At 62.5% G+C, this 114,363-nt stretch carries 104 protein-coding genes, 1 other RNA gene and 1 pseudogene (1 of these 106 only partly in view); 34 read left to right on the top strand and 72 right to left on the bottom strand.

Features of this window, described 5'->3' with window-relative positions:
- Positions 1-207, top strand: a pseudogene (locus tag CSE6_RS19465) (hypothetical protein); the annotation flags it as partial.
- Between the two features lie 103 nt (positions 208-310).
- On the opposite strand, the gene CSE6_RS19470 reads toward CSE6_RS19465, so the two are convergent.
- The 8 genes from CSE6_RS19470 to CSE6_RS19505 form a co-directional block, all read right to left on the bottom strand.
- Positions 311-1,210 (bottom strand): carbohydrate kinase family protein, encoded by a 900-nt coding sequence (locus CSE6_RS19470; protein WP_034354288.1) that lies wholly within the window; start codon positions 1,208-1,210, stop codon positions 311-313.
- Positions 1,211-1,321: 111 nt separating this feature from the next.
- Entirely contained in the window at positions 1,322-2,584 is a 1,263-nt protein-coding gene (locus tag CSE6_RS19475) for a zinc-ribbon and DUF3426 domain-containing protein (protein WP_080747078.1), read from the bottom strand.
- 61 nt (positions 2,585-2,645) lie between these two features.
- Positions 2,646-3,536, bottom strand: coding sequence for a 50S ribosomal protein L11 methyltransferase (gene prmA, locus CSE6_RS19480; RefSeq protein WP_003068930.1), 891 nt, complete (start codon positions 3,534-3,536; stop codon positions 2,646-2,648).
- A 142-nt stretch (positions 3,537-3,678) separates the two neighbouring features.
- Positions 3,679-5,037: an acetyl-CoA carboxylase biotin carboxylase subunit gene (gene accC / locus CSE6_RS19485; protein ID WP_003068932.1), complete on the bottom strand. Its 1,359-nt coding sequence runs from the start codon at positions 5,035-5,037 to the stop codon at positions 3,679-3,681.
- Between the two features lie 124 nt (positions 5,038-5,161).
- Positions 5,162-5,623, bottom strand: a complete 462-nt coding sequence (gene accB / locus CSE6_RS19490; RefSeq protein WP_003068934.1) for an acetyl-CoA carboxylase biotin carboxyl carrier protein — start codon at positions 5,621-5,623, stop codon at positions 5,162-5,164.
- A 147-nt stretch (positions 5,624-5,770) separates the two neighbouring features.
- Entirely contained in the window at positions 5,771-6,322 is a 552-nt protein-coding gene (locus tag CSE6_RS19495) for a TlpA disulfide reductase family protein (protein WP_034377094.1), read from the bottom strand.
- A complete protein-coding gene (locus tag CSE6_RS19500) occupies positions 6,315-6,917 on the bottom strand; it encodes a hypothetical protein (RefSeq protein ID WP_003068937.1) in 603 nt (200 codons plus the stop codon). The genes CSE6_RS19495 and CSE6_RS19500 overlap by 8 nt, the downstream gene beginning before the upstream one ends.
- Entirely contained in the window at positions 6,914-7,147 is a 234-nt protein-coding gene (locus CSE6_RS19505; RefSeq protein ID WP_131326186.1) for a hypothetical protein, read from the bottom strand. The genes CSE6_RS19500 and CSE6_RS19505 overlap by 4 nt, the downstream gene beginning before the upstream one ends.
- 43 nt (positions 7,148-7,190) lie before the next feature.
- Here CSE6_RS19505 and mpl point away from each other — a divergent pair, with 43 nt between their 5' ends.
- Entirely contained in the window at positions 7,191-8,609 is a 1,419-nt protein-coding gene (gene mpl / locus CSE6_RS19510) for a UDP-N-acetylmuramate:L-alanyl-gamma-D-glutamyl-meso-diaminopimelate ligase (RefSeq protein WP_034354299.1), read from the top strand.
- Positions 8,610-8,776: 167 nt separating this feature from the next.
- Here mpl and CSE6_RS19515 read toward each other — a convergent pair whose 3' ends face one another.
- Positions 8,777-9,094 (bottom strand): hypothetical protein, encoded by a 318-nt coding sequence (locus CSE6_RS19515; RefSeq protein WP_012839818.1) that lies wholly within the window; start codon positions 9,092-9,094, stop codon positions 8,777-8,779.
- A gap of 395 nt (positions 9,095-9,489) precedes the next feature.
- On the opposite strand from CSE6_RS19515, the gene CSE6_RS19520 reads away from it, so the two are divergent.
- Complete coding sequence (locus tag CSE6_RS19520) at positions 9,490-9,861, top strand: YqcC family protein (protein ID WP_012839819.1); 372 nt, start codon at positions 9,490-9,492, stop codon at positions 9,859-9,861.
- Positions 9,862-9,955: 94 nt separating this feature from the next.
- On the opposite strand, the gene CSE6_RS19525 is transcribed toward CSE6_RS19520, so the two are convergent.
- Positions 9,956-11,116 carry a 3-deoxy-7-phosphoheptulonate synthase gene (locus CSE6_RS19525; protein WP_003068944.1) on the bottom strand — a complete coding sequence of 387 codons (1,161 nt, stop codon included), beginning with the start codon at positions 11,114-11,116 and terminating at the stop codon, positions 9,956-9,958.
- A gap of 297 nt (positions 11,117-11,413) precedes the next feature.
- Here CSE6_RS19525 and CSE6_RS19530 point away from each other — a divergent pair, with 297 nt between their 5' ends.
- On the top strand, positions 11,414-11,635 hold the full coding sequence (locus CSE6_RS19530) for an ABC transporter (protein WP_238585746.1): 222 nt from the start codon (positions 11,414-11,416) through the stop codon (positions 11,633-11,635).
- A gap of 70 nt (positions 11,636-11,705) precedes the next feature.
- On the opposite strand, the gene tldD is transcribed toward CSE6_RS19530, so the two are convergent.
- On the bottom strand, positions 11,706-13,166 hold the full coding sequence (gene tldD / locus CSE6_RS19535) for a metalloprotease TldD (protein ID WP_003051333.1): 1,461 nt from the start codon (positions 13,164-13,166) through the stop codon (positions 11,706-11,708).
- Positions 13,167-13,550: 384 nt separating this feature from the next.
- Positions 13,551-14,732 (bottom strand): rod shape-determining protein RodA, encoded by a 1,182-nt coding sequence (rodA, locus tag CSE6_RS19540; RefSeq protein ID WP_003068946.1) that lies wholly within the window; start codon positions 14,730-14,732, stop codon positions 13,551-13,553.
- Between the two features lie 179 nt (positions 14,733-14,911).
- On the opposite strand from rodA, the gene CSE6_RS19545 reads away from it, so the two are divergent.
- The 6 genes from CSE6_RS19545 (at position 14,912) to ruvC (ending at position 21,089) form a co-directional block, all read left to right on the top strand.
- Entirely contained in the window at positions 14,912-15,496 is a 585-nt protein-coding gene (locus tag CSE6_RS19545) for a YqiA/YcfP family alpha/beta fold hydrolase (RefSeq protein WP_003068947.1), read from the top strand.
- Between the two features lie 170 nt (positions 15,497-15,666).
- The gene (locus CSE6_RS19550) at positions 15,667-17,736 is read left to right on the top strand and encodes a ribonuclease catalytic domain-containing protein (RefSeq protein ID WP_034377098.1); all 2,070 of its coding nucleotides are present in this window, start codon (positions 15,667-15,669) and stop codon (positions 17,734-17,736) included.
- A 29-nt stretch (positions 17,737-17,765) separates the two neighbouring features.
- On the top strand, positions 17,766-18,626 hold the full coding sequence (locus tag CSE6_RS19555) for an energy transducer TonB (protein WP_034377099.1): 861 nt from the start codon (positions 17,766-17,768) through the stop codon (positions 18,624-18,626).
- Positions 18,627-18,807: 181 nt separating this feature from the next.
- Positions 18,808-19,674, top strand: a complete 867-nt coding sequence (gene aroE / locus CSE6_RS19560; RefSeq protein WP_034354311.1) for a shikimate dehydrogenase — start codon at positions 18,808-18,810, stop codon at positions 19,672-19,674.
- 14 nt (positions 19,675-19,688) lie between these two features.
- The gene (gene mtgA / locus CSE6_RS19565) at positions 19,689-20,417 is read left to right on the top strand and encodes a monofunctional biosynthetic peptidoglycan transglycosylase (RefSeq protein ID WP_034377100.1); all 729 of its coding nucleotides are present in this window, start codon (positions 19,689-19,691) and stop codon (positions 20,415-20,417) included.
- Positions 20,418-20,540: 123 nt separating this feature from the next.
- On the top strand, positions 20,541-21,089 hold the full coding sequence (ruvC, locus tag CSE6_RS19570) for a crossover junction endodeoxyribonuclease RuvC (protein WP_034354317.1): 549 nt from the start codon (positions 20,541-20,543) through the stop codon (positions 21,087-21,089).
- A gap of 162 nt (positions 21,090-21,251) precedes the next feature.
- Here the strand turns inward: ruvC and CSE6_RS19575 are convergent, their stop codons facing one another.
- Positions 21,252-21,680 carry an RcnB family protein gene (locus CSE6_RS19575; protein WP_034377101.1) on the bottom strand — a complete coding sequence of 143 codons (429 nt, stop codon included), beginning with the start codon at positions 21,678-21,680 and terminating at the stop codon, positions 21,252-21,254.
- Between CSE6_RS19575 and CSE6_RS19580 the strand changes: the two genes are divergently transcribed.
- Positions 21,679-21,879, top strand: coding sequence for a hypothetical protein (locus CSE6_RS19580; RefSeq protein WP_131324648.1), 201 nt, complete (start codon positions 21,679-21,681; stop codon positions 21,877-21,879). The genes CSE6_RS19575 and CSE6_RS19580 overlap by 2 nt on opposite strands.
- Before the next feature lie 3 nt (positions 21,880-21,882).
- Here CSE6_RS19580 and CSE6_RS26170 read toward each other — a convergent pair whose 3' ends face one another.
- From CSE6_RS26170 to CSE6_RS19735, 32 genes are all read right to left on the bottom strand, one after another.
- Positions 21,883-22,059, bottom strand: coding sequence for a hypothetical protein (locus tag CSE6_RS26170; RefSeq protein WP_003068960.1), 177 nt, complete (start codon positions 22,057-22,059; stop codon positions 21,883-21,885).
- Positions 22,060-22,070: 11 nt separating this feature from the next.
- Entirely contained in the window at positions 22,071-22,994 is a 924-nt protein-coding gene (gene lpxC, locus CSE6_RS19585; RefSeq protein WP_003068962.1) for a UDP-3-O-acyl-N-acetylglucosamine deacetylase, read from the bottom strand.
- Positions 22,995-23,242: 248 nt separating this feature from the next.
- Positions 23,243-24,436 carry a cell division protein FtsZ gene (ftsZ, locus tag CSE6_RS19590; RefSeq protein WP_003068965.1) on the bottom strand — a complete coding sequence of 398 codons (1,194 nt, stop codon included), beginning with the start codon at positions 24,434-24,436 and terminating at the stop codon, positions 23,243-23,245.
- Positions 24,437-24,582: 146 nt separating this feature from the next.
- The gene (ftsA, locus tag CSE6_RS19595; protein WP_003051293.1) at positions 24,583-25,812 is read right to left on the bottom strand and encodes a cell division protein FtsA; all 1,230 of its coding nucleotides are present in this window, start codon (positions 25,810-25,812) and stop codon (positions 24,583-24,585) included.
- Positions 25,813-25,884: 72 nt separating this feature from the next.
- On the bottom strand, positions 25,885-26,694 hold the full coding sequence (locus CSE6_RS19600) for a cell division protein FtsQ/DivIB (protein ID WP_034354328.1): 810 nt from the start codon (positions 26,692-26,694) through the stop codon (positions 25,885-25,887).
- Complete coding sequence (locus CSE6_RS19605; RefSeq protein WP_059441285.1) at positions 26,691-27,662, bottom strand: D-alanine--D-alanine ligase; 972 nt, start codon at positions 27,660-27,662, stop codon at positions 26,691-26,693. Before CSE6_RS19605 ends, CSE6_RS19600 begins: the two co-directional genes overlap by 4 nt.
- Complete coding sequence (gene murC / locus CSE6_RS19610) at positions 27,659-29,092, bottom strand: UDP-N-acetylmuramate--L-alanine ligase (protein WP_003081129.1); 1,434 nt, start codon at positions 29,090-29,092, stop codon at positions 27,659-27,661. Before murC ends, CSE6_RS19605 begins: the two co-directional genes overlap by 4 nt.
- Positions 29,089-30,174 carry an undecaprenyldiphospho-muramoylpentapeptide beta-N-acetylglucosaminyltransferase gene (gene murG / locus CSE6_RS19615; protein ID WP_034354334.1) on the bottom strand — a complete coding sequence of 362 codons (1,086 nt, stop codon included), beginning with the start codon at positions 30,172-30,174 and terminating at the stop codon, positions 29,089-29,091. The genes murC and murG overlap by 4 nt, the downstream gene beginning before the upstream one ends.
- The gene (ftsW, locus tag CSE6_RS19620) at positions 30,171-31,442 is read right to left on the bottom strand and encodes a putative lipid II flippase FtsW (protein WP_012839829.1); all 1,272 of its coding nucleotides are present in this window, start codon (positions 31,440-31,442) and stop codon (positions 30,171-30,173) included. The genes murG and ftsW overlap by 4 nt, the downstream gene beginning before the upstream one ends.
- Positions 31,439-33,343: a UDP-N-acetylmuramoyl-L-alanine--D-glutamate ligase gene (gene murD / locus CSE6_RS19625; RefSeq protein WP_034377103.1), complete on the bottom strand. Its 1,905-nt coding sequence runs from the start codon at positions 33,341-33,343 to the stop codon at positions 31,439-31,441. Before murD ends, ftsW begins: the two co-directional genes overlap by 4 nt.
- Positions 33,344-33,348: 5 nt before the next feature.
- Positions 33,349-34,527: a phospho-N-acetylmuramoyl-pentapeptide-transferase gene (mraY, locus tag CSE6_RS19630; RefSeq protein ID WP_059441286.1), complete on the bottom strand. Its 1,179-nt coding sequence runs from the start codon at positions 34,525-34,527 to the stop codon at positions 33,349-33,351.
- Entirely contained in the window at positions 34,518-35,945 is a 1,428-nt protein-coding gene (gene murF / locus CSE6_RS19635) for a UDP-N-acetylmuramoyl-tripeptide--D-alanyl-D-alanine ligase (protein ID WP_034377105.1), read from the bottom strand. Before murF ends, mraY begins: the two co-directional genes overlap by 10 nt.
- On the bottom strand, positions 35,942-37,447 hold the full coding sequence (locus CSE6_RS19640) for a UDP-N-acetylmuramoyl-L-alanyl-D-glutamate--2,6-diaminopimelate ligase (RefSeq protein ID WP_034377106.1): 1,506 nt from the start codon (positions 37,445-37,447) through the stop codon (positions 35,942-35,944). The genes murF and CSE6_RS19640 overlap by 4 nt, the downstream gene beginning before the upstream one ends.
- Positions 37,444-39,192 (bottom strand): penicillin-binding protein 2, encoded by a 1,749-nt coding sequence (locus tag CSE6_RS19645; RefSeq protein ID WP_003068995.1) that lies wholly within the window; start codon positions 39,190-39,192, stop codon positions 37,444-37,446. Before CSE6_RS19645 ends, CSE6_RS19640 begins: the two co-directional genes overlap by 4 nt.
- Positions 39,189-39,470, bottom strand: coding sequence for a cell division protein FtsL (gene ftsL / locus CSE6_RS19650; RefSeq protein ID WP_003068998.1), 282 nt, complete (start codon positions 39,468-39,470; stop codon positions 39,189-39,191). The genes CSE6_RS19645 and ftsL overlap by 4 nt, the downstream gene beginning before the upstream one ends.
- A 43-nt stretch (positions 39,471-39,513) precedes the next feature.
- The gene (rsmH, locus tag CSE6_RS19655; protein WP_034377108.1) at positions 39,514-40,443 is read right to left on the bottom strand and encodes a 16S rRNA (cytosine(1402)-N(4))-methyltransferase RsmH; all 930 of its coding nucleotides are present in this window, start codon (positions 40,441-40,443) and stop codon (positions 39,514-39,516) included.
- A gap of 9 nt (positions 40,444-40,452) precedes the next feature.
- Positions 40,453-40,881 carry a division/cell wall cluster transcriptional repressor MraZ gene (gene mraZ, locus CSE6_RS19660; protein WP_003051254.1) on the bottom strand — a complete coding sequence of 143 codons (429 nt, stop codon included), beginning with the start codon at positions 40,879-40,881 and terminating at the stop codon, positions 40,453-40,455.
- Between the two features lie 354 nt (positions 40,882-41,235).
- Positions 41,236-42,555 (bottom strand): ATP-dependent protease ATPase subunit HslU, encoded by a 1,320-nt coding sequence (hslU, locus tag CSE6_RS19665; RefSeq protein ID WP_003051251.1) that lies wholly within the window; start codon positions 42,553-42,555, stop codon positions 41,236-41,238.
- 76 nt (positions 42,556-42,631) lie between these two features.
- Positions 42,632-43,177, bottom strand: a complete 546-nt coding sequence (gene hslV / locus CSE6_RS19670) for an ATP-dependent protease subunit HslV (RefSeq protein WP_003051248.1) — start codon at positions 43,175-43,177, stop codon at positions 42,632-42,634.
- A gap of 147 nt (positions 43,178-43,324) precedes the next feature.
- Positions 43,325-45,052 (bottom strand): STAS domain-containing protein, encoded by a 1,728-nt coding sequence (locus CSE6_RS19675; protein WP_034377109.1) that lies wholly within the window; start codon positions 45,050-45,052, stop codon positions 43,325-43,327.
- A gap of 46 nt (positions 45,053-45,098) precedes the next feature.
- The gene (gene dksA, locus CSE6_RS26175) at positions 45,099-45,842 is read right to left on the bottom strand and encodes an RNA polymerase-binding protein DksA (protein WP_187771826.1); all 744 of its coding nucleotides are present in this window, start codon (positions 45,840-45,842) and stop codon (positions 45,099-45,101) included.
- 254 nt (positions 45,843-46,096) lie between these two features.
- On the bottom strand, positions 46,097-47,212 hold the full coding sequence (locus tag CSE6_RS19685; RefSeq protein ID WP_034377399.1) for a GTP-binding protein: 1,116 nt from the start codon (positions 47,210-47,212) through the stop codon (positions 46,097-46,099).
- A gap of 210 nt (positions 47,213-47,422) precedes the next feature.
- Complete coding sequence (locus tag CSE6_RS19690; RefSeq protein ID WP_034377111.1) at positions 47,423-48,469, bottom strand: tyrosine recombinase XerC; 1,047 nt, start codon at positions 48,467-48,469, stop codon at positions 47,423-47,425.
- A 25-nt stretch (positions 48,470-48,494) separates the two neighbouring features.
- Positions 48,495-49,208, bottom strand: a complete 714-nt coding sequence (locus CSE6_RS19695; protein ID WP_034354355.1) for a DUF484 family protein — start codon at positions 49,206-49,208, stop codon at positions 48,495-48,497.
- Positions 49,205-50,083: a diaminopimelate epimerase gene (dapF, locus tag CSE6_RS19700; RefSeq protein ID WP_034377400.1), complete on the bottom strand. Its 879-nt coding sequence runs from the start codon at positions 50,081-50,083 to the stop codon at positions 49,205-49,207. The genes CSE6_RS19695 and dapF overlap by 4 nt, the downstream gene beginning before the upstream one ends.
- 50 nt (positions 50,084-50,133) lie before the next feature.
- Complete coding sequence (locus CSE6_RS19705) at positions 50,134-50,694, bottom strand: MarR family winged helix-turn-helix transcriptional regulator (protein ID WP_034354357.1); 561 nt, start codon at positions 50,692-50,694, stop codon at positions 50,134-50,136.
- 96 nt (positions 50,695-50,790) lie between these two features.
- Positions 50,791-52,554: an acyl-CoA dehydrogenase family protein gene (locus CSE6_RS19710; protein WP_034377112.1), complete on the bottom strand. Its 1,764-nt coding sequence runs from the start codon at positions 52,552-52,554 to the stop codon at positions 50,791-50,793.
- Between the two features lie 151 nt (positions 52,555-52,705).
- Positions 52,706-53,713, bottom strand: a complete 1,008-nt coding sequence (locus tag CSE6_RS19715; RefSeq protein WP_034377113.1) for a Bug family tripartite tricarboxylate transporter substrate binding protein — start codon at positions 53,711-53,713, stop codon at positions 52,706-52,708.
- Positions 53,714-53,804: 91 nt separating this feature from the next.
- Positions 53,805-54,812 carry a Bug family tripartite tricarboxylate transporter substrate binding protein gene (locus CSE6_RS19720; protein ID WP_034377114.1) on the bottom strand — a complete coding sequence of 336 codons (1,008 nt, stop codon included), beginning with the start codon at positions 54,810-54,812 and terminating at the stop codon, positions 53,805-53,807.
- 179 nt (positions 54,813-54,991) lie between these two features.
- Positions 54,992-55,759, bottom strand: a complete 768-nt coding sequence (locus CSE6_RS19725; RefSeq protein ID WP_034377115.1) for an SDR family NAD(P)-dependent oxidoreductase — start codon at positions 55,757-55,759, stop codon at positions 54,992-54,994.
- Between the two features lie 60 nt (positions 55,760-55,819).
- Positions 55,820-57,724, bottom strand: coding sequence for a feruloyl-CoA synthase (locus tag CSE6_RS19730; protein WP_034377116.1), 1,905 nt, complete (start codon positions 57,722-57,724; stop codon positions 55,820-55,822).
- A 38-nt stretch (positions 57,725-57,762) separates the two neighbouring features.
- Positions 57,763-58,545 carry a crotonase/enoyl-CoA hydratase family protein gene (locus CSE6_RS19735; protein ID WP_034377118.1) on the bottom strand — a complete coding sequence of 261 codons (783 nt, stop codon included), beginning with the start codon at positions 58,543-58,545 and terminating at the stop codon, positions 57,763-57,765.
- Positions 58,546-58,704: 159 nt separating this feature from the next.
- On the opposite strand from CSE6_RS19735, the gene CSE6_RS19740 reads away from it, so the two are divergent.
- Together CSE6_RS19740 and CSE6_RS19745 are read left to right on the top strand one after the other, a co-directional pair.
- Positions 58,705-60,399: an MBL fold metallo-hydrolase gene (locus CSE6_RS19740; RefSeq protein ID WP_034377120.1), complete on the top strand. Its 1,695-nt coding sequence runs from the start codon at positions 58,705-58,707 to the stop codon at positions 60,397-60,399.
- A gap of 66 nt (positions 60,400-60,465) precedes the next feature.
- A complete protein-coding gene (locus CSE6_RS19745; protein WP_034377121.1) occupies positions 60,466-61,233 on the top strand; it encodes a pseudouridine synthase in 768 nt (255 codons plus the stop codon).
- A 57-nt stretch (positions 61,234-61,290) separates the two neighbouring features.
- On the opposite strand, the gene CSE6_RS19750 is transcribed toward CSE6_RS19745, so the two are convergent.
- Complete coding sequence (locus CSE6_RS19750) at positions 61,291-62,319, bottom strand: tripartite tricarboxylate transporter substrate binding protein (protein ID WP_034377122.1); 1,029 nt, start codon at positions 62,317-62,319, stop codon at positions 61,291-61,293.
- Positions 62,320-62,346: 27 nt separating this feature from the next.
- Positions 62,347-62,832 (bottom strand): DUF3237 domain-containing protein, encoded by a 486-nt coding sequence (locus CSE6_RS19755; protein WP_034377123.1) that lies wholly within the window; start codon positions 62,830-62,832, stop codon positions 62,347-62,349.
- 136 nt (positions 62,833-62,968) lie between these two features.
- On the opposite strand from CSE6_RS19755, the gene CSE6_RS19760 reads away from it, so the two are divergent.
- The gene (locus CSE6_RS19760; RefSeq protein ID WP_034377124.1) at positions 62,969-63,751 is read left to right on the top strand and encodes a LuxR family transcriptional regulator; all 783 of its coding nucleotides are present in this window, start codon (positions 62,969-62,971) and stop codon (positions 63,749-63,751) included.
- Positions 63,752-63,792: 41 nt separating this feature from the next.
- On the opposite strand, the gene rnpB is transcribed toward CSE6_RS19760, so the two are convergent.
- Together rnpB and CSE6_RS19770 are read right to left on the bottom strand one after the other, a co-directional pair.
- Positions 63,793-64,153: RNase P RNA component class A (gene rnpB / locus CSE6_RS19765), an RNA gene on the bottom strand.
- Between the two features lie 21 nt (positions 64,154-64,174).
- Entirely contained in the window at positions 64,175-64,999 is an 825-nt protein-coding gene (locus CSE6_RS19770; protein WP_045838703.1) for a helix-turn-helix domain-containing protein, read from the bottom strand.
- A 91-nt stretch (positions 65,000-65,090) separates the two neighbouring features.
- Between CSE6_RS19770 and CSE6_RS19775 the strand changes: the two genes are divergently transcribed.
- A complete protein-coding gene (locus CSE6_RS19775; RefSeq protein ID WP_034377401.1) occupies positions 65,091-66,005 on the top strand; it encodes a DMT family transporter in 915 nt (304 codons plus the stop codon).
- Here CSE6_RS19775 and CSE6_RS19780 read toward each other — a convergent pair.
- Complete coding sequence (locus tag CSE6_RS19780) at positions 65,989-66,153, bottom strand: hypothetical protein (RefSeq protein ID WP_223305621.1); 165 nt, start codon at positions 66,151-66,153, stop codon at positions 65,989-65,991. The two genes, CSE6_RS19775 and CSE6_RS19780, sit on opposite strands and share 17 nt — an antisense overlap.
- Before the next feature lie 404 nt (positions 66,154-66,557).
- On the opposite strand from CSE6_RS19780, the gene CSE6_RS19785 reads away from it, so the two are divergent.
- The 3 genes from CSE6_RS19785 to CSE6_RS19795 all read left to right on the top strand — a co-directional run bounded on the left by CSE6_RS19785 (position 66,558) and on the right by CSE6_RS19795 (position 70,009).
- On the top strand, positions 66,558-67,877 hold the full coding sequence (locus tag CSE6_RS19785) for an MFS transporter (RefSeq protein WP_059441287.1): 1,320 nt from the start codon (positions 66,558-66,560) through the stop codon (positions 67,875-67,877).
- A 74-nt stretch (positions 67,878-67,951) separates the two neighbouring features.
- Positions 67,952-68,629: a DUF2848 domain-containing protein gene (locus CSE6_RS19790; protein WP_034377128.1), complete on the top strand. Its 678-nt coding sequence runs from the start codon at positions 67,952-67,954 to the stop codon at positions 68,627-68,629.
- Positions 68,630-68,644: 15 nt separating this feature from the next.
- Positions 68,645-70,009: an amidase gene (locus CSE6_RS19795; protein WP_034377130.1), complete on the top strand. Its 1,365-nt coding sequence runs from the start codon at positions 68,645-68,647 to the stop codon at positions 70,007-70,009.
- A gap of 176 nt (positions 70,010-70,185) precedes the next feature.
- Here the strand turns inward: CSE6_RS19795 and CSE6_RS19800 are convergent, their stop codons facing one another.
- Complete coding sequence (locus CSE6_RS19800) at positions 70,186-71,127, bottom strand: LysR family transcriptional regulator (RefSeq protein WP_003068150.1); 942 nt, start codon at positions 71,125-71,127, stop codon at positions 70,186-70,188.
- Positions 71,128-71,283: 156 nt separating this feature from the next.
- Between CSE6_RS19800 and cysK the strand changes: the two genes are divergently transcribed.
- The 3 genes from cysK (at position 71,284) to CSE6_RS19815 (ending at position 75,934) form a co-directional block, all read left to right on the top strand.
- The gene (gene cysK / locus CSE6_RS19805) at positions 71,284-72,204 is read left to right on the top strand and encodes a cysteine synthase A (protein ID WP_059441288.1); all 921 of its coding nucleotides are present in this window, start codon (positions 71,284-71,286) and stop codon (positions 72,202-72,204) included.
- A 257-nt stretch (positions 72,205-72,461) separates the two neighbouring features.
- Complete coding sequence (locus CSE6_RS19810) at positions 72,462-74,306, top strand: ABC transporter ATP-binding protein (RefSeq protein ID WP_034377132.1); 1,845 nt, start codon at positions 72,462-72,464, stop codon at positions 74,304-74,306.
- A gap of 386 nt (positions 74,307-74,692) precedes the next feature.
- On the top strand, positions 74,693-75,934 hold the full coding sequence (locus CSE6_RS19815) for a LuxR family transcriptional regulator (RefSeq protein ID WP_034377133.1): 1,242 nt from the start codon (positions 74,693-74,695) through the stop codon (positions 75,932-75,934).
- 78 nt (positions 75,935-76,012) lie between these two features.
- Here the strand turns inward: CSE6_RS19815 and CSE6_RS19820 are convergent, their stop codons facing one another.
- Positions 76,013-76,957 carry a LysR family transcriptional regulator gene (locus CSE6_RS19820; RefSeq protein WP_034377134.1) on the bottom strand — a complete coding sequence of 315 codons (945 nt, stop codon included), beginning with the start codon at positions 76,955-76,957 and terminating at the stop codon, positions 76,013-76,015.
- Between the two features lie 15 nt (positions 76,958-76,972).
- Positions 76,973-77,947, bottom strand: coding sequence for a quinone oxidoreductase (locus CSE6_RS19825; RefSeq protein ID WP_034377136.1), 975 nt, complete (start codon positions 77,945-77,947; stop codon positions 76,973-76,975).
- A gap of 241 nt (positions 77,948-78,188) precedes the next feature.
- Between CSE6_RS19825 and CSE6_RS19830 the strand changes: the two genes are divergently transcribed.
- From CSE6_RS19830 to CSE6_RS19840, 3 genes are all read left to right on the top strand, one after another.
- Positions 78,189-78,455 (top strand): DUF2164 domain-containing protein, encoded by a 267-nt coding sequence (locus tag CSE6_RS19830; protein WP_012839864.1) that lies wholly within the window; start codon positions 78,189-78,191, stop codon positions 78,453-78,455.
- A 310-nt stretch (positions 78,456-78,765) separates the two neighbouring features.
- Positions 78,766-80,010, top strand: coding sequence for an exonuclease subunit SbcD (gene sbcD / locus CSE6_RS19835; RefSeq protein ID WP_034377402.1), 1,245 nt, complete (start codon positions 78,766-78,768; stop codon positions 80,008-80,010).
- Complete coding sequence (locus CSE6_RS19840; protein WP_034377137.1) at positions 80,007-83,438, top strand: AAA family ATPase; 3,432 nt, start codon at positions 80,007-80,009, stop codon at positions 83,436-83,438. Before sbcD ends, CSE6_RS19840 begins: the two co-directional genes overlap by 4 nt.
- Positions 83,439-83,446: 8 nt before the next feature.
- On the opposite strand, the gene CSE6_RS19845 is transcribed toward CSE6_RS19840, so the two are convergent.
- Positions 83,447-84,412, bottom strand: coding sequence for an intradiol ring-cleavage dioxygenase (locus tag CSE6_RS19845; protein ID WP_238585747.1), 966 nt, complete (start codon positions 84,410-84,412; stop codon positions 83,447-83,449).
- Between the two features lie 339 nt (positions 84,413-84,751).
- Here CSE6_RS19845 and CSE6_RS19850 point away from each other — a divergent pair, with 339 nt between their 5' ends.
- The 5 genes from CSE6_RS19850 to CSE6_RS19870 all read left to right on the top strand — a co-directional run bounded on the left by CSE6_RS19850 (position 84,752) and on the right by CSE6_RS19870 (position 91,238).
- Entirely contained in the window at positions 84,752-85,867 is a 1,116-nt protein-coding gene (locus tag CSE6_RS19850; protein ID WP_003068127.1) for a TRAP transporter substrate-binding protein, read from the top strand.
- Positions 85,868-85,983: 116 nt separating this feature from the next.
- Positions 85,984-86,556 (top strand): TRAP transporter small permease subunit, encoded by a 573-nt coding sequence (locus tag CSE6_RS19855; RefSeq protein ID WP_003068125.1) that lies wholly within the window; start codon positions 85,984-85,986, stop codon positions 86,554-86,556.
- Entirely contained in the window at positions 86,553-88,490 is a 1,938-nt protein-coding gene (locus CSE6_RS19860) for a TRAP transporter large permease subunit (protein ID WP_034377139.1), read from the top strand. Before CSE6_RS19855 ends, CSE6_RS19860 begins: the two co-directional genes overlap by 4 nt.
- 220 nt (positions 88,491-88,710) lie before the next feature.
- Positions 88,711-90,495: an NAD(P)/FAD-dependent oxidoreductase gene (locus CSE6_RS19865; RefSeq protein ID WP_034377140.1), complete on the top strand. Its 1,785-nt coding sequence runs from the start codon at positions 88,711-88,713 to the stop codon at positions 90,493-90,495.
- A gap of 173 nt (positions 90,496-90,668) precedes the next feature.
- Entirely contained in the window at positions 90,669-91,238 is a 570-nt protein-coding gene (locus CSE6_RS19870) for a hypothetical protein (RefSeq protein WP_034354426.1), read from the top strand.
- Positions 91,239-91,256: 18 nt separating this feature from the next.
- Here the strand turns inward: CSE6_RS19870 and CSE6_RS19875 are convergent, their stop codons facing one another.
- From CSE6_RS19875 to pyrC, 6 genes are all read right to left on the bottom strand, one after another.
- On the bottom strand, positions 91,257-92,051 hold the full coding sequence (locus tag CSE6_RS19875) for an oxepin-CoA hydrolase, alternative type (protein WP_034377142.1): 795 nt from the start codon (positions 92,049-92,051) through the stop codon (positions 91,257-91,259).
- Positions 92,052-92,137: 86 nt separating this feature from the next.
- On the bottom strand, positions 92,138-92,506 hold the full coding sequence (locus CSE6_RS19880; RefSeq protein ID WP_003068115.1) for a YXWGXW repeat-containing protein: 369 nt from the start codon (positions 92,504-92,506) through the stop codon (positions 92,138-92,140).
- Positions 92,507-92,630: 124 nt separating this feature from the next.
- The gene (gene htpX / locus CSE6_RS19885) at positions 92,631-93,503 is read right to left on the bottom strand and encodes a protease HtpX (RefSeq protein WP_003068113.1); all 873 of its coding nucleotides are present in this window, start codon (positions 93,501-93,503) and stop codon (positions 92,631-92,633) included.
- Positions 93,504-93,576: 73 nt separating this feature from the next.
- A complete protein-coding gene (locus CSE6_RS19890) occupies positions 93,577-94,395 on the bottom strand; it encodes a DUF3025 domain-containing protein (protein ID WP_052088067.1) in 819 nt (272 codons plus the stop codon).
- A 14-nt stretch (positions 94,396-94,409) separates the two neighbouring features.
- Positions 94,410-95,291: an NYN domain-containing protein gene (locus CSE6_RS19895; protein ID WP_034377143.1), complete on the bottom strand. Its 882-nt coding sequence runs from the start codon at positions 95,289-95,291 to the stop codon at positions 94,410-94,412.
- A gap of 149 nt (positions 95,292-95,440) precedes the next feature.
- Positions 95,441-96,487, bottom strand: a complete 1,047-nt coding sequence (gene pyrC / locus CSE6_RS19900; protein WP_034377145.1) for a dihydroorotase — start codon at positions 96,485-96,487, stop codon at positions 95,441-95,443.
- A gap of 162 nt (positions 96,488-96,649) precedes the next feature.
- Here pyrC and CSE6_RS19905 point away from each other — a divergent pair, with 162 nt between their 5' ends.
- Together CSE6_RS19905 and rocF are read left to right on the top strand one after the other, a co-directional pair.
- Entirely contained in the window at positions 96,650-97,756 is a 1,107-nt protein-coding gene (locus CSE6_RS19905; RefSeq protein ID WP_034377147.1) for an ornithine cyclodeaminase, read from the top strand.
- A gap of 13 nt (positions 97,757-97,769) precedes the next feature.
- The gene (rocF, locus tag CSE6_RS19910) at positions 97,770-98,723 is read left to right on the top strand and encodes an arginase (protein ID WP_034377148.1); all 954 of its coding nucleotides are present in this window, start codon (positions 97,770-97,772) and stop codon (positions 98,721-98,723) included.
- A gap of 71 nt (positions 98,724-98,794) precedes the next feature.
- Here the strand turns inward: rocF and CSE6_RS19915 are convergent, their stop codons facing one another.
- The 5 genes from CSE6_RS19915 to CSE6_RS19935 form a co-directional block, all read right to left on the bottom strand.
- Positions 98,795-99,532, bottom strand: coding sequence for an amino acid ABC transporter ATP-binding protein (locus tag CSE6_RS19915; RefSeq protein ID WP_034354453.1), 738 nt, complete (start codon positions 99,530-99,532; stop codon positions 98,795-98,797).
- A gap of 143 nt (positions 99,533-99,675) precedes the next feature.
- The gene (locus CSE6_RS19920; protein WP_003068096.1) at positions 99,676-100,347 is read right to left on the bottom strand and encodes an amino acid ABC transporter permease; all 672 of its coding nucleotides are present in this window, start codon (positions 100,345-100,347) and stop codon (positions 99,676-99,678) included.
- Between the two features lies 1 nt (position 100,348).
- The gene (locus CSE6_RS19925; protein WP_003068095.1) at positions 100,349-101,101 is read right to left on the bottom strand and encodes an amino acid ABC transporter permease; all 753 of its coding nucleotides are present in this window, start codon (positions 101,099-101,101) and stop codon (positions 100,349-100,351) included.
- A gap of 113 nt (positions 101,102-101,214) precedes the next feature.
- Entirely contained in the window at positions 101,215-102,114 is a 900-nt protein-coding gene (locus CSE6_RS19930; RefSeq protein WP_003051113.1) for a transporter substrate-binding domain-containing protein, read from the bottom strand.
- A gap of 430 nt (positions 102,115-102,544) precedes the next feature.
- Complete coding sequence (locus tag CSE6_RS19935; protein WP_034354456.1) at positions 102,545-103,495, bottom strand: LysR substrate-binding domain-containing protein; 951 nt, start codon at positions 103,493-103,495, stop codon at positions 102,545-102,547.
- A gap of 424 nt (positions 103,496-103,919) precedes the next feature.
- Between CSE6_RS19935 and CSE6_RS19940 the strand changes: the two genes are divergently transcribed.
- The 3 genes from CSE6_RS19940 (at position 103,920) to CSE6_RS19950 (ending at position 107,020) form a co-directional block, all read left to right on the top strand.
- Positions 103,920-104,483: a TRAP transporter small permease gene (locus tag CSE6_RS19940; protein ID WP_003068089.1), complete on the top strand. Its 564-nt coding sequence runs from the start codon at positions 103,920-103,922 to the stop codon at positions 104,481-104,483.
- The gene (locus CSE6_RS19945) at positions 104,480-105,778 is read left to right on the top strand and encodes a TRAP transporter large permease (RefSeq protein WP_034377150.1); all 1,299 of its coding nucleotides are present in this window, start codon (positions 104,480-104,482) and stop codon (positions 105,776-105,778) included. Before CSE6_RS19940 ends, CSE6_RS19945 begins: the two co-directional genes overlap by 4 nt.
- 204 nt (positions 105,779-105,982) lie before the next feature.
- Entirely contained in the window at positions 105,983-107,020 is a 1,038-nt protein-coding gene (locus CSE6_RS19950) for a DctP family TRAP transporter solute-binding subunit (protein WP_003068083.1), read from the top strand.
- Positions 107,021-107,307: 287 nt separating this feature from the next.
- On the opposite strand, the gene CSE6_RS19955 is transcribed toward CSE6_RS19950, so the two are convergent.
- The 7 genes from CSE6_RS19955 to CSE6_RS19985 all read right to left on the bottom strand — a co-directional run.
- On the bottom strand, positions 107,308-108,249 hold the full coding sequence (locus tag CSE6_RS19955; RefSeq protein WP_034377151.1) for a 2-hydroxyacid dehydrogenase: 942 nt from the start codon (positions 108,247-108,249) through the stop codon (positions 107,308-107,310).
- 94 nt (positions 108,250-108,343) lie between these two features.
- The gene (locus CSE6_RS19960; RefSeq protein WP_034377153.1) at positions 108,344-109,312 is read right to left on the bottom strand and encodes a PDR/VanB family oxidoreductase; all 969 of its coding nucleotides are present in this window, start codon (positions 109,310-109,312) and stop codon (positions 108,344-108,346) included.
- Positions 109,313-109,342: 30 nt separating this feature from the next.
- The gene (locus CSE6_RS19965) at positions 109,343-110,422 is read right to left on the bottom strand and encodes a Rieske 2Fe-2S domain-containing protein (protein ID WP_034377154.1); all 1,080 of its coding nucleotides are present in this window, start codon (positions 110,420-110,422) and stop codon (positions 109,343-109,345) included.
- 14 nt (positions 110,423-110,436) lie between these two features.
- Positions 110,437-111,795 (bottom strand): MFS transporter, encoded by a 1,359-nt coding sequence (locus CSE6_RS19970; RefSeq protein WP_034377155.1) that lies wholly within the window; start codon positions 111,793-111,795, stop codon positions 110,437-110,439.
- A gap of 161 nt (positions 111,796-111,956) precedes the next feature.
- Positions 111,957-112,436 (bottom strand): MarR family winged helix-turn-helix transcriptional regulator, encoded by a 480-nt coding sequence (locus CSE6_RS19975; protein WP_003081275.1) that lies wholly within the window; start codon positions 112,434-112,436, stop codon positions 111,957-111,959.
- Between the two features lie 108 nt (positions 112,437-112,544).
- Positions 112,545-113,621, bottom strand: coding sequence for an aromatic ring-hydroxylating dioxygenase subunit alpha (locus CSE6_RS19980; RefSeq protein ID WP_034377157.1), 1,077 nt, complete (start codon positions 113,619-113,621; stop codon positions 112,545-112,547).
- A gap of 71 nt (positions 113,622-113,692) precedes the next feature.
- On the bottom strand, positions 113,693-114,363 hold the 3' portion of the coding sequence (locus CSE6_RS19985) for a GntR family transcriptional regulator (protein WP_034377158.1). It continues 94 nt past the right edge of the window; the window shows 671 of its 765 coding nt (coding positions 95-765); its start codon lies beyond the right edge, outside the window; the stop codon is at positions 113,693-113,695.

Genomic DNA, 114,363 nt, shown 5'->3' on the forward strand with positions numbered 1-114,363 from the left:
CCCAAGAAGGCTGCGACTGCTGCCAAGGCCGCCGCTCCTGCAAAGGCTGCCCCCAAGAAGGCTGCAACTGCTGCCAAGGCCGCTGCTCCCAAGAAGGCTGCAGCAGCACCCGCTCCTGCCGCAGTAACCGAAACCGCTGCACCCGTGGCACAGACCCGCCTGGCACCTCAAGCCGCCTGGCCCTTCCCCACAGGTAACAAGCCCTGATCGGTTCGCTGACCTGCACGCCATAAAAAAGCCCGGCCTCTCTTGCGAGAGTCGGGCTTTTTTACATGCCTGATATCAGTGCCCTCAGGGCACGGACACCAAATCAGGGCTGAAAGTCCAGCTGATAGTTCTGCGGGCCGCGATGCGCAACCTTGAGCGCACCCATGCGGTTTCCCAGTTCGGCGCAACGCACCAGATCCCAACCACGCTCCAGACCAAACAGGAAGGCACCACGCCAGGCATCGCCGCAACCTGTGGGATCGACCACGGCAGCGGGCTTCACCGGAGCAACCAATGTCTTTTCGCCCTGCTGCCAGACTTCGCAACCTTCGGCGCCCAGGGTCACGACCAGGCCGCGCACCTTGTGCGAGATCTCGTCAAAGCTCAGGCCCGTGCGCTCGCTGAGCATCTTGCCTTCATAGTCGTTCACTGCCACCCAGTCGGCCTGCTCGATAAAGGCCTTGAGCTCGTCGCCATTGAACATGGGCAGGCCCTGGCCGGGATCGAACACAAAGGGAATGCCTGCAGCCTTGAACTGGGCGGCGTGCTCGATCATGGCTTGACGGCCATCGGGAGCAACAATGCCGATCTTGACATCGGCAGCCATGTCGGCAGTGATGCGATTCTCGTGCGCCTGCATCATGGCGCCTGGGTGGAAAGCCGTGATCTGGTTGTTGTCATGGTCGGTCATGATCATGCACTGCGCCGTATGCGTGCTCTGCAGCTGACCCACATGACGGGTCTCAATGCCCAGCTCCTTGAAGCGCTGCACATAATCCGCACCGTCACTGCCCACCATGGCCATGGGGTGCGCATCGCCGCCGAGCAGCTTCAGGCTATAGGCAATATTGCCGGCACAGCCACCAAAGTCGCGGCGCAGCGTGGGCACCAGAAACGATACATTCAGTATGTGCAGCTGGTCGGGAAGAATCTGGTCTACGAAACGACCTTCAAAGGTCATGATGTTGTCGAATGCCAGCGACCCGCAGATCAAAGCGGCCATGGTGCGTTCTCTTTCAGAAATGAATGAAGGGGGGCTTGCGCCAACAAGGATGTACAACGGGCATTTCTATTGACGAAACACCCTGCCTGATCCGAATTGGCACAAGCCGTATTAGGGATAAAAAACCAGCGCCCGGTAACCCGCCACTGCGGCGCCGAGGTCCTGCACCTGCACAGGAACGTTCACGCTCCACTCCTGACGGGCATGCAGCTGCTCCGGGGCACCCAGCAGCCTCAGGTCGATCACACGGCGCAGCAAAGGCCTGTCCTGTGCATCAGTCAAGGTCAGCTCGGCCATGGGCATGGCCACTGGCACATCGGAGCGGTTCTCCAATGTCAGGCTCCACTGGTACTGATGGTCATCGGCAAGTTGCTTGAAGCCCGAGCCACTGATCACCACATCGGCAATCGCGCGGCGGGCCTGCAGCTCGCAACCCGCCAGGCTGCAGGCCTTGGTCAGCACAGGGGCCAGCGCCGGATATTGCGCAGCCAGCACATCGCGTTGCAGCCAGGCATATTGCCCCACGACACCGGCTACGGCTACCAGCGAGCCCAGCACCAGCGCCACACGCATGCCTGCCGAGTGCCAGAACGCCTGCCGGCGGGCCTGACGCACAAAGCCAGGTTCATTGCCGGCAATGGCAGCGGCCTCATACCGATCCGCATCCGTGACAGCCTGCGCCCGGTCCCTGGCGGGTTGTATAGCGCCGATATCGGTATGCAGCAGCGCCTCCTTCGAGACAGCTTCGGCCTGGGCCTCATCCTTGAGGTCCTGCGCGGCCTCGGCCATCAGGACCTCGCTCGACGGCGGCTGCACAAGCAGCTCCGGCTCCGGCTCGGCGGGAGCGGGAATATCACCAGACTTCAGCCCATCCTCCGGCTCGCTCGCGTCCGGATGAGGATCATGCTGAGCAGCTGCTGCATCCTCTTCAGTCAGAGGACGCGCCTGATCGACAAACGAGGGCTGTGCATCCGCCATCCCGGGCATGGACGACTCGGATTCGGAAACCACATCGGCAGGCTCTGCTGCCGGGGCAACAGTCGGTACCGCGTCCACCGAATCCGATGCCAACTCCTGCAAGGCCTCAGCCTTCTGCGTATCGGGGGCGGGAGCATCCGCGGCATCCTGCTGCGGCCAAACCGGCGTCCGCTGTTCTCCGGCTTCCGTCGGCTGCACCTCCTGCACGGCAGGCTTCTGCGGCGCATCAGCAGCTTCCGGCTGCAGCAGCTCGTCGGGCACGGACTGTAAATCCTGCGAGGCATCAAAGACGCTTTGGCACATCCCGCAGCGCACCCAGCCCTGCGAGATGCGCAGTTGGTCGGCGACCACTTTGAAGCGGGTTCCACAGGAGGGGCAACGGGTGACTTGGCTCATCAGGGTTCAATTGTAGGCAGCAACAACCCGCACACCTGCTGGCTGCGGGTTTGCATCGCAATCAGGCTGCTCGCTGTGCAGTCATGAGAATCCAGCCGTCTTCGCTGTCGGCCACCTCCAGCTTGAGATAAGGCGCATAGGCCTCCTTCAGCTCGTCGGCCTGGCGTTCCAGAATGCCCGCCAACACCAGATTGCCGCCAGCTTGCACACGACCGCACAGCAGCGGCGCCAGCACCTTGAGCGGCGTAGCCAGAATATTGGCCAGCACGGTCTGGTACTCGCCGCCAGCCGCATCTGGCAGGCCGGCCCTGACTTCCACATGGTTGGCACTGGTGTTGTAGTTGGTCGATTCCACGGCCGCGGGATCGATGTCCACCGCATCCACATCAGTCGCGCCGAACTTGGCTGCACCAATGGCCAAAATGCCCGAGCCACAGCCATAGTCCAGCGTGCGTCCCAGGGTACCCTTGGGCTGGCGTGCAATCCAGCGCAGACACATGCGAGTAGTGGGGTGGGTGCCGGTACCGAAAGCCAGACCAGGGTCCAGACGGATGCTGACCTTGGCCTGCTCGGGCAGTTCATGCCAGGTGGGCACGATCCAGAACTCGGGCGTGATATCCACGGGCTCGAACTGCGACTGCGTCAGGCGCACCCAGTCCTGCTCGGGCACGGGCTTGAGGGCCAGAATCTTGCAGCCCTCAAAAAAGTCCTGCGGCAGCAGCAGATCACGCGCCTCGGTGGCCGCAGCTTCGTCGGGATAGAGGGCGATCACGCGGCTGCGGTTCCAGCCTTCCTTCGGTGCGGGCATGCCAGGCTCGCCGAACAGTGCCTGCTCGGCTTCGGTCTGCGCATCGGCATCTTCTACGGACACGCTCAATGCATCGAGTGCATCCAGCGCTTCGCTAATGGTTTCGACCCGATCTTCGGGGCACAGCAGGCTCAGCTCGAACATGGCCATCCTTTCTAGCAACTGCGTCTCCATGCCAGGTCAGCCCTGATGGAGAGAACGCACTTGTACTTTCCTGAAAAACGAAAATGCTGGCCTCCGTTGCCAGAGGCCAGCATGGGAACTCAGAGCAGCAAGGCTCCTGATCTCATCGCTTGTTGGGCGTGCGATGCGTCAGCCACTCTTCCAGATAGTGGATGTTGGTGCCGCCTTCCATGAACTTGGAGTCGACCATCAGATCCTGGTGCAGCGGAATATTGGTTTTGATGCCTTCCACCACGGTCTCCAGCAAGGCCGTGCGCATGCGGGCCATGGCCTGCTCGCGGGTATCGCCATAGGCAATGATCTTGCCGATCATGGAGTCGTAGTTGGGCGGCACGAAGTAATTGTTGTACACATGGGTGTCAACACGTACGCCAGGACCGCCGGGAGCATGCCACATGGAGATGCGGCCGGGCGAAGGGATGAACTTGTACGGATCTTCGGCGTTCACACGGCACTCGATGGCGTGCCCCTTGAACTCGACCTGACGCTGGGTGAAAGGCAGCTTCTCGCCGGCAGCGATCATGATCTGGGTGCGCACGATGTCGATGCCCGTGATCAGCTCGGTGATGGGGTGCTCCACCTGCACGCGGGTGTTCATCTCGATGAAGTAGAACTCGCCGTTCTCGTACAGGAACTCGAAAGTACCCGCACCGCGATAGCCGATCTTCTTGCAAGCCGCTGCGCAGCGCTCGCCGATCTTCTCGATCAGACGACGGGGAATGCCGGGAGCCGGAGCCTCCTCGATCACCTTCTGGTGGCGACGCTGCATGGAGCAATCGCGCTCGCCCAGATACACGGCGTTCTTGTGCGTATCGGCCAGCACCTGGATCTCCACGTGACGCGGATTCTGCAGGTACTTTTCCATGTAGACGGCAGGATTGCCGAAAGCAGCGCCAGCTTCGGCCTTGGTCATCTGCACGGCATTGATCAGCGCAGCTTCGGTGTGCACCACACGCATGCCGCGACCGCCGCCGCCGCCCGAGGCCTTGATGATCACGGGATAGCCGATGGTCTTTGCAATGCGCTTGATGAGCGCGGGATCATCGGGCAGTTCGCCGTCCGAGCCGGGCACGCAAGGCACACCGGCCTTGATCATGGCTTGCTTGGCCGAAACCTTGTCACCCATGGTGCGGATGTTCTCGGGAGTCGGGCCGATAAAGGTGAAGCCGCTCTTTTCCACTCGCTCGGCAAAGTCGGCGTTCTCAGACAGGAAACCGTAACCGGGATGGATGGCTTCTGCATCGGTCACCTCGGCAGCCGAGATGATGGCCGGCATATTGAGGTAGGACAGCGGAGAAGGAGCCGGGCCGATACAGACGGCCTCATCGGCCAGCTTGACGTACTTGGCATCACGGTCGGCTTCGGAGTACACCATCACCGCCTTGATACCCAGCTCACGGCAAGCGCGCTGGATGCGCAGGGCGATCTCGCCCCGATTGGCAACCAAAATTTTCTTAAACATGAAGTTCCTCGCAGCTTGGTGCCTGTGCCGCAGCACAGACTACTGCCAATGACTCAGTCGCGCAGCCAGTGGCTAGCGCACCTCGGCGCTGCCATGCGAACTGCACGCAACGCCTCATGATCTATCACTCGATCACGAACAGAGGCTGGCCGTATTCCACAGCCTGGCCGTTTTCACCCAGAACGCGAACAATGGTGCCGGTCTTGTCGGCTTCGATTTCGTTGAGGATCTTCATGGCTTCAACGATGCAGATGGTTTCGCCTTCCTTGACCTGGCTTCCCACATCCACAAAGGGCTTGGCGCCGGGGCTGGAGGCACGGTAGAAGGTACCGACCATGGGCGACTTGACCACATGGCCTTCAGCAGCAGCAGGGGCTGCGGCCGCCACGGGAGCAGCGGCAACGGGAGCTGCCGCCAAGGGGGCAGCCATCACAGGAGCGGCTTGCACGGGGGCAGCAACGTATTGGTGAACCACACCTTCGCTCTTGACGATACGGACCTTGCCCTCTGCTTCGGTGATCTCCAGTTCCGACACATTCGATTCGGACACCAGATCAATAAGGGTCTTGAGTTTTCGCAAATCCATGGGAGCTCCAGCGACGTATTTCTAAACAGGGCGCGAATTTACCTCAAATTCGTCCTTCTGCGTGCATTGGCAGATATTTTTCACTAACGTCGCCATGGAATTTAGTTACCTACACTTTTCTGACGACAAGAGCAATGTTCATTCGCTCTATTTGCTCCAATCTGTCAGATCTTCGCTGGAAAGCTCGCCTATTTTACGTTGCCGCACTTGCCCCTTGGCATCAAACAGAACCGTGAATGGCAGGCCTCCCTGCAAGTTACCCAGACTTCTGCTCAATCCCAATCCCCCTTGCATGGCGATGGCTACCGGGAATTGCACAGGCTGACGCTGCAAAAAACGCAGCACGGCCTCGGATTTGTCGACCGCGAGGCCAACAACCTGAATACCTTTTGCACCCTGCTGCGCCGCAAATTCGCTGAGCATGGGCAGCTCCTTGACACAGGGCGGGCACCAGGTGGCCCAGAAGTTGACCAGCAAGGGGCGCCCCTGGAAGCCCGCCATGGCAAAAGGCTTGCCATCGGGCGTTTCAAAGGTCTGACCCCACAGTTGCGCCTCGGCGCCAGGGCCCATGGCCTGAGGCTGACTGCGCCACCAGGCCACGCCGGCGCCGCCCCCGGCAGCCACTGCGGCCACTGCGCCGGTCAGCCACAGGCGGCGCGAGCCATTGGTCGACTTGTTCTCAGAGGTGTTTTCACTCATCGCAGCTCTCCTGCAGCAGCTTGCGCAAGGCCTTGGCATCACCACGCGGGCTGCGGCCATGGCTGTCGGGCTTCATGGCACCGCGCATATCATCATGGTCGTAGACCAGCAGATGCACGCCCACGGTTTCATTGATCGGCTTGCACAGTGCATGAATGGAAAGTGCCTCGACCGGCTTGCCCTGAAAGCCTGTGACCGTGCTCGGCTCGTATTGCACATGGTTGTTGATGAGCGCTATTTCGGCAGACTTGGGATCATCGCAGAACAGTTGCAGATAGATATCCGACAGCCGCGTGGCCGTGCCGCGCCAGACTGCTCCGGCCAGATGCGGGCGAAACTCCTGCAGCCTGTCCATCCAGACCAGGGCCAGCTCGCGCAGTGCCTGCAACTCCTGCGGCTGGGTGTCGCCGCAGAACAGCTCTATATATTCACGCACCGCTTCTTCAAGCTGGTCGTTGTCGGGCAGCGCCGTGCGGCCGGGCAGGCCGAGCTGACGCACGGCCCGTTGCTTGGCCGGACCCCATTCGAGGCCTTCCTCCACCACCAGGCGGGCCGCTGTCTGAGCGATTTCAGCAGTCACGTTATCCAAACTCATAGCGCTATTTCATCACGCCCGCCGCAGCAGGCGCGGCAGATCATGCTCGCATTGTGACCCAGATGAATGACCGCACTTTGACCTGGACCGTACAGACCAAGGTTTTGATAGCTGCTAGCACCCGTTTCGTATCGAACCGAAAGTAAAAACACATTTAAATCCATATAGGTCATGCGCAACCAGCTATCAATTTGGTAAGAAAGGTTACCGTCAGCGCTCAGGCGGGCCATGGCTTGCCTCCAGGTCATGCAGGCAAACGTAGAATCCCCGGCCATGCACATACATATTCTGGGCATTTGCGGCACCTTCATGGGGGGCCTGGCCGCCTTGGCACGAGAAGCCGGTCACAAGGTGACGGGCTGCGATTCCGGTGTTTACCCGCCGATGAGCGATCAGCTGCGCCAGTTGGGCATCGAGCTGATCGAGGGCTATGGCGCCGACCAGATTGCGCTCAAGCCCGATATGTATGTGGTCGGCAACGTCGTCAGCCGCAAACGTCTGCCCGACGGATCGCCCAAATTCCCGCTGATGGAAGCGATTCTGGACACCGGCGCCGCCTATACCAGCGGCCCGCAATGGCTGGCCGAGCATGTGCTGCGCGGTCGCCATGTGCTGGCCGTGGCCGGCACCCACGGCAAGACCACCACCACATCCATGCTGACCTGGGTGCTTGAGTGCGCAGGTCTGCAACCCGGTTTCCTGGTCGGCGGCGTACCGCTGGACTTTGGCGTCTCCGCCCGCCTCGGTGCGGCCCAGCGCCCCGCCGCTGGTCCTGGCCCCGTCGGTGACGAACCCGTGTTTGTGATCGAAGCCGATGAGTACGACACCGCCTTCTTCGACAAGCGCAGCAAGTTTGTGCACTACCGCCCCCGCACGGCCGTGCTCAACAACCTGGAATTCGATCACGCCGACATCTTTGACGATCTGGCAGCCATTGAGCGCCAGTTCCACCACCTGATACGCACCGTACCGTCGACCGGCCGTGTGGTGAGCAACGGCCTGGAAGAGAGCCTGACCCGCGTGCTGGCCGAGGGCTGCTGGAGTGAAGTGCGGAGCTTCGGCTCGGCTGTCAGCGATTTCAGCGCCGATGGCGATCCCAGCGACTTTGCCGTGCTGCACCGCGGCAAAAAGGTGGCGCAACTGCGCTGGAGCCTGACCGGCGTGCACAACCAGCTCAATGCACTGGCCGCCATCGCTGCCGCCGACCATCTGGGCGTTAGTGCCGAGGTGGCTTGCGAAGCCCTGTCGCGCTTTCAGAACGTCAAGCGTCGCATGGAACTGCGCGGCACGGTCAACGGCATCGAGGTCTATGACGACTTCGCCCACCATCCCACAGCCATCCGCACCACCCTGGACGGCCTGCGCCGCAAGCTCGGGGCAGAGGCCCGCATCCTGGCAGTGTTCGAGCCTCGCAGCAACACCATGAAGCTGGGCACCATGAAGAGCCAGTTGCCCTGGTCGCTGGAAAGCGCCGATCTGGTCTTCTGCCACACTGCAGGCCTCGACTGGGATGCCGCCGAAGCCCTGGAATCCATGGGCGTAGGCCCCGGCCAGCGCGCTCAGGTAGCAGGTGATATCGAGACCCTGATAGCGCAGATCAGCGCCGTCGTCCGCCCTGGTGACCATATCGTCTGCATGAGCAACGGCGGCTTTGGCGGCATCCACGCCAAGCTGCTGGAAGCGCTGAAATAGGTTTCCAAAAAAGCAAATGCCCGCTCACAACGCGGGCATTTTTTATTAGCGATCTTCAAAACTGGCATGCCTCCACATGGGGACAGCAAGCAAGAGCCGTCTCGCAGCGAGGCTGTCGCCCCCTCCGCGAAGCAGAGAGGGGGAAGCCGCGCAGCGGCTCAGGGGTGTCAATAACTTATCGACATCGCAGGCACATCCACCCGGATCAAGGGCTTGGACAGCACTGCATGCGCTGCCAGGGCATAGCTGTTGCGCCAGTCTTCGTTGTCAAACAGCTCGGGGCGATTGCGCGCCTCACGCGCCACCACCACCAGCTTGTCAGCCAGCAACACCTTGCCGGTGGCCCGCAAAGGCTCGCACTCGAGCGAGACAAACTGCTGATCCAGCCAGCGTCGGCCTTCGTCCGAACTGATAGGGGACAGCGACTGGGTATCGACCCGGTATTCACGGTCGCCATCCAAAACCACGATTACTTCACTACGCATAAATCTCCTCTGACCTGGTGACTCTTGCACCATTCGTTGTCGTGGCCACAGCTTAATAGTGACCGCGGTGCTGAAGACGCTGCAAGCTGACGGCTTGCAAACAGCTGCGGCAACCAATGCATGGCCTGAAAGACTTGCATCAAGCATCACAGTGGTTACAGGAACATGGCATGCAAAGCAATGAAAAATCTTTAAATTTCATAGCATTGCTCGCATGCTTGGCAAGAATATAAGGGCAAAACCGTCTTTTTCAAGTGTCATTACGGACTCGTAACCCGCCAGTTATCTCCATCCAGGCTCCTGCCTTGAAAATGTGACGAGAGGACTTACATACTGCATAAATCTTTGACGAATACCAGTTTGCAGGCCTTGCAACGCCTTCAGGAACCATCACCATGACCGCTGAGAACATCCACCAAGAAATACGCGAGCATCTGCTGCAGCTGGAAGCCGAACTTCAGGTCCAGAAGCTCTGGTCCGCCGTAGCCCCAGACCCCAAGGCACTGGAATCCACCACGCCTTTCATGTACGACACGCTCAAGCTGCACGAGTGGCTGCAATGGGTGTTCATCCCGCGCCTGCGCGCCGTGATCGATGCCAAAGGCAGCCTCCCCCACCAAAGCCATGTCTATCCGCTGGCCGACCACGAGTGGCAGCAGCGCACCGACTTTGACAAGCAGCAGTTGCTGCGCCTGCTCAACCGCATCGATGCCACCCTCAATGGATGCGAAATGACACCGGCATCAACGCCGGACACCAAACACTGATCGAGCAAGCAAGCAGCCCATTCCCATATAGAAAAACAAACAGGCCACAGGAAATACTCCCTGTGGCCTGTTTCGTTCACGCCCGCTTTATCGATCAGGCGAGCACTTCGGCTTCCTGCTTGCTGGCGAGCGCAGCAGCGCGGCGCTGGCTCACGGCCTGCGACAGCTCTTGCAGCGTTGCCAGAGAATCATCCCAGCCCAGGCAGGCATCGGTAATGCTCTGGCCGTAGGTCAGATCGCAGACTTCGTCCTTGCCGGGCGTGAACTTCTGAGCACCGCCGACCAGATGACCTTCGATCATCACGCCGAACACGCTGCTGGAGCCACCGGCGATCTGAGCCGCGATATCACGGGCCACATCCTTCTGGCGCTCATGCTGCTTGTTGCTGTTGGCGTGGCTGCAGTCCACCATCAGCGAAGGCGTGAGGCCCGCTGTCTCCAGATCCCTGCAGGCGGCCGCCACATGCTCGGCATCGTAGTTGGGTGTCTTGCCACCGCGCAGAATCACGTGACAGTCCTGATTGCCGCCCGTATGCACGATGGCGACCTGGCCGTTCTTGTGCACCGACAGGAAATGGTGGCCTCGGCTGGCCGACTGAATCGCGTCGGTGGCAATACGGATATTGCCGTCCGTGCCGTTCTTGAAACCAATCGGCGCCGAAATGCCCGAAGCCAGTTCGCGGTGCACCTGGCTTTCCGTGGTGCGGGCACCGATGGCGCCCCAGCTGATCAGATCGCCGATGTACTGGGGCGAGATCACGTCCAGGAACTCGCTGGCCGCTGGCACACCCAGGCGGTTGATGTCGATCAGGAGCTGGCGCGCAATGCGCAGGCCTTCGTCGATGCGATAGCTCTGATCCAGGTAGGGATCGTTGATCAGCCCCTTCCAGCCCACGGTGGTGCGGGGTTTTTCGAAATAGACGCGCATCACCACTTCCAGCGTGTCCTTGTACTGCTCGCGCACCACGGCCAGACGACGGGCGTAGTCCAGGGCAGCAGCCGGATCGTGAATGGAGCAAGGGCCGACGATGACCAGCAGACGGTCGTCCTGCGCACGCATGATGTTGTGGATGCTGCGGCGGGTGTCGCTGATCAGCGTCTCCACGGCAGTGCCGCGAATGGGGAAGAAGCGAATGAGGTGCTCTGGAGGGGGTAACACTGTGATTTCCTTGATACGTGCGTCGTCGGTCTGGCCTGTCTTGGGAGAGCCGGCGCGATACCAGGAATCGGTGGCGGAAGTGTTCAGAGCAGTCATGGCAATCTTTCGTGAGGTGTTTGATCGTTGAAAACCGGGGGTGCTGAAACGTAGGGGTGAAAAAAAACCGCCGGGCTTTGCAGCTTCGGCGGTTCTTTGGGAGGTGTTTGCAGGGTGCGCGCGTTTACCTCTCAGCCGCCGGGGGCGAGAACCAAAAGTAAAAGAAATAGGCGCGTTGCGTTTGCATGTCTTTCAATGTAGCACAGCTCTTTTGCATTGCAACATCAGCAGCTCGCACCGCCGTTCTGTCAAAAACAGGTTTTCCCTCTGAAATGGCGCATTTTTCAAAATTTATTCATGCGCAATATTTTTGCGTTTTTTCTTATTTTTCAGAATTTTATTGATTTTAATTTCAATTTACCCATAATCAGTGCAATTTTTCAGCGCATCAGCAATATTCAGGGCAAGACCACGAAACGCCATGAAAAAACCCTGCTGCCAGGCGATCTACAGCGGTTTGCCACAAGCTTTTTTGCCGTAAGCGGTCTGTGGCGAATGGTCTGCAGCACACTGAAATGAAAAACCCCCGCTCTGCCATGCAAAGCGGGGGTTGGTGCTCACGACGGGCAGACCCGCCATGAAACCTCTATCAGGCCGTGCCGCCAACTGTCAGGCCGTCAATGCGCAGCGTAGGCTGGCCCACGCCCACAGGCACGCTCTGGCCTTCCTTGCCGCAAGTGCCCACACCCGAGTCCAGGCGCATGTCGTTACCTATCATGCTGATGTGCTTGAGCGACTCCGGGCCGCTGCCGATGATGGTCGCTCCCTTGACGGGGTACTGGATCTTGCCGTTTTCCACCCAGTAGGCTTCGCTGGCAGAGAACACGAACTTGCCGCTGGTGATGTCCACCTGACCTCCGCCGAAGTTGGTGGCGTACAGGCCCTTCTTGATGGAGCCAATGATCTCCTGCGGATCCTTGTCGCCACCCAGCATATAGGTGTTGGTCATGCGCGGCATGGGGATGTGGGCATAGCTTTCTCGACGGCCATTGCCCGTGGGCTTGACGCCCATCAGGCGTGCATTCATGGAGTCCTGGATATAGCCCTTGAGAATGCCGTCCTCGATAAGCACATTGCTCTGGCTGACATGGCCCTCGTCGTCCACGTTCAGAGAGCCACGGCGATCGGCAATCGTGCCGTCGTCCAGCACGGTCACGCCCTTGGCGGCCACGCGCTGACCGATGCGGCCGCTGAAGGCGCTGGAGCCCTTGCGGTTGAAGTCGCCTTCCAGGCCGTGGCCCACGGCCTCGTGGAACAGCACGCCGGGCCAGCCCGAACCCAGCACCACGGTCATCACACCGGCCGGTGCGGGACGCGATTCGAGGTTGACCAGGGCTGCATGCACGGCCTCGTCCACATACTGGCTGATCTGCTCGTCGCTGAAATAGGCCAGACCGAAGCGACCGCCACCACCGGAGGAGCCCACCTCGCGGCGGCCCTTTTGCTCGGCGATCACCGTCACCGACAGGCGCACCAGCGGGCGCACGTCAGCGGCCAGCGTGCCGTCCGCACGGGCCACCAGCACCACATCGTATTCACTGGCAAGACCGGCCATGACCTGCACCACGCGCGGGTCCTTGGCGCGAGCCAGCTTTTCCACCTTGCCCAGCAACTCGACCTTGGCCGTGCTGTCCAGCGTGCTGATGGGGTCCAGCTCAGGATAGAGCGAGCGGCTTTGCGCAATCTTCTGCGCACCCGCCTTGACGCGGCGCGTCTGGGTTGCGCTGGAGATGGAGCGCACGGTACGTGCGGCATCCAGCAGCGAGGCTTCGGAAATGTCGTCGGAATAGGCAAAGGCCGTCTTCTCGCCGCTGACCGCCCGAACGCCTACTCCCTGATCGATGGAGAAGGAGCCGGTCTTGACGATGCCTTCTTCCAAGCTCCAGCCTTCCGCGCGGGTGTACTGGAAGTAGAGATCGGCGTCATCCACCTGGTGCGAGCGAATTTCGGCAAGCGCACGCGCAAGATGGGTTTCGTCCAGGCCGAAGGGCTCAAGCAGCAACTGACGGGCCGTGGCCAAGCGTTCGATGGTGGGTTCGCGGGAAATCATGAGAGCATTGTAGAGATAGCTGCAAGCCCTGACTTGTCTCGGGCTGCGCATAAAAAAGAGCGGAATGTTGCCCCACCAGGCTGAACAACATTCCGCTCCATTCACTTAGCTTCGCACTTGCCGGGTTCCGCCCTGCCCGCTTTGCATTGCAGAACCCCACCTGGGTCTTTGCCGCTCCCGCTTGATCGGTCTTCTGACCCCCCAGAACCGTTTGTAAACGCTGTTTACAGTCGAAGCAAGACCTTGGACGGAACTACTGACATTTTTCAACGATCTAAGCCCGCCGCCCCGGCACGCAGTTTCACATAAAACCATTACTCAAGGCTTGCAAAGCATAGAATTGAAGCTCTCCTTTTAAGAGCATCCAATCCCGATCACGGGTCTTCACGCATGGGGAATATGCCCATCACCGCCGGGTAGTTGCCGCTGCGCCCGCGACACCGACATCAGCACGCCCAGCGCCAGGCCCAGCGTGACCATGGCCGTGCCGCCATAGCTGATGAAAGGCAGAGGCACGCCCACCACCGGCAAAATGCCGCTGACCATGCCCATGTTCACGAACGCATAGGTGAAGAAGATCATGGCCACGGCAGCTGCCATCAGCCGGCCGAACAGCGAGTTGGCATTCATGGAAATGGCCAGCCCGCGCCAGACCAGCAGCAGAAAGCCGACGATGATGAAGAGATTGCCTATGAGGCCGAATTCTTCGGAATAGGCGGCAAAGATGAAGTCGGTGGTGCGCTCTGGAATGAATTCCAGGTGGGTCTGCGTGCCAGCCATGAAACCCTTGCCCCAGACACCGCCCGAACCGATGGCAATCATGCCCTGAATGATGTGAAAGCCCTTGCCCAGCGGGTCGCGCGTGGGGTCCAGCAAGGTACAGACGCGTGTCCGCTGATAGTCATGCAGAAAATACCAGCTCACGCCATCGGCGCAGAGCTGGGGTTCAAACCAGACGATGAGGAAAATGCCGACCAGGGCCAGCAGCACGGGCGGCACGATGAGTTTCCAGGGCAGGCCGGCAAAAAAGATCACGGACAGGCCGGCAGCCATCACCAGCAGCGAGGTGCCCAGATCGGGCTGCTTCATGATCAGGCCCACAGGCACCATCAGCAGCACAAAGGCGATGACAAAGTCCGAGGCGCGCAGATTGCCCTCGCGGCGCTGGAACCACCAGGCCAGCATCAGCGGCGTGGCGATCTTCAAAAGCTCGGAGGGCTGAATCACCACTCCCACATTCACCCAGCGCGTGGCCCCCTTCTTGGTGATGCCGAACAGCGCCACCGCCACCAGCAACACCACGCCCAGGGTGTAGAGAGGCACGGCCACCTTCATCAATTGCTGGGGGGATATCTGGGCCAGCACGAACAGCAGACCTGCCGCAATCAGCATATTGCGGCCGTGGTCCACAAAGCGCGTGCCGTGATCGAAACCCGCCGAGTACATGGCCAGCAGCCCCGCGCCCGCCAACATGGCGATAAAGAGAAGCAGCAGAAAATCAAAGCCGCGAAACAGCGGAACAATGCGTTGCAGCAGCGAGGGCTTATCGAATTCGATGGCGGACATGGGCCGCAATTATCGTGGGAGCCGACTGCCGTGCAGCTTGCAGGGTTGAGCTTTGCTGACGGCTCAAGTCGGCCCACGCTCATTCCCCCCCGCCATAGGCCTTCTCCCCTGATAGTCTTGGGGCAGACAGTCCACAATGACAGAGACAGAAGTGTTTTTTACCAGAGGAGATTGCCGCTATGACGACCACCCACCTGCTGTATCTGCACGGCTTTCGCTCCTCCCCCCAGTCCAACAAGGCGCGCATCATGGCGGACTATGTGGGTGCCAGGCATTCCAAGGTACGCTGGTGGTGCCCGCAGCTGCCGCCCTCGCCGCGCGAAGCGGCAGCCGTGATCGCCGAGGGCATCGCCAACTGGCCACGCCAGAACATGGCCGTCATGGGCTCGTCGCTGGGCGGCTATTACGCCAGCTGGGTGGCCCAGCTGGCGCGCTGCAAGAGCGTGATGATCAACCCCGCCGTCAACCCGGCCCGCGACCTGGAAAAATACATTGGCGAGCAGTCCAGCTGGCATGACCCCGAGGAAACCTTCTTCTTTCGCCCCGAATACATTGAGGAATTGCGCCAGCTCGACACCCGCACCATGACGCCGGCAGCACCCGAGATGGTGTTGATCGCCCAGGGCGACGAGGTGCTGGACTGGAACGAGATGAGCGAGCGCTACCCTCACGCACTTCAATTGGTGCAAGAAGGCGGCGACCACGCCCTGAGCAACTTTGCCGAGTATCTGGACCGGATCGACGAATTTCTGGCCTTGGCCTGATGCCCTTGGCGACTCCAGGCGCCACCCCAGGAAACGGCTGTATTGCAGCAACGTGCCCCCTGTTCACGGCCCTGACCGCGCGGGGGCCACGTCTGATATTGACCGACCTCAAGCATGAACTGAATCACTTCTGAGCGCCGAATGTTCGGCTCGTGGGAAAATGCGCGGTTATGCACGCACTGTTTGAAGAAGCCGGCAAATTTCTGGCCGGGCGCATCCTCTCCGAAGCCGAATCCTCTGCCCAAGTCGAGCTGGACTCGGGCAAGCGGGTCAAGGTCAAGGCCGCCAATATCCTGCTCAAGTTCGAGAAGCCGGCACCTGCCGAGTTGGTCGCTCAGGGCCAGGCCCAGGCCGCCGAGATCGATCTTGATCTGGCCTGGGAATTTGCGCCCGAGGAAGAGTTCGGCTTTGCCGACCTGGCGCGTGACTATTTTTCCGAATCCGCGACGCTGGCCCAGCAGGCCGGTGCGCTGTTCTGCCTGTACGACGCACCGCACTATTTCCGTCGTGCGGGCAAGGGCCGCTTCAAGAAGGCTCCTGCAGAAATCCTGCAGCAAGCCCTTGCCGCCATCGAGAAGAAAAAGCAGATTCAGGCACAGATCGACGCCTGGGCCGAGGAACTGGGCCGCGGCGAATGCCCGCAGGCAATCCGCGAACAGCTCTACAAGATTCTGTTCAAGCCCGACAAGAACGCTGCCGAATACAAAGCCGTGGTCGATGCCAGCCGCACCACCAAGCTGGCCCCGCTGGAGCTGCTGCACCGCGCCGGCGCCATCGACTCTTCCTACCAGTTCCACTGGAAGCGCTTCCTGTTCGACAACTTCCCCAAGGGCACGGGCTTCCCCGCCGTGCAGGCCCCTCAGCCGCCGGCCGATCTGCCCGTGGCCGATGTAAAGGCTTTTTCCATCGACGACTCGGCCACCACCGAAATCGACGATGCGCTGTCCGTCACGGGCCTGGGCACGGGCACCGTCACCGTGGGCATCCACATTGCCGCCCCCGGTCTGGCCATCACGCCCGGCGGCGAGCTGGACAAGCTGGGCCGCGCCCGCCTGTCCACCGTCTACATGCCCGGCTACAAGATCACCATGCTGCCCGACGACGTGGTGCATATCTACACGCTGGACGAGGGCCGCTCCAACCCCGCGGTCTCGCTGTATGTGCAGATCAACGAGGAGACGCTGGAGACCATCTCCAGCGAAACCCGTCTCGAGCGCGTGCCCGTGGAAGTCAACTTCCGCTACGACAAGCTCGATCACATCGTCACCGAGGAATGGCTGACTGACTCCTCGATCGAGGTTGAAAACACGCCTGATTCATTGCTGGGCAAGCGCAAGGAACTCACCTTTTTACAGCGCTGGTCCAAGTTCCTCAAGGCCAATCGCGAAGTGGTGCGCGGCAAGCCCGAGAACTTCAACCGCCCGGACTACAACTTCCGTCTCGTCGGCAACGACGGCGCCGAGCCCAATGGCAGCGAGCAGGTGCAGATCACCGTGCGCAAGCGCGGCGCGCCGCTGGACCTGATCGTGGCCGAGGCCGCCATCGTGGCCAACAGCACCTGGGGACTGATGCTGGCCGAGCACGGTGTGCCCGGCATCTACCGCAGCCAGGCCAGCCTGGCACCCGGCGTCAAGGTACGCATGAGCACCAAGGCCTTGCCCCATGCCGGCATCGGTGTGAAAGCCTACTCCTGGGCCACCTCCCCGCTGCGACGCTATGTGGACCTTGTCAATCAGTGGCAGATCATTGCCTGCGCCCGCCATGGCAAGACGGCTGCCCTGGCAGCGCCCTTCAAGCCCAAGGACGCCGAGCTGTTCGGCATCATCAGCAGCTTTGACGGCGCCTACAGCGCCTACAACGGCTATCAGGCCGGCATGGAGCGTTTCTGGACGCTCAAGTATCTGGAGCAGAACGGCATCAGCGAACTGACGGCCAGCGTGTTCAAGGAAGGCCCCAACGGCTCCTTCCTGGTGCGCGCCGACAATCTGCCTCTGGTGCTGCCCGTGCTGGGTGCGCAGAACCTGCCGCGCGGCGCCCATGTGCGCGTCAAGCTCGGCGAGATCGACGAGATCTCGCTGGACATCTCGGGCACGCTGATCGAGCGCCTGGATGCAGGAGCCGAGGCCGAAAGCGAAGGCGAGGACAGCGGCGAGGACGATGACGACGCCGTGGCCGGCCCCATCTCCATTGCGGTGGACATGAACGACGCCGATCCCGCTGCAGACCAGCCCAAGTCCTGATCTCCACATCTCATCGCCCTGACGCTGCCGTGAAACTGCCCACCTCTCTTCGACGACTGAGTACGCTGCAGCTGGCGCTGGGCGTGTCCATCGCCGTCCATGCCGTGTTGCTGACCATTCGTTTCGTGGACCCGGAACGCTTTGAGCGCGTGTTTCAGGACACGCCTCTGGAAGTGATTCTGGTCAATGCCCGCGCCAACGAGACGCCGGACAAGGCCCAGGCCATTGCCCAGACCTCGCTGGCCGGCGGCGGCGATGCCGACCAGGGCCGTTCCACCAGTCCCATGCCCTACTCGGCCCTGACGACAGTGGGCGACGATTTCGAGGAAAAACAGCGCCAGCTCGATGCCATGCAGGAGCAGCAGAACCAGTTGCTGACCCAGCTGCGCCAGCAAGTGGCCGCGCTGCCCCCCATAGACCCGCGGCTGAGCGCCGACAACAAGGCCCTGGAGGCACAGGAAGAAAAGCGCTTGCAGCTCATCAAGCTGCTGGCGGAGATTGAAAAGCGTATCAACGCGGAAAACGCCCGCCCCAAGAAGCGCTATATCAGCCCCGCCACCAAGGAGGCCGTGTACGCCGTCTACTACGATGCGCTGCGCCGCAAGGTGGAAGACAAGGGCACGGAAAACTTCCCCGAGAACAAGGGCAAGAAGCTGTATGGCGAGCTGGTCATGATCCTGACCGTGAATCATGACGGCCGCGTGCTTTCCACCGAGGTTGTGCAGGGCTCGGGCAACCGCATGCTCGATACCCGTGCCGAGGCCATTGCCCGCGCCGCAGCCCCTTACGGCCACTTCGGCCCTGCCATGCGCACCAAGGCCGATCAGATCGCCGTCGTCTCGCGCTTCAGGTTCACACGCGAGCAGACACTGGAAACAGACATAAGGTGACCCCCTGTGCCGCCTTCGGCGTCTTCCCCCGCTCTCGCATCGCTTCGCTTGCAGGCGGGGAACGCAGCCAGCGCGGCGGGACGGCCCTTGTGCGGCTGCCTTGGCTTAGGCTGCGCCGATCTCTCCGGCCACTGCCCCAACGCGCACCCAACTCTGCTCAGCGATTTCCTTCAGCCTTTTTATGACAAATACGCTTGATGCCTACTGCGTCATGGGCAACCCCGTTGCCCATAGCCGCTCTCCCTGGATTCATGCCCGCTTCGCCGAGCTGACCGGCCAGCCCGTCAGCTATGACCGCGCCCTGGTGCCGCTGGATGGCTTTGCCGACTTTGTGCGCGACTTTGCCGCGCGCGGCGGCAAGGGCTGCAATGTGACCGTTCCCTTCAAGCTGCAGGCGGCCGAGCTGGCCACCAGCACCAGCGAGCGCGTGCGGCTGGCTGGTGCTGCCAATACGCTGGTATTCGGTGCCAACGGCATTCATGCCGACAACACCGATGGCCTGGGCATCGTGGCCGACATCACCCGCAATGCCGGTGTGCCCATCGCCGGGCGTGATGTGCTGCTGCTTGGCGCGGGCGGCGCCGCTGCTGGAGCCCTGGGCTCTTTGCTGGAGCAAAAGCCCCGCCGCCTAGTCGTGGTCAACCGCACTCATGCCAGGGCTCAAACGCTGGTCCAGCAGCATGCGGCCATTGCCACACTACATAACGTAGAGCTGGTAGCACTTGAAAGGCAAGTGCTTGAGACTGATCTGACCCAAAATTTCGACATCATCATCAATGCCACAGCCAGCAGCCTGGCTGGGGCTGAGGTGCCCGCGCCCGCCAGCGTGCTGCACGCACGCAGTCTGGCCTACGACATGATGTACGGCCCCGCCGCCCAGAATTTTCTGAATTGGGCCAGCAGCCACGGCGCGCTGGCGCGTGATGGTCTGGGCATGCTGGTGGAGCAGGCTGCCGAGTCCTTTGCACTATGGCGCGGCGTGCGTCCGCCCTCTGCACAAGTCTTGGCCGAACTGCGCGCTCTGCTGCACGCCGAAGCCGCTCACTAAAACCTCGCCCCACCATGAAAGCTCTTGGCCGACTGCTGTTGCTGGTGCTTTGCGCCACCCTGCTGCTGCAATTGTTTTTTGTAGCACGCATCGCAGTCATGGCATGGCTGGATCCAGAGTCCACCAGCTATCAGCGCTCCGAAGCCTGGCAGCTTGCCCACAGCAGCGAGGGCCTGCGCTGGCGCCAGCAATGGGTGGACTACGGCCAGATCTCCAGCAACCTCAAGCGCGCGGTGATTGCCTCCGAAGATGCCGGCTTTATGGACCATCACGGCGTGGAATGGAATGCCGTTCAGAGGGCCTGGCAGCGCAACGCAAAAGCCGAGGCCAGGGCCATGCAGGCCGAAAAAGCAGGAAGCAACAGCAAGCCCGCCAAGGTCTATGGCGGCTCCACCATCACCCAGCAGCTGGCCAAGAACCTGCTGCTGTCGGGCGAACGCAATTTTCTGCGCAAGGGCCAGGAGCTGGTGCTGGCGCAATTGCTGGAGCTGATGCTGAGCAAGCAGCGCATTCTGGAGATCTATCTCAACAATGTGGAATGGGGCCAGGGCGTGTTCGGCGCCGAGGCCGCCGCCCAACATTACTTCCGCAAGAGTGCCGCCCAGCTCAATGCGGCTGAGGCAGCACGACTTGCCGCCATGCTTCCGGCACCCAAGCGCTTCGAGAAAATGCCGCAATCGCGCTATCTGGCGCAGCGCAGTCGCACGATTGCGCGCTATATACCGATGGTGACGCCCCCCTGAGGCGCTTCGCCTGGGCGGCCCCGCGCCTTCCCCGAGGAGGACGGCAGCATCGCCGCGAGGCGGCTCTTGCTTGCTGTCACCCGCATGGAGCGTGAAGGTTTTGTACGTGGATAATCGACAGCCATGCGAATTCTAGGAATCGACCCTGGCCTGCAGACCACGGGCTTTGGCGTCATCGACATGGAAGGCCAGCGCCTGTCCTATGTGGCCAGCGGCACCATACGCACCAACAAGATGGAACTCGGCGACCTGCCGGGCCGTCTCAAGGTGCTGTTCGACGGCATCTCCGAAGTCGCCTCACGCTATCAGCCCGAGGTGGCTGCCGTGGAAATCGTCTTCGTCAACGTCAACCCCCAGTCCACGCTGCTGCTGGGCCAGGCCCGTGGTGCGGCGCTGACGGCCCTGGTCAACGCCAATCTCGCGGTTTCCGAATACACCGCCCTGCAGATGAAAAAAGCCGTAGTCGGCCATGGTCGCGCAGCCAAGAGCCAGATCCAGGAAATGGTCAAACGGCTGCTGCAACTGCCCGGCCTGCCCGGCACCGATGCCGCCGACGCGCTGGGACTGGCCATCACCCATGCCCATGCGGCTGCCGCCATGGGGCTGATGGCCAAGTCCACCGATCTGCACCGCAAGCAACATGCCATGTACCGGGGCGGACGGGTCTATTGAGCTCGCCCTTAGCCGCTTCGCGGCTTCCCCTTCTCTCTTCGGAAGGGATCGCAGGATGGTTTTTCCTCGCAGCCCCGAGCTGGAGCACACACTGCTTCAAAGCTCTGCCCGATACAAAAAAAAGCCGTGACATGCCACGGCTTTTTTGATGGTGTGATTTGCTTAATAGGCGCTCAGCACCATGGAGGCGATCACGCCTGTGGCAATGGCAACCAGCAGATAGTCGCCGCCGTTCTGAATCCAGTGATAGCCACGCGGCGGCGCCGACAGATGGTGGCCGCGCCAGTCATTCACCACATAGTGCTGGCTGCGGTATTGCGGCGGCACGCGACTGCCCTTGTACCAGTTATGGTCGGGACCACCGCCACGGCGACCATTGTCGTGATGATCGGCACGTCGGTCGTCGCGCCTGTCATGGCGCTGCTCATGCCGACCACGATCATCATGGCGACCGCCATGGCGCATGTCCTGCGCTCCATGTCCATTGCCGCGGCCGGGTGGCGGGCCGGGCTGCGCCTGGACGGCCAGACTGCCCAGACCCAGGCAGGCGGCAATGGAGGCAGAAAGAATGCGGGTAGTCAAACGGGACATGGGTACTCCTTTGTCGAATTGTTTCGGTCAACAAGGTGTGCGGCCGGTCATGGCGGCCGCAGCAGATCCATCTTTACCCAATTTCGGCGCCGCAAGAAGTGAGCAACTGCCGATTTACCACTTTTTGCGCGCTGTTTACAGAACAGAAACCTATGAAACGCCAAGCCGGATTTGGCAAGCCGCTATCAATATTCATTAGTTCTCAGATGATGCGTCCGACAAACATCACGGCAAAAAAGGCCAGACCGGCAATCACCGTCCACTTGAACAGCAAAAAGCCCAGGCGCTTGTAATGCGCCTTGCCGGTTCCCAGATAGAAGGCAAAGCTCAATGCCGAAGCCAGAATCAGCAAGGTGGCCAGCCAGCGAAAGATCAACATGGAGGTCTCGCTCACCAGGCCTGAGCGGGCATGGCAAAGCCCTGAGGAGCCTGGCGCTCGCTCTCGAAGGTCACGAGCTCCCAGGTCTCGGGCTGCTCGATCATTGCGCGCAGCAGCTTGTTGTTGAGACCGTGACCCGAACGAAAGGCGCTGTAGGCACCAAGAATGGGCTTGCCGATCAGATACAGATCGCCGATCGCGTCAAGGATCTTGTGCTTGGCAAACTCGTCGTCATAGCGCAGGCCGTCGCTGTTCAGGACCTTGTAGTCGTCCATGACGATGGCGTTGTCCAGCCCGCCGCCCAGTGCCAGGCCGTTGTTGCGCAGCATTTCCACATCCTTGGTGAAGCCGAAGGTGCGGGCGCGGGCGATGTCGCGTGTGTAGTTGTCCAGACCCATGTCGAACTCCACGCACTGTCCCGTGGAGTCCACGGCTGGGTGAGCGAAGTCGATCTCGAAGCGCAGCTTGAAGCCGTGGTAGGGATCGAAGCGCGCCCACTTGAGGTTCTGGCCTTCGCCTTCGCGCACCTCGATCGGGCTCTTGATGCGGATGAAGCGCTTGGGCGCTTTCTGCAACTCGATTCCGGCGCTTTGCAGCAGAAACACGAACGATGACGAGGAGCCATCGAGAATCGGCACTTCTTCGGCAGTGATGTCCACGTAGAGGTTGTCGATTCCCAGACCGGCGATGGCCGACATCAGGTGCTCTACCGTATGCACCTTGGCGCCGCCGCTGCCGATGGTGGAAGCCATGCGCGTATCGGTCACGGCCTCGGCGGAAATGGGGATATCCACAGGCTCAGGCAAGTCCACGCGACGGAACACGATGCCGGTATCAGGCTGGGCAGGGCGCAGCGTCAACTCGACACGCTGGCCGCTGTGCAGGCCCACGCCTACGGCACGGGAAATGGTCTTGATGGTACGTTGCTGAAGCATGCTGGTATTTTAAATGGGACAACCCCGAGCCGGCTTACGCCGACTCAGGGTTGTCTTAATCGCTGCGATACAGCGAACTGATGGGCCATCAGTCCTTAACGAACCAAAGGCCTTTGCGGCTGACTCTCAAGCGCTGGCGCACTCGGAGGCAGAGACACCGAGGAAGGGCCGCCCCGCACCGAGGGTGTCGTCCCCCTCCGGCGCAAAGCGCCAGAGAGGGGGAAGCGGCAAAGCCGCTCAGGGGTAGCTTAATCAGCCTGCTTGCGCAGAAACGCCGGGATCTCCACATCGTCCATGCCGCCAGACGCCAGCGCGCTCACGCGCTCCGAAGCCTGGGTGCGGTTGGTGCGCCAGACGCTGGGCACATTGGTGTTGGCCGTGCCGTAGTCCATGCCGCCCAGGGGAGGCAGACCCACTGCCACGTTGTCGGTACCAGTACGCAGACCGCCCTGCACCACCTGGATGTTCTGGCGACGCACATTGGGACGCGACAGGCCGGTGGCCACCACGGTCACGCGGATTTCGTCGCCCAGCGAGTCATCGTAGGCAGCGCCGTAGATCACATGCGCATCGGGAGACGCATAGGCATTGATGGTGGACATGGCCAGACGCGACTCGGACAGCTTGAGGCTACCCTTGGCTGCAGTCACCAGCACCAGCACGCCCTTAGCGCCGGACAGATCGATGCCTTCCAGCAGCGGGCAGGCCACGGCCTGCTCGGCAGCGATACGGGCACGATCGGGACCGGCGGCCTTGGCCGTGCCCATCATGGCCTTGCCGGGCTCGCCCATCACGGTGCGCACGTCTTCGAAGTCGACGTTCACATGGCCGTACTCGTTGATGATTTCGGCAATGCCACCCACGGCGTTCTTCAGAACGTCGTTGGCATGGGCAAAAGCCTCGTCCTGGGAGATATCGTCGCCCAGCACATCGAGCAGCTTTTCGTTGAGCACAACGATCAGCGAGTCCACATTCGCCTCCAACTCGGCCAGGCCGGCGTCAGCGTTCTGCATGCGGCGACCGCCTTCCCACTCGAAAGGCTTGGTCACCACACCCACCGTCAGAATGCCCATTTCCTTGGCCACTCGTGCGATCACAGGCGATGCACCGGTACCCGTACCACCACCCATGCCTGCCGTAATGAAGAGCATGTGCGCGCCTTCGATGGCAGCGCGAATATCTTCCACAGCAGCTTCCGCAGCATCGCGGCCCTTGTCGGGCTTGCTGCCGGCACCCAGGCCGCTGCCACCCAGATGGATGGTGCGGTGAGCGCGGCTGCGCAACAGAGCTTGAGCATCGGTATTGGCCGTAATGAATTCGACGCCCTGAACGCTGCGTTCAATCATGTGGTCGACGGCGTTGCCGCCGCCGCCGCCGACGCCGATCACCTTGATCTGCGTGCCTTGGTTGAATTCTTCGGTTTCAATCATGTCGATAGGCATGGTGGTGCTCCTGTTCTCTAGTGGTGGTTTGTCGCTGCTGTGGAAAAGAAATTTCGAACTCTTGAGGTCTTCGCGGTCTTCGTCGTCGATACCGCGAAAAATCCATCTGTGGTGGTCCGGTGATGAACATGCGATAAGTGCTCATATCAGAAGTTCCCCACGATGAAGTCTTTGAACCGGCCAAAAGCGGTCTTCATGGAACCGCTCTTCTGGGCCACCTTGTAGCCACGCAGACGTGCCAGACGTGCTTCATCGAGCAGGCCCATCACCGTGGCGGCACGGGGCTGGGCGACCATGTCGGCCAGCGCACCGGAATATTTGGGAAGCCCGCGGCGCACGGGCTTGAGAAAGATGTCTTCGCCCAGCTCGATCATCCCGGGCATGACGGCGCTGCCGCCCGTGAGCACGATGCCCGAGGACAGCACTTCTTCGTAGCCCGATTCGCGGATGACCTGCTGCACCAGCGAGAAGATCTCTTCCACGCGGGGCTCGATCACGCCGGCCAGGGCCTGCTTGCTGATCATGCGCGGGCTGCGGTCGCCCAGGCCCGGCACTTCGACCTGGGCATCGGGATCGGCCAGCAACTGTTTGGCATAGCCACTCTCGACCTTGATGTCCTCGGCATCCTTGGTGGGGGTACGCAGGGCCATGGCGATGTCGCTGGTGATCAGGTCACCGGCAATCGGGATCACGGCCGTGTGGCGAATCGCACCGCCGGTGAAGATGGCCACATCGGTCGCTCCCGCGCCGATGTCCACCACGGCCACGCCCAGCTCGCGCTCGTCATCGGTCAGCACGGCCTGGGCCGACGCCAGCGGGTTGAGCAGCAGCTGCTCGACTTCCAGGCCGCAGCGGCGCACGCATTTGATGATGTTCTCGGCCGCGCTCTGGGCGCCGGTCACGATATGGATCTTGGCCTCAAGGCGAATGCCGCTCATGCCGATGGGCTCGCGCACCTCGTGGCCGTCGATGACGAACTCCTGCGCCTCGACCAGCAGCAGGCGCTGGTCGGACGAGATATTGATGGCCTTGGCGGTTTCCATCACGCGAGCCATATCGGTGGACGAGACTTCCTTGTCCTTGATGGCCACCATGCCGCTGGAATTCAGACCGCGGATATGGCTACCCGTAATGCCGGTACACACTCGCTGGATCTTGCAATCCGCCATCAACTCGGCCTCTTTGAGCGCCTGCTGGATGCTTTGCACGGTCGCATCGATATTCACGACCACGCCGCGTTTCAAGCCGTTGCTGGGGGCTACGCCCAGGCCCGCCAGCTTGAGCTCGCCATTGGACATGACCTCGGCCACCACCGCCATGACCTTGGCCGTGCCGATATCCAGCCCAACAATCACATCCTTGTATTCTCTTGCCATATCAGCTTCCGCCCCCGGTAGGTTCTGTCTTGTCTTTGTGTGCGCCTTGCATGTCTGCTCCCCTGCTCCTGCTCATCGTCTGGCCCTGGCAGCAGCTGCCGGCGCGGAGGTTCCAGTGGTCACGCCCTTGAGTCGCAAGGCATAGCCGTCTTCGTAACGCAGGTCTGCAGACTCCAGTGCCGCAGCCGAGCGCTTGTATTGAGAGGTGATCTGAGGCAGCGTGCGCACAAAGCGCTGCACGCGCTGCAATATGTCTTCGGTCGTGCCGCCGCCCAGTTCCAGCAGCGCATCGTTGTCCAGCACCAGCGTCCAACTGCCACGCGCATCCAGAGTCAGGCTGTCCAGCGCCACATCGAGCGGCTTCAAGGCCGGCTCCAGCGCTCGATACATCTGCAGAACACGCGGTGCCGAGCCCTCGGGGCCTTGCAGACGCGGCAGACCTTCGCGATCCAGTTCGCCCAGATTGGCTTCAAACACTTCGCCGGCCTTGTTGACCAGACCGGTACCGGTCTCAGCCCCCCAGAAGGCCTCGGCCACATGCTCCTTGAGCGCAACGCGCAAGCCGTTCGGATATTCGCGGCGCACCTGCGCCTCCTGCACCCAGGGCACTTGCTCGAATGCATGCTGGGCCGCCTTCAGGTCCACCGTGAAGAAGTTGCCTTTGAGTACTGGCGCCACATTGGCGCGCAGCGTCACGGCGTTGTTATGCACCAGCTCGCCTTCCACCACGATGCGACCGATATTGAAGGCCGGAGTTCGCATCAACCACCACCCCACGGCCATCACGCACGCCGTCAAGCAGCCCATGAACATCACCGTGGCAGTGATGTTCATGAGCTTGACGTCGAACGGGACGACGGCTGTGGGCTGGTTGCGGTTCATGGCTGCTCCGCTTCTCCATCCAGCGTGCTCATGGCCAGGATGCCAAGGCACAGGTTTTCGTAGCTCACGCCGGAAGCGCGCGCAGCCATGGGGACGAGAGAATGCCCCGTCATGCCTGGCGAGGTATTGATCTCCAGCAAGAAAGGCTTGCGGTCGCTGGCGCGAATCATGATGTCGGCACGCGCCCAGCCACGGCAGCCCAGCGTGCGGAAGGCTTTTTCCACAATGCGCTGGATCTCGGCCTCCTCGACAGCCGGCAGGCCGCTAGGGCAGTGGTACTGCGTGGTATCTGTGAAGTACTTGTTCTGGTAGTCGTAGTTGCCTTTGGGCGCAACGATTCGGATCACCGGCAGCGCACCGGCCTGGGCACCCGTGCCCAGCACGGGGCAGGTGGTCTCGTCACCGGCAATGAACTGCTCGCACAGCACTTCTGCGTCGTACTGGGCTGCCAGCTCGTAGGCCTTGGCGCATTCGTCGGCATTCATCACCTTGGTCAGGCCGATGCTGGAGCCGTCGCGTGCGGGCTTGACGATCATGGGAGCGCCCAGGGCTTCCAGTGCGGCGCGGGTTTCAGCGGCCGAGGCGACCATGCGCCAGTCCGGCGTGGGCAGGCCTTCAAAGCGCCAAATGCGCTTGGTCATGATCTTGTCCATGGCGATGCTGGAAGCCATCACGCCCGAACCCGTATATGGGATGTCCAGCAACTCCAGTGCACCCTGCACCGTGCCGTCCTCACCGTAGCGGCCGTGCAGCGCGATGAAGCAGCGGTCAAAGCCTTGCACCTTGAGCTGTTCCAGCCCCTGTTCGGCAGGGTCGAACTTGTGGGCATCGACACCCTTGGACTGCAGTGCGGCCAGCACACCAGCGCCGGACATCAGCGAGACCTCGCGCTCGGACGAGCGACCGCCCATGAGCACGGCGACCTTGCCCAGTGCCTTCACGTCGATATTTGTACCAAACATGCTCATTGCGCGCTCCCTGCGGGCGCGGCCAGCTCTTGTTTCTGAAGCATTTCAACCAATTTCCCAGGCACGGCGCCAATCGATCCGGCCCCCATGCACAGCAATACATCGCCCGCTTGCGCATTGGCAGCGATGGCTGCCGGCATATCGGCAATGTTTTCCACAAATACAGGCTCGACCTTGCCGGCCACACGCAAGGCGCGAGCCAGGGATCGACCGTCGGCAGCCACGATGGGTGCCTCGCCCGCGGCATAGACCTCGGCCAGCAACACCGAGTCGGCGCTGCCGATGACCTTCACAAAGTCCTCGAAACAGTCGCGTGTGCGGCTGTAGCGGTGTGGCTGGAAGGCCAGCACCAGGCGCTGCCCCGGGAAGGCACCGCGTGCCGCAGCCAGCGTGGCTGCCATTTCCACGGGGTGATGACCGTAGTCGTCGATGACGGTGAACGTGCCGCCATTGGCAGCCGGCAGTTCGCCATAGCGCTGGAAACGCCGTCCCACGCCCTTGAAGCCTTCCAAGGCGCGCAGCAGCGCCTCGTCGGAAATCTCGAGTTCCATGGCCACCGCCACGGCAGACAGGGCGTTGAGCACGTTGTGCTCGCCGGGCAGGCTCAGCACAACCTCCAGATCGGGGTAGCTCTGGCCGTTCTGGCGGCGCACGGTAAAGCGCATGCGACCGGCTTCGGCACGCACGTTCACGGCGCGCACCTGGGCATCTTCGGCAAAGCCGTAGGTCGTGACCGGACGCGCCAGCTTGGGCAGGATCTCGCGCACGGCAGGGCTGTCGACGCAGAGGATGGCGCGCCCGTAAAACGGCATGCGATGCAGGAAATCGACAAAGGCCTGCTTGAGGCGTCCGAAGTCATGACCGTAGGTTTCCATGTGATCGGCGTCGATATTGGTAACGACGGCCATCACAGGCAGCAGGTTCAGGAAGGAGGCATCGGACTCGTCGGCCTCGACCACGATGTAGTCGCCCTGACCCAGCTTGGCATTCGCGCCGGCGCTATTGAGCTTGCCGCCGATCACGAAGGTGGGGTCCAGACCGGCTTCGGCCAGCACACTGGTCACCAGGCTGGTGGTGGTAGTCTTGCCGTGCGCGCCAGCAATGGCGATGCCCTGCTTGAAACGCATCAGCTCGGCGAGCATCAGCGCACGGGGAACCACAGGAATCTTTTTCTCGCGCGCAGCCAGGACCTCGGGGTTGTCGCCCTGCACGGCCGTGGATGTCACCACGGCATCGCTGCCAACAACGTTCTCGGCCGCGTGACCGACAAAGGTCTTGATGCCCAGGCCCGCCAGGCGGCGCAGCGTGGCGCTGTCGGCCAGGTCGGAGCCTGAAATGGCGTAACCCAGGTTGTGCAGAACCTCTGCAATACCGCTCATGCCGGCGCCGCCAATACCGACAAAGTGAATGTGATGAATGGCGTGTTTCATGCTGCCAACTCCTCACAAGCGGCGACCACCTTCGCGGTGGCATCAGTCTTTTGCATTTTCTTCGCGAGTTCAGCGCGCTCCAACAGCGTCGCACGCTGCATATTTTGTAGCATTTCCGCCAACCCTTGGGCGCTCAAAGTACTTTGCGGCTGTAACCAACCGCCACCGGCATCCACGAGGAAGCGCGCATTGCTGGTCTGGTGGTCATCCACCGCAGCAGGGAAGGGCACATAGACCGCTGCCGCCCCTACAGCGGCTATCTCGGTCACGGTGCTGGCACCGGCACGGCAGACGACGAGATCGGCATCCGCAAAAGCCTTGGCCGTGTCATCGATGAAGGGAGTCAGCTCGGCCTGTACGCCTGCAGCCTGATAGTTGGCACGCAACGCATCGATCTGGGCCGTACCGCTCTGGTGCAGCACCACGGGGCGCTGATCGGCAGGCATCAGGGCCAGAGCCTGGGGCACGATCTCATTGAGCGCCCTGGCTCCCAGGCTGCCGCCCACCACCAGCAGCTTGAGCGGGCCGCTGCGGCCGGCAAAGCGCTGGGCGGGCTCGGCCTGCTCCAGGAAAGCCTGACGCAGCGGATTGCCCACCCATTCGCCCTTGGCAAATACCTTGGGGAAAGCCGTGAACACTCGCTTGGCCACCTTGGCCACGACCTTGTTGGCCATGCCGGCCACGGAGTTCTGCTCGTGCAGCACCACGGGCACGCCCGAAGCCGCAGCCATCAGGCCACCGGGCACGGTGAGGTATCCGCCCAGGCCGATGACCACATCGGGCTGCACGCGCTTCATCACGGCACGCGCCTGCGAGAAGGCCTTCGCCAGCCTGAACGGCAGTTGCACCAGGGTCTTGAGCCCCTTGCCGCGCACGCCACCAAATTCGATCAGCTCCAGTGCAAAGCCCTGGGGCGGCACGATGCGCGACTCCATGGAGCCGGGCGCTCCCAGCCAGTGCACATTCCAGCCGCGCGCACGCAACTCCTGTGCCACGGCCAGACCGGGGAAGATATGACCGCCGGTACCACCGGCCATCACCAGTGCCGTGCGCGGCTTGCTTGGCTTGATGAGCAGGCTCATGCGTGGCCTCCCTTCATCAGCAGCTTGTTTTCGTAATCGACTCTGAGCACCACAGCTATCGCAATCAAATTCATCAAAATGGCCGAACCGCCAAAACTCATTAACGGCAGAGTCAGGCCTTTGGTTGGCAGAGCGCCCAAATTCACACCCATGTTGATAAAGGCCTGGAAGCCCATCCAGATCGCCACGCCCTCGGCCACCAGCCCGGCAAAGACACGGTCCAGCGCGATGGCCTGACGGCCGATCAGCATGATGCGGCGGGTCAACCAGAAGAAGACGGCAGCAATCAGCAGCAGGCCGACCAGACCAAATTCTTCGCCGATCACGGCCAGCAGGAAGTCGGTATGCGCTTCGGGCAGCCAGTGCAACTTTTCCACGCTGCGGCCCAGTCCCACGCCAAAGATCTCGCCCCGCCCGATGGCAATCAGCGCATGCGAGAGCTGGTAGCCCTTGCCCAGCGCATGCTTCTCATCCCAGGGATCAAGGTAGGCAAAAATACGTTCGCGGCGCCACTCCGAGGTGGCGATGATCATGCCGAAGGCCAGCACCACCAGCAGTGCGATGATGAAGAACATGCGCGCATTCACGCCGCCCAGGAACAGAATGCCCATGGAGATCACGACGATCACCATGAAGGCCCCCATGTCTGGCTCGGCCAGCAGCAGCACGCCCACCACGACCACGGCCAGACCCATGGGCAGCACGGCGCGGAAGAAGCGCTCCTTGACCTCCATCTTTCGCACCATGTAGTCGGCCGCGTAGATCAGGATGGAGAACTTGGCCAGCTCGGAAGGCTGGAAGTTCATGATGCCCAGCGACAGCCAGCGCCGCGCGCCGTTGACCACCGTGCCCACATGCGGGATCAGCACCGCCACCAGCAACACAATGGAGATCAGAAACAGCTTGCGCGCCACCTTCTCCCAGACATTCATGGGCACCTGGAAGGCCAGCAGCGCGGCCACAAAGGCCATGCCTATCGACATGGTGTGGCGCAGCAGAAAGTGATAGGGCTCGATCTTGCCGAAGCGCGGGTTGTCGGGCATCGCAATCGATGCCGAATACACCATGACCAGACTCCAGGACAGCAAGGCGATGACGACCCAGATCAATGCCTGATCCAGCCCCAGTACGCTTGCCGGAGTACGGGTGGGACGGTCGTACAGCGGCCCGCCTACGCGCACGGGCAGCACGTCGATGGGCCTTTCCTCTGCGCTGCGGAACCACGAGCGCATGCGGCCGGAGAGGCTGGTCAGGAAGGCGGCTGTCATGCGCCGTCCTCCAGTTGCTGGCCGGCTTCAAGCGCCAGCTCACGCACCACTTCCACAAACTGGTGGGCGCGGTCCGCATAGTCCTTGAACATGTCCATGCTCGCGCAGGCCGGCGAGAGCAGCACCGCATCATTGGCATGGGCCAGACGCGCGGCCTGCTGCACAGCGTCCTGCATGCTTGCGGCATCGACCAGGGTCACGCCTGTGTCGCCAAGCGCCTCGCGAATCAGCGGCGCATCCTGGCCGATCAGCACGGCCGCGCGCACATAGCGCGAGACGGGAGTGGCCAGCGGCGTAAAGTCCTGGCCCTTGCCCAGACCGCCCAGAATCACCACGATGCGGTGGTCCGGCCCCAGGCCCATAAGGGCTGCCACGGTGGCGCCCACATTCGTGCCCTTGCTGTCATCAAAGTATTCGACATCGCCCACCCGGCCCACGGGCTGCACACGGTGCGGCTCGCCCCGGTATTCGCGCAGGCCGTAGAGCAACGGTGCCAGCGTGCATCCTGCACCGGTCGCCAGCGCCAGGGCCGACAGCGCATTGATGGCGTTGTGGCGGCCGCGGATGCGCAGCGCATCGGCGGGCATCAGGCGCACGATGTGCAGATCGTCGGCGTTCTTGCCCTTGCTGGTTTCGTCGGCCTCATGGGCGCGCACCAGCCAGGTCATGCCGTTGACCACCTCCAGACCGAAGTCTCCGGGGCGGCGCGGCATGTCGCCGCCAAAGCTGACATGGGCACGCTGGAAAGTCTTGCCGCGCTTGCCGGGCACCGCCACGGGCGCCGGCAGCATGGCCATGACGACGGGGTCTTCGCGGTTGAGGACCATCAGAGCCTGCTCGCCAAAGACATGGGCCTTGGCATCGGCATAGGCCTGCATGCCACCATGCCAGTCCAGATGGTCCTGGGTGATATTGAGCACCGTGGCTGCCGTGGGCTCGAAGCCGCGGCAGTCGTCGAGCTGGAAGCTGGACAGCTCCAGCACCCAGGCCTGTGGCAGAGTCTCTGCATCGATGCGAGCGGACAGAGTGTCGAGCAGCGAAGGACCGATATTGCCGGCCACGCCCACGCTCAATCCGCCATGCTCCAGCAGCTGACCGGTCAGCGAGGTGACCGTGGTCTTGCCGTTGGTGCCGGTGATGCCCAGCACCTTGGGCACATAGCCATGGGCTTCGCGCAGGCCTTTGAGCGCAAAGGCAAACAGATCCAGTTCGCCGCCCGTGGGCAGGCCGATGCTGCGTGCGGCATCGAAGACCGGGGCCACGCTGGCCGGGCTCAGGCCCGGCGAACGATAGACGGAACTCAGGCTCTGGCCATCGACCAGAGCAGCCGTGAATGCGCCGGCAACAAAGCGCACGCCGGGCAGTTCGGCCTGCAGCGCAGGCAGATAGGGCGGGGCTTCGCGCGTATCGGCCACCGTGACCTCGGCACCGGCACGCACGCACCAGCGTGCCATGGCGATGCCCGAGATGCCCAGACCCAGAATCAGCACGCGCTGGCCCTGCAGGTGCTGGGCCGCGCCTTGCGGCCAGTGCACGGGGACAGGTGGCAGCTCCACCACTGCTTCCAGCTCGGCTTCGGGCTGCGACTCGACCTCGGTCACTTCGGCATCGGCCGCATCGGAGATGCTGGGGTCGGCAAAGATCTGTGCCACGAAGGCGGCCGCATCCCTGGCTGCCGTCAAGGTGGAGATATCGGGCACCGGCTCGGCATCCAGCGTCTTGGTGATGCTGACAGGCGCTTGCATTTCAGGAGCTTCTTGCGCTTGTTCCTGAATCATTTCAGACATATTTTCATCTGAAATGCTTTGCAGATCAGCGATAGGCGCTTGCGTTTGCATAGCATCCACAACCGCATCCGGCTGCAGAACCTGATCATCGAGCTTGAGGTCTTCGTCTTGCATGGCGACTACCTCAGCTTCAGGGTGGACAGGCCCAGCAGGCACAGCAGCATGGTGATGATCCAGAAGCGGATCACGACCTGGGTCTCCTTCCAGCCGCTCTTCTCGAAGTGATGGTGCAGCGGTGCCATCTTCAGCAGACGGCGGCCCTCGCCATAGCGCTTCTTGGTGTACTTGAAGTAAGTCACCTGCAGCATCACCGAGATGGCTTCCGCCACGAAGATGCCGCCCATCACGGCCAGCACGATTTCCTGGCGCACGATCACGGCAATCGTTCCCAGAGCAGCGCCCAGCGCCAGCGCGCCCACGTCGCCCATGAAGACCTGGGCGGGATGTGCGTTGAACCAGAGAAAAGCCAGACCGGCACCCGCCATGGCGCCGCAGAACACCATCAACTCGCCCGTGCCGGGGATGCTGGGAAACAGCAGGTAGCGCGCATAGGTGGCGTTGCCGGTCACATAGGCGAAGATGCCCAGCGCCGTGCCGACCATGATGACGGGCATGATGGCCAGGCCGTCAAGGCCGTCGGTCAGGTTCACGGCATTGCTGGCGCCCACGATGACCAGATAGGTCATGACGATGAAGCCCAGCACGCCCAGCGGGTAGCTGACTTCCTTGAAAAAGGGCACCATCAGGCCGGCCTTGGGCGGCAGATCCATGGAAAAGCCCGACTGCACCCAGGAGATGAACAGCGCGAAGACCTCGGCGTTGCTGTTCTCGGAGATGCAGAACACCAGATACAGGGCGGCCAGCAGACCGATGACGGACTGCCAGAAATACTTCTCGCCCGAGCGCATGCCCTCGGGGTCCTTGTTGACGACCTTGCGCCAGTCGTCCACCCAGCCAATCGCGCCAAAGCCCAGCGTGACCAGCAGCACGATCCAGACAAAGCGGTTGGACAGGTCGAACCACAGCAGGGTGGATACGGTAATCGAGAACAGAATCAGCACGCCGCCCATGGTCGGCGTGCCGCTCTTGACCAGATGGGTCTCCATGGCATAGCCCCGCACGGGCTGGCCGATCTTGAGCGCGGTCAGCATGCGGATGGCCTTGGGACCTATCCACAGGCCGATCAGCAAGGCTGTGACGGCGGCCAGCACGGCGCGCAGCGTCAGGTACTGGAAGACGCGCAGAAAGCCGAACTCCGGCGAGATACCCTGCAGCCATTGAGCCAGCATCAGCAGCATGCGGCCTCCTCGCAGTTGCCCTGCTTCTTGTCTGCACAGGCCTCAATGCTCTGCACCACTTGCTCCATCTTCATGAACCGCGAACCCTTGACCAACACGCTACCTACCTTGGGTAAAACTGCGCACACCGCCTGCTCAAGGGCGGACATGCTATCAAAATGCCGAGCTCCGCTGCCAAAGGCAGAGGCCGCAAACGCGCTCTGGTCACCCAGAGCAAAGAAATGGGCAATACCTGCCTGCTGCGCCAGCGCACCGGCCTCGGCATGGAACTGCGGGCCGTCATCGCCCACCTCCCCCATGTCGCCCAGCACCAGCAACTGCGGTGCGGGCAGCTCGGCCAGCACGGCAATGGCGGCGGCCACCGAGTCGGGGTTGGCGTTATAGCTGTCGTCGACCACCGTGACGCCCTGACCATTGATCTGCACGGCCAGTGCACGCGAGCGGCCCGTCACAGGCTCGAAGCCCGAGAGTCCCTGTGCAATGGCAGGCAAAGGCACACCGGCGGCATGGGCGCAGGCAGCCGCGGCCAGTGCGTTACGCACGTTGTGGCGGCCGGCAATATGCAGCTGCACGGCTGCCACGCCTTGCGGGGTGTTCAGCGCAAAACTCCAGGCTCCGTTGACCCAGACCACATCGCTGGCAAAAACCTGAGCCCCATCAGCGGCCTCGCCAAACATCAGGCTGGGGCGGCCAGCGCTCAGCTCGGTCCACAGCGGCGTGTATTCATCTCCGGCAGGGAAGATGGCCACGCCGTCCTTGGGCAGAAAGCGCAGCACCGATCCGTTTTCACGCGCCACCGCCTCCACCGTGCCCATGAACTCCTGGTGTTCACGTTGTGCGTTGTTGACCAGGGCCACCGTGGGCTGGCCGATGGCAGCCAGCTCGGCAATCTCGCCAGGGTGGTTCATGCCCATCTCCAGCACCGCAATGCGATGCGCGTCCGTCATGCGCAGCAGATTCAGCGGCATGCCTATGGAGTTGTTGAAATTGCCGCGCGTGGCCAGTGCTGCCTCGCCCTGCCCGCCCACATGCGCGCGCAGGATGGACGCGATCATCTGCGTGACCGTGGTCTTGCCATTGCTGCCGGTCACGGCAATCAAGGGTAGATCGAACTGTGCACGCCATGCTCGTGCCAGCGCGCCCAATGCCAGCAACGTATCCGGCACTTCGATGCCGGCCATGCCTGCAGCCTCCAGCCCATGGCTGGCAATGGCCGCCACAGCGCCGGCGGCCTGCGCCTGAGGCAGAAAATCATGGGCGTCAAAACGCTCGCCCTTCAGGGCCACAAACAAGTCCCCGTTCTGCAACGTGCGCGTATCGGTGTGCACGCGTGTCAGCTCCAGCTGGCCGTTGCCGACCAGGCGGGCTTGGGGGATATGCGTCTGGATCAGCTCCAGCGCTTTTGCCAGGGTCATCATGACCGAATCTTTCCTTCGCGGGCTGCCAGCGCCTTCTGCGCCTCAGCCATGTCGGAGAACGGATGGCGCACGCCCTTCGTCTCCTGATAGTCCTCATGTCCCTTGCCGGCAATCAGCACCACGTCGCGCGCATCGGCACGGGCAATGGCTTGGGCAATGGCCGCCGCGCGGTCGGCCTGAACATGCAATGCCTTGCCCGCCTGCATGCCGGCCAGGATCTGGTCGATGATGCTTTCGGGCACTTCACTGCGCGGGTTGTCGCTGGTGACGAAAACGCCGTCGGCATGCGCCTGGGCGGCCTGCCCCATCAGCGGACGCTTGCTGTTGTCCCGGTCGCCGCCGCAGCCGAACACGCACCACAGCTTGCCCTGGCGCTGCCGCGCGGCGGGCTGCAGCGCGCGCAAGGCTTTTTCCAGCGCATCGGGCGTATGGGCATAGTCCACGGCCACCAGAGGCTGACCGGGCTTGACGATCTGCTGCATGCGACCGGGCACGGGCTCCAGATCGGCGCAGGCCTGTACGGCCTGCTCCAGCGTCAGGCCCAGGCAGCGCAGGGTGGCCAGCACCCCGAGCAGATTGGAGACGTTGTACTGACCGACCAGACGCGTATTCATGCGCAGGCTGTGACCGGCTTCCAGCACGGTAAAGCTCAGGCCTTCGTCGCCCAGTCCGATGTCCTTGGCCTGCAGACGCGCAGGTCCTTGAATGGAAACACTCCAGACATCCATCGCACGGCCCTGCAGCCTGGCCCAGAGCCTGGCGCCATGCGCATCGTCGATATTGACCACGGCGGCCGGCAGGCCGGGCCAGTCGAACAGCTGGGCCTTGGCCTGCCAGTAGGCATCCATGCTGCCGTGGTAGTCCAGGTGGTCCTGCGTGAAATTGGTGAACAACGCCACGCGAATCTTGCTGCCGTCCAGACGGTGCTCGACGATGCCGATGGACGATGCCTCGATGGCACAGGCGGCAAGACCCTGGTCGGCGTAGCTGCGGAACGCACGCTGCAGCAACACCGGGTCCGGCGTGGTCATGCCTGTCGACTCCAGCGCAGGCGGCACGCCCACACCCAGGGTGCCCACCAGCGCACAGCCGGTGCGCGTGTTCAGCGTCACTTTCGAGAGCGCATGCGCCAGCCACCAGGCTGTGGTGGTCTTGCCGTTGGTGCCGGTCACGGCCAGCACGTCGAGCTCGCCACTGGGATGTGCAAACCATTGGTCGGCAATCAGTCCCGTCGCAGCCTTCAGTCCCTTGAGCGCGGCAATGCTGTCGCCACTCAGATCGAAGGCCTGCAGGCCGTCGGCCTCCACCAGCACGGCGGCGGCGCCCTGCTCCAGAGCCTTGCCCACATAGGCTCGGCCATCAGTGGCAGCTCCAGGCCAGGCGACAAAGGCATCGCCTGCCTTGACCTTGCGACTATCGGTCTGCAGGTCACCCTGCACGCGACTGCGCAGCCAGGCAACGGCCTCGGCTGCATTGTTCAGGATTTGAATGGGGGTGCTCATAGCACAGGCTCCTCAGCGGGTGCAGCCACGATCTGAGGCTTGACTTCCTTGTCGGGCTGAACGCCCATGAAACGCAATGTCTGCTGGACCACATCCGCAAACACCGGGCCGGCCACCGTGCCACCGTAGTAGGAACCTGCCGTGGGCTCGTCCACCATCACGGCCACGATGATGCGCGGCTTGTCGATGGGAGCAATGCCCGTGAACCAGGCCCGGTACTTGCCCGCGGCATAGCTCTTGCCCACCTGCTTGCGGGCAGTGCCCGACTTGCCGCCGATGGTGTAGCCCTCGGCCTGGGCCTTCTGGCCGGTACCGCCTGGGCCTGCAGCAAGACGCAGCATGTGCAGCACCGCCTCGGCGTTTTCCTTGGAGATCACACGCACGCCCACCGGAGGCTCGTTCGTTTTCAGAATCGTCGAGGGAATGACATTGCCGTCGTTGGAGAACACGGTGTAGGAACGTGCCATCTGGAACAGCGAGGCCGACAGGCCATAGCCATAGGACATGGTGGCCTGCTCGATAGGCTTCCAGGTCTTCCAGGCACGCAGACGACCCGAGACCGCGCCCGGGAATTGAATCTGCGGCTTCTGGCCGAAGCCCAGCGCACTGAAGTACTCCCACATTTCCTGAGGTGAGAGCTTTTGCGCCACCTTGGTCGCGCCCACGTTGCTGGACTTCTGGATCACGCCCTCCACCGTCAGCGCGCCGTAGTTGTGCGTATCGGTGATGGTGGAGCCCGTCACCGTGTAGCGGCCGGGTGCGGTATCGATGATGGTGCTCGGCTTGACACGCTTGAGCTCCAGGGCTGCGGCCACTGTGATGGGTTTCATGGTCGAACCCGGCTCGAAGGTATCGGTCAGCGCGCGGTTGCGCAGCTGCTCGCCCGTCAGATTCTTGCGATGCCCCGGGTCGTAGCTCGGATAGTTCGCCAGGGCCAGCAGCTCGCCGGTGTGCGCATCCATGACCACCACGCTGCCTGCCTTGGCCTTGAAGGTCTCGACCTGCTGCTTGAGTTTCTGGTAGGCGTAGTACTGGACCTTGCTGTCGATGGACAACTGAATATCTTGCCCATCCTGCGGCGGCACTTCATCGCCCACGCCCTCCACCACGCGGCCCAGACGATCCTTGATCACACGACGCGAGCCAGCCTTGCCGGCTAGTTCCTTGTCGAACGCCAGCTCCATGCCTTCCTGACCATGGTCTTCCACATTGGTGAAGCCCACGATATGTGCCGCAGACTCCCCTTCGGGATACTGGCGCTTGTATTCCTTGCGGTTGTAGATGCCCTTGATATTGAGCGCCACGATCTTCTGGCCCACATCCCAGTCCAGCTGACGCTTTACCCAGACAAAGGTCTTGTCCTCGACATCCAGCTTCTCCATCAGGGAGCGCAGCGGCATGTCCATGAGGCGCGCCACTTCCTTGAGCTTTTGCTGGACCTCAGGGTCCTTCAGATCCACGTCCTCGGGAATGGCCCAGATACTGGCCGCAGGCACGCTGGACGCAAGAATCAGGCCATTGCGATCCAGCAAACGGCCACGATTGGCCGGCAGCTCCAGAGTGCGCGCAAAGCGCACCAGGCCCTGACGCTTGAAGAAGTCGTTGCCGAAGACCTGTACATAGGCTGCACGCGCGCCCAGGCCCACAAAACCCAACGCCAGCGCAGCCACGATGAACTTGCTGCGCCACAGCGGTGTTTTCGAAGCCAGCAAAGGGCTGGTGGTATAGAGCACGCTGCGTGTCATTGCGCAGTTCCTGCAGCCGTTTCATGCACGTACTGCGTAATGGCCTGAGAAGCCTGCTTCATCTGCAGCTTTTCGCGCGCCAAGGTCTCGATGCGCTGAGGCGCGGCCTGAGCACGCTTTTCCACCTGCAGGCGCAATTGATCCGTCGCCAGCCGACGCGCCTCTGCCTCGGCGCGGTCCAGCTCGGTGAACAGACGACGCGACTCATACTGGGTATGCACCAGAAAGATGGCGCTGGTCATGACCGCCAGCAGCAGCAGCAGGTTTATGCGCAGCATGGCAGCCCTCCCGCAGCCATGCTCGGAGCGGCATGGCGATGCATCATGCAGGCACCTCGGTGCGCTCGGCGACGCGCATCACGGCGGAACGCGAACGAGGATTGACATCCACCTCGGCAGCACTGGGCTTGATTCGCTCCAGCGCCTTCAGACGCATGGGCGTGGGAGGCGCAAACGGTGCACGGCGGTCGTAGACCTCCTTGGAATGCTTGGCAATGAACTGCTTGACGATGCGATCTTCCAGCGAATGGAAGCTGATCACGGCCAGACGGCCGCCGGGAGCCAGCACGCGCAGACTGGCTTCTAGCGCTTGCTCAAGCTCCTGAAGTTCGGCATTGATGAAAATCCGAAGAGCCTGGAAGGTCCGTGTTGCCGGGTTTTGCCCAGCCTCGCGGGTCTTGACCGCGCCAGCCACGAGTTGGGCCAGCTCGGCAGTGGTGCGTAATGGGCCCTGGCTTTCGCGCCGAGCAACAATCGCCTTTGCAATGGGGCCAGCAAACCGTTCTTCGCCGTAGTCACGTATCACCTCCGCAATCTGCTGCACTTCCGCATCTTCGAGCCACTCGGCCACGCTCTGACCACGCGTGGTGTCCATGCGCATGTCGAGGGGGCCGTCAAAGCGGAAGCTGAAGCCCCGGTCCGGGTTGTCGATCTGGGGCGAGCTCACCCCCAGGTCCATCAACACACCCTGCACACTGCCTTCGGGCAGTTCGCCAAGATGGCGAAATCCTTCATGCCGAATCGAAAAACGCGCATCGGTGATGCGCGCCGCCTCAGCAATTGCGTCCGGGTCTTTGTCGAACGCGATCAAGCGCCCGTCCGGCCCCAGCCTTTGCAAAATGAGCCGGGAATGACCACCTCGACCGAACGTCGCATCGACCCACTGGCCAGCGGGCGGCTCGGCGGCACCACCCAGCAGGGCGTCCACGGCCTCGTCCAGCAAGACGGTGATATGTTGCAACGGCTGATTCACAAGCACTTCCTACAAAACAAAATCCTGGAAAGCCGCCGGCATCGGTTGCTGGCGCGCTTCCGCTTCGCGCATTTCATATGTGGCCTTGTCCCAGACCTCGAAATGCGCCCCCATGCCCAGCATCAAGACCTCTTTGGTCAGACCTGTGGCCTCACGCAACTCGGGCGAAATCAGCAGCCGACCGGTTGCATCCATCTCAGCATCCATGGCATTGCCCAGAAAAATCCGCTTCCACCACTGAGCCGTGATCGGCAGTTGCGCGACGCGTTCGCGAAACTGCAGCCACTCGGGGCGCGGAAACAGCAACAGACAGCCATCGGGATGCTTGGTGAAAGTGACCTGCCCCTCCGCCAAGGACAAAAGGGCGTCACGATGCCGGGTCGGCACTGAGAGCCGCCCCTTTCCATCGAGATTCAGCGAAGACGCCCCTTGAAACACGGCAAGTTACTCCGGTCATCTGGAGCCGCTCGTTCCCCAAAAATGGGCACGAGGGCAGCTTTCACCACTTAATTGCACTTTTTTGCACTGTATCAGCAATTTAAGGTGAATCCAAACCCGAAGGAACAATTATTTGCAATGAAATCAAGCACTTAGAGAGAAAAAGAAAAGCCTTATTCTGAAAATACCTTTCCTTTACAAGCACTTAGCAAAGTCAATGCAAGTGGACTCTCATTAGGAGGCGTCAATTGCAACCATTCAATTCAATGGAAAGAACTGATTTAAGTCTCGACCTTCTCCTACAAACGCAAACTGCCCGCACAGGCGGGCAGCTCGCTTCAAGCGCTCGGTTCTTCAAAGAATGAAGCGCGACAGATCCTCATCCTTGCTCAGCACCTGCAGGCGCTGATCCACATAGGCTGCATCGATCACCACGGTCTGACCCGAAAGCTTGGCCGCATCGAAGCTGACTTCGTCAAGCAGACGCTCCATCACTGTGGACAGACGCCGTGCACCGATGTTTTCGGTACTCTCGTTGACGTCAAAGGCAATCGTTGCCAGACGCGTGATGCCCTCGGGCTTGAACTCCAGAGTCACGCCTTCGGTCGCCAGCAGCGCCTGATATTGCTTGACCAGGGAGGCGTGAGTCTGCATCAGAATCGCCTCGAAGTCCTGTACCGACAGAGATTCCAGTTCCACGCGAATGGGAAAGCGCCCCTGCAGCTCGGGAATCAGATCGCTGGGCTTGGACAGGTGGAAAGCACCCGAGGCGATGAACAGAATGTGGTCTGTCTTGACCACGCCGTACTTGGTCGAGACGCTGGTACCTTCGACCAAGGGCAGCAAGTCGCGCTGCACACCCTGACGCGATACATCGGAGCCACTGGTTTCCTGGCGCGTCGCCACCTTGTCGATTTCGTCGATGAAGACAATGCCGTTTTGCTCGGCATTGGCAATGGCGCGGGTCTTGACGTCTTCCTCATTGACCATCTTTGCTGCTTCCTCATCGGTCAGCAGCTTCAGGGCCTCGGCGATCTTGAGCTTGCGCGTCTTGCGCTTTTCCTGGCCCATATGGCTGAACATGCCACGCAGCTGCTCGGCCATCTCTTCCATGCCCTGAGGGCCCATGATCTGCACCTGAGGCATCTGCTCGGCGATGTCGATCTCGATCTCCTTGTCGTCAAGCTGACCTTCGCGCAACTTCTTGCGGAAAACCTGACGCGCCGTGTTGTCCGCGGGTACTTCGCCGGTGCGGGCCTGCGGGATCAGCACATCGAGAATGCGCTCCTCGGCAGCATCTTCGGCGCGGGCACGCATCTTCTTCATGTCCGACTCGCGCGTCTGCTTGACGGCAACTTCGGCCAGATCGCGGATGATGGCGTCCACATCCTTGCCCACATAGCCCACTTCGGTGAACTTGGTTGCTTCGACCTTGATGAAGGGCGCATCGGCGAGCTTTGCCAGGCGGCGGGCAATCTCCGTCTTGCCCACGCCCGTGGGGCCGATCATCAGAATGTTCTTCGGTGTGATTTCCTGGCGCAGGCCCTCGGGCACCTGCTGGCGGCGCCAGCGATTGCGCAATGCAATCGACACCGCGCGCTTGGCACCATGCTGGCCGACGATGTGCTTGTCAAGCTCGGAGACGATCTCCTGGGGAGTCATGGCAGAAGACATGTGAATTCTCAGTCAAATATGCCTCTAGCGCCCATCCATAAAGCGCCAGCAGCTATCAATTCGGATAGACGAGTGCTTACAGCGTCTCGATCGTGTGATTCATATTGGTGTAGATGCACAGCTCGCCGGCAATCGCCAGGGATTTGCGCACCACATCTTCGGCCGACAGCTCGGTGTTGTTCAGCAAGGCCTTGGCTGCGGAATGCGCATAGGCGCCGCCGGAGCCGATGGCCACAATGCCCTGCTCGGGCTCCAGAACGTCGCCATTGCCGGTAATGATGAGCGAGGTCGTCGCATCGGCCACGGCCAGCATGGCTTCAAGCTTGCGCAGCACGCGGTCGGTACGCCACTCCTTGGTCAGCTCGATCGCGGCGCGGGTCAGGTTGCCCTGGTGTTTTTCCAGCTTGGCCTCGAAGCGCTCGAACAGCGTGAAGGCATCTGCGGTTGCCCCCGCAAAGCCCGCCAGCACCTTGCCGTGATAGAGCTTGCGCACCTTGCGCGCCGTGCCCTTGATGACGATATTGCCCAATGTGACCTGACCATCACCGCCGATGGCGACTTGCACGCCCTCGGGAGTCTGGCGGCGCACGCTCAAAATGGTGGTGCCGTGAAACTGTTCCATCTGGAGCAGATGGGGACAGACAAGATCGACCTCAAGAGGCCCAGAAAAATTAAATTTGCAGCGCTTGCTGTGGACAAGGCCTCAAACGGCCCGATTCCAGCCTGAGACGCGGTCTCTTGGGGGAAGGCGGCATAGCCTCTCAGGGAGCTAGTCCCTCCTTGGGATCACCTGTGCATGTTCCTGAATGCCAACAACATTGAAGAACACCGCCAGCAACTGGTGCAACTGACTGAACTGCAACACATGACCCAGCTCCTGCATCTGCGCAGCCCAGTTCAGCACCGAGCCTGCGGCAGCAAAGTCCATGCGCACCAGGCGCGCGCAGTCAATGGCGATGGCTTCGCCAAGCTTGGCCTTTTCCTGAACCTCGGCCAGCCAGGGCAATGCATCGCCGTCGATCACGCCTTGCAGCGCAAAACGCGGCTGATGCTCCTTCCAGAGCATGCCGGGCTGAATCGTCTCCGGCCCCAAGAGCCGGCTATCCTTGGCACGCAGGTTCTGCGCCTGCCCTTCATTCGAATACGCACAGACCGGATCGTCCCACGAGGGTGGCGACAGCTCGTAGGTCACGCAATAGTCCAGCGCCGTCAGCTCAAATTCGTCCTGCAGATGCATCAGGCGCTGCATGGCCAGACGCAAATACCACCAGTCCTGATCGACGGCTCGATCACCGGAAGGGGTGTGCTTGCTGAGCACGGCCTGCAATCTTTCATGACCGGCAAAAACCAGTGATCCCTTTTCGTCGGCCCATCCATGTGCCGCATCCAGCAGCGGCTTCTTCACGCTGGGGTCGAGGCTCTCCAGAACGCTCCAGTCCATGACCGAGCTGCCGACGCTGCGCGCCTTGCTGGCCAGCAGCGCCTTGAAGCCAGGCTCATCCAAATGCACAGGAGCCTGCCAGCGAAAACCGGTCTGCACTGCTGCGGCATCCGGCGCTGTTTCGCTAAGCCTGCCCGCCTGCTGCGGCATCACAAACCATTGCGGTGCCGAACGACCGAAGCGCGCCACAAAGTCCATGGCAGCGTCTTCAAACTGAGCCTGCATGCCTGCTGCGCGGTACATGTCCAGCAGTGCCAGCCAGACCTGCAACTGCGCCGGCGTATCCTGAGCACGCTCGGCAATCAAGGCCTTGAGGCTGGTCTCGGCTGCGACGCTGTCACCGCTGGCAAAGACAATCGCAGCATCCTCCAGCGCGGCATCATGCTCGAAGCGCGCAAAGGACGGCGGAACCATGTTGATATCGGTTGGAGCGGAGACCTCGGTCGTGGCAAACGCCGGTGAAAAGTCTGTCTCGCCACGCAGGCCCGGCAAAGCAACAGGATTGCCCTGCCGCCTCGATTGCGGCAGCTCCAGATCGCCTGGCAACACATCCTGAAGCAGCGGCAACGTGCTGATCGAAAGCGGCTGGCTTTTAAATACCGAAGGCATGCTGCTTCCGCCCTCGGGCAGTTGCAGCGGCATGGTGGCGGCATCAGCGGCCAGCTTGCCGCGCCACCATTGCTGGGCCATCTGCGCTTCGATCTCGTCGATCTTCTTGATGGTTTCTGCGCGCTCGCCCGGCACGGAGCTTTGGGCAGTCTGCAAAAAAGAGGAAGGTGCCAGTGGGGTCGGCGTCTCGAGCGGAGCCCTGGCAGTCACTGCCGTCTTGGACAGCTGAGCCTGACGCAGCTTGCGCAGCTGGTCAAACTCGCGCTTTCGCACAAAGTCGTTCTGGCGCTTGCGCTCCAGCATCTCCTTTAGCGCCTGCTTGCTGTACTGGCTTTCTTCGCTTTCCTGGTTCAGATTCTCCAAATCGGACCAATTCACGGTCGGGTGGCGCACGAAACGCACCACCTTGGACAGCAACCCTCCCGACTTGTTTTCTTCTTTCACCATGGTCCTCTACTTTGCTGCCTGCAGCCCCGCCAACGCCTGACGCAGATCAATCGCCGTACATCTTCTGCTTGAGTTCACGGCGCTGCTGGGCTTCCAGCGACAGTGTAGCCGTGGGGCGAGCCAGCAGCCGTCCCACCCCGATGGGCTCGCCGGTTTCGTCGCAGTAGCCGTAGTCGCCGGCATCGATGCGGGCAATGGACTGGTCGATCTTCTTGAGCAGCTTGCGCTCGCGGTCACGGGTGCGCAACTCGAGAGCATGCTCTTCCTCGATGGTGGCACGATCAGCAGGATCGGGCACCACGACGGTGTCTTCACGCAGATTTTCTGCAGTCTCACCCGCATTCACATGCATATCGTTCTTGAGCGCGACCAGCTTGCGACGGAAGTAGGCCAGCTGGGCGTCGTTCATGTAATCGTCATCAGACATGGCCAGCACTTCAGCATCGGTCAGCTCCTCTACCGACTTGGTCTTCCAGGCGTTGGCCAGCTTGGGATCTTTCTTGGGCACAGCTTGCTTTGTGTTGGTCATTGCTTTCGTATCTCTCATGGTTGCCGCAGCCTTGACTGCCGAAGCTGCCAAGGACGGAACATCTGTTTCAGGCTGCCGCGCTGGAGGCGATGCAGAACGCTTGGATCTGGACGATTTGGAAGATTCTCCCGCTGCTGCAGGTACCAGCACCGGGTTGTTCAACGCGGCGTCCACCAAAGAGGTCTCGACGCTGCGGGGGTGCACAGCCGCTGCCGCAGCTTTGGCTGCAGCCTTGGGCAGATTACTTTTCACAGCGGTCACGTCCTGTCTCCTTACAGTACAGAGCCCTTGCAGGGCCGGATTGCTCCAACACCCTCTTTAGGGCCGGCATTGTAGCCACGCCAGTCCCCCCAGCCCGGCTCCGTTGCACATACCCCACAATTTGCAACAAAGCCTGCGCCTGTTTCGGTCAGTTTGCGAGAAATAACAGACAAACAAAACGGCCTGCTTGGCAGGCCGTCAGTCATTGTCAGCAAACCGTTAGCTTTCGCCGAAACAGCCCCCAAACCCAGGGTTTACACCAAACATTGATCCAGTCCCTGGCGAAGAATGTCCTGCGGCAGGTCGATGCCGATGAAGACCATTTTGCTGACTCGCTTTTCATCGGTTTCCCACTCGGGGCCCAGATCGCTGCCCATGAGCTGGTGCACGCCCTGGAAGATGACCTTGCGGCTGGTGCCTTTCATGTCGAGCACGCCCTTGTAGCGCAGCATCTTGGGGCCGTAGATATTGACGATGGCGCCCAGGAAGTCTTCCAGCTTGGCCGGGTCGAACGCGCGATCGGCACGGTAGACAAAGCTCTTCACGTCATCGTCGTGATGATGGTGATGCGGGTGATTGCAGTGCTCGCCATGCTCGTGGTCATGGTGGTCGTGGCCGCAATGCTCGTCGTGCTGGTGTTCATGATCGTGTTCGCATTGGCCATGGTCATGGTCGCAAGCGCTGTGGTCGTGATGATCGTGGTCGTGATCATCTTCCTTGAGGAAATCAGGGTCGATGTCCAGCTTGGCGTTCAGGTTGAAGCCACGCAGGTCGAACACTTCGCTCAGGGGCACATCGCCAAAATGAACGGCACGGATGGGCGCGCGCGGGTTCATGTGCTTGAGGCGGTGGATCAGCGCCTCCTTTTCCGCATCCGTCACCAGATCGGTCTTGGACAGGAACATCTGGTCGGCAAAGCCCACCTGACGGCGCGCTTCCTGGCGATCGTCGAGTTGCTGATTGGCATGCTTGGCATCCACCAGAGTGATGATGGAGTCGATCAGATAGGTCTCGGCGATCTCGTCATCCATGAAGAAGGTCTGGGCCACGGGACCGGGATCGGCCAGGCCGGTGGTCTCGATCACGATGCGGTCGAAGTCCACCTGCCCCTTGCGGCGCTTGGCGGCCAGCAACTGCAAAGCCTCACGCAGGTCTTCGCGGATGGTGCAGCAGATGCAGCCGTTGCTCATCTGCAGGATCTGTTCTTTGGATTCGGTCTTGAGAATGTCGGTGTCGATGTTCTCCTCGCCAAACTCGTTCTCGATCACGGCAATCTTCATGCCGTGGGATTCGTGCAGCACGCGCTTGAGCAGCGTGGTCTTGCCCGAGCCCAGAAAGCCCGTGAGGATGGTGACAGGAATGAGAGCCATGCGTTGAAACCTCTTGCTGCGGCCAGCCGCCACATGCGGCTGTCCAAAAAACACGGGCGGCGCATCCCTATGCGCGCTCCGGTGATAACAGCTGGGGAGTGTAGCGGTGCTTTCAAGCGCGCATGGGCAGCAGGGATGGCAGAAATTTCAGCAAAAAATCACCTCCATCACATACTCAACAATCACTTCAAGCTATCAAATCAGGACTCTTCAGTTTTGCTCCTCGTCGTCCGGCACGCGCAATGGAGCGGGCGTCTCTCCGACGCTGCTGCGCTGCGCACGCGGGTGGGCTTTTTCATAAGCCTGGGCCAGATGCTGGAAATCCAGCCGCGTATATATCTGCGTGGTGGCAATGCTGGAATGCCCGAGCAACTCCTGCACGGCACGCAGATCGCCACTGGACTGCAGCATATGACTGGCAAAGGAGTGGCGCAGCACATGCGGGTGCACGCCAGTCGCAAGCCCCGCCTGCTGGCCTCGCTGCTTGAGACGTGACCAGACCGACTGGGCGCTGAGCCGCTCGCCCCGGCGGCCGACGAACAAGGCCGCTTCATCCTGTGCCTTGAGCTGTGCGGTCCCGACCAGCGCGCTGCTGCGCAGCGCCAGCCAGCGCTGCAAGGCCTCGATCGCCATGCGCCCCACGGGCACAATGCGGCGCTTGCTGCCCTTGCCCTGAACATGGGCGTCACCCGCCTCCAGATCAATCCAGCCCCTGCCTTCATGCCGGCTCTGCTGGTCGGGCCGTAGATCCAGCCCCACCAGTTCGGCCACACGCAGGCCACAGCTGTAGAGCAGCTCGGTCATGGCGACGTCACGCGCCTCCATCCATGGATCAGCTTCGGGGTTCTGAAAACTGGCCAGTTGCACGGCATAGTCCACAGCCAGTGCCTTGGGAAGAGGCTTGGCAGCTTTGGGGCCGCGCACGCCCTCCACGGGGTTGAAAGGCACCAGCTCCCGCTGGGCCGCCCAGCGGAAAAAGCTGCGCCAGCCCGAAAGAATCAGTGCGATACCGCGTGCACTGCGGCCGGCGCCATGCATTTGCGCAGCAAAGCGGCGAATATGCGAGGGTTGCAGTGTCAAAAGCTCCTGAGCTGCCGCCTGTGCAAAGCTCTGCAGCTTGATCAGGTCCAGCGCATACAGCGTATGCGTGCGCTCGGCCAGGCGCTTTTGCACACGCACATGCTCCAGATAGCTGTGGACAACTTCCGGAAGCTGCGCGTACTGCTCCTCAAAAGAGGGCTGCTCGCGCTCTTGCATCGGTATCTACCCCCCTTTTGCAGCCTCAGCCGTGCGCCAGCGTCAGCGCAGGAGCGCGCATGCGCGAGAGCGAGGCACTGGCCAGCTCGGAGATGCGTGAAAGGAATTCAAGACCCATGGTGGCATCGAAGCGCAGCGGGTCGGGCGATCCCAGCACCAGCATGCCAAAGGCGTTGGAAGTGCTGTCCATGGCACCGTCATGCAGGGTCAGCAGCGCGACCGACTGCACCGCATTGGGGTTGGGCAGCCAGGTCACGGGTTCGAAGCCCATATTGGGGCCGCAGAACGGCATGGTCAGCGACGAAGCAAAGGCCTTGGCATCATCGCTCACTCCCATGGTATAGACGGTGCCGCTGTGCGCACCCGCCACATTCCACAGACGCAGTGCGACCTGGGGGACATCAAACGTGTGCTGCAGGCTGGCGGTGAGCGCATGGGGCAGCTCGCGCAGGTCCTGCACCCTGACCAGGGCATGGGTCCACTGATGAATCTTGTTGGCGATGGAAGCGTTCTCGCTGCCATGGCGCACCATGTCCATGATGCGATGCTCCAGACCCTTGATCTTTTCGCGCAGCATTTCGGCCTGACGTTCCTGCAGGCTGACGGCACGTGGGCCATGGCCGCTGATCAAACGCACGCCTGTCAGCATCTCGGCATGGCGCTCGAAGAAATCGGGGTTTTCCTGGAGATAGTCGGCGATCGACTCTTCGGTCATGGCGGTATCGGTCAAGCTGTTCATAAGGTATCAGGTATGTCGATCTGGCCTTCAAAAACAAATTCGGCAGGGCCGGTCATGCGCACGCGATCGTGCGCACCGCTAGTCCATTCAATGGTCAGCAGACCGCCGCGGGTATGCACATCGACGCGCTGGTCGAGCAGGCCCCAGCCAATGCCGGCCACCACGGCGGCACAAGCCCCCGTACCGCAGGCCAGGGTCTCGCCGGCACCACGTTCATAGACACGCAAGCGGACCTCACCGCGGTTGAGGATCTGCATGAAGCCGGCGTTCACACGCTGAGGAAAACGGGCATGGTTCTCGATCAACGGGCCATGCAACTCCACCAAAGCGGCATTCACATCGTCCACCAGCTGCACCGCATGCGGATTGCCCATGGAAACGGCTGCTATCCAGACTGTAGCCGGCTGCAAAGGCGTATCAAGCGTCAGAGGCCATTTTTGCGTCGAACCCAGAGTCTCGACCTGCAGACCGTCGGTCATGAACGGAACCTTGGCCGGATCCAGCTGAGGCGCACCCATATCGACCGTGACGCGGCCATTGCCATGAATTTCGGGGGCGATGACGCCCGAGAGGGTCTGTACGCGGATCACGCTCTTGTCGGTCAGACCCTTGTCATGCACATAGCGCGCAAAACAGCGTGCGCCGTTTCCGCACTGCTCGACCTCGCCACCGTCGGCGTTGTGGATGACATATTCAAAGTCCACGCCCTCTACGGGTGCCGGGCGCACCGTCAGGATCTGGTCGGCGCCCACGCCAAAGTGACGATTGGCCAGGTAGCGGTACTGGGCGGTGCTCAAGCCCAGGCGAGCCTGGGTTTCGTCGAGCACGACAAAGTCGTTGCCCGCACCTTGCATCTTGGTAAAGCGAATCTGCATGATGCCGCACATTATCGCGCCGGGCGCAGGATCTGCGCCATGCCATGGGATCAGCGATACAGCTTTTGCAACAACTCCATGAGCTGCACCTGCTCGGCAGCACTCAGATGCCCGATGGCACGGGTCTCGCTGCTCTTGAGCTCGGGCTCGGCCGTATCCACCAGTTCGCGCCCTGCCCCGGTCAGGTACAGACCCGTGGCGCGGCCGTCTCGCGGGTGCGGACGCCGTTCCAGAAAGCCGCGTTTGCCCAGCGCATCGATCATGCCCACCATATTCGGCGGCAGCACGGCCAGTTGCTGACAGAGCTGGCGCGAGGTGATACCCGGATTGCTGCCCACCAGAGACAGCACGGAGAACTCGACGATCTTGAGGTCAAAACGCTCCATGCAGCGCATGAAAACACCCACCAGAGCCAGCGAGGCGCGCCTGGCGTTGTAGCCCAGCAGGGACTCCAGAAAGCTGGCATCGACCTGATCGACGGCAAAAACCTCGGCACTGTCCCTGGGCTCCTGCCCCGAGCCTGGGAGATCCAAGCCAGCCTCTCTGGAGCGCGTGCCGCGCAAAGAGCGTGCAGGTTTGGAGTCTGGTTCAGCAGTCTTGTGAGCGAGCATTGGCGATGTCAACTTCGAAGGCAAAAGAGCAATCCAGGAGCGCGATGAAAAGACCGCAATTGTGCCGGTATTGCTCGCATCTTGCAGCCATTTTGATCAATGCGCAGAGGTGAACAGCTGGTTGCCGTGTACGACGGAAGCCTGCGCCCACTGCGCCTTCATCAGAGTCAGACGCCAGTCCATTTCGGGCAATATGCGCTGCTGCACCTGCTTGCAGGGGCCTCGCCAGCGCTCACTATCGCCCCCCGCTGTGGCAGCAATACATGCCCACGCCCAGCCCAGCAGCACCACGGCCACGCAGCGCAGATAGTCGTCGGCCACGCGCCAGGCCAGGGTGTCATCTTCCTTGCAGGCCTGCGCCAGCACCGTGGTGAAGTAACGCAGCTGGGCCAGGCAGCGCAGCACTTCTGCATCCAGCGCCCGACTTGCATCCAGGCTGTTGCGCAAAGTCAGCAGCCATTGCCCCATGGCCTGACCACCGTCGGGCAGCACCTTGCGCACCAGCAGATCGATGGCCTGAATTTCATTCGTGCCTTCGTAAATCATGGCCACGCGCGAATCACGCACGATCTGCTCTATGCCCCACTCGCGGATGTAGCCATGGCCGCCGAATACCTGCAGACAGGCGCTGGAGCCCTCGAACGCCTGCTGGGTCCAGGCGGCCTTGAGCACGGGCGTGATCAGACTGCACCACTGCTGGGCCTGCTCGCGCTCACGAGCGCTTTCGGCATGTCGCGCCACATCGAGATAAATACCGGTCTGGTAGGCCAACACACGCCCCCCATCCACCCAGGCACGCTGCAGATCGAGCGTGCGGCGAATGGCCGGATGCTCGATGATCAGATCTGCTGCATCGCCTGCCCCACGCGAGGCCGGTACCGCCCCTGGCGCTCGCATCTGACGGCGCTCCAGCGCATAGGCATGGGCCTTCTGCCATGCCGCGTCCAGCAGGCCTATGCCCTGCAGCGCCACATGCAGGCGCGCGGCATTCATCATGATGAACATGGCGTTCAGGCCCGCTCCGGGCTGGCCTATCAACCAGCCTGCAGCCCCATCAAAGCGCATCACGCAGGTGGGGCTGCCATGCAGGCCCATTTTTTCCTCGATGCGCTCACAGACCACGCGGTTGCGTTCACCATCGGGCAAAACCTTGGGCACAAGAAACAGCGACAAGCCCTTGGGCCCTGCCGGAGCCCCGGGCAGACGCGCCAGCACCAGATGCACGATGTTATCGGTCAGATCATGCTCGCCGCCCGAAATGAAAATCTTGCTGCCGCTGATCTCGAAACGCTCGCCCTGCTCGGATTCGCCAACCGGAACGGCTTGCGTGCGTACCTGCCCCAGGTCGCTGCCCGCATGGGCCTCCGTCAGACACATGGTTGCCAGCCATTCACCGCTGGCCACCTTGGGCAGATAGGCGGCCTTGAGCGCATCGCTGCCATGGTGCTTGAGGCACTCATAAGCACCATGCAGCAGGCCCGGCGCCATGGTCCAGCCATGGTTGGCAGCACTCAGCCATTCGTACAGCACGCCTTCCAGCACCCAGGGCAGCCCCTGGCCGCCGTCCTCCTCGGCACAGGCCAGTGCAGGCCAGCCCGCCTGCCAGAAGTCCTGATATGCCTGGGCAAATCCAGGCGGCGTGGTGACCTTGCCCGCTGCAAACTGCACGCCGACCTCATCGCCTTCGCGCGACAGCGGCGCCACCACCTCACCCACCCATTTGCCGGCCTCCTCCAGCACCTGCTGCATCAGCCCCCGGTCCGTTGCCGCATGCGCCGGCAGGCGCTGCAATTGCTCATCGGCCTTGAGCACATCAAATAGAAGAAACGCGTTATCGGCACTGAGGGGCAAATAGGACATACAAAACCGGCTGCGTTTGCAGCAAAAACTCAACCAAAACGCGGGCTATGCAAGAAGCGCAACCCTATAGTCAGAGGCGCCCAGCAAGAGCCGCCTCGCGGCGATGGCGCCGTCCCCCTCAGGGGGAAACGGCGCAGCCGTTCAGGGGGTCTCAAGTATCCGCAGTAAAGCCGATCTGCTTGACCAGCGGTCCCCAGCGCTCGAACTCGGCCTGCTGCGAACGGGCCATTTCCTCGGGCGTGGAGCTGGTGGCAATCAGGCCGACCACACCCACACTTTCCTTGAGCGCGTCGCTCTTGAGCGCCGCCGTGATGGCCGCATGGGCGCGTGCACGCACGTCGGCGGGTGTCCTGGCATTGGCATAGAAGCCAAACCACTCTTCGGCCGTCAGATCGGCAAAGCCCTGCTCGGCAAAGGTGGGCACATTGGGCAGATAGGGGTTGCGCTGCGGGCCGCTGGTGGCCAGCACGCGCAGCTTGCCGGCCTTGTAGTAGCTCAGGAAGTCGCCGCTGGGGCCCATCACGGCAGCAATCTGGCCACCGGCCAGGTCGGACACGGCAGGCGCGGTGCCACGATAAGGCACATGGCTGAGCTTGATGCCCGAACGCAGGCTGAGCAGGGAGCCGATCAGATGCGGCTGGGTGCCCGCACCGGGGCTGCCGAAGCTGGCCTTGTCGGGATTGTTCTTGCACCAGGCCAGGAAGTCCTTGAGCGTCTTCACCTCGGCCGGCACGGCGGGGCCGACCGCCAGCCCGTGGTGCATGATGGCTCCAATCGAAATTGGCTCGAAATCCTTGGCCTGATAGGTCAGCTTGCTATAGATATGCGGGTAGATGGAGAAGGCCGAGACCTGCGACAGCACGATGACCGAGCCGTCGCCCACGGAGTTGCGCAAATTCTCCAGCGCGATGCGGCCACCGGCACCGGGCTTGTTCTCCACCACGCCCATGTTCTTGGAGTAGCTGGTGCCGCCGATCTTTTCCGCCACACGGCGCGCCACCGAGTCACCGGCACTGCCTGCGGGAAAGCCATAAAGAATGCGCACCTGCTCCAGTGGTCCGCTGCCCTGGGCATAGGCGCTGCGGCCGGCGATGCCGCCGAATGCGGCCAGGGCGGCTCCAGCGCCCAGGCCTTTGACGAAATTGCGACGATCTTGCATGGTTTGTCTCCTCTATTGTTCGATCGCTATGTGCAGGCTTGAGCCTGTCTGAAAAATCCCGACCCGAATGCTATTCGATACCGAGGGGTCATCAGGAATCGCCCGTAAAACCGATCTGCTTGACCAGCGGACCCCAGCGCTCGAACTCGGCCTGCTGCGAACGGGCCATTTCCTCGGGCGTGGAGCTGGTGGCAATCAGGCCGACCACACCCAGGCTTTCCTTGAGTGCCTCGCTCTTGAGCGCTGCCGTGATGGCCGCATGGGCGCGTGCACGCACGTCGACCGGTGTCCTGGCATTGGCATAGAAGCCAAACCACTCTTCGGCCGTCAGATCGGCAAAGCCCTGCTCGGCAAAGGTGGGGACATTGGGCAGATAGGGGTTGCGCTGCGGGCCGCTGGTGGCCAGCACGCGCAGCTTGCCGGCCTTGTAATAGCTCAGGTAGTCGCCGCACGTGCCCATGATGGCCGCGATCTGACCGCCCACGACGTCCGAGACGCCGGGTGCCATGCCGCGATATGGCGCATGGCTGAGCCTGACGCCGGAGCGCAGACTCAGCAGCGCCCCCAGCAGATGCGGCTGACTGCCGGCACCGGGGCTGCCGAAGCTGGCCTTGTCGGGATTGTTCTTGCACCAGGCCAGGAAGTCCTTGAGCGTCTTCACCTCGGCCGGCACGGCGGGGCCGACAGCCAGCCCGTGGTGCATGATGGCTCCAATCGAAATCGGCTCGAAATCCTTGGCCTGATAGCTCAGCTTGCTGTAGATGTGCGGGTAGATGGAGAAGGCCGAGACCTGGGACAGTGCAATCACCGAGCCATCCCCTACGGAGTTACGCAGATTCTCCAGCGCGATGCGGCCACCGGCTCCGGGCTTGTTTTCCACCACGCCCATGTTCTTGGAGTAGCTGGTGCCGCCCATTTTTTCGGCCACGCGGCGGGCAACCGAGTCACCAGCACTGCCTGCGGGAAAGCCATAAAGAATGCGCACCTGCTCCAGCGGGCCACCGCCCTGGGCATAGGCGCAGCGGCTGGCGATGCCGCCAAGTGCGGCCAGCGCGGCACCAGCGCCCAGTCCTTTGACGAAATTGCGACGACCTTGCATGACTTGTCTCCTGCTTGAAATACGGACTCTTCGGTCCTGTGGAATCAATACACGTCTCAATCTTTGGCACTGAGCTGGCTCTGGCACTCTCCAGGCCAGAGACATCGAGCAAGGGCAGCCCCGCAGCGATGGTGTCGTCCCCCTTGGGGGAAGGCGCAAAGTGCCTCAGGGGGTAACACTTACCGAGGAGCCATGCGCAGCGCACCATCCAGACGAATCACCTCGCCATTGAGATGATCGTTGTGCACGATATGCACGGCCAGATCGGCAAACTCCGAAGGCTTGCCCAGGCGCGAAGGAAAGGGAATGGATGCCGCCAGCGACTGCTGCACGGGCTCGGGCAATTCCTTCATCAACGGTGTGGCGAACAAGCCTGGCGCCACGGTGCAGACACGAATGCCGTGCTGGGCCAGATCACGCGCCATGGGCAGCGTCATGCCGACCAGGCCGCCCTTGGATGCGCTGTAAGCCTGCTGTCCCACCTGGCCATCGAAGGCTGCCACCGAGGCGGTGTAAAGAATCACGCCGCGCGCGCCATCCTCCAGCGCCGCCAGCTTGGCGCAGCGTGCGGCAAACAGCCGCGTCATGTTGTAGCTGCCGACAAGGTTGACGCGAATCACTCGCTCAAAGTCTTCCAGCGGTGCGGGCTCGCCATCGCGGCCGATCACGCGCTTGGCCGTGCCGATGCCGGCCACATTCATGAGAATGCGCGCATCGCCGCCCCATTGCTCGCGAACGGCATCCAGCGCGGCCGTGACGCTGGCCGCATCGCAGATGTCGCTCTCCAGCGCCAGTCCGCCGATCTCGGCAGCCACCACCTTGGCCTTGTCGAGCTGACGATCCAGCACAGCAACCCTGGCGCCTGCGGCAGCCAGCGCACGCGCCGTGGCTTCGCCTAGGCCCGAGGCACCGCCGGTGACGATGGCAATCTGATCCTGAACTTGCATATCACTATCCTTTTAAAAGCTGCTTGCGCTTTCTGTCATTGGGCTCAAGCCTGTTCTGGCTCAGAGATTGGGCTTCAGGATCAGGGCCAGCGTTTCGTCATAGAGGCCTGCCACCACATCGGCGCGATGCTGGAGCACGGCACGCTGGTTGATGGAGCCCTTGTCCGTGACTTCGCCCAGGTCCAGCGAGGGCGCCCTGATCGCCGCCACTGCCCGCGCAATGCGAGTGGCACTGCCGGTGGCCGTCTGCGCCAGCTGGTTCAGAACCGTCTGCAGATGCTGCTGCACGGGTTGGCTGTGCATGATCTGCTCCAGCGTCGCCCCCGCGTCCAGGCCGCTTAAGGCCGCACAGGCCGGGGTCCCGAAAATGATGGCGCCGACCTCCTTGCGATCCAGGCCGGTCAGCACCACATCCTGGATATAGGGCGCGCCGGCATGGATGATCCTGGCCCGCAGCGGCCCCACGTTGACGAATGTGCCCGTGGCCAGCTTGAAGTCTTCGGCAATGCGGCCGTCAAAGCGCAGACCCTGGTTGCGATCCTGCGGGTCGCGCCACTGCACGGCGTCTCCGGAGCGGAAAAATCCGTCCTCGTCAAACGCCTCTGCCGTGGCTTCGGGTGCGCGCCAGTAGCCGGGCGTGACGTTCGGTCCGCGGTAGCGCACCTCCAGCTTGCCATCCACAGGCGCCAGCTTGAGCTCCAGACCCGGCACGGGCACGCCCAGGTCTCCCGAGCGCACATCGGGACGGTTGATGAACAGGGCCGAAGGCGAGGACTCGGTCATGCCCAGGCCCGTGCCCATCACGATGCGCTCGCCGCACTCGGCCTCCTGCGTGCGGTGCAGGCTATCCCAAACGGGCTGCGCCAGAGAGGCTCCGGCGTAGAAGAACATCTTGACGCGCTTGAGCAGGCTGCTGCGCAACTGCGCATCGCTCTCCATGGCACGGGCGATGTATTCGAAGCCCGTGGGTACGTTGAAGTAAACGGTAGGGGAGATCTCGCGCAGATTGCGCAGCGTCTCGGCAATGCCCGCCGCCGTAGGCTTGCCCTCGTCGATATAGACAGTGCCGCCGTGATAGAGCGCGAGGCCGATGTTCTTGTTGCCTCCGAAAGTGTGATTCCAGGGCAGCCAGTCCACCAGCACGGGCGGGCCTTTGACCATATCGGGCATGGTCTGGGCAATCTGCTGCTGGTTGGCGCACCACATTCCATGGGTGTTGATCACGGCCTTGGGCAGCTTGGTCGATCCCGAGGTGAACAGGAACTTGGTGATGGTGTCGGGCCCGGTGGCCTGCATGGCGGCATCCACCGCAGCTGTAGGCTCGGTTGCCAGCAGGTCGGCAAACAAGGTACAGGTCCGGGCATCGACGGCCGGCTTGCGGTAAACCACCTCACAGCCCTCGGGCAGCACGGCGCGTACCGCCTTGTCATAACGCGCCGCATCGGCAGCAAAGATCAGGCCTGGCGTGAGCGTATCGACCACATGGCGCAGCTTGGCGTAATCGGTGCTGACCAGTGAATAGGCCGTGGAAACCGAGCAATAGGGCACGCCTGCATACAGGCAACCCATGGCCAGCATGGCATGGTCGAGATCGTTCTCGCTGAGGATGATGACGGGACGCTCTGCCGAGAGCTTTCTGTCCAGCAAGGACTGCGCAATGCTGCGCGCCGCTGCCAGCGTCTGGGCATAGCTGATGCGTTGCCAATCACCGGTGCTGCCGTCGGCCAGTCGTTGCCGCTGGGCAATGAAGGTCTGCTGCGGCGTGGTCTGCGCCCAGTGCACCAGCCTGTCAGTCATGCGTGCTGCGTGCTCTGCCAGCTCCCGGTCGGAGCGCACGTAGAAAGTGCCGTCGCCTGCCTCCCTGACCTGGATGCTGCGCACGCCGAACTCCAGCTCACGGTAGCGAGGCCTACCCCCCTCTACCACCTGGCCGAGGGCCTGCATGGCTGTGTTTGTCTCCTGCATTGTCTTTGTCTCCACAGCGTTGTTTCTTGAGAGTGCTTTCAGTCCTTGCTGACCTTGGCGGCCCGCCCGGACAGAAACTCCTGCAAACGGAACTTGGCTTCTGGCGCACTCTGCGCCACGGCAGCCATCAGAGCTTCTGTCATCAGCCCCTGATCGGCGGGCTGATCGGCAATCCTGGGCAACGCGTGCATCAGGGCGTAATTGGTCATGGGGGCGTTTTCGGCAATGCGCAGCGCCAGCTCCACGGCCTTGTCCAATGCATGTCCTTCGGGCACCAGATATTGCGACAGACCAATGCGCTCACCCTCTTCGGCCTTGTACACACGGCCCGTGAACATCATGTCGGCCATGCGTGCGGCTCCGATCAGGCGCGGGATGCGCACCGAGCCGCCACCGCCGACGAAAATGCCGCGCGAACCTTCGGGCAAGGCATAGAAGGTACTGCTGTCTGCCACACGGATATGGCAGGCGCTGGCCAGCTCCAGGCCGCCCCCCACCACGGCACCATGCAGGGCTGCGACAACAGGCACCGCGCCGAACTGCACCTGGCGCAGTGCCTCATGCCACATGCGCGAATGCAGAACGCCCTGGGCCGCATCGCGCTCGCTGAGCTCGCTCAGATCCAGGCCGGCGCAGAAATGCGGTCCATCGCCATCCACCACTGCAGCGCGCACGCTGACGGGCAGATTCATGAATACATCGCGCAGACCCAGCACCAGCCCATCGGACAAGGCGTTGCGCTTGGCGGCACGCATCAGGCGAATGACGGCAACCTGTTCGGCTTCGCCACGGAACTCAACTGCAATTTCTTTATGAGTCATAACTATTCCTTTCACATCATTATTGTTATTTCAAATAACTAAATGCAAGACATCCTTGGCCGTTTGCTCTCAGTGCTTTCCCCGATTTGCGCAGCAGGAGTGCACAACTAGTCCAGGTGTGACATGCACGAGCGCGGCGACTTCGCATAATGTGACCTCATGACATCACCCAGCCAGCCCCGCCCCAGCCAGTTGCTTCAGCCCCAGCGCGCACCAGTTCCCGCGCGAGATGCTTCCACGCTTTTGTTGCTGCGCGACTGCCCCGACGGCAATGGTTTTGAAGTGCTGATGACAAGGCGTGCCGATCAAGGCATCTTTGCCAATGCCTATGTTTTCCCCGGTGGCGGCCAGGAAGATGAAGATGCAGCCCCAGCCAGTCATGCGCTGGCGCGCGTGCGCCCCAGCATGATCGCCGAGGCGGGAGATGAACGCATTACCCAGGCTCTGGCAGGCATTCGCGAGACTTTTGAGGAACTGGGCATCCTGCTGGCCTATGACCAGGCCGGCCAACCCGTTCCACCGGCCCAGGTTCAGCAACTGGACCGCAAGGCATCGCTGTATGAGCAATGCCGCGCGCGCGGCTGGACGCTGGCCGTGGACCAGCTCTGGTATCTGGCCCACTGGACCGCACCACTGGACCTGCCCAAGCGCTTTAACGTGCCGTTCTTTGTGGCCCGCATGCCCGAGGGTCAAACGGCGGTGGCCGACGAAACCGAGCAGTTCGAGCCCACCTGGATTTCTCCGCAGGATGCGATTGCGCGCTTTGAAGAGAAAAAGCTGTTCATCCTCTTTCCCACCCAGCGTACATTGCAGCGCATCGCTCACCAACCCGATACCCAGGCCGTGATCAATGCCCTGCTAAGCGAGAAGCCGCTGTGGCAGGCCTGCCCCCGTGGCGGCCACCTGAAAGGCAAAGACACACGTCATACCGAAACCGATATGGCCTATGGCGAACTGGAAATGGTGCTGCCCGACGGCCACGGCATTCACCATCTGGACTGGCAGCCTGAAAAAGCCGTGCCGCTGCGCAAGAACCTGCTGCGTTTGACGGCCCCCAACTCCGGCATGATGACCGGCCCCGGCACCAACAGCTATCTGGTCGGCGATGTGCATAGCGGCTATATCGCCATCGACCCCGGCCCGGACGATGCCGAACATCTGCAGCGCCTGCACGATGCCGCCGGCGGCGATATCCGCTACATCGTCTGCACCCATTCCCACCCCGATCACTCGCCGGGCGCCGCGCCGCTGCAGGCCATGGTCCTGCTCTCCGGCCATGCCAGGCCTCCCATCATGGGCCTGCCGTCGGCACCCACAGCGCGCGCCAACAGTCGCTTCAGACCCGAGGTGACGCTACGGGACGGAGAGCGCATCACGCTTACCGGACAAGGGGCAGAAGGCGAGATCACGCATACGCTGCAAGCCATCTTCACGCCCGGCCACGCAGCCAACCACCTGTGCTTTCTGCTGGAGGAGGACGCGCTGCTATTCAGCGGCGATCACATCCTCAATGGCAGCACCACCGTCATCAGCCCGCCGGACGGCAATATGATCGATTACCTCGATTCGCTGGACAGGCTCCACTCCATGTGCCTGGAGCACGACATTCGCTACATCCTGCCCGCCCATGGCTATGTGCTGGGCTTTGCGCGACATCAGATCACCCGCCTCAAGGCCCACCGCCTGGCACGCGAGGCCAAGGTACATCAGGCCATGCGCACCAAGCCCGACGGCAGCATTCAGGACTGGGTTGCGATTGCCTACGCCGACACACCTCAAGCCCTGTGGCCCGTGGCCCAGCAATCGCTGCTGGCGCATGTGGAGCGCATTCAGAAGCTCTGCCTTGGCAGATAGCGCCCAGCGACCGCCGCGCTAGACCTGTGGACAACTAGGACATGGCCGGAGCATTAAGCTCTCGCCATGTCTGAATCCCTGCCTGAACAAGAAAGCATCCGCCTGGCCAAACGCGTGGCGGAGCAAGAACAATGCTCGCGCCGCGAAGCCGAGCTCCATATCGTCGCGGGCAATGTCCAGGTGGACGGCAAAGTGGTGCAAGTGCCCGAAACCCGTGTCCGCCCCGATCAGGTAGTGATCCTGCGCAAGGATGCCAAGCCTGAAGCCATTCCACCCGTCACCATCCTGATGAACAAGCCTGCGGGCATGACCCAGGGCCCGGCCTATGGCCGCGTGCGCAGCGCGCACTCGCTGCTGAGCGAGGACACCAAGGCCAAGCTGGACACACCCATGCCCCAGCTGGTGCTGGATCATCACTTCAGGAATCTGGAGTCGTTTCTGACGATTCCCCTGCCTGCCAGCGGCCTCATCGTCTACACGCAGGACAAGCGCGTGGCACGCAAGCTGACCGAGGAAGGCATGTGGCTGGAGCAGGAAATCATCGTCGGCGTGGAGGGCCAGATCATTGAAGATGGCCTGGAGATCCTGTACGAAGGTCTTCCCATTCCCGGCGGCAACGGCCATCGCCGCATGCCCCCCTGCCATGTCAGCTGGCAAAGTGAAAACCATCTGCGCTTCGCTCTCAAGGGCATTGCGCCCGAAGAGATCGAGAAGATGTGCGCCGCCATCGGCCTGACGGTGGTCAGCATGCGCCGGCTGCGCCTTGGCCGCGTCTCGCTGGCCAAGGTGCCCGAGGGTCAGTGGCGCTATCTGATGCCCTGGGAAAGGTTCTGAGCGGAACGGCCTTCGCGTGCCGCCAACCGGACTCGGCCGCGGCGCGCGCCGGTCCGCTCAATCCGCCTTGAAACCCGTCGCTGCCACCGCCTTGCCCCATTTGACGGTATCGGCAGCAATGATGTCGGCAAACTGCTGCGCGCTGGTGCCCGTGACTCTGAAGCCGGCCTCCTGTAGCCGCGCCTTGCCGTCGCCCGATTGCAGGACCTTGAGCAGATCGGCATTGAGCTTGCTCACCACTTCCGCAGGTGTCCTGGCTGGCGCCACGATGCCGAACCAGGAGCTGAACTCCAGGTTGCCAAAGCCCTGCTCCTTCATGGTCGGCAACTCGGGCAGTTGCTCCACACGCGCGCTGCCCGTGCTTCCCAGGGCCACCAGCTTGCCGGCGCGCACCTGCGGGATCGCCATGCCGGAGGAAGCGAACACCCCCTGCACATCGCCGCTGAAAATGCCGCTCAAGGCATCCGAAGTGCTCTTGTAGTGCACCACCTCGGGTTTGGACTGCACGGCATCGCCAAACATATAAGCCCCGAAATGCCCCGGCGTTCCCGCTCCGAAAGTGGCCATGAACAGGCCGTTTTGCTGCCGGGTCCAGGCCACGAAGTCCCTGACATTGCGCGCCTTGACCTTTTCGGGATTGACCAGCAGCACGAAGTCGGAACTCACCACCTGGCTGACGGGGGCGAAATCCTTGCGCGGTTGGTATGCAAGCCGTTGATAGGTATTGGGCGCGATACTGAGCTGTCCGGTCTCGGCCAGCATGATGGTGTAGCCGTCGGCCGGCGCACGCGTCGCCTCGCTGGCTGCGATCAGGCCGGCGGCACCGGGCTTGTTGTCCACCACCACGCCCACGCCACCCCAGGCTTCAGAGAGCTTTTGTGCCAGCAGCCGTGCCACTACATCGGGTCCCGTGCCCGCCGCAAAGCCCACAATCATGCGCACCGTCTTGCTCGGATAAGCCGTCTGGGCCTGCGCGACTCCTATGGCTGCGCCGCCGCCAGCCAGCAGCGCCAGGACCATCAGCCGACGTCGCCAGGCCCGTGCAGAAACGGGTCCGGGCAGGTTCTGGGCTTGCACTGTTCTCATGTTTTGTCTCCTTGTTGCGATGCTGTTTCACAGCACTTCGAAAAACCGCATGACGACCTGCTCCGGAAAGCGCGCTCCCGCGCCCACGAACAGGCGCTGCCCCAGCCAGGCAAAACGCTTGGAGGCCGTTTCAAAGCGGGGCGCACAGCGAAAGTAGATCGCCGAGGGATCGACCGTCTCGCCGCGGCGCAGGCGCTGCATCAGCTCGGCCGGCCCGGTGCGCAAGGCCTGGTTGCTCACATAGATCAGATCGCCGCCGTCGGTTTCGATGACATAGCGCGCGTCCAGCTCGGCCACTTCCTCGCTGACCAGCAGCTGGAAGTCGGCCCCGCCCGGCAGCACACGCGCCGACCAGTCCTCTGCCTGCACCTGGCCGCCGACGATGGGAATCACGCGCCGCAAGCCGCGTGTCGTTTCGCCCACCTCCTGCGCCGGCCCCACCTGCACGCGAAATTCGGCAAAGTGGCGCAGCCCTGGAGCGGCAATCTGGAAATCATGGTTTGGCGACAGCATTGCTCTCCTTGCGATGTCTATGCACAGGGACATGAGCGTAAGCACTGTTGAAGAATTCGCTGTCCCCCAAGAAGATGACAGCCCACGCCAAGACACACCGATGAGAACCTGGAAGCTACCTTCGACGACTGACGCCATGCCGGCTGGCGATAGGGCCCAAGCCAGCGGCATGGCCCAGGCCAGCACCTTGCTGGCCGGTCTGGTGGAGCATCTGGGACAGAGCTGTTTTGCCCAGGCCGCACTGGAGCAGCTGAGCGCCATCGCGCCAACGGCCTCGCTGTCGGTGTATCGCATCGGCAGCTGCCGGCCGCGGCTGTTTCTCTCGGCCTCCCAGGGCGTGGCTGACACCACGCGCCAGTGCTGGAGCGCCTATCTCTCGGGACCTCAGCACGAGGACAGAAGTTGGGGCCAGGAATGGCACGGACATATGCGCACGCCAGGCGCGCGCAATCTGGTCCATGTGCAGGCCAACGAGGTCACGCCCCTGCATCGCCAGTGCGTGTATGACGCGCATGACGTGGCTGAGCGCATCTCGATTGCCGAGCCCGGTGCCGACGGCTCGGTGTTTGCCGTCAACCTCTATCGCCATGCGCACCAGAAACCCTTTGCCGACCGGCATCTGAGCGACTTCGCGGACCTGTCCAGCGCCCTGATGGCTCTGACGCACAAGCACCTGGCTCTGACTGCGGACATGGCTGGCGGCGATGAGAGGTGGCCGGCTCGCCTGCGGGAGCTGGCACCGGGTCTGACGGCGCGCGAACTCGAGGTCTGCCTGCGCCTGCTGCGCGGCATGACCCAGGACGGCATTGCGGCCGATCTCGGGCTGAGCGCAGCCACCGTGAAGACCTATCGCAACCGCGCCTTTGTGCGGCTTGATATTCACCATCGCCATCAGCTGTTCGCGCTGCTGGTGGAGTGAATGCCGGGGGGACGCCGGGCGCTGCCCGAGCGAGAAAGAAAGTGTGAAGTGCGCCGATAAGCCGGATTCTGTGCACAACGGTTGCCCGCCATGTGACCGCCATTAATCTTGGCCATCAGTCGCCTGATGGCTCGGTGCTACCTACCCGCACACTCCGGGGGCCCCGTCAAAGTGTGCCTACTTGGTATTGCTGCGCGTAGAGATTGCCCGTTTCACCCTGGTTGGTCTGCCTTGCGGCACTCCTGCCAGACTCGTCTCTGTTGCTCTGATCCTCACCTCACGGTGGACAGCTGTTAGCTGCTACGCCGCCCTATGCAGTCCGGACGTTCCTCCAGTACGGTCTTTCGACCCAACGCAAGCGTTGGCCTTTCGGCTAGTACCAGCGGCGGTCTGGCGCACTTCACGGCGCGCATTATCCCGCGTTCAGAAAGAACTTGCACAGAACTCGCGCCTGAACTGCTCGGGCGGCAGGCCGGACTCGCGCTGAAACATGGCAATAAAGGCCGAGGGCGTGCTGTAACCCAGGTCGTAGGCAATGCGCTGCACGGTGTGGCCGGCCTCCAGCGCGTCGATGGCCTGCAGATAACGCATGCGCTGGCGCCATTCGCCCAGACTCATGCCCAGCTCGCGCTGGCAGTGGCGGGCCAGCGTGCGCTCCGTCATGTGCACGGTCTCGGCCCATTCGGCCAGGCTGCGGTGGTCGTCGGGGCGCGACTGCATGGCATCCAGCACCTGCACCAGCGCCGGATGCCGGGCCACGGGCAGAAAGCTCAACTCCAACGGCGTGGCTCGCAGCTGGTCATGCACCACCCGTGCCAGACGCAGGTCTGCGTCAGTCACCGGGATCTGCACGCCCCTGGCGCCGAAGTCCGCCAGCACGGCTTTGACAATCGGCCCCAGGCGCATGCAGCCCGCCGTCTGCGGCAGATCCGCACACAGATCAGGGGCCAGATAGACGGAGCGGTACTGCACCGCATGCTGCAGATAGCAGCTGTGCACCACGCCCGGCGGAATCCACACCCCGTGCTGCGGCGGGCACAGGATATGACCCGTGGGCACGTCCATGCTCAGACTGCCGTGGGCCGCATAGTTCAGATGCCCCCAGCGGTGGCTGTGCGGCGGAGCCTCGCTGTGTTCGCCGAACTCGTCATAGCGGAAGTAATAGCTGCCAGGCACTTTGTCGGTGTCCAGTATCTGTACGGCATGGCGCTTGGCGACCGGGCCGGGAGTCGGGGCTGAGGCAGGCATGGGTTCGTCCGGCTTGAGTTATGAAATGTCTGAAATCAGCAATGCGCTTCAAATACGTCAAGCGCATCATAAGCACCTCAAGGAGTTTCATATGGGTGCATACCTATTACCACTGGGCGCGGTGCTGATCTGGTCGGTCAACACCGTGGTCAGCAAGTTGGCCGCAGACAGCATCAGCGCGGCAGAGATCGGGTTCTTTCGCTGGCTGGTGGCCGCCGTACTGTTCACGCCCTTCGTCCTGCCCTCGATCTGGCGCCAGCGCGCCGACATCAAGCCCCTGCTGCCACGGATCTTCGTGCTGGGCGTGCTGGGCATGGTCATCTACCAAAGCCTGGCCTATTACGCCGCCCACTTCACCACGGCCACGCATATGGGCATCATCGGCTCGCTCACGCCCATGCTGGTGCTGGCCCTGGCCGTGTTCATGCTGGGCCAGCCACTCACGCATGGCGGCATCTGGGGCTCGCTGCTGGCAATTGCGGGGGTCGCGCTGGTGGTTTCATCGGGCCGGCTCAGCCATCTGGCGTCCGAGGGACTGAATCTGGGCGATGCCATGATGTTCCTGGCCATGCTGGCCTACGCGGTCTACAACATCCTGCTCAAGCGCTGGCCAATGCCGCGCCTGGCCACGGTGCAACTGCTGTATCTGCAGGTGCTGGTTGCCGTGGTCGTGCAGTTCCCGCTCTATCTCTTCTCGCCCAAGACCGGGCTTGACGCCAGCAACCTGCCGCTAGTGGGCTACGCCGGCATCATGGCGTCCATCGCCGCGCCGCTGCTGTGGATGAAGGCGGTGCAGACGCTGGGGCCCGGGCGATCGAGCATGTTCTTCAATCTGATCCCGGTCTTCACCGCCCTGATCGCGGCTTTCGCCCTGAACGAGCCTCTGGCGGCCTACCACGCCGTGGGCGGCATCATGACGATTGCCGGTCTGCTGCTGGCCGAGCTGTGGAAGGCCCCGCTGCGTACCCGCCCGGCCCCCGCCTGCGGTGCTAAAGCAGCAGATTGAGAATCGCGTAGCTCATCAGCGACAGCAGGCTGACCACGAACACCAGCATGACCCAGGGGCCCCAGCGCTGCTCGCGCCAGGAAAAACCGACCAGCAGGCCTACGCAACAGACCCCCAGCAGCACCAGAATTGTGTTGAACGTGAGCAAGTGCAGTCCTCCCTCAAACAGACTTTGCCCCATTGTTCCCGATTGCAGGCCCAAGGGGAAACACCATCTCCCCTGGGCTTGACCTGAATCAAGCACAAGCCCTGCAGCGCCGGGCCATCGGCCTGCCCGGCGCTGCCATCGGCCGCGCGCATCACCTAGGGTTTTCCCGCGTTTTATCGATGCGCGCCTGCCTCATGCCGGTGCACAGCCCGCACCATCTCTGCTCATAAGAATTTGCATTCAGGGCCGCTCAGAATTTCTTGTTGGACAGCCCCTCGCTGCCTTTCGATACTGCCGCCACAGGAACACCGGCCCGCGCCGCACCCCCATGTTCCAAGACACACAGGAGCGCCGGCAAAAGCGCCCCATGTGCCCGCTGCACTTTCGCATACAGGAGACTCCCCATGAGCAGCCCGGCTTCCGCCACCCACCCTCTTGCCGGCCATGCCGGTGCGCACGCGCACCCCGACATGGACGCCACCTACCGCAAGATCACCTGGCGCCTGATCCCCTTTCTGGTCTTTCTCTTTGTCCTGGCCTGGATAGACCGCGTCAACGTCGGCTTCGCCAAGCTGCAGATGCTGCAGGACCTGCAGTTCAGCGAGGCCGTCTACGGCCTGGGCGCCGGCATCTTCTTCATCGGCTACTTCCTGTTCGAAGTGCCCAGCAACCTGCTGCTGGAGAAGATCGGCGCACGCAAGACGCTGGCGCGCATCACCATCCTCTGGGGTGCTGCCTCCATGGCCATGGCCTATGTGACCACGCCCACCATGTTCTATGTGCTGCGCTTTATCCTGGGCGTGGTCGAGGCGGGCTTCTTTCCCGGCGTGGTGCTGTATCTGACCTACTGGTTCCCGGCCCGCCACCGCGCGCGCATCAACGGCTTGTTCATGACCTCGTTCGCCATCGCCGGCGCCGTGGGCGGCCCGATCGCGGGCGCCATCATGAACGGCATGCAGGACGTGGGCCATCTGGCCAACTGGCAATGGCTTTTCATCCTTGAAGGCATTCCCTCGGTGATCGCCGGCTTCTTCGTGCTGGCCTGGCTGCCCGAGAAACCCGAGAACGCCAAGTGGCTGAGCGTCGCCGAGCAGCGCGCCGTCAGCGCCGCCGTGGCCGAGGAAAGCCAGCAGGGCCACAAGCAGCATTCCTTCGCCGACGCCTGCCGCAACTACCGCGTCTGGCTGTGCGCTGCCGTGTACTTCTGCATCGTCAGCGGCAACGCCACGATCGCCTTCTGGTCGCCGTCCATCATCAAGGAGATCGGCATCCAGAACAATCTGCAGATCGGCCTGATCTCGGCCATTCCCTTTCTCGCCGGCACGCTGGCCATGGTCTGGAACGGCATGCATTCGGACAAGACCGGCGAGCGCCGCATGCATAGCGCCATCGCCGCCTTGATCGCCGCAGCAGGCCTGATCCTGACCGGCATGTTCCTGCACAACGCCGTGCTGGCCCTGTGCGCGCTGACGCTGGCTTCCGTCGGCATCCTCGCCGCCTTCCCCGTGTTCTGGTCCATTCCCTCCGCCTTTCTGGCCGGCACGGCGGCCGCCGGAGGCATCGCCCTCATCAACTCCGTTGGCAACCTGGCCGGCTTTGTGGCGCCCTACATGATCGGCGCGCTCAAGACCAGCACCGGCTCGCTGTCCTCGGGGCTGTACTTCGTGGCCGCGCTGGAGTTCCTCGCCGCCTTCCTGGTCGCGCTCTTCGTCAAGAAGCAGTGACCTCCTGACGCTGCCTGCGCAGCGCCGCCATGCGGGGCCCACGGCCCCGCCTTCCCCTTTTTGAGCTTTCCGCCATGCAACTGCAATTCACCACCCCCGAAGGCCAGACCCTGGCCCCCATCTTCGACACCCTGATCGTCGCCGGCTGGGCCGGACGCGACCATGCGGCCATCGAGCACCACATCGAGGAGCTGGCCGCGCTCGGCATTCCGCGCCCCAGCGCCGTTCCGCTGTACTACCGCATCGCCAGCAACCAGCTGAGCCAGAGCAGCACGCTGCAGGTACTCGGCCCGGACTCCTCGGGCGAGGCCGAGGTCTTCGTCTTCAGCCATGACGGCGAGATGTTCGTGAGCCTGGCCTCGGACCACACCGATCGCAAGCTCGAAGCCTATAGCGTTGCCTTCTCCAAGCAGGCCTGCATCAAGCCCGTGGCCACCCAGGCCTGGCGCTTTGCCGATGTGGCCGGCCACTGGGACGAGCTGATCCTGCGCTCCTGGATCGTGGAGGACGGCCGCGAAGTGCTGTACCAGGAAGGCACGCTGGCCAGCCTGCGCACGCCCCAGGACCTGATCGCAGGCTACACCGGCGGCCAGAGCCAGCTGCCCGAAGGCAGCGGCATGACCTGCGGCACCATGGCCGCCATCGGCGGCATACGCCCTGCCACGCAGTTCGCCATGGAGCTGTACGACCCGCGCAGCCAGCGCAGCATCCGCCACCGCTACCGCAGCGAACTGCTGGATATCGTCGCCTGAACACCGGAGCTGCCCATGACTTCAGTCTCTCCCCGCCTGGACCAGGTCTCCCACCGCCTGGCCCAAGGCCAGACCAGCGCCGTGCAACTGGCCGAGCAGGCACTGGAGCGCGCCGCGCAAGGCGAAGGCCCGCGCGTTTTCACGCGCGTGCTGCGCGAGCAGGCCCTGGCCGAAGCCCGCGCCAGCGATGCGCTGCGCGCGGCCGGCCTGGCACGCTCGCCCCTCGAAGGCCTGCCCATCTCGGTCAAGGATCTGTTCGACATCGCCGGCCACCCCACGCTGGGCGGCTCCAGACTGCTGGCCGATGCCGCACCCGCCACGCAGACCGCCGAAGTCGTGCAGCGCCTGCGCCGCGCGGGCGCGGTCATCGTGGGCACCACCAATATGACCGAGTTCGCCTACTCGGGCCTGGGGCTGAATCCGCACTACGGCACGCCGCGCAATCCCTGGCAGCGTGACATCGACGGCGGCCGCATTCCCGGCGGCTCGTCCTCGGGCGCGGCCATCTCGGTGACCGACGGCATGGCGCTGGCCGCCATCGGCTCGGACACGGGCGGCTCGGTGCGCATTCCCTCGGCGCTGTGCGGCCTGACCGGCTTCAAGCCCACGGCGCGGCGCGTTTCCATGCAGGGCGTGCTGCCGCTGTCTGCCAACCTCGACTCCATCGGACCGCTGGCGCCCAGCGTGCGCTGCTGCGCCGCGCTGGACGCGGTGCTGTCGGGCCAGTCGCATGGCGAGCTGCGCGCGGCCTCGCTGCAGGGCCTGCGCCTGCTGGTGCCCACGAATGTGGTGATGGACGGCATGGACAGCACCGTGGCCGCAGCCTGGCAGCGTGCGCTGTCGCTGCTGTACGCGGCCGGCGTGCAGATCACCGAGGCCGTGGTGCCGCCCTTTGCCGAGCTTGCGCAGATCAATGCCAAGGGTGGCTTCACCGCCGCCGAGGCCTGGGCCTGGCACCGCAGCCATATCGACGGCGCCGGCCGCCTGGCCGAATACGATCCGCGCGTGGGCACGCGCATTCTGCGCGGCAAGGACATCAGCGCGGCCGACTACATCGAGCTGCTGGCGCGCCGCCAGCAGTGGATTGCCCTGGTCCAGGCGCAGATGGCCGACCACGACCTGATGCTCATGCCCACGGTGCCCGTGATCGCGCCCAAGATTGCCGAGCTTGAGGCCAGCGACGAAGCCTATTTCGCGGCCAACGGGCTGATGCTGCGCAATCCCACGCTGATCAACTTCCTCGACGGCTGTGCGGTGTCCCTGCCCTGCCACCGCGCGGGCGAAGCGCCCGTGGGCCTGAGCCTGGCCGGCACGGCCGGTCAGGACCAGCGCCTGCTGTCGGTGGCGCTGGCCGTGGAGGCTTTGCTGGCCCAGGCCTGATTGCAGAGAAAAAAAACAGGAGCTGCTAGCGCTTGACTGCAATTGATTTCAGATAGGAAACACTCTGAAATCGATATTCATCAGGCGCTAGCAGCTCCTTTTTTATTCAGTACTGAGGCACACTCCAATGCACGGCAGGCATTGGCGCCCGCACCATTTGTGCCTGCTCCTGCGCTTTATGCGTCCCCTGCCAGACGGGTGCCGGGCAGCCGCGCCACGGCCTGGCCATGGTTCAGCGCAAAGGCCGTGGCCACCTCTTCGGCGGCGCGCACCACGGTTTCGGCCAGCGGGTTCTGATGATCGTTGCGCCAGCAGGCCACCAGCGGCAGCGAGGGGAACTCGCGATCCACGCGCAGCAGGCGCAGGCGCTGCTCGGCCAGCTCGCGCTGGATGATGGCCGGCGGCACGGCCGCCACGCCCAGGCCGTCGCAGACCACGCGGATCATGGTCGCCACCGAGGCAATGCAGTTCATGTGCGGCGAGGCGCTGCCTTCGGCGCTGAACAGCTGCTCGATCACCGCATACGGCTCGGAGCCGCGCGCAAAGCTCATGATGGGAAAAGCCGCCAGCTCGGCCAGGCTCAGGGTCTCGTCGCCTATGCCCAGCTTGGGGCTGCCCACCCAGGCCATGGCGAACTCGCCCAGCGACAGATTGGCGATGGCGCCGCCGGAGACGGGCTTGGCCTGCAGCGAGACATCGAGCTGCCCCTTGAGCAGTTGCTCCGACATATGGATGGTGGTGTCGCAGGCGATCTCCACCTGCAGGCGCGGATAGCGCTGCTGCAGCAGCGCGAGAAAGTCGGGGAACCAGCTGTGCACGATGGATTCGATGGCGCCGATGCGGATCACGCCCGCATAGGCCTGCTTGTCCAGCATGTCCTCGCGCATCTCGCGCATCAGCCGGAGCATGCGCTCGGCATGCACCAGGGCCTTGGCGCCGTCGGCCGTGAGCGTGACCTCGCGCACGCCGCGGTCGAACAGGCGCACGCCGAACTCCTGCTCCAGCGTGGCGATGCGGCTGGAGACAGCTGCCTGTGTGGTGAACAGCCGCTCGGCCGTCATGCGGAAGTTGCGCAGCTCGGCCAGCAGCACAAAGGTTTCCAGAAACCGTAGATTCATGGGTCGATGTTAATCATCGCCCGCGGCCTTGCCCACTTTTCGGGTCATATCGATATAGCCCATTCGCACAACGCTTGCGTGCACAATGCTCTGTGTCTGCGCAGACAGCCTGCGCTGCGATCCACTGTCCCACCATCCCTTATTCGCGGAGGTCCGATGAGAGCTGACAACATTCTGCAAACGATTGGCGACACGCCCGTCATTCACATCAACCGTCTGTTCGGCAGCAATACCAACGTCTGGATCAAGTCCGAGCGCAGCAACCCAGGCGGCTCCATCAAGGATCGTATTGCGCTGTCCATGGTGGAAGTCGCCGAGAAATCCGGCGCGCTCAAGCCCGGCGGCGTCATCATCGAGCCCACCAGCGGCAACACCGGCGTGGGCCTGGCCCTGGTCGCGGCCGTCAAGGGCTACAAGCTGATCCTGGTCATGCCCGAGAGCATGAGCATCGAGCGCCGCCGCCTGATGCTGGCCTATGGCGCATCCTTTGACCTGACTCCCAAGGAAAAAGGCATGAAGGGCGCCATCGCCCGCGCCCAGGAACTGGCCGCCCAGACGCCCGGCGCCTGGATTCCCCAGCAGTTCGAGAACCCCGCCAACGTGGCCGTGCATGAGGCCACCACGGCCCAGGAAATCCTGCGCGACTTCCCCGACGGCATCGACGCCTTCATCACCGGCGTGGGCACGGGCGGTCACCTCTCCGGCGTGGCCAAGGTGCTCAAGGCCAAGTTCCCCAATCTCAAGGTCTATGCGGTCGAGCCCGCGGCATCGCCCGTGATCTCCGGCGGTCAGCCCGCGCCCCACCCCATCCAGGGTATCGGCGCCGGCTTTGTGCCCAAGAATCTTGACGTCAGCCTGCTTGACGGCGTGATTCAGGTGGAGGCCGAGCCCGCACGCGAATACGCGCGCCGCGCCGCTCGCGAGGAAGGCCTGCTGGTCGGCATCTCCTCGGGCGCCACGCTGGCCGCCATTGCGCAGAAGCTGCCCGAGTTGCCACCCAGCGCCAGGGTGCTGGGCTTTGCCTACGACACGGGTGAGCGCTACCTGTCGGTGGAAGGCTTCCTGCCCAACGCCTGATCGCGCCGCGCGCTTTCCTGCCACGCCGCACAAGATGCGGCGTTTTTTTTTCCGCGCAGGCCTCCGCAACAGCACGCTATATGGCCCGCCATAACCCGCTACAGCCCGCTATAGCCCGAGCGCGCCATGCGTTCATCAGGCCCGCACCAATGGCCCATGGGACAAGCGGTCATCCCGTACGCTTGACACCAATCCAGGGCACTCCCCTACCATGGGGACAAGATATGCCACAAGCATGAACCGGGAGAATTTCCATCTTGTTCCGATTTTTTGAAAAACAGGTTCCACCTTATCCAGCACAGGAGCCCAAGGTCCCGCCCAAAGGTTTTTTTGCCTTTGTCTGGGCCTGCACGCAAGGCATGCGCGGCTGGATTGGTCTGATGACCCTCACCTCGGCACTGCTGGCCGCCTACGAAGCAGTGCTGTTCGCCATCATGGGCCGCGTGGTGGACTGGCTGGGCACGGTCTCGCCCGCCAACTTCTGGGCCGAGCAGCAAGCCACGGTGCTGGGCATCGCCGCCATCCTGCTGGGCAGCGTGGCGCTGCTGGCCCTGCACACCACCGTCATGCACCAGGTGCTGGCCATCAACTTCCCCATGCGGCTGCGCTGGGTGTTTCACAAGCTGATGCTGGGCCAGAGCATGTCCTTCTATGCGGACGAGTTTGCCGGCCGCATCACCACCAAGATCATGCAGACCGCGCTGTCGGTGCGAGAAGTGGTGTTCATGGTGGTGGATGTGTTTGTGGGCGTGGGCGTCTACATGATCGGCATTCTGATTCTGGCCGCCAGCTTCGAGTGGCGGCTGATGATTCCGTTTGCACTGTGGTTCATTGCCTATGCCGCCGCCTGCTTCTACTTTGTGCCGCGCCTGGGCCAGATCGGCAAGGAGCAGGCCGATGCGCGCTCCATGATGACGGGCCGCGTCACCGATGCCTATACCAATATCGCCACCGTCAAGCTGTTCGCCCACACGCGCCGCGAAGCCGAATATGCGCGCAATGCCATGGAAGCCTTCAAGGCCACGGGCTATGCGCAGATGCGTCTGGTCAGTCTGTTCGAGATCACCAACCACCTGATGATTGCCCTGCTGCTGTTGGCCAGCGGCGGCACGGCGCTCTATCTGTGGACGCAGGCTCAGGCATCTGCGGGCGTGGTGGCTGCCGTGATTGCCATGGCGCTGCGGCTGATGGGTTACTCGCACTGGGTGATGTGGCAGATGACGGGCCTGTTCGAGAACGTGGGCACCATCCAGGACGGCATCACCACGCTGACCAAGCCGCGCACCATCGTCGATGCACCCGACGCCAAGCCGCTGCAGGTCACGCGAGGAGCGATTGCCTTCGAGGATGTGAGCTTTGGCTACAAGGCTGGCGGCAAAAAGGTGCTGGACCACCTGAACCTGCACATCCGTCCTGGCGAGCGCATCGGCCTGATCGGACGCTCGGGCGCGGGCAAGTCCACGCTGGTCAACCTGCTGCTGCGCTTTCATGAGCCCCAAGGCGGGCGCATCACCATCGACGGCCAGGACATTCGCAGCGTGACGCAGGACAGCCTGCGCAGTGCCATCGGTATGGTGACCCAGGACACCTCGCTGCTGCACCGCTCCATGCGCGACAACATCCTCTATGGTCGCCCTGACGCCAGCGAAGCCGAGATGCAGGCCGCGGCCGACAAGGCCGAGGCTTCGGACTTCATCGCCACGCTGACCGACCTCAAGGGCCGCAGCGGCTATGACGCCCAGGTCGGCGAGCGCGGCATCAAGCTCTCGGGCGGCCAGCGCCAGCGCGTGGCAATTGCGCGCGTAATGCTCAAGGACGCTCCGATTTTGCTGCTCGACGAAGCCACCAGCGCTCTGGACAGCGAGGTGGAAGCTGCCATCCAGGAAAGCCTGGACTCGCTGATGGACGGCAAGACCGTGATCGCCATTGCCCACCGCCTGTCCACCATTGCTGCCATGGATCGCCTGATCGTCATGAACGAAGGCCATATCGTGGAAGAAGGCACGCACCAGCAACTGCTGCAGCGCGGCGGCATCTACGCCAAGCTCTGGGCGCACCAAAGCGGCGGCTTCCTGGCCGACCAGGACGAAGCCGTGCAATAAGCCAGTCTTGTCGTGAGTTCAAGCCACAATCGCCCATAGCGCCTGGCACAAGGGTGCACGCCGCTCATCGCATGCGTGCGCCAGAGATCACAAAAGGGGAGCATCGCTCCCCTTTTGCATGCATCCACCCCACACGCAGCAATAGGTTTCAGCTCCAGCCTGCAAGAGTGCGAGCCTCTCCGCCATGGATCGCATCACAAAGGGGCGCGTTGAACTATTGGCTAGACAGGTTCATTGCACATTCGATGCTCAGCTTGCTGAAGCAAGTACTGCACAACGGCCCGATCAAGAGCTGCCAGATGGCTTTGTGTCGTTCATACGACGGCATTGAACGAAGCAGGCCAATGAGGGGCACTGATAATGCGAGACAGCAAGAGGTCAACGCAATGAGCCCCACCTACGGCAAACTGAAACCCATCGATTACGCACAAGCCTCAATGACTTTTGCTCTCAAAGATGGCTCGACATCCGGAGTTCAGAACCCGGAGACAACAGAGCTGATCGGTGCGGAGCGCTTCAGCGAATTCATCAATCACCTCTACGATGCGGCTTCTTTGCCGGAGGCCTGGGTTCCCTGCCTGGAGGTGATTCGCACGCATATGCGCAGCAATTTTGCAGTGCTGATCATCCGCCAGACCGAGGGAGACAATATCGGCTTGGTGGTCACCGCATCCGGAGGGCTCGAAGGCTTGCTTACGCACGACGTCTACAGCGAGCACAGTCCTTTCCTTGGCATGCCCAAGGAGCAATTCAAGACCATTCCCGACCTGATGTCCGAAAGCGAATGGCGCAGCAGCGTCTATTACAAGGACTGGTGCCGTGTGCACAATATCTTCCATGTGATGGCTGCCGATATCGTGACTACCGATGGCAGTGTCTACGGCCTGCGGATCACGCGCCCCGAATCAGAACCGGCCTTCAGCCAGCGGGATCTGGATCTGGGCCGCATGATCATGCCGCATATCCGCCGTGCGCTGAACATGCATCTGGCGCTGCACCATGATCGCCAGGTCATGTCGCTGTACAGCACTGTCACGGCTCGCTTGATGGTAGGTGTCGTCATCCTGGACCAGAATGGCCAAGTGCTGGAAAGCAATCCTGCAGCCAAAGGCATTCTCGATGCTCAGGATGGGCTCAGGATCTCCGGCGGCATGCTGGAGGCTGAATATGCCGGCGACAACCGAAAGCTCCAGCGACTGGTCAAGGATGCCTTGCTGTCCTCCCTGGCATCCGCATCCGTCATGACCGAAGGCATCTCGATTGCCCGTCCTTCGGGTCAGCTCAATTGGGGGCTTGTCGTCCAGAGCATTTCCTCGGGTGAAAACGCAGAGGCCAAGAGCCGTCCCTGCGTCGCGGTGTTCATGCGCAACACCGATGACAAGGCCGATCCGTCGGCGCACCTGGCCCAGCAGCTGTTTCAGCTCACGTCGGCGGAGACCGCGCTGGTGATCCAGCTGACCCACGGCCTGACGCTGGAGGAAGCAGCCAAAGCGCTGGGCATTCGCCTCAATACCGCAAGAGCTCACCTGCGCTCCATCTTCTCCAAGACCGGCGCCCGCCGTCAAAGCGAGCTGGTACGCTTTTTTCTCAATAGCGCTGCCTGGCTGGGAAGCAAGAGCGGCTCCTGATCCTCGCGCGGCAACCGCGCTCCAGGCCTTGAGCGGCCTGTACTCATCGCCCGGAAGCAGCAGGGCAGGCAGGACTCATCAGCGGTCTGAGGGCCGCCAGGGAGCCGCCGCGAAAGCCTCCGTCACCCATTGCTTGAACGCCTTCATGGCGCCCGTGTTGTACTGCCCCGAAGGTCGTAGCAGGTAGATGCCCCCGGTATCTCCCAACGTCCATTGCGGCAATATGCGGACCAGCTCTCCAGCATGGATGGAGGGCATGAGGTGCCAGTCACTGCCGGCAATGATGCCCACCCCTTTGATTGCCGCATGAAGCAAAGCTTCGTTGTCGTTGCTGAGAATGGAGCCGCTGACGCGCACCGATTCGGCGGTCTTCGCAGCCCTCTTTCCTGCCGACTGAACCAGTCGCCATTGCGGAAAATCCAGGAGGCCGGTGTAGCCCAGGCAGTTGTGATGAGCGAGATCCGCAGGCCTGTCTGGCGCTTCATGGCGCTCAAGATAGCTGGAGGATGCACACAGAAGGCGATACTGATCGCATAGCCGCGTGGCAACCAGCCGACTGTCCGCCAGATTACCGATACGTATGGCGGCGTCAAAACGCTCTCCCACAATGTCCACGATGCGCTCGCTGTACTCCACTTCGAGCGCTACCTCCGGGTAGGCCAGGGAAAAATCCGCCAGCATGGGGCTGATCCACCGCCGCCCCATCGTCGCGGGCATGGACAAGCGCAGGCGCCCCCGTATTTCCTGCGCTCCCTGCGCCGCTTCCTGCTCTGCATCCCGAATCAGATGGGCAGCCTGGCGCAGCTTTTCGACAAGTCGCCAGCCCTCGCTGGTGAAATGCAGCTGGCGCGTGGTGCGCTCCACCAGACGCACGCCCAGTCTTCGCTCGAGCGCCTGCATGCGCTTGGAGAGCACCGAAGGGTGACGCGCCAGCAATCGTCCCGCAGCGGCAAACGAGCCCTGGTCCGCCAGCGCGACCAGCGTGGCGAGCTCATCCGTGTGCTGGCTGTCGAATATCTCCATGGCGTCTATAGCGATTCAGGGGGTGAGGATGATCGAGCCTTGCGAGCGTCCTTGCTCCAGGTCTGCGTGCGCCAGGGCTGCGTCCCTGAGCGCGTAGCTTTTCCATATGCGAGGCGTGAGTATGCCGGCTGCGATGGCGTCAAGCACGTCCTGCGCACGGCTCTGATATTCCTCTATCGTTGCCGTATGCGCGGCCAGAGACGGACGGGTCAGAAACAGCGAGCCCTTGGCATTGAGCACGCCGACCTCAATGGCAGGCGGCAGGCCCGATGTGGCACCAAACGACACCATCAGCCCTCTGGGTCGCAGGCAGTCCAGCGAAGCCAGGAAAGTGTCTTTTCCGATGGAGTCGTAGACCACGTCCACCTTTCGTCCCTGCGTGGCCTGCATCACCTGGGATACCAGTGTCTGCGCATCAAAGACAAACACCTGATCGCAGCCTGCCGCCTTGGCTCGTTCCACGCTGGCGGGCCTGGAGACGACGCCCAGAACCTGGGCGCCCAGATGCTTGGCCCACGCGCACATCAGCTGTCCGAGAGCACCGGCAGCGCCATAAATCAGGACTCGGCTGTCTTGACTCACCTGGCCGGTGGTCTTGAGCAGGTACTGAGCCGTGATGCCCTTGAACAGGACCGACGCGGCGGCGTCATCCGCGAGACTGTCCGGAAGCCGGATCAGACGATCAGCGGGGAACAAGCGCGCACTGGCATACGCGCCCAGCGGCCCGGTTGCGTAGCCGACACGGTCCCCTGACTTCAGGCCCGACACTCCCGAGCCCACGGCGGCCACTGTTCCCGCGCCCTCCAGACCCAGGCCCGAAGGCAATGCAATCGGCACCAGGCCCTTGCGCTGATTGACATCCAGAGGATTGACACCGATGGCGGTCTGCTCGAGCAGAACCTCGCCCGGCCCCGGTGACGGCAGATCCAGCTCTTCGAGCTGCATCACTTCGGGCGCACCTGAGCTGTAGATTCGAATGGCGAGGGCCATGACTTTTCCTTGTGAATAACGAAGAAACCATCGTATTCATGCCACCTGCGTGCATCAACATGAGCACATGCACATAATAAGTGCATGTGGTGCAGCAATCACCCTATGACGCTCCGTGCTTGGCCGAAGCCATGAAGCGGACTGCCACTGACACACCGCCAGTTGCGAGACAAGGTAGCCAGTCAGCTAAAGCGAAATCAGACGCTTGAAGCGAAAGAAGATTTACAAGAAAGCTTGATCAATGAGCATAGAACTCCCCAAACACGCGCAGCAGCAGGCCATTGCCTCCATAGAACGCTATTTCCGCGAAAACATGGACGAACCCATAGGCAATATGCAATCCGGTGCCCTGCTGAATTTCTTTCTCGCGGAAATAGGCCCCAGCATCTACAACCGTGCCGTGGCCGATGTGCAGGAAAACCTGCAGGCCAGGCTGCAGGAGCTGGACTATGAGGTCGGCAAGGAAGAATTCAGCTACTGGACGGCCAAGCGCGCTGGCAAGCGCTGAAATGATTCCAGCCAAACGCCTGCAAACAGCTTTGCGGCCAGACCAGCCGGCACCGACTGCGGGGACGCTGGTGGTGCTGGCCCAGGCTCTCAGGGATGAAGGCATGAGCCAGGCCGCGCTCTACCGCCTGTTCCAGGCCGAGCATGCACGCTCGGACCTCGATGAACCGCGCCTGGAGGCGCTGGCCGAGACCATGGACCTGATCTGGGGTGGCGGCTGGGCCAAAGGCCATGCCTTGTTCGAGCAGGAGCTATCGCAAGAACGGCTGGACAGCGAGCAAGACGGGGGCCGGCTGGCATACCATCGCCGCATGCGTCTTCTCCATACCTCCGACTGGCATCTGGGCCAGCACTTCATGGGCCGCAGCCGTCAGGCCGAGCATCAGGCCCTGATCGACTGGTTGCTCACTCAGGTGCAGGCCCATGCCGTGGATGCCGTGCTGATCGCCGGCGACATCTTCGACACCGGAGCCCCGCCCAGCTATGCGCGCGAGCTGTACAACCAGCTCATCGTGCGCCTGCACGACGCAGGCACGGCCTTGCTGATCCTGGCGGGCAATCATGACTCGGTCAGCGTGCTCGATGAAAGCCGCGAGCTGCTGACCTACCTGGGCGCCCAGGTGGTCAGCTCGACCGGTGATGAGGCCCGGCATGCCGTCACGTTGCCGCGACGTGGCACAGCGCGGGAGCCTGGCTGCATCGTCTGCGCACTGCCCTTCATCCGCCCGCGTGATGTGCAGCAAAGCCAGGCCGGACAAAGCGCACAGGACAAGCAGCAGGCACTGCAAGTCGCGATTGCATCCACCTACCAGCGCGTGTATGCCGCAGCCCTTCAAACTCAGAATGAGATACAGGCCAGCCAGGGCGAACTGCTGCCCATCATTGCCACCGGCCATCTGACCACGGTGGGTGCCAGCAGCAATGAATCGGTGCGTGAAATCTATGTAGGCGCACTGGAGGCTTTTCCGACCAATGCTTTCCCGCCAGCCTGCTATATCGCCCTTGGCCATATCCACAAGCCGCAGCTCGTCGGCGGGCTCGATCACATCCGCTACAGCGGCTCGCCCATCGCGCTGGGCTTTGACGAAGCCAGGCAGACCAAGCAGGTACTGCTGGTGGATCTCAATGCCGGCGGGCTGCAGGCCGTCACCGCCCTGCCCGTGCCGGTGTTCCAGCCCATGGCCTCCATCGCCGGCAGTCTGGCGCAGATGCCTGCCTTGCTGGAGTCTGCCTCGGCCCAGGCACAGGCCGATCGGCCGGTCTGGCTGGAGGTGACGGTACAGGAAGACGACTATCTCTCCGACCTCACGGCGCGCGTGCAGGCCATGGCCGAGTCGCTGCCCGTGGAGATTCTGCGCATCAAGCGCCAGCGCAGCCAGGCTGCGGCACAGCTGTCCGGCGAGGCCCGCGAGTCGCTCGATGAACTCACCCCGCTCGATGTGTTTGCGCGCCGGCTGGCCCAGGAGAGCCTTGAGCCGCCACTGCAATCGGCGCTGACCGAGCGCTATCGGCAGGTGCTGAACGCTCTCGACGACGAACGAGGAGCTGCGGCATGAGAATTCTCAAACTGCGGCTGAAGAACCTTAACTCGCTCAAGGGCGAGTGGAACATCGACTTCACCGCTACCCCCTTTGCCGACAACGGCCTGTTTGCCATCACCGGATCCACGGGCGCTGGCAAGTCCACGCTGCTCGATGCCATCTGCCTTGCGCTCTATCACCAGACGCCGCGCCTCGACAGCATCAGCGGCAGCAACGACATCATGACGCGCCACACCGGTGAGTGCGAAGCCGAGGTGGAGTTCGAAGTCAAGGGCGTGGCCTACCGCGCCTTCTGGAGCCAGCGCCGCGCGCGCGGCAAGCCGGATGCTGCCCTTCAAGCTCCCAGGGTGGAGCTGGCACTGGTGGCGGACGGCAGCATACTCACCACCCACGTCAAGGACAAAACCCGGCGCATCGCCGAAATCACCGGACTGGACTTTGCGCGCTTTACCAAGTCCATGCTGCTGGCCCAGGGAGGCTTTGCCGCCTTCTTGCAGGCCACGGCCAATGAGCGCGCCGAGCTGCTCGAAGAACTGACCGGCACCGATATCTACGGTCGCATCTCGCAGTCCGTTTTCGAAAGAGCGCGCGACGCCCGCCAGACCCTGGAAAAGCAACAGGCCCAGGCACAGGGCATGCAACTGCTGGATGCAGGCACACGCGAGCAGCTGCAATCCCAGGCGGCACTGCTACAGACCGGCTTGACGGATCTGCAGGCACGCCACCAGCAGCTGCAAACCGTACAACGCTGGCAGGTACAGACCATGCAGGCCATGGAGGACGTGGAGCAGGCGCGCAATGCACAAGCGAACGCCCAGCAAGCGCTGAGTGATGCCGCGCACGATTTGCTGCGCCTGCAGGCCCACGGACCTGCGCAGGCAATCCAGCCCATGCACCATCGCTGGCAGCTGGCACAAGACCAGCAAAGCGAACAGGCCGCGCAATTGCAGCAACTGCATACCCTGCGGCTGCAAGCCCAAAGCGCGCAATGGCATCAACACCAACAGGCCCGGCAACTGGCTGGCGATCAGCTGCAGCAGTCAAGGCTGCAGCTGGAGTCTGCCCAGAATCAGCAGGCTAATCTGGCTGCATGGCTGCAAGTCCATGCCAGCCACGCTCTGCTGGGCGAGAACCTCAGCGGCTGGCGCGAGCAGCTGCAGCAAGGCCAGCAACTGCAACGGCAAACCGTCCAGGCAGAAGGCCAGATGACGCAGTTGCAGAAGCTCGCCCGGCAACTGCAGCAGCAAGCAGATGCACAGACACAGCAATCCACGCAGTCGACACGGCAAGTCTCCCAGACGCTGCAACAGCAGCAGGCCTCAGAGCAAGCCCTGCAGCAGCAGTTGGCCACGCACGGCAGCCTGCCTCAGCTGCGCAGCCACTGGCAAAGCGCAGAGCGCCAGCTGCATCACTGGCAGCAGTTGCAGGAACATGCCGCACTGCGCCAGCCCCTGGACGTGCAGCAGCAGCGCAATTCGCAGGCGTTGAGCTCCGTTGATTCCCGCATTCAAGAGCAGCTGGCGCAACGCGATGACTTGCGTGCGCAGTACAAGGCGCTCAAGGAAAAGGTGGCCGACAAGCAAGCCCTGCTTGACCAGGAGCGCCTCATCCAAAGCCTGCAAGAGCACCGCGCCGCGCTGCAGCCCGGCGAAGCCTGCCCGCTGTGCGGGTCTCAGGATCACCCAGCCATCACCGAATACGCGGCGCTGGATGTATCAGCCACAGCCGCTGCGCTGCAGCAGGCACAGAGCGAACTCGAGTCGCTGCAGCGCCAGGGCGAGCAGCTGAACACCGCGCTGGCCACTGCCCAGGGTCAGCAGCAGCTGCAGCAGGAGCAGCACCAGGCCATTGCCCAGCAGATTGAAAAATGGCTGTCACGCTGGGCTGACTTGCGCGCACAGAGCGCAGTGCCGCTGGATGAAACGGCATGGCAGCAACCCGAAGCACTGCGCACCGCTTGCGCTGAAGCCGGGCAGCAGATTGCGCAGCTGCAGCAGAACCTGGCCGATGCCGAAACTGCCGAGCGCCAGCTGCAACAGTCCAAGGACGCCTGCCAGGCGGCTCTGCAACACCAGCAGCAGATCGAGCATGCACAGGCCAGCACCCAGCAGGCTCTGCAGAACAATCTGACGCAGCAGGAGCAGACCGCTCAGGCACTGCAAGCCTTGATGCAGCAGGCCGGCGACCTGCAAACTCGCTTGCAGCTTGCCCTGCAGACGGCAGGCTACGCATTGCCCGAGAGCGCGGACACCGCAGACTGGCTGGATGCGCGTCAGCAGGAATGGCAGCAATGGCAGCGCCAGCAACAGGCAATGCAAGAGCTGACCCCGCAGATCGACCTGCTGCAACGCCAGGTCGAACAAGCCGCAGAGGATGCCGAGCACTGGCTGCAACGCAGCCAGGCCCTGCCCGATCTGCCCGCCGACGCCACCGCCTGTACAGCGCCAGCCGCCGCCACGCTGCATGACTGCAAAACCCTGCTCGAGCAGACTGCGCAGCAGCTGGCCAGGCTGCAAGGTCAGGCAAGCCAGGCACAAGCCACGCTCGAGCAGCTGCAGCAATCGACGCGGCAGGCCCAGGCCGAATGGCAGCAGGCGCTGCAGGCCAGCCCGTTCTCCGACGAGGCGCAGTACTCCGCAGCCCTGCTGTCCGATGCCGAACAGCAAGGTCTGCAGGCACTGAGCAACCAGCTTCAGGGCGCGGCACAACGCGCAGCCGCCTTGCAGGCAGACGCCAGCCGGCGCCTGACCACACTGCAGACACAGGCGCTCAGCGATGAAGCACCCGAAACCATTACCGAGCAGATTACCCAGCTGGAAGCCGAACGCGCCCAGCAGGCCGAGCAGCTGGGCGCCCACCGCGCCCGCCTCAAAGATGACGATGACCGCCGCACGGGCCAGCAAGCCTTGCTGGCCCGGATTGCCGAGCAGGAACAGGACAGCGATCTCTGGCAACACCTGGACAGCCTGATAGGCTCCGCCAAGGGCGACAAGTTCCGCAAGTTCGCACAGGGGCTGACGCTGGACCATTTGCTGCATCTGGCCAACCGGCACCTGGAGCGCCTGCACGGTCGCTATCTGCTGCGGCGCAAGCCCACTGGCGAGCTGGAGCTGGACATCGTGGACGGCTGGCAGGGCGATGTGGCGCGCGACACGCGCACGCTCTCCGGCGGCGAAGCCTTTCTCGTCAGCCTGGCACTGGCACTGGCACTGTCCGATCTGGTCAGCAGCAAGACCTCGATTGACTCGCTGTTCCTCGACGAAGGCTTCGGCACGCTGGACGGCGATACGCTGGAGATGGCCCTCGCCGCGCTAGACGCACTCAACGCCAGCGGCAAGATGATTGGCGTCATCAGCCATGTGGAAGCCCTCAAGGAGCGTATTCCGGCGCAGATCCGCGTGGAAAAAGCGGCCGGAATCGGCTACTCCAGACTGGTGATCTGAAGTCTGGTTCAGGTGCCAGGCGGAGGTGGCGGCATCATGCCCGGGCCCGGCGGCCGCATGCCGCCGGGCCGCCCCGGACCTCCTGGCCCACCCGGGCCGCCTGGCGGCATGGAGCCCTTGACCTGGCAGAGCTTGTCGGCACTGTCGCTGCGCACCACCACGGTCTTCGATGCCAGCATCACCCCTCCCAGGTTCTGCACATCGAAGACATAAGGCGTCTTGTCCAGCTCCTGCCCGACCACGTTGTCCACATCCAGGCGGGTATCGGGCTGGCCCTTGTCCTTGTAAAGCGGCGCCTGCGCAAAGATCTCGCTGTTGAGCGCATCGCTGAACAACAGCTGGCTGGTCAGCCACGATGCAGCGCTGTCCGCCGGGTCGTAGCTGCCTTGCAGAATGCGAAAGTGCACATGCACGGCACGGCCGCGATACCAGCCTGGGTAGCAGCTGTCGAAGCGCGCCACGCCATGGCCGTCGGTGCGCTGATAGCCGCGAAAGAACTGCTTGTTCACATCGGCGGCATCGTTGTTGCACATGCGGTGAATCTGGCCCGAGTAACCGCCCGTGTGATTGGTATGCCAGATCTCGACAATCGTGCCCGACACCGGCTCGCAGCGCTCGTTGACCACGCGGATCTGCATATGCAGCGGCAGGCCATCCCAGCCATCGCTGACATCCATGCGCTCGGGAGACAGCGTGTGGCAGGGGCCGATGGTGGCCTCGCAGGTCAGGCGGCAACTGCCCGCCAGCCCGGCACTGGCAAACGGGTTGATGCCGCGCACAGCGGCTGTGATGGCCGCCGTACCACCGCTGAGCCATGGAGCAGCCGCGTTCCCCACGCTCCTCACCGACTCCGCAGCGGGAGCTGCGCAGCCGAGCAAGGGAATGACGGGCAGCACCCCCAGCACAGCACCGGAATGCTGCAGCCAATGTCTGCGGGTAAGCGGCAGGAAAGAGTCGGAGGATGAATGGGGCATGGAGCTTTGGCGTCAAGTCAGACTGGCTGCATGCTAGTGCACGGCAAGTCATTCAGGCGCTTGCCTTGCGAGCTTTACCGCAACGATACATCTACGCAGCGCCCCCCAAATTACCCTTAACCGGCAGATCTCCAGCACTGCCAAACACTCACCAATCCATAGCAAACACCACTTTGATTTCGGGCGTAATAGATTGATTTCACTAAATAAACATCAAGACTTCAAGTCGCCATCCACCCATCAAGTCTGGTGTTAACCCTCTGCGCCGGCCTGTCACTCGCTTCAAAGATGCATGCACTGGCGGAAGGCCAGGATAACCACCCAGAGGAGATGAAGTAGATGACACAGGAGACCCAGAAAACCGGCCGCCGCAACCTACTCAAAGGTGCCGCGGTGGCTGCTTCCGCCATGTCCGTGCCCATGATAAGCACGGCCCAGACCACGTCCTGGCGCTTTCAGAGTACCTGGCCGGCCAAGGACATTTTTCACGAGTTTGCCCAGGACTTCGCGAAGAAAGTCAACGACATGACTGGCAACCGCCTCAAGATCGAGGTGCTGCCTGCCGGCTCCGTGGTGCCTGCATTCCAGTTGCTGGATGCCGTATCCAAAGGCACGCTGGATGGCGGACACGGCGTGATTGCGTACTGGTATGGCAAAAGCCAGGCCGTAGCGCTGTGGGGGTCCGGACCGGCCTTTGGCATGGATGCCAATATGGTGCTGGCCTGGCACAACTATGGCGGAGGCAAGGAGTTGCTGGACGAGATCTACGGCGGCCTGAAAATGGATGTGGTCTCCAAACTCTACGGCCCCATGCCGACCCAGCCGCTGGGCTGGTTCAAGAAACCCGTGGCCAAGGTGGAGGACCTGAAGGGACTGAAATTCCGCACCGTCGGCCTTGCCGTGGATGTGTTTACGGAAATGGGTCTGGCAGTGAACCCGCTGCCTGCCGGTGAGATCGTTCCAGCCCTGGATCGCGGCCTGCTGGATGCCGCCGAGTTCAACAATGCATCCAGCGACCGCGTGCTGGGCTTTCCGGATGTGACCAAGAACTGCATGCTGCAAAGCTTTCACCAGTCGAGCGAGCAGTTCGAGGTGCTGTTCAACAAGACCAAGTTCAACGCCCTGCCGGCCGAGATCAAGTCCATCATCGAGTACGCCACCCAGGCCGCCAGCGCCGACATGAGCTGGAAGGCCACCGACCGCTATGCCAAGGACTATGCAGAGATGCAGTCCAAGCAGGGCGTGAAGTTCTACAAGACACCCGACGCCATCCTGCGCGCCCAACTGGCCGCCTGGGACAAGGTGACATCCAAGAAGGCCGCCGAGAACCCCATGTTCAAGCGGGTGATGGACTCCATGCGCACGTTTGCCCAGCGCAGCGGGCGCTGGCAAAACGATACCGACCTCGACTTCAAGATGGCCTGGAACCACTACTTCGCGCAAAAACGCAGTTGATGCCGACACAGCGCAGCCCAGAAGGGGCTGCGCCTGTCTGCCTCCCGCAACCCCGCCCCGGCAGGCGGGCATCCCATCCTCTTCGCACCTCGCTGCATCACGCAGCGGAGACTGCCATGCAAAAAATTCTGCTTGCTGTCGATGCGTTCTCGACCTTTATCGGCAAGGTGGCGGCCTGGGCCGTGGTGCTGCTGACAATGCTGATCAGCTGGGAGGTGTTCTCCCGCTACGCACTGAACAAACCTCACGCCTGGGTGCTGGATGCACAGATCATGCTCTACGGCACCATGTTCATGCTGGCCGGCGCCTACACCCTGTCCAAGAACGGCCATGTGCGCGGCGATGTCCTGTACGGCTTCTTCAGCCCGCGTGCGCAGGCTGCCGTGGATCTGTGCCTGTACATCCTGTTCTTCCTGCCTGGCGTACTGGCGCTGACCTGGGCCGGCTGGACCTATGCCCACGAATCGCTGGACATTCGCGAGCAGACCTTCTCTGCCCATCCGTTGCCGCTGTATCCATTCAAATTCATGATTCCGCTGGCTGGTGGCGTGCTGCTGCTTCAGGGTCTTGCTGAAATCGCCCGCTGCATGCTGTGCCTGCGCGACGGCCAGTGGCCCCGTCGCGGCGCAGACGTGGAAGAAGTGGATGTGGAAAAGCTCAAGGAAATGGTGCAGGAGGGCAAAGCATGAAGATGCGCAAGGAACTCTGGTTCGGCTTTTCCATCATGGCCCTGGTCGTGCTCTCGGCCATCGTGCTGCTGCTGGGCGTAGAAAACATCACCAACGGCCATCTGGGCCTGCTGATGCTGTCGCTGGTGGTGGTCGCCATCATGCTGGGCTTTCCCACTGCCTTCACGCTGATGGGCATGGGCATGATCTTCACCTGGCTGGCCTATGAGCGAGATACCACACGCACACTGGATTTGATGGTGCAGTCAGCCTACAAGAGCATGACCAATGACGTGCTCATCGCCATCCCCCTTTTCGTCTTCATGGGCTATCTGGTCGAGCGCGCCAACCTGATCGAAAAGCTGTTCAAAAGCATGCACCTGGCCATGGCCCGCGTGCCGGGCTCGCTTGCTGTGGCCACGCTGGTGACCTGCACCGTATTTGCCACGGCCACCGGCATTGTGGGCGCCGTGGTCACGCTCATGGGCCTGCTGGCACTGCCAACCATGCTGCGTGCCGGCTACAGCACGTCCATGGCGGCAGGGGCCATCACGGCGGGTGGCTGCCTGGGCATCTTGATACCGCCTTCGGTGCTGCTGATTCTCTATGGCGCGACAGCAGGCGTTTCCGTCGTCCAGTTGTATGCCGGCGCTTTCTTCCCTGGCCTGATGCTTGCCGGCCTGTACGTGGGCTATGTGATTCTCATGGCCAAGATCAAGCCGGCCTGGGCACCACCGCTGTCAGCCGCCGAGCGCCAGGTAGCTCTACCGCCCCTGACTCGCGAGCTGCCCGCCACCGCTCAGCAATACGCCCCCATGCGCCTGCTGGCCGCACTCAAAGGCCAGCGCAATGCACAGGTTCCCACGGGCTACCTGCTGCGCCAGCTGGCCGTGGTGGTTCTGCCCGGAATGCTGTTCCTGCTGCTGGCTGCGAGCAGCTGGCAGGCAGTGACGACGCCGAAGGTGCAGGAACAGTTCGAGATCCAGCCCATAGGCATGGAAAGCGGCAGCTCCTCCAGCTCCGGCACCGGCCTTGCCGAGCCGCCCATAGAAGGTGGCTTGCAGGAACCACCCACAGAAGGGGGGCTGCAGGAACCGCCCGGCTCAGAGTCCTCCGCCCCGGTGGCAGCAACGGCGCCGACAGAGCCTGAAACAGGCAGCAACGCACCGGGCGTGCCTGCTGCCAGCCAGGCTGAAACCCAGCCAGCCCCCACCTGGTGGTGGATTGGCTTTGCACTGCTGGGGACCTGCACCGCACTGTTCTATCTGTTTCTGAGTTTTGCGCGGCTGGAAATCTTCAAGATGCTGCTGGGCTCGTTCTTTCCGCTGGTGGTGCTGATCCTGACCGTACTCGGCTCCATTGTCTTTGGCCTGGCCACGCCGACCGAAGCGGCTGCCATGGGCGCCTTGGGCGGCTTTGTGCTTGCCGCTGCCTACAAGCGCCTGAGTCTCAATGTCGTCAAGGAGTCCGTGTACCTGACTGCCAAAACCTCGGCCATGGTCTGCTGGCTGTTTGTGGGCTCGGCCATTTTCTCCGCCGCCTTTGCGTTGCTGGGCGGGCAGGAGCTCATAGAGCGCTGGGTGCTGTCCATGAACCTCAGCAAGATAGAGTTCATGATCCTCTCTCAGGTCGTGATCTTTCTGCTGGGCTGGCCGCTGGAGTGGACCGAGATCATCGTCATCTTCATGCCCATCTTCATTCCCCTGCTCAACCACTTTGGCGTTGACCCGCTGTTCTTCGGCCTGCTGGTGGCGCTGAATCTGCAGACGGCCTTCCTCTCGCCACCCGTGGCCATGTCTGCCTTCTACCTCAAGGGAGTGGCACCGCCTTCGGTGACGCTCAACCAGATTTTCGTGGGCATGATGCCCTTCATGGGCATACAAATCCTGGCCATCGTGCTGCTCTACATCTGGCCGCAGATCGGTCTGTGGCTGCCGCAACTGCTCTACAAATAACAAAAGGCCATCAGCACATCACTATCAAATACATAGCTGGCTGCGCTTGCTACATAGTAACTTCGTGTTTATAGAGATGAAAACATGAGATGGAGCAAGCGCAAGAAGCTATCTTTTTAGAATCGATAAGCACAACAAAGCTCGAGGTCACCATGGCCTTGTCGCGCAGTCATCAGGTCTTTGCCGTACCATCCAGACCCTTGCTTGATAGGTACAAGCCATGATCCGGATCGCAGAACTCAAACTCCCTCTCTCGGCGGTTGAATACCACCCCGAGAACCACACCGAATACCAGCCTACGGACAAGCTCACGCAGCTTGCGGCCGAGCGCCTGGAAATTGCGTCCGCCGCCATTGCAAAGCTGCATGTGCACAAACGCAGCTTCGATGCGCGCAAGGCGGAGCTGCTGGCCGTCTACATCGTCGACATCACTCTGGCCGACGAGGGCCAGGAGGCCGCGCTGCTGACGCAGTTTGCCGACCACCCCCATGTCAATCCCACGCCCGACATGAGCTGGAAACCCGTGGGCCAGGCCCCGGCGGATATGAACGAGCGCCCCGTGGTCGTGGGCTTTGGACCCTGCGGCATGTTTGCCGGACTGGTGCTGGCCCAGATGGGCTTCAAGCCCATCGTGCTGGAGCGCGGCAAGACCGTGCGCGAGCGCACCAAGGACACCTGGCGCCTGTGGCGCAAGCGCGAGCTGACGCCCGAGTCCAATGTGCAGTACGGCGAAGGCGGCGCCGGAACCTTCTCCGACGGCAAGCTCTACAGCCAGATCAAGGACCCGCGCCATCTGGGCCGCAAGGTGCTGACCGAGTTCGTGACCTATGGCGCGCCGCCCGAAATTCTCTACGCGGCTCACCCCCATATCGGCACCTTCAAGCTGGTCAAGCTGGTCGAAGGCATTCGCGAGGAAATCGTGCGCCTGGGCGGAGAAATCCGCTTCGAGCAGCGCGTGACCGATGTACAGATCGAAGAAGTCGACGGCCAGCGCCAGCTGGTCGGCCTGCAGGTGCTCGACCAGGCCACAGGCCAAAGCTATGCGCTGCCCACCCATCATGCCGTGATGGCTCTGGGCCACAGCTCGCGCGACACTTTTGCCATGTTCTACGAGCGCGGTGTGGCCATGGAGGCCAAGCCCTTCTCCGTGGGCTTTCGCATCGAGCATCCGCAAAGCGTGATCGACCGCGCCCGCTGGGGCAAGGATGCCGGCCACCCGCTGCTGGGCGCTGCCGACTACAAGCTGGTGCACCATGCCAAAAATGGCCGCGCCGTCTATAGCTTTTGCATGTGCCCGGGCGGCACCGTGGTGGCAGCGACCAGCGAACCCGGGCGCGTCGTCACCAACGGCATGAGCCAGTATTCGCGCGCCGAGCGCAATGCCAATGCCGGCATGGTCTGTGCCATCAGCCCCGAAGACTACCCGCAAGACGCCGAGAGCTTTGCCTGGGCCTTCGACGGCAAGACCTTCGGCGTCGAAAAGCTGCAAAAAGGCGAGCATCACCCGCTCTCCGGCATTGTGCTGCAGCGCCAGCTGGAGTCCCAAGCCTATGTGCTCGGCGGCCAGAACTACAGTGCGCCCGGCCAGCTCGTGGGCGACTTTGTGACTGGCAAGCCCTCCACCGAATTTGGCGAGGTGCAACCCTCGTACAAGCCCGGCATCAGCCTCGGCGATCTGCACCAGGCCCTGCCCGCCTATGCGATCGAAGCCATGCGCGAGGCCCTGCCCGCCTTTGGCAAGAAGATTCGCGGCTACGACATGAAGGATGCCGTGCTGACCGGTGTGGAAACCCGCACCTCGTCCCCGGTCAAGATCGGTCGCGGCGCCGACTTCCAGAGCGACAACACGCGCGGTCTGTACCCGGCTGGCGAAGGTGCCAGTTATGCGGGCGGCATTCTGTCGGCCGGTGTGGACGGTATCAAGGTCGGCGAGGCCGTTGCAGCCGCGATTCTCGGCGTCGAGGTGCCCTCCTCGGGCGCGCGCGGCTCGGGCGGCGCCCTCTAATCGGGGACAGGCAGCCGCGCTGCCCCCCAGGCATGCCAGCCCTGCTGCTGGCAGCCTTTGATGGGCGCGTCCATACCAGACGTCATGGCTTCACAAGTTTTTGGACGCTGACTGACAATGCACCAGGTTTGGCATCGCTACGCTGGTGACTTCATTGCACGCCAAGCGTCTCCATGAAACCTCTGCGACCTGCCCCTGCCTCCGTGTCCCTGGGACTGGCCTGCTGGCTGGCAGCCGCCAGTGCCGGCGCACAAACCAGTGATCCCGCTGCTGCGGCGGACAAGAGCGCCGACAAGCCCTCGGCGCTATCGGGCTGGATGCTCGGCTACGCCCCCCTGGACTGGCATTTCTCCGATGCCAAAAAGGAAAACGATTTCGAGCCCGACGAACAAAAGCACGCCTATGTCTGGCTGATCCAGGCCGAGAAGGAGCTGGACGAGCGCCATATCGCGGGATTTGCCTATTTCAGGAACTCCTTCGGCCAGCCCAGCCAGTACGCCTATTACGGCTGGCGATTCAGGCCTTTTGACAGCGTGCCAGGCCTTTTCTTCAAGGTCACGGGCGGCATCATTCACGGCTACAAGTTTCCGTACAACAAGAAGATCCCGTTCAACAACAGGCATGGCTGGGGCATCACGGCCATTCCGGCCGTGGGCTACGACTTCAACAGCAACTGGGGCACCCAGATCAATGTGCTGGGCAATGCCGGCGTGATGTTCCAGCTCAACTACACGGTTCGCTAGGCCGTCGAGTACGACCTGTCAGGCTCCGCGCAGCCTGGCAAAATCAGGCGCACGCTTTTCCAGAAAGGCCGCAATGCCTTCGCGAGACTCCTCGCTGCCCTGGGCCTCGACCATATGGTCGGCCTCCAGCGCCAGCTGCTGCTCCAGGCTGTGGCGGTGTGCCACCCGGCACAGTGCCTTGATACGCGCAGTCGCCACTTCCGGCCCCTGGGCCAGTTGACGCGCCAGCTCCAGCGCTTGAGCCAGGGCCTGGCCCGGCTCCGTCAAACGGTTGATGCAGCCATGCGCATGCATGCGCTCGCCGCTGATGCGCTCGCCCGTCAGGCAGAGCTCTGTCAGCAATTGACGGGACATGAACTCGGCCAGAAACGAAGTCGCGCCACCATCGGGTGTGAGGCCGACCTTCACATAGGCCATCGAGAAAACCGCCGACCTTGCCGCCACCAGCATGTCGCAAGCCATGGCCAGAGAAAGGCCTGCACCCGCGGCAGCGCCCTCCACCGCCGCGATCACAGGCTTGGGGCAGTCGCGTATGGCACGAATCAGATGGTTGAGATCCTCAAGCTTTAGGCGGCGTTCGGCCAGCGGCATCTCGCGCCTCGTTGCCAGCTGGTTCAGATCGCCGCCAGCGCAGAAATGACCGCCCTCGCCCGTCAGAATCACGGCGGCCACCGAGGCATCGGTGCCGGCCGCACGCAGCGCTTCCATGACCGCGTAGTAATACTCGGGCGACAGCGCATTGCGCGCTGCCTGGTTGTTATTGGAGAGGATGAGAACAGCGCCTTCGCGGCGGGTGACAAGAGCAGGATTCACGGCAAACCTCCTGCATCCGACTCTAGCGATGCCGGCACGGCCCGCCTAGCGGGCGGATGCCCTCTCTTGTCACCTAGCGGACGCCCTCAGCGGCGCGGTCCCCAATGGCCGCCGCCGTGATGCCAGCCGCCAGGACCATGATTCCACCCACCCTCATGCCAGCCATAGCCGGGACGTGGCGGCATGGCCCAGCGGCCGGGACGCCAGTTGTAGCGCCCGCCGCCCCAGCCCCAGGAGCCGCCGATCCAGACATAGGCCGGCGAGGGAGCCACCGGGATCACCTCGTTGATCAGGGGAGGCGGGGCCATGGGTGCATAGACGTCGCCCGCAACCACCTCGGTTCCATAAGCCGGATAGGCCGGGGCCACCACGCAGCCCGTAAGCAGGGCAGCGGAGCCGCCCAGCAGCAAGACCGGCAGCAATCGGCGGGTCATGGTTTGAGAGATGAAGGACATCACAACTCCTGAAAGTCCGGGGACATGTATATGCTCCTACAACGCAAAAGCCCCTGCCGGTTGTTGACAGGGGCTTGTGAAGCAGCGGTAAAGACCGGCTACTGCCGTTTACACATGCGTACGCTTAGCGGGCGTTCTGCAGTGCAGCAATGCGCTGCTCGATGGGCGGGTGGGTAGAGAACAGCTGGCCGATGCCACCGGCAATGCCCATGGCCGCCACGCTCTTGGGCAGCTCGCCCGGATGCATTCCGCCCAGACGGGCCAGCGCATTCATCATGGGCTGCTTGCGCCCCATGAGCTGGGCAGCACCCGCGTCGGCACGGAACTCGCGCTGGCGCGAGAACCAGGCCACGATCATGGCGGCGACAAAGCCCAGCAGGATATCCAGCACCACGGTGGTGATCATGTAGCCGATGCCAGGGCCGGAGCTTTGCTCGTCGTTGCGGCGCAGAAAGGAGTCGACCGCATAGCCGATCACGCGCGAGAGGAAGACCACAAAGGTGTTCATCACGCCCTGGATCAGCGTCATGGTCACCATGTCGCCATTGGCGATGTGGGCCACTTCGTGACCGATCACGGCCTCGACCTCTTCACGCGTCATGCCTTCGAGCAGACCTGTGGACACGGCCACCAGGGCCGAGTTCTTGAAGGCGCCAGTCGCAAAGGCGTTGGGCTCGCCCTCATAGATGCCGACCTCGGGCATGCCGATGCCAGCCTTTTCGGCAAAGCCGCGCACGGTGTTGACGATCCAGGCCTCGTCGGCGTTGCGCGGCTCGTTGATGACCTGCACGCCCGATGTCCACTTGGCCATGGGCTTGGAGATCAGCAGCGAGATGATGGCGCCGCCAAAGCCCATGATGAAGGCAAAGCCCAGCAGGGCGCCCAGATTGAGGCCGTTGGCAGTGAGGTAGCGGTTGACGCCCAGCAGGCTGGCGACGATGCCCAATACCGCCACCACGGCGATATTGGTCAGTAGAAATAAGGCAATACGTTTCATCGAGGGTGTACTCCACACAGGGGACAAAATGACCAGAACCCCTGAGGCACCGCCTGTGCAGGACGAATGCGCATCAAGCCAGTTCTGTTTCTGGCAGTACCCGTTGTTGTGTTGTTTGTGCGGTACGTGGGGCTCGGAAAACTAGAGAGTCATCATAGAAGGAAAAGTTCTGGTTTTGCAGGCACCAGTCCGGGATTCCCAATATGGGAATTGGTAGATAGGGCTTGCTGGCCAGATTGCAAGACTGGGTCCGCAACTGATGGTCCAGCCAGCCATCGGCCTCGGCCAGCGATGCCAGCCCTGGAGCCTGCCCCAGCGGCACGCAGATCACATGCGCGGTGATGGCCTTGCGCGGCTGAACCAGCTTTTCCAGCAGGGCATGGCCTATGGGAAGAAAGCGCGCCTGCGCCCACAGCACACGCCGGGCCACAAACAGCTCCTGCCAGCGCTTGTCGCGCAGCGCATCGCACAGTGCCTGCGGCGCGAGCAGCAAGCCGCCGTTCTCGTCCAGCACCGTGATCGAATCGCGCAGGCGCCCGCGCTGCGCCCCCACGCCCTGGCGCTCTATCTCGGCCGCCTGCAGCGCGTTGAGCCGCTGCTTGAGCAACGGCCAGTGCAGCCAGATCAGGCCGTTGAAGAAGTCATGCAGATTGTCGCGTGTGGGAATGCTGCGCTCTCTGTGGATGAATGCCTCATAGGCCTGACCGGCAGGCAGCTGCAGCTGATCGACAAACTGCCAGCCCGGCAGCAGTCCGTGGGCGGCAGCCACCTCCTGCAAGGCCCGGGCCACGCCGGCACCGCCCAGCACCCGGTCATGAACCTGACGTCCAAGCGCTTGCAGCGGTGCCAGCCAGGGCACCTGCCAGTCAATGGCCCAATCCACTGACGGCATTGCGGCTGGCTGCATCAAGGCAGCACCTCGTCCTGATGCCCACGCAGATCGCGCACCGCCACGCGGGCCGTGCCCTCGTCACGCAACTCGAAGACCTGGGTCGCGGCCATGAGCTTGGTCAGCGAGGCATAGCCATAGTTGCGCGCATCAAACGACAGCTTGTTACCGATATGCGTACCCACCGCAGCCACACGTGCCCAGCCGGCTTCGTCCTGCGTCGCCTTGACGGCATCGCGCAGCATGGCAATGAGCTGCCTGTCTTCCTTGAGCATGTGCGAAGGCACGCGCAACGTGGTGCATGCCGGGGCCGCAGCGCCCGTGCCACCTGCCACCTTGCCATTGCTGACAGGGAGGGTCTGCTCGGATGGCTGGCTTGCCGCAGGCACTGCACGTGGAACTGCCTCGGCCTCCAGCGCCTCGCGGCGTTCACTGCGGCTGACAATGCCGTCGCCGAGTTCCTTGAGCGCATCGAAATACAGAAAGCGCGAGCAGGCATTGACGAAAGCCCTGGGCGTCTGCTCCGCGCCGAATCCATAGACCGCAGCGCCCTTGGCGCGCAAATGCATGACCAGCGGCGTGAAGTCGGCGTCCGAGGAAACGATGCCGAAGGCATCGGGCTTTTCGGTATAGAGCAGCTCCATGGCATCCACCGTCATGGCCATGTCGGTCGCGTTCTTGCCCTTGGAGTAGTCAAACTGCTGCATGGGCCGCACGGCGTACTCCAGCAGCTTGCTCTGCCAGCCATGCAGACCGGCCTTGGTCCAGTTGCCATAGGCACGGCGGATATTGATCAGGCCGAAGGTGGATAGCTCGGTCAATATCTCGTCAATCATCTCTGCGGGCGCATTGTCGGCATCGATCAGCAAGGCAATCTTGGGCTGGACATCGTTGGGCATGCAATCTCCTGAGCGCTGTTTGGCCAAGCCTAACCGAGGCCACGCTCAAAGCCAAACTAAAAAAGGAGCAGCTTGCGCAACTCCTTTATTGATTTCAGACCGGAAACACCTTTGATTCAAGTAAAAACAGGCGCTTGCAGCTACTGTTTTTAATCCAGCATCTTCCAGGGCAGGGCTTCGCCAAAGCGCAGTGGCTTGAGCTGCGCCCCTTCGCCGTATGCAAAGCTCACGGGCGGTGTCCAGCTTTCCTTGACCAGGGTGATGGTGTCGGTGTTGCGGGGCAGGCCGTAGAAGTCGGCGCCGTTGAAGGACGCAAAGGCTTCCAGTTTGTCGAGAGCCCCGACGCCGTCGAACACCTCCGCATACATCTCGATGGCGGCGTGGGCACTGTAGCAGCCGGCGCAGCCGGTCGCGGCTTCCTTCAGATGCGCTGCATGGGGTGCGCTGTCCGTGCCCAGGAAGAACTTGCTGCTGCCGCTGGTAGCGGCCTGCACCAGCGCCAGGCGATGGGTTTCGCGCTTGAGGACCGGCAGGCAATAGAAATGCGGGCGCACGCCGCCCAGGAAGATGGCGTTGCGGTTGAACAGCAGATGCTGGGGCGTGATGGTCGCAGCCAGGAAATCATCGGCCTCAGCCACGTACTCGGCGGCTTCCTTGGTCGTCACATGCTCCATGACGATCTTGAGCTCGGGAAAATCCTTGCGCAGAGGCTTGAGCTGCTGCTCGATGAACACGGCTTCGCGGTCGAAGAGGTCGATGCTCTGATCGGTGACTTCACCATGCACCAGCAGCACCAGGCCTTCGCGCTGCATGGCTTGCAGCGTCGGGTAGATCTTGCGCAGATCAGTCACGCCATGGTCGGAGTTGGTCGTGGCACCTGCGGGATAAAGCTTGCAGGCCACCACGCCGGCCTCCTTGGCGCGCACGATTTCCTGAGGGCCCAGGTTGTCCGTCAGATACAGCGTCATCAGCGGCTGGAACTGGCTGCCTGCAGGCACAGCCGACAGAATGCGGGCGCGGTAGTCCGCAGCCATCTCCGCCGTGGTGACCGGAGGCTTGAGGTTGGGCATGATGATGGCACGGCCCATCTGGCGGGCAGTGTGCGGCACCACGCAGCGCATGGCATCGCCATCGCGCACGTGCAAGTGCCAGTCATCGGGGCGGGTAATCGTGATGGTCTGAGTCATGGCCGACATTGTCCCATCTTCGCTGGCGACAGGCCCGCACTCAAACCCATGCGGGCCCTGTCCTGGACCTGCGCACAGCGCGGTCATGGGTCCAGCTCTTGGGTATTTCCCAGGCATTCCTCTGGCATTTGGCGCTGAAATCCTCAAAAATGGGGTCAAGGAGGAAGTCTCATGTCTGTTCCTCAAGCTCTGGCCGGCACACCATTCCGGACCGACTTTCTCAGCGCCAGCGACGCAGCCCGGCTGGTCGCGCGCATCGGCATCACCCAGGTGCTGCGCCTGATCAGCCAAGCCCTGGAGGCCGACTTCGGCCGCTGGCAGGACTTCGACAAAAGCGCGCGCACAGCCGCCCATTCAGCCAGCGGCGTGATCGAGTTGATGCCGGTGGCCGATGCGCGAGACTACGCCTTCAAATACGTCAACGGCCACCCGCACAATCCACGCCTGGGCCTTCCCACCGTGATGGCTTTCGGCGCGCTGGCCGATGTCGCCACCGGCATGCCGCGCTTTGTCAGCGAGCTGACGCTGACCACGGCCTTGCGCACCGCCGCCACATCCGCCATGGCTGCGCGCCATCTGGCGCGCGCCGGCAACCGCAGCATGGCGCTGATCGGCAATGGCTCGCAAAGCGAATTCCAGGCTCTGGCCTTCATGGAGTTGCTGGGCGTGCGCGAGCTGCGCCTGTTCGACATCGACCCTGCGGCCTCGCAAAAGCTGCTGCACAACCTGCAGCCGTTCCTGCCCGATTTTTCCGCTACGGCCATCGTCTGCACCAGCGTGCGAGACGCCGTGGCCGGCACGGACATCGTGACCACCGCCACCGCCGACAAGACCCGCGCCACCATCATCCCCGGGCATTTGCTGGAGCCCGGCATGCATATCAATGCCGTGGGCGGTGATTGCCCCGGCAAGACAGAGTTCGATGCCAGCGCCCTGCAGCGTGCGCAGGTCTTTGTCGAGTACGAGCCTCAGACGCGCATCGAGGGCGAGCTGCAGCAAATGCCCGCCGACTTTGCCGTGACCGAGCTCTGGCGCGTGCTGCAGAAGCTGGCGCCGGGCCGGACATCGAACGCCCAGATCACCTTGTTCGACTCCGTGGGCTTCGCGCTGGAGGACTACTCGGCGCTGCGCACCATGCATAGTCTGGCGCAAGGCGCAGGCCTGCTGTCACAGATCGAGCTGGTGCCGGAGCTCGCCGACCCCAAGGATCTGTTTGCCATGGTGAGACAGGCAGCCAGTCCCCAGATCATCAATCTTGCGGCCCGTAAGACGGCCTGAAGCGGAGCGGCTCATGGCATACACATCGTCCACACTGATCGGTCTGCCCACCGATATCGGTGCCTCGCGCCTTGGCGCGGCCATGGGGCCCGATGCCCTGCGTGTGGCCCAGCTCGGTCCTGCGCTGGAACGGCTGGGGGTGCAGGTCAGCGATCTGGGCAATCTGAGCGGCCCCGCCAACCCGCGTGGCGCGCGCGATGCCCAGGGTCTGCGCAATCTGGCCGAATGCCTGAGCTGGAACCGGATCGCCCATGACGCGGTGCTGCAGGTGCTGCAGCAACACCGGCTGCCCATACTGCTGGGTGGCGACCATACGCTGGCCACAGGCTCCATCAGCGCCGTGGCCCGCCATTGCCGCGCCACGGGCAAGCAGCTGCGCGTGCTCTGGCTGGATGCCCATTCGGATTGCAACACCCCCGAAAGTTCGCCCACGGGCAATCTGCACGGCATGCCGGTTTCAAGCCTCTGCGGACTGGGACCGACGGAACTGGCCTCGCTGTCCGGCACGACTCCCGCCCTGCCCGCCTCATCGTTCTGCCAGATCGGCCTGCGCAGCGTGGACGAGAGCGAAAAGCACATGATCCGAGAGCTGGGGCTGGAGGTCTACGACATGCGGGCCATCGACGAACTGGGCATGCGTGAAGTGATGCGCCGCGCCCTGGTCAGCCTGCTGGGACGCAACGACAGGGACATCCACCTGCATCTGAGCTTTGACGTGGACTTTCTCGATCCTGACATTGCTCCCGGCACCGGCACACCGGTACGCGGCGGCCCCACCTACCGCGAGGCCCAGCTGTGCATGGAAATGATTGCCGACTCCGGCCGTCTTGCCTCGCTGGACATTGTGGAGCTCAACCCGGCCCTGGACCTGCGCAACCAGACGGCGGAGCTGGTGGTGGACCTGGTGCAAAGCCTGTTTGGTCAAAGCACGCTGATGCGCGCCCCCCGCGACGTGCTGCAATGCTGACCGGCAGTCCGGCCCGGCCGCCATGAAAAAAGGCGCTCCTGCGAGCGCCTTTTTGCGGCTTGCCTGCGGTATCAATGCTGCAGGATCTTGTTGAGGAATTCCTTGGTACGCGGCTGGCGGTTTTCGGGATGGCCGAAGAACTCTTCCTTGCTGCAGTCCTCCAGAATCTTGCCGCCCACGTCCATGAAGATCACACGGCTGGCCACCTTGCGCGCAAATCCCATTTCGTGGGTCACGCACATCATGGTCATGCCTTCATGGGCCAGGCCCATCATCACGTCCAGCACTTCGCCGACCATTTCGGGATCCAGTGCCGAAGTGGGTTCGTCAAACAGCATGACGATGGGATCCATGGATAGAGCGCGCGCAATGGCCACGCGCTGCTGCTGACCGCCGGAGAGCTGGCCGGGGAACTTGTCCTTGTGAGCGGTCAGGCCCACGCGGTCCAGCATCTTGAGGCCACGGGTCTTGGCGTCGGCAGCACTGCGGCCCAGCACCTTCATCTGTGCGATGGTCAGGTTCTCCGTCACCGACAGGTGGGGAAACAGCTCAAAGTGCTGGAACACCATGCCCACGCGGCTGCGCAGCTTGGGCAGATCGGTCTTGGGATCGTGCACTGCCGTGCCGTCCACAAAGATCTCGCCCTTCTGGAAGGGCTCCAGCGCATTGATGGTCTTGATCAGCGTGGACTTGCCGGAGCCCGAAGGGCCGCACACCACCACCACCTCGCCCTTGTTGATATTGGTGGAGCAATCGGACAGCACCTGAAAGCTGCCGTACCACTTGGAAACGTTCTTGAGTTCAATCATTTTTCACTCCGACTTTTGTCAGTGATCCATCGCAGCGCCTGCAGCGGGCTCGGTCAGGCCAGGGACAGCCAGCAAGGGCCGTCCCGCAGCCGAGGCCGTCGTCCCCCTTGAGGGGGAGGGCGCGAAGCGACTCAGGGGGTGTTTCATCGAATAATGGCGATCTTCTTGTGCAGACGCTTGACGAACCAAGACAGTGCAAAGCAGATCACAAAATAGGTCACGGCAGCCGCCAGATAGGATTCGATGGGTCGGCCGAAGTTCTTGCCGGCGATTTCGAAGCCCTTGAGCATGTCGTAGGCACCGATCGCATAGACCAGCGAGGTATCCTGAAACAGGATGATGGTCTGGGTCAGCAGCACGGGCAGCATGTTGCGGAAGGCCTGAGGCAGCACCACCAGACGCATGTTCTGACCATAGGTCATGCCCAGTGCCTGGCCGGCAAACACCTGTCCACGTGGAATGGACTGGATGCCGGCGCGCATGATTTCAGAGAAATATGCTGCTTCGAACGCCACAAAGGTGATGATGGCCGAAGTCTCCGCGCCGATGGGCTTGCCGATCAGCATGGGCATCAGCAGGAAGAACCACAGGATCACCATCACCAGCGGGATGGAGCGCATGCCGTTGACATAGATGGTGGCAGGCAGGTCCAGCCACTTCTTGCCCGACAGGCGCATCAGCGCCAGCAAGGTGCCGAAGAAGATGCCGCCCAGCGTGGCGATCACGGTCAAGGACACGCTGAAATACAGCCCCTTCAGCACAAAGTTGCTGAACAGGTCCCACGAGAAAAACGACCAGTCGAGGTTGAGATTCATATCAGTGGCCTCCACCGCTGGCTGCAATCAGACCGGGCACGCGAGAACGCTTCTCGATGAAGGCCATGATGCGGTTGATGATGAAGGCAGAAATCACATACAGACCTGTCACAGCCATATAAATTTCGACGCCACGAGCCGTCTCTTCCTGGGCCTGCATGGCGAACATGGTCAGCTCGGCCACGGACACGGCAAACGCCACGGACGAGTTCTTGAACACGTTCATGGCCTCGCTGGTCAGCGGCGGAATGATGATGCGAAACGCCATCGGCAGCAGCACATAGCGGTAGGTCTGGAAGGTCGTGAAACCTACTGCCATGCCGGCGTAGCGCTGGCCCCGCGGCAAAGCCTGAATACCGGAGCGCACCTGCTCGGCAATACGGGCAGAGGTGAAGAAACCGATCGCAAACACCACCAGCACAAAGCCCGGCAGGGACTTCATTGCGGGGAAGATGGCCGGAACCACGTGGTACCAGATGAACACCTGGACCAGCAAGGGAATATTGCGGAACAACTCCACCCAGGCATTGCCCAGGCGCACTATCCACGGACGATCGGGCAAGGTACGCAAGGTACCGATGACTGCGCCCAGCACCAGAGCGATGACCAGCGACAGCAATGCCACCGACACGGTCCAGCCCCAGGCCGACATCATCCAATCCAGATAGGTGATGTCACCGTTCTTGCCAAAACAACTCTGCCCGACCTCTTGGGTAATGGTGTCCTGACAGAACACCTGCCAATCCCAACTCATACGAGCACCTCTTTCATTCTTGGTTTATGAGGGCAAACGCTCACACCGGCCCTCGCAACAAAAAAGCCCCTTCTAACCGCTTGGCAGAAGGGGCGGTACACCTATAGGCGGGATTACTTGACTTCGTAAGCTTCCATGGGCTTGTCGTTGGGGTGAGCCCACGCATCCTTGGTCGCTGCCGACAGTGGCAGACCCACCTTCACGTTGTTGGGAGGAATGGGCTGCAGGAACCACTTGTCGTACAGCTTGGTCAGAGAACCATCCTTGATCTGACGCACGATGGATTCGTCCACAGCCTTCTTGAAGGCGGGATCGTCCTTGCGCATCATGCAGGCGATGGGCTCCACCGACAGCACTTCGCCCACGATCTTGTAATCGTTGGGAGCCTTGGACTTGGAGATATTGGCAGCCAGGATGGAGCCGTCCATGATGAAGGCATCGGCGCGGCCGGTTTCCAGCATCAGGAAGCTGTCGGCGTGGTCCTTGCCCATGACTTCCTTGAAGGTCAGGCCGTCAGCGCGCTTGTTCTTGCGCAGGGTCTGCACGGAAGTCGTACCCGTCGTGGTCACGATGGTCTTGCCGTTCAGGTCCTTGATGCCGGTGATGCCGGAGTTGGCACGGGTGGCAATGCGCACTTCTTCCACATAGGTGGTGAAGGCAAAGGCTGCATCCTTCTGACGAGCCGTGTTGTTGGTGGTGGAGCCGCACTCGATGTCCACGGTGCCGTTCTGCACCAGAGGAATACGGTTTTGCGAGGTCACGGGCTGGTACTTCACTTCCAGCGCTGTCAGGCCCAGTTGCTTCTGGATGTCCTTGAGGATGCGCTCACCCATTTCGGTATGGAAGCCTACATATTTGCCATTGCCCAGCGTATAGCCCAGGCCGGACGATTCACGCACGCCCAGAGTGACGCTGCCGGTGGACTTGATCTTGGCCAAGGTGTCATTGGCCTGGGCAAACACGGTGCCAGTTGCCAGTGCGGTTACGGCGATGGCCAACAAATGCTTCTTCATACGGATCTCCTATTGGTAAGGACCAAAAACGCTTGCCACTCCTTAACGCATCGCCCTTTGTGAGGGTGGACAGGTTGCGTTAACAAATGTACTGCACACATTGTGCAGTCATGAAGATGGCTGAAATGCAATCATTTCTAAGACTTTTCCCGTAGGTGATTCAGGAAGGCAACCACCTACTTACCGCCTCAATCTTGTGTTGCAAAGCAGCACCTCTTTTTGTGCAAGCTGCGAACTCTAATGCTTTCGTGATTTCACAAGCCAATGCCGATGGCAAAAATCCTTATGCGCAACTTGCATATTCAGTATTAACCCGATGCATAACATTAGGGTTTTCACCAGTAAAACACCTGAAATCACGGCAAGCTGGTCACACAAGCAAAAAAAGGGCCAACTGGCCCTTTTGGAAGAAAAGCAACACTCGATCAGGTTACACAGCCTTGACCTCGCCACCCGCAATCTCGCCCTGCTCCTTGAGGAAGTTCCAGAGCGCGGCAGCTCCTCCCTGAGGGGCATCGCCCGTGGGTTTTTCCCGATAGGCCCGCACTTCCATGTCCATCTGAAAACCGGTCACGCCTTCCGGCACTGCACGCACCAGTCGACCGGACTCCAGATCGCCGCGTACCGCGCTGTAGGGCAGAAAGGCCACGCCATGACCTTCCAGGGCCATGGCCTTGAGGCCTTCGGCCATATCGGTTTCATAGACGCGCTCGAGGTGCACGGCCTCGGCCGCCTCCTTGAGGATCAGCTCCGTCACCCGCCCCAGATAAGCGCCAGCGGCATAGCCCAGGTATGGCAGCGGCTGACCCTGGCGGCCGGGCAGGGCAAAGATGGGGTTGCCGTTCTCGTCCGGCTTGGAGTACGGAGCCAGCACCTCATGCCCCAGGCTCACCATCTCATAGCGCGAAGGGTCCAGCTGGAAGGGCTGAGAAGAGTGGTAGTAGGCAATCAACAGATCGCAGCCACCTTCCACGAGACGCATCACCGCATCATGCACATTGAGTGCGAACAGACGGCTGCGGAAGGGACCGAACTTCTCGTGCACGGCCGAAACCCAGTTCGGGAAGAACGTGAACGCCAAGGTATGCGGCACGGCAAAGCCCACCATGCCCTTGCCCGCACTGACGTGGGCACGCAACATGGTGCGGGTGCTCTGCAGGGACTGCAGTATCTCCAGCGCCTGCTCGTACATGGTCTTGCCTGCTGGCGTCAGTCGCGTTGGATACGAGCTTCTGTCGACCAGATCGGTTCCCGCCCAGGCCTCCAGCGCCTGGATGCGGCGCGAGAACGCAGGCTGCGTAACGTGGCGCAGCTGGGCCGAGCGGCTGAAACTGCGGGTTTCAGCAAGGCTGACAAAATCTTCAAGCCATTTGGTTTCCATAGACTCTCATTATCCGCTGCCCTGCACCAAAGCTGTGCAACGGAGGTAATCCTTGTTGGCTAGTAAACGGGACAAAACACAGACTCGACGATGAGCCATGCCTTGGTCGCCAGACCCTAGGGTAATGCCTGCCGCCGGACGTAAGCCCTGCGACATAGATACCTTGATAATATTTGTTCACATCTATCCGGTGTGTCTACTCGCTCCAAGCCATCCCGGCGCACAACGCCGTGAAGGTCAAGGAACAACATAAGGACTTACGCAAACAAGAATGCAACGCGGCCTGCCTCCTGAGGCAATCGTCTTGCCGGAACCCGTTTTGCGTAAGTCGTGAACATAAGGGCATTCTCATCGAGTGCGCGCGGATCACGCCATTCAGGCGAGCTGCCCTGACTCCTGTGTGTTTTTCTGACTTTCCGCGTTCATGTCCTCCACTCCTCCCGAGACCGATGGTGCCGCCGATGCCGGCGCGCGCCCGGACGAGCCTCGTTCCCTGCGCATTGAAGACTGGCTGACCGTGATCATCATGGCCGCTCTGGCCCTGATCACCTTTGCCAATGTGCTGGTGCGCTACTTCACCAACTCCTCCTTCGCCTGGACCGAGGAAATCTCGGTCTTTCTGATGATCTTGCTGGCCCTGGTCGCAGGCTCTGCCGCCGTGGCCCGCAATCAGCATATCCGCATCGAGTTCTTCTCGGACAGCGGCTCCGTCCAGCGCCGCAAGGCACTGGCCCGGTTCGGCTCTCTGATGGTGGCATTGCTGTTTGCCATCATTGCCGTGCTCAGCGTGCGCGTGGTCTGGGACGACTTCCGTTTCGAGGAGACCTCGCCCGGCATCGGCCTGCCCCAATGGTGGTATTCGATCTGGCTGCCCGTGGTCTCGGCACTGATCACCGCACGCGCCATCGGCCTGTTCATCCGCCAGGGCAAGCCCGGCGCCTTCCCTGACGAACCCGTGGAAAAAGACCACAGCAAGGAGATCGCATGATCGCCACCTTGCTGTTCGTGGCCTTTCTGGGCCTGATGTTCATTGGCGTGCCCATAGGCGCCGCGCTCGGTCTGGCCGGTGCGGCCGCGATTGCCCTGGCCAATGCCGATACACAGTGGTTCGGTCTGCTGGCCGTGCCGCAGAATTTCTATGCCGGGCTGGGCAAATATCCGCTGCTGGCCATTCCCATGTTCGTGCTCGTGGGCTCCATCTTCGATCGCTCGGGCGTTGCCTTGCGGCTGGTGAACTTTGCCGTGGCCATCGTGGGCCGCGGCCCCGGCATGCTGCCGCTGGTGGCGATTGCCGTGGCCATGTTCCTGGGCGGCATCTCCGGCTCCGGGCCGGCCAATGCAGCGGCCGTGGGCGGCGTGATGATTGCCGCCATGAGCCGCGCCGGTTATCCCAAGAGCTTCTCCGCCAGCGTGGTCGGAGCAGCCGCAGCAACGGACATTCTGATTCCGCCTTCGGTGGCTTTCATCATCTACTCGGTACTGGTGCCAGGCGCTTCGGTGCCGGCCCTGTTCGCGGCCGGCATGATTCCCGGCGTGCTGGCGGGTATCGCGCTCATCATTCCCGCCGTGTGGATGTCGCGCAAGCACAAGATGGGCGCACTCGAAGCCTCCATGCCCCGCCCTCCGTTCTGGAAAAGCCTGCGCGAGGCCTCCTGGGGTCTGGCCGCTCCGGTGCTGATCCTGGGCGGCATGCGCATGGGCTGGTTCACCCCCACCGAAGCCGCCGTGGTCGCCGTGTTCTACGGACTGTTCGTGGGTATGGTGATTCACCGCACCATCGGCGTGCGCGACCTGTTCCCGATTCTGCGCGAAGCGGGCGAGCTGTCGGCCGTGATCCTGCTGGTGGTGTCGCTGGCCGGCATTTTTGCCTTCTCGCTGTCCACCCTGGGCGTGATCGATCCCGTGGCCAATGCCATCGTGAACTCCGGTCTCGGCGAATACGGCGTGCTGGGCCTGCTGATCCTGCTGCTGATCACCGTGGGCATGTTCCTGGACGGCATCTCGATCTTCCTGATCTTTGTGCCGCTGCTGCTGCCCATCATGAACCACTACCAGTGGGACCCCGTCTGGTTTGGCGTGATCCTCACGCTCAAGGTGGCACTGGGCCAGTTCACACCGCCGCTGGCCGTGAACCTGATGGTCAGCTGCCGCATTGCGGGCGTGCGCATGGAGTCCACCGTGCGCTGGGTAGGCTGGATGCTGCTGTCCATGTTCGCCGTGATGATTCTGGTCATTGCCTTCCCGCAGCTCGCACTGTGGCTGCCCGCAAGACTTGGCTACTAACCCCCTGAGCGGCTATGTCTAGGCGGCCCCACCACTTCCCCCCTCTCTCTCGCTTCGCGGGAGGGGGACGACACCAGCGCTGCGGGGCGGCGCGGCCAGCTTCGGCCCTTGCGCGGTGTCCGCTGAGATGGGCCGTGCTGATTCCATGTGCAATGCATCCAACAAGCAAAGCATTTTTTCGTTTCTAAAAGGGAGACAAACCAAATGAAACTTCGTACCTTCCTCGCATCCGCAGTGGCCACGGCCGCCGCTTTGGCCTTTGCATCGCCCATGGCCATGGCACAGACCAAGTACAAGAGCGAATACCGCATGTCCCTGGTGCTGGGCACGGCCTTCCCCTGGGGCAAGGGCGGCGAGCTGTGGGCCGACAAGGTGCGCGAGCGCACCCAGGGCCGCATCAACATCAAGCTCTACCCCGGCACCTCGCTGGTCCAAGGCGACCAGACGCGCGAGTTCTCCGCACTGCGCCAGGGCGTGATCGACATGGCCGTGGGCTCGACCATCAACTGGTCGCCGCAGGTCAAGTCGCTGAACCTGTTCTCCATGCCCTTTCTCTTCCCCAACTTCAAGGCCGTGGATGCCGTGACCCAGGGCGAAGTGGGCCAGGAAATCTTCAAGACCCTGGAAAAAGGCGGTGTGGTGCCTCTGGCCTGGGGTGAGAACGGCTACCGCGAAATCTCCAACTCCAAGCACGCCATCAAGACGCCTGCCGACCTCAAGGGCATGAAGATCCGCGTCGTGGGCTCGCCCCTGTTCCTGGACACCTTCACGGCCCTGGGCGCCAACCCCACGCAGATGAGCTGGGCCGATGCCCAGCCCGCCATGGCCAGCGGCGCCGTGGACGGCCAGGAGAACCCCATCGGCGTGTACATGGCGGCCAAGCTGCAGTCCGTGGGCCAGAAGCATCTGACCATGTGGGGCTACATGAACGATCCGCTGATCTTTGTGGTGAACAAGGACATCTGGAACAGCTGGACACCGGCTGACCAGGCCATCGTCAAGCAAGCCGCGCTGGATGCCGCCAAGGAAGAAATCGCCATCGCTCGCAAGGGCCTGGTCGAAGCCGACAAGCCTCTGCTCAAGGACCTGGCCGGCCTGGGCGTGACCGTGACCACGCCCAACGCTGCCGAGCGCGAAGCCTTTGTCAAGGCCACGCGCCCCGTGTTCGACAAGTGGAAGAGCCAGATCGGCGCACCGCTGGTCGACAAGGCAGAAAAGGCCATTGCCGCTAGTCAGAAATAAACTCCCCCTGAGCCGCTACGCCTAGGCGGCCCCGCGGCTTCCCCCTCTCTCTTCGGGAGGGGGACGACACCCTCGCTGCGGGGCGGCCCTTGCTTGGTGTCACTGGTTTGGTCCGCGCCAGCTGCACGGCGCCGCAGATAGTAAAAATCCCCGCACGGCTTGCCGTGGCGGGGATTTTTTTGCTATTAATATCAAAGCTATAAGCGCCTGATATAAGTGAATTTCAATATCAAATCAAATTGAAATGCAAGCACATCAAGCGCAAGAAGCTTTCAATTCAATAGCATTCAGATGGGCGATACCAAGGGCTTGCCATCCAGATGGCAGCGCATATTGGCGATGAAGCGGTCCACCGAGTTCTGCACCGCCTCGGGCGACCAGCCGCCCACATGGGGCGTCAGCACCACGGCGTCCAGATCGATGAGTTCCTGCGGCGGCAGCGGCTCGCTTTCGTAGACATCCAGCCCGGCACCGGCCAGACGGCCTGCGCGCACGGCGTCTGCCAGCGCCCGGGTATCGACCACCGAGCCGCGTGCGATATTCACCAGCACGCCTTTCTCGCCCAGTGCCTCGAGCACCTCGGCATTGATCAGATGGCGCGTGCCCGCGCCACCCGGCGTGGCCACCAGCAGCACATCGGCCCAGGCAGCCAGCGCCAGCAGATCGCCGAAGTACTGGTGCTCGACACCCTCGCGCGGCTTGCGGTTGTGATAGCCGACGGGCATGTCGAAGGCGGCCGCGCGCCTGGCGATCTTGGCGCCGATTTGGCCCAGCCCCACGATGCCCAGGCGCTTGCCCGAGACATTGGCCGGCAGCGGCAGGGCCGAGCGCCAGATGCCGGCACGCGTGGCCTTGTCCAGCTTGACGATGCCGCGCACGGCGGCAATCAGCAGACCCATGGCGTGGTCGGCCACGCAGTCGTCGTTCGTCCCCACGCCGTTGCCGACAGCAATCCCGTGCGCTTTCGCATAGGCCACGTCGATGTTCTCGTAACCCGCGCCCATGGCGCAGACCAGCGAAAGCCGGGGCATGCGCTGCATCTGCGCGGCCGACAGGCCCGTCGCGCCAATCGTGCACACACATTGCACGCGCGCGCCGTGGGCGGCGATTGCGGCCTCGGCCTGATCGGCCTCGGGCGCATAGATCACATCAAAGTCGGCAAAGGTCTGCTCCATCTGCTGCAGATGGGCGGGGACCTGGAGGTTCAGAACTAGCAGGGCAGGCTTCATGGCGGGAACGCGGCGCTTTCATGGAAAACGCCTATTTTGAGCAGGCTGCGCCAGCCCTGCCCGCGCATGGTCAAAGCCTGCCTCTATCCCTGCATCACAGATCCAGCACCAGACGGCCCGACCTGGCACGCGAGCAGCAAGGCAGGAACTGATCGTTGGCCGCCTGCTCGTCTTCGGTCAGATACATATCGCGGTGATCGGGCTGACCCGAGATGACGCGCGTCAGACAGGTGCCGCAGACGCCCTGCTCGCACGAGGTCTGGACGCAGACGCCGATGGACTCCAGCGCCTGCACCACGGTCTGCGCCGGCGTGACGCGCACTACCTGGCCGCTGCTGGCGACTTCCACCTCGAAGCTCTCGTCGTCGGCGCGATGCTCCACTTCGGCGGCAAAGAACTCGTAGTGCAACTGCTCGGCAAGCCAGCCCGCCTCTCGCGCCGTGTCGAGCACGGCGTCCATGAAGCCCTTGGGTCCGCACACATACAGATGCTGGCCCTGCTCTCTTTGCTGCAGCAATTCGCTCAATCCCAGCGAAGACTTTCCATTCACGTCATCCACATGGATCTGCGCCTTGTCAGCCCATTGCGCAGTCTCGATGGTCTGGGCAAACGCCATGCGCTCGCGCGAGCGGCCGCAGTAGTGCAGTGCGAAATCCGCACCGTCGCTCGCCAGCTTGCGCGCCATCGCCAGAATCGGCGTGATGCCTATGCCGCCTGCCAGCAGCAGGTGTTTGCGGGCCGGCGCATGCAGCTCGAAATGGTTGCGCGGCAGGCTGATGGTGATCTGCTGGCCGGCCTGCAGCTGTTCGTGCACGGCCGCCGAGCCACCGCGCGAGGCGGGCTCGCGCAGCACGGCAATCACATAGCGATCCAGCTCGGCGGGATCGTTGCTCAGCGAATACTGGCGCACCAGCCCGCCAGGCAGGTGCACATCGATGTGCGAGCCGGCGCTGAACGGCGCCAGGCTGGCGCCTTCCAGAGCCCGCAATTCCAGGCTGCAGATACCGGCTGCCTGCTCCTGCTTGTGCGCAATGCGCACCTCGAACGTGGTTTCAGTCTTCATCTCGGGTACTTCTCTTTTGCTTGTGCGTCGCTAGGCCAGTGCCTGCGAGGCTTGCGCGCCGGCCTGGCGTAAGCGCTCGATCACGCGCCGTGCGCGATTGGGGCCCACATCCACGTGGATATCCACCACGGCGCGTGAACCAAAGCGTTGCTGGTTGCGGAACTGGGCTTCGATGACCACCTTGTCTTCTTCGAAAGTGGCCGCCGTCTGATCGATCACCAGCTGTGTCGTGTCCTGCATCTGCGGATGCGGATTGGTCGCAATCGTCCAGAAGTAATGCGCGCTGGTCTCCGTCTCCGGCGTCACGCCGTGAAAGCCGCGCATATGGAATCCTTCGCGCTCCGGGTTGTCCAGTCTGTCCTGGCCGGCATCCATGGCACCGGTCCAGATACGCACATGCGAGGGATGAAACTCCACTTCCTGCCAGCGGTCGATGCGGCTCTGAAAAGGCCAGGCCTGTGCATAAGTAGGTGGAGGGTCCGAATCCGGCATCCAGCGCACCACCTTCACGCTGTCCCCGTCCTGGCTGACCTTGAGATCCGCGTTCATATGCACGCGGGCGTTGCCGCCTATGGTCTTGAGGTGCACATAGCCCAGATGGCTCAGGTCCAACAGGTTGTCGTGAATCAGCTGATACGGAGCGTCGTAGTGGTAGACGCCGCCGCCAAAACGATATTGCGGGTCGCTGTGCACGGCATAGGCCGGCGGCTCCGTGCCCGGCGCGGAATCCGGTGTCGCGCCCATCCAGATCCAGAGAATCTGGTCGCGCTCGCGCAGCTCGAAGGACTTCACGCAGGCCTTGGCCGGAATCCGATCCTGGCCCGGTATTTCGAGGCACTGCCCCTCATGGCTGAAGAGCAGGCCATGGTAGCCACAGCGCAGACCTGCGGCTTCCACCGTGCCGCAGGACAGCGGCAGCTCGCGGTGGCAGCAGCGATCCTCCAGCGCCGCGACCCTGCCATCTTCCGTGCGGAACAGGACCATCGGCTGGCCCAGCAAGGTACGCGCCACCGGCTGCTCCTTCAGCTCCCAGGCAAAGCCCGCTACATACCATTGATCCAGCGGAAAGGCCGGCAGGGCCGCGCTCATGGGTTGAGAAATCTGGTTCATCGAAGTCTCCCTGGTCAATGAGCGGCAGCCACTGTCTCGGATGCAGCGCGCCTGTCCGCAGCCTGCGGGCCGGCAATACGATGCATGGACACGATGACGGCAGCCAGGACAAACGCCAGGCCGTAACCCAGGTACAGCTGATCGGGCGACCAGGCCGCATCCAGCAGGCCACCGGCCACCAGCGGCGACACAATCGCCCCGATGCGACCGATGCCTATGCCCCAGCCCACACCGGTGGCGCGCACATCGCTGCCGTAGACCACCGGCGCAATCGCATAGAGGCCAGCCACGCAGGCATTCACAAACACGCCGATCAGGAAGGCCAGCGTGTATGACATCCACAGCGCACCGGAGCTACCCACCAGAAAGCACAGCAGCACTGCCGTCACCAGCATGAAGACCGCCAGCGCACGGTGAATCGCGAAACGCGCCGCCAGCAGGCCCAGCAAGGTCGCGCCCAGAATGCCGCCCAGGCTCAGCAGCACGCCCGTGGTCACGCCCTGCTCGGGCGTCAGCCCCGAGGCCGCCAGCAGTTTGGGAGTCCAGCTCATCACGAAATAGAAACCGAACATCACCGAGAAGAAGGACAGCCAGACCAGCAAGGTGGGGCGCAGCAGCTTGGGAGACAGCAGCTGCAAAGGGCCCATGCGCTTGCCTTCACCGCTGCCTGCCGCCACGGCCTGAGGCAGGGAGCCCAGTGCCGGCAGGCCCATCTTGCGGATCAGTCCATTGAGACGCTGCAGCGCATTGGCGGGTCGCTTGACCAGCAGAAAGTCCAGGGACTCGGGCAAGGCAAACCAGGCCAGAACCAGCACCGCCAGCGTGGAGCAACCTCCGAACATGAAGACGGAACGCCAGCCATGGTGGGCCAGCAGCCAGACCGCGATACTGCCACCAATGGTCGCGCCCAGCGCATAGCCGGTCGATTGCAGCGTGACCGCCAGACTGCGCCAGCGCAGCGAGGCATATTCGCTGGCAATCACATTGCTGCAAGCCAGAATGCCGCCCACGCCCAGGCCCGTGATCACGCGCAGCACCGCAAGCTGCATGGGCGTCTGGCTCCAGGCCGAAGCCAGCATGCCCAGCCCGGACACGGCCAGGCACAGCAGGATCAGCGGACGGCGCCCCAGCTTGTCGGCCATGGGCGCCAGCAGCAGCGAACCTGCGGCCATGCCGAAGAGGCCCGCACTGAGCAAAAAGCCCAGTTCCGAGCCGCTGAGCTTCCAGTGCGCCGATACCGCCGAAGCCGTGAAGGCCATCACCAGCACATCAAAGCCATCGATCATGTTCAGGGCCATGCATACCGCGATGACCGACCATTGGAAGGTCGTCATGGGCCGCTGGTCCAGATGCGCGCGCAAATCCTGTTCCATCGTTGTCTCCTTGTTTTTTATCATTCATTCAGCATACTGAATCACATTCAGTTTACTGAATGAAATCTTGATCCAGCACAAGTGAATTCCCTAGTCGTGCCGGTTCACAGCCGGCGCTGGCCGGCGTGATCGTGATGAAGCCGCCGCGCCAGAACGGGCTGCTAGCCGTTGATCGCCGCTTGCTCGCCGGCTTCAGTGCTGTCGTGCAACTGCACGAACTTGCGCAGCAGACGCTTGAACTCCGCCTGCTCCTCGGGCTCCAGCGCGGAGAGCATGCGCTGCTGCAGCTCGTAGACATTGGGCACAAACGCGGCCAGCATGGCTTCGCCCTCGGTGGTCAGACTCAAACGGCGCTGACGCCTTGGCAGCAGCTCCCGATGAATCCAGCCCTTGCTTTCCAGACGCGCAGCGATATCGGCCGTGGTCGAGTTGTCCAGTGCGACAAGACGCGCCAGCGTCACCTGGTCGATGCCGGGAGACTCTTGCAGCATGCGCAGGATGGCGTACTGAACCGGCGTCACATCGGGGCCCAGCACTTCTCGAAACAGCAGCGCAGCAATCTGCTGGGCTCGTCGAATCAGATGACCTGGCTGGTCGTAGAGATCCAGGGAAAGCGGGTTGGGTGTGGTGGGCGATTCCATGCAGCAGCGTAGCAAGGGCAGCGCTGCCTATGGACAGCGCTGACTCCGATTCGGGGAGCTGCAAGATTACTCCATCTACAGACATGATCTGCCCCTGCCTGCTGCCGCTCAAGCCAGCGCCGCAACACCCGACTCGTTTTTCTCCTCGTCGATCAGGCGCTCGATGATCTTGCGCGACTGCACGCCGCCAGCATCGATATTGAGCTTGAGCAGCTGACGCTGCGGATAGTCCTCGAGGTTGCGCTGCTGCAGCTCCAGCATCTCCAGATCTTCGCTGAAGATCTTGTGCTGGCCCTGCTTGATGGCTGCCGTCACCGATGCATCGCCGGGATTGAACTTGCGCGCCATGCCCCAGAAGTACCACATGCTGCCATCGGTCTCCGGAGTGATGAAGTCCACCACCATGCTGTAGACCTTGTGCTCGTCCCCAGCGTCATAGCCGCCCTTGCCCGCATGTGCCACACCGACCTCGATCAGCACATGGCTGGGAGGGGTGAAGCGGCAGACCTGCCAGCGGTCCACAGGCACGTCATCGGCCAGACCGTTGCTGCGCAGAGCCATCTTCCAGAACGGAGGTGCCTCGATATTCTCCATGAAGCGGCTGGTGACCACCTCGCTGTCTCCTAGGACCTCGGTCTTGCAGGGCGTCTCGTCGATCTCGGCCTGACCGATGCTGCTGGCATGCACATAGGTCTCATGGGTCAGGTCCATGAGGTTGTCGATCATCAGGCGATAGTCGGCCTTGATGTGGAACAGCCCGCCGTCATAGGCCCACTCGGGGTTGTCATGCCATTGCAGATCCGGGATCAGCGCTGCATCGGCCGCATCCTTGTCGCCCGGCCAGACCCAGACAAAGCCGTAACGCTCTTCCACCGGATAGCTCTTGATGGCAGGAAAGCCGCGCACGCGCTGGCCGGGCATGGCAACCGTCTTGCCGTCGCAGCCCATCTCCAGCCCGTGATAGCCGCAGACCAGCTTGCCTTCGCAGACGCGGCCCAGCGACAGCGGCGCGCCGCGGTGCGGGCAGAAGTCTTCGACGGCGGCCATCTTGCCTTCCAGGGCGCGGTAGAAAACCATGCGCTCGCCGCAGATCTGGCGCCCCAGCGGCTTGTCCGTGACTTCGGCCGCCGTGGCAGCGACGTACCAGGTGTTGCGAGGATAGGTGGGCTGTGCTTGCTTGCTCATCGTGGGTGTCTCCTTGTATTTATCGGTCGGGGTCGGGTCCGGGCAACGCCTGCTGCGCCACGGACCGTGCATCAGCGGCTGGCGCGAATCAGTTGCGCACCGGGCACGCGCGTGGTCTCGGGCGAGCGCATGGCTTCGCGCAGATTGCGCCGCGCAATGCGCGAGTGCTCTTTCATCAACGCCTCGGCACGCGCGCCTTCGCGGTGCTCGATGGCGTCTATCACTTCGCGGTGCTGCTCCTGCGCCAGGATCAGGCTGCGCAGCGCACGCGGCGACTCGGAGCCGGCCACCACAAAGCCCGAAGGGGAGGCAAAGGGCAGGCGCTTGACCCGTTCCAGCTCGCGCTGCATGAAGCTACTGCCCGACATCTCCAGCAGGATGTCGTGAAATTCGGAGTTCAGGGCCACATAGGCGGAAAACGCTTCGTCGCCCCAGTTCTGGGCATCCAGCACACGGTCGATGGCATCCAGGCAGCGCGCGGCTCTCGCCAGCAGGGCTTCATCCACCCCGCGCTCTGCCGCCATGCGCGCCGCCAGACCTTCCAGCGTGCCGCGCAGCTCGATGGCGTCCGAGACATCTGCTTCGGACAGCACGCGCACCTTGTAGCCGCGCCCGCCGGACGTGGCCTCCAGCATGCCCTCCTGCTCAAGTCGCATCAGCGCTGCGCGTATGGGAGTGCGGGAGATGCCCAGACGCTCGGCCAGCACCAGCTCGGAGATGCGCTCTCCGGCCGCCATCTCGC

The organism is Comamonas sp. E6 (assembly GCF_001010305.1).
GTDB classification, from domain to species: domain Bacteria; phylum Pseudomonadota; class Gammaproteobacteria; order Burkholderiales; family Burkholderiaceae_C; genus Comamonas; species Comamonas thiooxydans.

Coding starts and splice junctions, on each gene's coding strand:
- CSE6_RS19845 (WP_238585747.1), bottom strand. CDS start 84,412: ATGCCCCATTCATCCTCCGACTCTTTCCTGCCGCTTACCCGCAGACAT.
- murG (WP_034354334.1), bottom strand. CDS start 30,174: ATGAGCCTGCTCATCAAGCCAAGCAAGCCGCGCACGGCACTGGTGATG.
- CSE6_RS19855 (WP_003068125.1), top strand. CDS start 85,984: ATGCAAAAAATTCTGCTTGCTGTCGATGCGTTCTCGACCTTTATCGGC.
- CSE6_RS19770 (WP_045838703.1), bottom strand. CDS start 64,999: ATGCCTGCCTCAGCCCCGACTCCCGGCCCGGTCGCCAAGCGCCATGCC.
- CSE6_RS19965 (WP_034377154.1), bottom strand. CDS start 110,422: ATGAACCAGATTTCTCAACCCATGAGCGCGGCCCTGCCGGCCTTTCCG.
- CSE6_RS19500 (WP_003068937.1), bottom strand. CDS start 6,917: ATGAGTTTGGATAACGTGACTGCTGAAATCGCTCAGACAGCGGCCCGC.
- CSE6_RS19975 (WP_003081275.1), bottom strand. CDS start 112,436: ATGGAATCGCCCACCACACCCAACCCGCTTTCCCTGGATCTCTACGAC.
- sbcD (WP_034377402.1), top strand. CDS start 78,766: ATGCGTCTTCTCCATACCTCCGACTGGCATCTGGGCCAGCACTTCATG.
- CSE6_RS19605 (WP_059441285.1), bottom strand. CDS start 27,662: ATGAGCATGTTTGGTACAAATATCGACGTGAAGGCACTGGGCAAGGTC.
- murD (WP_034377103.1), bottom strand. CDS start 33,343: ATGCAAGACGAAGACCTCAAGCTCGATGATCAGGTTCTGCAGCCGGAT.
- CSE6_RS19470 (WP_034354288.1), bottom strand. CDS start 1,210: ATGGCCGCTTTGATCTGCGGGTCGCTGGCATTCGACAACATCATGACC.
- CSE6_RS19775 (WP_034377401.1), top strand. CDS start 65,091: ATGGGTGCATACCTATTACCACTGGGCGCGGTGCTGATCTGGTCGGTC.
- ftsZ (WP_003068965.1), bottom strand. CDS start 24,436: ATGCCTATCGACATGATTGAAACCGAAGAATTCAACCAAGGCACGCAG.
- CSE6_RS19505 (WP_131326186.1), bottom strand. CDS start 7,147: ATGGCCCGCCTGAGCGCTGACGGTAACCTTTCTTACCAAATTGATAGC.
- CSE6_RS19870 (WP_034354426.1), top strand. CDS start 90,669: ATGAAACCTCTGCGACCTGCCCCTGCCTCCGTGTCCCTGGGACTGGCC.
- tldD (WP_003051333.1), bottom strand. CDS start 13,166: ATGATTTCCCGCGAACCCACCATCGAACGCTTGGCCACGGCCCGTCAG.
- CSE6_RS19895 (WP_034377143.1), bottom strand. CDS start 95,291: ATGCCCAACGATGTCCAGCCCAAGATTGCCTTGCTGATCGATGCCGAC.
- hslU (WP_003051251.1), bottom strand. CDS start 42,555: ATGTCTTCTGCCATGACTCCCCAGGAGATCGTCTCCGAGCTTGACAAG.
- CSE6_RS19705 (WP_034354357.1), bottom strand. CDS start 50,694: ATGCTCGCTCACAAGACTGCTGAACCAGACTCCAAACCTGCACGCTCT.
- CSE6_RS19710 (WP_034377112.1), bottom strand. CDS start 52,554: ATGTCCTATTTGCCCCTCAGTGCCGATAACGCGTTTCTTCTATTTGAT.
- murF (WP_034377105.1), bottom strand. CDS start 35,945: ATGATGACCCTGGCAAAAGCGCTGGAGCTGATCCAGACGCATATCCCC.
- rocF (WP_034377148.1), top strand. CDS start 97,770: ATGGCATACACATCGTCCACACTGATCGGTCTGCCCACCGATATCGGT.
- CSE6_RS19475 (WP_080747078.1), bottom strand. CDS start 2,584: ATGAGCCAAGTCACCCGTTGCCCCTCCTGTGGAACCCGCTTCAAAGTG.
- CSE6_RS19920 (WP_003068096.1), bottom strand. CDS start 100,347: ATGAATCTCAACCTCGACTGGTCGTTTTTCTCGTGGGACCTGTTCAGC.
- CSE6_RS19815 (WP_034377133.1), top strand. CDS start 74,693: ATGAGCCCCACCTACGGCAAACTGAAACCCATCGATTACGCACAAGCC.
- CSE6_RS19600 (WP_034354328.1), bottom strand. CDS start 26,694: ATGAACCGCAACCAGCCCACAGCCGTCGTCCCGTTCGACGTCAAGCTC.
- CSE6_RS19830 (WP_012839864.1), top strand. CDS start 78,189: ATGAGCATAGAACTCCCCAAACACGCGCAGCAGCAGGCCATTGCCTCC.
- lpxC (WP_003068962.1), bottom strand. CDS start 22,994: ATGCTTCAGCAACGTACCATCAAGACCATTTCCCGTGCCGTAGGCGTG.
- CSE6_RS19925 (WP_003068095.1), bottom strand. CDS start 101,101: ATGAGTTGGGATTGGCAGGTGTTCTGTCAGGACACCATTACCCAAGAG.
- CSE6_RS19725 (WP_034377115.1), bottom strand. CDS start 55,759: ATGCAAGTTCAGGATCAGATTGCCATCGTCACCGGCGGTGCCTCGGGC.
- prmA (WP_003068930.1), bottom strand. CDS start 3,536: ATGTTCGAGCTGAGCCTGCTGTGCCCCGAAGATCGGGTCGAAACCATT.
- CSE6_RS19495 (WP_034377094.1), bottom strand. CDS start 6,322: ATGAGTGAAAACACCTCTGAGAACAAGTCGACCAATGGCTCGCGCCGC.
- accC (WP_003068932.1), bottom strand. CDS start 5,037: ATGTTTAAGAAAATTTTGGTTGCCAATCGGGGCGAGATCGCCCTGCGC.
- CSE6_RS19645 (WP_003068995.1), bottom strand. CDS start 39,192: ATGACACGCAGCGTGCTCTATACCACCAGCCCTTTGCTGGCTTCGAAA.
- CSE6_RS19695 (WP_034354355.1), bottom strand. CDS start 49,208: ATGAACAGCTTGACCGATACCGCCATGACCGAAGAGTCGATCGCCGAC.
- CSE6_RS19550 (WP_034377098.1), top strand. CDS start 15,667: ATGCACGCACTGTTTGAAGAAGCCGGCAAATTTCTGGCCGGGCGCATC.
- CSE6_RS19940 (WP_003068089.1), top strand. CDS start 103,920: ATGTCCTCCACTCCTCCCGAGACCGATGGTGCCGCCGATGCCGGCGCG.
- CSE6_RS19750 (WP_034377122.1), bottom strand. CDS start 62,319: ATGAGAACAGTGCAAGCCCAGAACCTGCCCGGACCCGTTTCTGCACGG.
- CSE6_RS19865 (WP_034377140.1), top strand. CDS start 88,711: ATGATCCGGATCGCAGAACTCAAACTCCCTCTCTCGGCGGTTGAATAC.
- mtgA (WP_034377100.1), top strand. CDS start 19,689: ATGAAAGCTCTTGGCCGACTGCTGTTGCTGGTGCTTTGCGCCACCCTG.
- CSE6_RS19860 (WP_034377139.1), top strand. CDS start 86,553: ATGAAGATGCGCAAGGAACTCTGGTTCGGCTTTTCCATCATGGCCCTG.
- CSE6_RS19820 (WP_034377134.1), bottom strand. CDS start 76,957: ATGGAGATATTCGACAGCCAGCACACGGATGAGCTCGCCACGCTGGTC.
- CSE6_RS19785 (WP_059441287.1), top strand. CDS start 66,558: ATGAGCAGCCCGGCTTCCGCCACCCACCCTCTTGCCGGCCATGCCGGT.
- accB (WP_003068934.1), bottom strand. CDS start 5,623: ATGGATTTGCGAAAACTCAAGACCCTTATTGATCTGGTGTCCGAATCG.
- CSE6_RS19850 (WP_003068127.1), top strand. CDS start 84,752: ATGACACAGGAGACCCAGAAAACCGGCCGCCGCAACCTACTCAAAGGT.
- CSE6_RS19980 (WP_034377157.1), bottom strand. CDS start 113,621: ATGAGCAAGCAAGCACAGCCCACCTATCCTCGCAACACCTGGTACGTC.
- CSE6_RS19640 (WP_034377106.1), bottom strand. CDS start 37,447: ATGAGCACCCCCATTCAAATCCTGAACAATGCAGCCGAGGCCGTTGCC.
- hslV (WP_003051248.1), bottom strand. CDS start 43,177: ATGGAACAGTTTCACGGCACCACCATTTTGAGCGTGCGCCGCCAGACT.
- CSE6_RS19720 (WP_034377114.1), bottom strand. CDS start 54,812: ATGCAAGGTCGTCGCAATTTCGTCAAAGGACTGGGCGCTGGTGCCGCG.
- murC (WP_003081129.1), bottom strand. CDS start 29,092: ATGAAACACGCCATTCATCACATTCACTTTGTCGGTATTGGCGGCGCC.
- rodA (WP_003068946.1), bottom strand. CDS start 14,732: ATGTCCGCCATCGAATTCGATAAGCCCTCGCTGCTGCAACGCATTGTT.
- CSE6_RS19745 (WP_034377121.1), top strand. CDS start 60,466: ATGTCTGAATCCCTGCCTGAACAAGAAAGCATCCGCCTGGCCAAACGC.
- CSE6_RS19825 (WP_034377136.1), bottom strand. CDS start 77,947: ATGGCCCTCGCCATTCGAATCTACAGCTCAGGTGCGCCCGAAGTGATG.
- ruvC (WP_034354317.1), top strand. CDS start 20,541: ATGCGAATTCTAGGAATCGACCCTGGCCTGCAGACCACGGGCTTTGGC.
- CSE6_RS19935 (WP_034354456.1), bottom strand. CDS start 103,495: ATGGAAACCAAATGGCTTGAAGATTTTGTCAGCCTTGCTGAAACCCGC.
- CSE6_RS19955 (WP_034377151.1), bottom strand. CDS start 108,249: ATGAAGCCTGCCCTGCTAGTTCTGAACCTCCAGGTCCCCGCCCATCTG.
- htpX (WP_003068113.1), bottom strand. CDS start 93,503: ATGAAACGTATTGCCTTATTTCTACTGACCAATATCGCCGTGGTGGCG.
- ftsL (WP_003068998.1), bottom strand. CDS start 39,470: ATGCTGCGCATAAACCTGCTGCTGCTGCTGGCGGTCATGACCAGCGCC.
- CSE6_RS19960 (WP_034377153.1), bottom strand. CDS start 109,312: ATGAAGACTGAAACCACGTTCGAGGTGCGCATTGCGCACAAGCAGGAG.
- CSE6_RS19530 (WP_238585746.1), top strand. CDS start 11,414: ATGCGCAATATTTTTGCGTTTTTTCTTATTTTTCAGAATTTTATTGAT.
- CSE6_RS19945 (WP_034377150.1), top strand. CDS start 104,480: ATGATCGCCACCTTGCTGTTCGTGGCCTTTCTGGGCCTGATGTTCATT.
- CSE6_RS19575 (WP_034377101.1), bottom strand. CDS start 21,680: ATGTCCCGTTTGACTACCCGCATTCTTTCTGCCTCCATTGCCGCCTGC.
- CSE6_RS19580 (WP_131324648.1), top strand. CDS start 21,679: ATGGGTACTCCTTTGTCGAATTGTTTCGGTCAACAAGGTGTGCGGCCG.
- CSE6_RS19795 (WP_034377130.1), top strand. CDS start 68,645: ATGACTTCAGTCTCTCCCCGCCTGGACCAGGTCTCCCACCGCCTGGCC.
- CSE6_RS19970 (WP_034377155.1), bottom strand. CDS start 111,795: ATGGAACAGGATTTGCGCGCGCATCTGGACCAGCGGCCCATGACGACC.
- CSE6_RS19760 (WP_034377124.1), top strand. CDS start 62,969: ATGCCGGCTGGCGATAGGGCCCAAGCCAGCGGCATGGCCCAGGCCAGC.
- CSE6_RS19545 (WP_003068947.1), top strand. CDS start 14,912: ATGACGACCACCCACCTGCTGTATCTGCACGGCTTTCGCTCCTCCCCC.
- CSE6_RS19685 (WP_034377399.1), bottom strand. CDS start 47,212: ATGGCTCTCATTCCTGTCACCATCCTCACGGGCTTTCTGGGCTCGGGC.
- CSE6_RS19880 (WP_003068115.1), bottom strand. CDS start 92,506: ATGTCCTTCATCTCTCAAACCATGACCCGCCGATTGCTGCCGGTCTTG.
- CSE6_RS19890 (WP_052088067.1), bottom strand. CDS start 94,395: ATGCCGTCAGTGGATTGGGCCATTGACTGGCAGGTGCCCTGGCTGGCA.
- CSE6_RS19950 (WP_003068083.1), top strand. CDS start 105,983: ATGAAACTTCGTACCTTCCTCGCATCCGCAGTGGCCACGGCCGCCGCT.
- CSE6_RS19930 (WP_003051113.1), bottom strand. CDS start 102,114: ATGAAGAAGCATTTGTTGGCCATCGCCGTAACCGCACTGGCAACTGGC.
- CSE6_RS19525 (WP_003068944.1), bottom strand. CDS start 11,116: ATGACTGCTCTGAACACTTCCGCCACCGATTCCTGGTATCGCGCCGGC.
- CSE6_RS19800 (WP_003068150.1), bottom strand. CDS start 71,127: ATGAATCTACGGTTTCTGGAAACCTTTGTGCTGCTGGCCGAGCTGCGC.
- cysK (WP_059441288.1), top strand. CDS start 71,284: ATGAGAGCTGACAACATTCTGCAAACGATTGGCGACACGCCCGTCATT.
- CSE6_RS19840 (WP_034377137.1), top strand. CDS start 80,007: ATGAGAATTCTCAAACTGCGGCTGAAGAACCTTAACTCGCTCAAGGGC.
- CSE6_RS19690 (WP_034377111.1), bottom strand. CDS start 48,469: ATGCAAGAGCGCGAGCAGCCCTCTTTTGAGGAGCAGTACGCGCAGCTT.
- mpl (WP_034354299.1), top strand. CDS start 7,191: ATGCACATACATATTCTGGGCATTTGCGGCACCTTCATGGGGGGCCTG.
- CSE6_RS26170 (WP_003068960.1), bottom strand. CDS start 22,059: ATGTTGATCTTTCGCTGGCTGGCCACCTTGCTGATTCTGGCTTCGGCA.
- ftsW (WP_012839829.1), bottom strand. CDS start 31,442: ATGACAGCCGCCTTCCTGACCAGCCTCTCCGGCCGCATGCGCTCGTGG.
- CSE6_RS19520 (WP_012839819.1), top strand. CDS start 9,490: ATGACCGCTGAGAACATCCACCAAGAAATACGCGAGCATCTGCTGCAG.
- pyrC (WP_034377145.1), bottom strand. CDS start 96,487: ATGTCGGCCATGACTCAGACCATCACGATTACCCGCCCCGATGACTGG.
- aroE (WP_034354311.1), top strand. CDS start 18,808: ATGACAAATACGCTTGATGCCTACTGCGTCATGGGCAACCCCGTTGCC.
- CSE6_RS19755 (WP_034377123.1), bottom strand. CDS start 62,832: ATGCTGTCGCCAAACCATGATTTCCAGATTGCCGCTCCAGGGCTGCGC.
- CSE6_RS19905 (WP_034377147.1), top strand. CDS start 96,650: ATGTCTGTTCCTCAAGCTCTGGCCGGCACACCATTCCGGACCGACTTT.
- CSE6_RS19735 (WP_034377118.1), bottom strand. CDS start 58,545: ATGACTCATAAAGAAATTGCAGTTGAGTTCCGTGGCGAAGCCGAACAG.
- dapF (WP_034377400.1), bottom strand. CDS start 50,083: ATGCAGATTCGCTTTACCAAGATGCAAGGTGCGGGCAACGACTTTGTC.
- ftsA (WP_003051293.1), bottom strand. CDS start 25,812: ATGGCAAGAGAATACAAGGATGTGATTGTTGGGCTGGATATCGGCACG.
- CSE6_RS19730 (WP_034377116.1), bottom strand. CDS start 57,724: ATGCAGGAGACAAACACAGCCATGCAGGCCCTCGGCCAGGTGGTAGAG.
- CSE6_RS19675 (WP_034377109.1), bottom strand. CDS start 45,052: ATGGTGAAAGAAGAAAACAAGTCGGGAGGGTTGCTGTCCAAGGTGGTG.
- mraY (WP_059441286.1), bottom strand. CDS start 34,527: ATGCTGCTGATGCTGGCTCAATGGCTGCAGGGTATCTCGCCGGAGTTC.
- CSE6_RS19790 (WP_034377128.1), top strand. CDS start 67,952: ATGCAACTGCAATTCACCACCCCCGAAGGCCAGACCCTGGCCCCCATC.
- CSE6_RS19715 (WP_034377113.1), bottom strand. CDS start 53,713: ATGCAAGATCGTCGCAATTTCGTCAAAGGCCTGGGCGCTGGAGCCGCC.
- CSE6_RS19515 (WP_012839818.1), bottom strand. CDS start 9,094: ATGCGTAGTGAAGTAATCGTGGTTTTGGATGGCGACCGTGAATACCGG.
- CSE6_RS19915 (WP_034354453.1), bottom strand. CDS start 99,532: ATGATTGAACTCAAGAACGTTTCCAAGTGGTACGGCAGCTTTCAGGTG.
- CSE6_RS19740 (WP_034377120.1), top strand. CDS start 58,705: ATGACATCACCCAGCCAGCCCCGCCCCAGCCAGTTGCTTCAGCCCCAG.